The sequence below is a fragment of the Youhaiella tibetensis genome (assembly GCF_008000755.1).
In the GTDB taxonomy this organism is placed as follows: Bacteria; Pseudomonadota; Alphaproteobacteria; order Rhizobiales; family Devosiaceae; genus Paradevosia; species Paradevosia tibetensis.
Window position 1 is genome coordinate 2701548 of sequence record NZ_CP041690.1, and the last position, 107991, is coordinate 2809538.

The 107991-nt window shown below is 63.8% G+C and carries 128 protein-coding genes and 5 tRNA genes (1 of these 133 cut by a window edge); 46 read left to right on the plus strand and 87 right to left on the minus strand.

The window, feature by feature from the left end; all coding sequences use genetic code 11:
- Both clpA and clpS read right to left on the minus strand, forming a co-directional pair.
- Positions 1 to 1306, minus strand: the 5' portion of a protein-coding gene (clpA, locus tag FNA67_RS13040; RefSeq protein WP_049705581.1) for an ATP-dependent Clp protease ATP-binding subunit ClpA. It extends 1046 nt beyond the left edge of the window; 1306 of the gene's 2352 nt are visible here — the first part of the coding sequence; its start codon is at positions 1304 to 1306; its stop codon lies beyond the left edge, outside the window.
- A 10-nt stretch (positions 1307 to 1316) separates the two neighbouring features.
- Entirely contained in the window at positions 1317 to 1730 is a 414-nt protein-coding gene (clpS, locus tag FNA67_RS13045; RefSeq protein WP_049705582.1) for an ATP-dependent Clp protease adapter ClpS, read from the minus strand.
- 374 nt (positions 1731 to 2104) lie between these two features.
- On the opposite strand from clpS, the gene FNA67_RS13050 reads away from it, so the two are divergent.
- Together FNA67_RS13050 and FNA67_RS13055 are read left to right on the plus strand one after the other, a co-directional pair.
- Entirely contained in the window at positions 2105 to 3739 is a 1635-nt protein-coding gene (locus FNA67_RS13050) for a serine hydrolase (protein ID WP_049705583.1), read from the plus strand.
- Positions 3740 to 3795: 56 nt separating this feature from the next.
- A complete protein-coding gene (locus FNA67_RS13055) occupies positions 3796 to 4077 on the plus strand; it encodes a hypothetical protein (RefSeq protein WP_049705584.1) in 282 nt (93 codons plus the stop codon).
- A 71-nt stretch (positions 4078 to 4148) separates the two neighbouring features.
- Here FNA67_RS13055 and FNA67_RS13060 read toward each other — a convergent pair whose 3' ends face one another.
- The 6 genes from FNA67_RS13060 to FNA67_RS13085 form a co-directional block, all read right to left on the minus strand.
- Entirely contained in the window at positions 4149 to 5357 is a 1209-nt protein-coding gene (locus FNA67_RS13060) for a GGDEF domain-containing protein (RefSeq protein ID WP_147656323.1), read from the minus strand.
- Between the two features lie 69 nt (positions 5358 to 5426).
- Positions 5427 to 6311 carry a division plane positioning ATPase MipZ gene (locus FNA67_RS13065; RefSeq protein ID WP_049705586.1) on the minus strand — a complete coding sequence of 295 codons (885 nt, stop codon included), beginning with the start codon at positions 6309 to 6311 and terminating at the stop codon, positions 5427 to 5429.
- Between the two features lie 108 nt (positions 6312 to 6419).
- Positions 6420 to 6851 carry a DUF1489 family protein gene (locus FNA67_RS13070; protein ID WP_244616347.1) on the minus strand — a complete coding sequence of 144 codons (432 nt, stop codon included), beginning with the start codon at positions 6849 to 6851 and terminating at the stop codon, positions 6420 to 6422.
- Positions 6848 to 7510 (minus strand): glutathione S-transferase family protein, encoded by a 663-nt coding sequence (locus tag FNA67_RS13075; protein ID WP_147656324.1) that lies wholly within the window; start codon positions 7508 to 7510, stop codon positions 6848 to 6850. The genes FNA67_RS13070 and FNA67_RS13075 overlap by 4 nt, the downstream gene beginning before the upstream one ends.
- A gap of 296 nt (positions 7511 to 7806) precedes the next feature.
- Positions 7807 to 9219, minus strand: a complete 1413-nt coding sequence (gene mgtE / locus FNA67_RS13080) for a magnesium transporter (protein WP_049705588.1) — start codon at positions 9217 to 9219, stop codon at positions 7807 to 7809.
- A gap of 123 nt (positions 9220 to 9342) precedes the next feature.
- Entirely contained in the window at positions 9343 to 9687 is a 345-nt protein-coding gene (locus FNA67_RS13085) for a YciI family protein (RefSeq protein WP_147656325.1), read from the minus strand.
- 120 nt (positions 9688 to 9807) lie between these two features.
- Here FNA67_RS13085 and FNA67_RS13090 point away from each other — a divergent pair, with 120 nt between their 5' ends.
- Positions 9808 to 10389 (plus strand): AAA family ATPase, encoded by a 582-nt coding sequence (locus FNA67_RS13090; RefSeq protein ID WP_147656326.1) that lies wholly within the window; start codon positions 9808 to 9810, stop codon positions 10387 to 10389.
- Positions 10390 to 10447: 58 nt separating this feature from the next.
- On the opposite strand, the gene FNA67_RS13095 is transcribed toward FNA67_RS13090, so the two are convergent.
- From FNA67_RS13095 to FNA67_RS22305, 3 genes are all read right to left on the minus strand, one after another.
- Entirely contained in the window at positions 10448 to 10597 is a 150-nt protein-coding gene (locus FNA67_RS13095) for a DUF1127 domain-containing protein (protein WP_082202144.1), read from the minus strand.
- Between the two features lie 296 nt (positions 10598 to 10893).
- Positions 10894 to 11352, minus strand: a complete 459-nt coding sequence (locus FNA67_RS13100; RefSeq protein ID WP_147656327.1) for a GNAT family N-acetyltransferase — start codon at positions 11350 to 11352, stop codon at positions 10894 to 10896.
- Positions 11353 to 11367: 15 nt separating this feature from the next.
- Positions 11368 to 11847: a glutathione peroxidase gene (locus tag FNA67_RS22305; RefSeq protein WP_244616348.1), complete on the minus strand. Its 480-nt coding sequence runs from the start codon at positions 11845 to 11847 to the stop codon at positions 11368 to 11370.
- Positions 11848 to 12027: 180 nt separating this feature from the next.
- On the opposite strand from FNA67_RS22305, the gene FNA67_RS22310 reads away from it, so the two are divergent.
- The 3 genes from FNA67_RS22310 to FNA67_RS22430 all read left to right on the plus strand — a co-directional run bounded on the left by FNA67_RS22310 (position 12028) and on the right by FNA67_RS22430 (position 16310).
- Positions 12028 to 12996 (plus strand): helix-turn-helix transcriptional regulator, encoded by a 969-nt coding sequence (locus FNA67_RS22310; protein WP_147656328.1) that lies wholly within the window; start codon positions 12028 to 12030, stop codon positions 12994 to 12996.
- Positions 12997 to 13143: 147 nt separating this feature from the next.
- Positions 13144 to 14139, plus strand: coding sequence for a hypothetical protein (locus tag FNA67_RS13115; protein WP_049705593.1), 996 nt, complete (start codon positions 13144 to 13146; stop codon positions 14137 to 14139).
- Complete coding sequence (locus FNA67_RS22430) at positions 14136 to 16310, plus strand: vWA domain-containing protein (protein ID WP_147656329.1); 2175 nt, start codon at positions 14136 to 14138, stop codon at positions 16308 to 16310. Before FNA67_RS13115 ends, FNA67_RS22430 begins: the two co-directional genes overlap by 4 nt.
- 88 nt (positions 16311 to 16398) lie before the next feature.
- Here the strand turns inward: FNA67_RS22430 and FNA67_RS13125 are convergent.
- Positions 16399 to 16483, minus strand: a tRNA-Leu gene (locus tag FNA67_RS13125).
- Positions 16484 to 16600: 117 nt separating this feature from the next.
- A complete protein-coding gene (locus FNA67_RS13130) occupies positions 16601 to 16834 on the minus strand; it encodes a FliM/FliN family flagellar motor switch protein (RefSeq protein ID WP_049705594.1) in 234 nt (77 codons plus the stop codon).
- A 73-nt stretch (positions 16835 to 16907) separates the two neighbouring features.
- On the opposite strand from FNA67_RS13130, the gene lipB reads away from it, so the two are divergent.
- The 6 genes from lipB (at position 16908) to folK (ending at position 21513) form a co-directional block, all read left to right on the plus strand.
- Positions 16908 to 17660: a lipoyl(octanoyl) transferase LipB gene (lipB, locus tag FNA67_RS13135; RefSeq protein ID WP_170267311.1), complete on the plus strand. Its 753-nt coding sequence runs from the start codon at positions 16908 to 16910 to the stop codon at positions 17658 to 17660.
- A 56-nt stretch (positions 17661 to 17716) separates the two neighbouring features.
- Positions 17717 to 18247 carry a DUF4282 domain-containing protein gene (locus tag FNA67_RS13140; protein WP_147656331.1) on the plus strand — a complete coding sequence of 177 codons (531 nt, stop codon included), beginning with the start codon at positions 17717 to 17719 and terminating at the stop codon, positions 18245 to 18247.
- 238 nt (positions 18248 to 18485) lie between these two features.
- A complete protein-coding gene (rimO, locus tag FNA67_RS13145; RefSeq protein ID WP_210246478.1) occupies positions 18486 to 19790 on the plus strand; it encodes a 30S ribosomal protein S12 methylthiotransferase RimO in 1305 nt (434 codons plus the stop codon).
- A 35-nt stretch (positions 19791 to 19825) separates the two neighbouring features.
- The gene (gene folP / locus FNA67_RS13150; RefSeq protein ID WP_147656333.1) at positions 19826 to 20689 is read left to right on the plus strand and encodes a dihydropteroate synthase; all 864 of its coding nucleotides are present in this window, start codon (positions 19826 to 19828) and stop codon (positions 20687 to 20689) included.
- Positions 20690 to 20695: 6 nt separating this feature from the next.
- On the plus strand, positions 20696 to 21067 hold the full coding sequence (folB, locus tag FNA67_RS13155) for a dihydroneopterin aldolase (protein WP_147656334.1): 372 nt from the start codon (positions 20696 to 20698) through the stop codon (positions 21065 to 21067).
- A 2-nt stretch (positions 21068 to 21069) separates the two neighbouring features.
- Positions 21070 to 21513, plus strand: a complete 444-nt coding sequence (gene folK, locus FNA67_RS13160) for a 2-amino-4-hydroxy-6-hydroxymethyldihydropteridine diphosphokinase (protein WP_147656335.1) — start codon at positions 21070 to 21072, stop codon at positions 21511 to 21513.
- Here folK and FNA67_RS13165 read toward each other — a convergent pair.
- The 4 genes from FNA67_RS13165 to crcB are packed head-to-tail and all read right to left on the minus strand — an operon-like array spanning position 21510 to position 24327.
- Positions 21510 to 22286 (minus strand): ATP12 family chaperone protein, encoded by a 777-nt coding sequence (locus tag FNA67_RS13165; RefSeq protein WP_147656336.1) that lies wholly within the window; start codon positions 22284 to 22286, stop codon positions 21510 to 21512. The two genes, folK and FNA67_RS13165, sit on opposite strands and share 4 nt — an antisense overlap.
- Before the next feature lie 5 nt (positions 22287 to 22291).
- Positions 22292 to 22954 (minus strand): HAD-IA family hydrolase, encoded by a 663-nt coding sequence (locus tag FNA67_RS13170; RefSeq protein WP_147656337.1) that lies wholly within the window; start codon positions 22952 to 22954, stop codon positions 22292 to 22294.
- Between the two features lie 3 nt (positions 22955 to 22957).
- Positions 22958 to 23947, minus strand: a complete 990-nt coding sequence (locus FNA67_RS13175; protein ID WP_049705602.1) for an RluA family pseudouridine synthase — start codon at positions 23945 to 23947, stop codon at positions 22958 to 22960.
- The gene (crcB, locus tag FNA67_RS13180; protein ID WP_049705603.1) at positions 23944 to 24327 is read right to left on the minus strand and encodes a fluoride efflux transporter CrcB; all 384 of its coding nucleotides are present in this window, start codon (positions 24325 to 24327) and stop codon (positions 23944 to 23946) included. Before crcB ends, FNA67_RS13175 begins: the two co-directional genes overlap by 4 nt.
- Positions 24328 to 24422: 95 nt before the next feature.
- Here crcB and FNA67_RS13185 point away from each other — a divergent pair, with 95 nt between their 5' ends.
- Both FNA67_RS13185 and FNA67_RS13190 read left to right on the plus strand, forming a co-directional pair.
- A complete protein-coding gene (locus FNA67_RS13185) occupies positions 24423 to 25565 on the plus strand; it encodes a patatin-like phospholipase family protein (protein WP_147656338.1) in 1143 nt (380 codons plus the stop codon).
- Between the two features lie 65 nt (positions 25566 to 25630).
- Positions 25631 to 26740, plus strand: coding sequence for a patatin-like phospholipase family protein (locus FNA67_RS13190; RefSeq protein WP_147656339.1), 1110 nt, complete (start codon positions 25631 to 25633; stop codon positions 26738 to 26740).
- On the opposite strand, the gene FNA67_RS13195 is transcribed toward FNA67_RS13190, so the two are convergent.
- Positions 26737 to 28077 carry a replication-associated recombination protein A gene (locus FNA67_RS13195; RefSeq protein WP_049705606.1) on the minus strand — a complete coding sequence of 447 codons (1341 nt, stop codon included), beginning with the start codon at positions 28075 to 28077 and terminating at the stop codon, positions 26737 to 26739. The genes FNA67_RS13190 and FNA67_RS13195 overlap by 4 nt on opposite strands.
- A gap of 2 nt (positions 28078 to 28079) precedes the next feature.
- On the minus strand, positions 28080 to 29471 hold the full coding sequence (locus tag FNA67_RS13200) for a DegQ family serine endoprotease (protein ID WP_147658203.1): 1392 nt from the start codon (positions 29469 to 29471) through the stop codon (positions 28080 to 28082).
- 330 nt (positions 29472 to 29801) lie between these two features.
- Between FNA67_RS13200 and FNA67_RS13205 the strand changes: the two genes are divergently transcribed.
- Positions 29802 to 30983 carry a type III PLP-dependent enzyme domain-containing protein gene (locus FNA67_RS13205; RefSeq protein ID WP_049705607.1) on the plus strand — a complete coding sequence of 394 codons (1182 nt, stop codon included), beginning with the start codon at positions 29802 to 29804 and terminating at the stop codon, positions 30981 to 30983.
- Positions 30984 to 31058: 75 nt separating this feature from the next.
- Positions 31059 to 31601, plus strand: coding sequence for a P-loop NTPase family protein (locus FNA67_RS13210; RefSeq protein ID WP_244616351.1), 543 nt, complete (start codon positions 31059 to 31061; stop codon positions 31599 to 31601).
- A gap of 790 nt (positions 31602 to 32391) precedes the next feature.
- Here FNA67_RS13210 and rplQ read toward each other — a convergent pair.
- The 31 genes from rplQ to rpsL all read right to left on the minus strand — a co-directional run bounded on the left by rplQ (position 32392) and on the right by rpsL (position 50669).
- Entirely contained in the window at positions 32392 to 32820 is a 429-nt protein-coding gene (gene rplQ, locus FNA67_RS13215; RefSeq protein WP_049705608.1) for a 50S ribosomal protein L17, read from the minus strand.
- A gap of 39 nt (positions 32821 to 32859) precedes the next feature.
- Entirely contained in the window at positions 32860 to 33879 is a 1020-nt protein-coding gene (locus FNA67_RS13220) for a DNA-directed RNA polymerase subunit alpha (RefSeq protein WP_049705609.1), read from the minus strand.
- A 101-nt stretch (positions 33880 to 33980) separates the two neighbouring features.
- Positions 33981 to 34373, minus strand: a complete 393-nt coding sequence (gene rpsK, locus FNA67_RS13225; protein WP_035038417.1) for a 30S ribosomal protein S11 — start codon at positions 34371 to 34373, stop codon at positions 33981 to 33983.
- Positions 34374 to 34450: 77 nt separating this feature from the next.
- Complete coding sequence (gene rpsM, locus FNA67_RS13230) at positions 34451 to 34819, minus strand: 30S ribosomal protein S13 (protein WP_049705610.1); 369 nt, start codon at positions 34817 to 34819, stop codon at positions 34451 to 34453.
- 178 nt (positions 34820 to 34997) lie between these two features.
- Complete coding sequence (locus FNA67_RS13235) at positions 34998 to 35579, minus strand: adenylate kinase (protein ID WP_049705611.1); 582 nt, start codon at positions 35577 to 35579, stop codon at positions 34998 to 35000.
- On the minus strand, positions 35576 to 36910 hold the full coding sequence (secY, locus tag FNA67_RS13240; protein ID WP_049705612.1) for a preprotein translocase subunit SecY: 1335 nt from the start codon (positions 36908 to 36910) through the stop codon (positions 35576 to 35578). Before secY ends, FNA67_RS13235 begins: the two co-directional genes overlap by 4 nt.
- 30 nt (positions 36911 to 36940) lie before the next feature.
- Positions 36941 to 37426 carry a 50S ribosomal protein L15 gene (gene rplO / locus FNA67_RS13245; protein WP_049705613.1) on the minus strand — a complete coding sequence of 162 codons (486 nt, stop codon included), beginning with the start codon at positions 37424 to 37426 and terminating at the stop codon, positions 36941 to 36943.
- Between the two features lie 89 nt (positions 37427 to 37515).
- Positions 37516 to 37704, minus strand: a complete 189-nt coding sequence (gene rpmD / locus FNA67_RS13250) for a 50S ribosomal protein L30 (protein ID WP_049705614.1) — start codon at positions 37702 to 37704, stop codon at positions 37516 to 37518.
- A gap of 32 nt (positions 37705 to 37736) precedes the next feature.
- Positions 37737 to 38267: a 30S ribosomal protein S5 gene (gene rpsE, locus FNA67_RS13255; protein ID WP_049705615.1), complete on the minus strand. Its 531-nt coding sequence runs from the start codon at positions 38265 to 38267 to the stop codon at positions 37737 to 37739.
- A 33-nt stretch (positions 38268 to 38300) separates the two neighbouring features.
- A complete protein-coding gene (rplR, locus tag FNA67_RS13260) occupies positions 38301 to 38663 on the minus strand; it encodes a 50S ribosomal protein L18 (RefSeq protein ID WP_049705616.1) in 363 nt (120 codons plus the stop codon).
- 12 nt (positions 38664 to 38675) lie between these two features.
- A complete protein-coding gene (gene rplF / locus FNA67_RS13265; RefSeq protein WP_049705617.1) occupies positions 38676 to 39209 on the minus strand; it encodes a 50S ribosomal protein L6 in 534 nt (177 codons plus the stop codon).
- Between the two features lie 37 nt (positions 39210 to 39246).
- On the minus strand, positions 39247 to 39645 hold the full coding sequence (gene rpsH / locus FNA67_RS13270; protein WP_049705618.1) for a 30S ribosomal protein S8: 399 nt from the start codon (positions 39643 to 39645) through the stop codon (positions 39247 to 39249).
- 13 nt (positions 39646 to 39658) lie between these two features.
- Positions 39659 to 39964: a 30S ribosomal protein S14 gene (gene rpsN / locus FNA67_RS13275; RefSeq protein ID WP_049705619.1), complete on the minus strand. Its 306-nt coding sequence runs from the start codon at positions 39962 to 39964 to the stop codon at positions 39659 to 39661.
- Positions 39965 to 39987: 23 nt separating this feature from the next.
- Positions 39988 to 40542 (minus strand): 50S ribosomal protein L5, encoded by a 555-nt coding sequence (gene rplE, locus FNA67_RS13280; RefSeq protein WP_049705620.1) that lies wholly within the window; start codon positions 40540 to 40542, stop codon positions 39988 to 39990.
- Positions 40535 to 40846: a 50S ribosomal protein L24 gene (gene rplX / locus FNA67_RS13285; protein WP_049705621.1), complete on the minus strand. Its 312-nt coding sequence runs from the start codon at positions 40844 to 40846 to the stop codon at positions 40535 to 40537. Before rplX ends, rplE begins: the two co-directional genes overlap by 8 nt.
- Positions 40846 to 41214, minus strand: a complete 369-nt coding sequence (gene rplN / locus FNA67_RS13290; RefSeq protein ID WP_049705622.1) for a 50S ribosomal protein L14 — start codon at positions 41212 to 41214, stop codon at positions 40846 to 40848. Before rplN ends, rplX begins: the two co-directional genes overlap by 1 nt.
- A 63-nt stretch (positions 41215 to 41277) precedes the next feature.
- Positions 41278 to 41511, minus strand: a complete 234-nt coding sequence (gene rpsQ, locus FNA67_RS13295; RefSeq protein WP_035038382.1) for a 30S ribosomal protein S17 — start codon at positions 41509 to 41511, stop codon at positions 41278 to 41280.
- Positions 41512 to 41523: 12 nt separating this feature from the next.
- Complete coding sequence (gene rpmC / locus FNA67_RS13300) at positions 41524 to 41718, minus strand: 50S ribosomal protein L29 (protein ID WP_035038379.1); 195 nt, start codon at positions 41716 to 41718, stop codon at positions 41524 to 41526.
- Between the two features lie 9 nt (positions 41719 to 41727).
- Positions 41728 to 42141 (minus strand): 50S ribosomal protein L16, encoded by a 414-nt coding sequence (rplP, locus tag FNA67_RS13305; RefSeq protein ID WP_049705623.1) that lies wholly within the window; start codon positions 42139 to 42141, stop codon positions 41728 to 41730.
- A gap of 15 nt (positions 42142 to 42156) precedes the next feature.
- Positions 42157 to 42867: a 30S ribosomal protein S3 gene (gene rpsC, locus FNA67_RS13310; RefSeq protein WP_049705624.1), complete on the minus strand. Its 711-nt coding sequence runs from the start codon at positions 42865 to 42867 to the stop codon at positions 42157 to 42159.
- On the minus strand, positions 42867 to 43247 hold the full coding sequence (rplV, locus tag FNA67_RS13315; RefSeq protein ID WP_049705625.1) for a 50S ribosomal protein L22: 381 nt from the start codon (positions 43245 to 43247) through the stop codon (positions 42867 to 42869). The genes rpsC and rplV overlap by 1 nt, the downstream gene beginning before the upstream one ends.
- 2 nt (positions 43248 to 43249) lie before the next feature.
- Positions 43250 to 43528, minus strand: a complete 279-nt coding sequence (gene rpsS / locus FNA67_RS13320) for a 30S ribosomal protein S19 (RefSeq protein ID WP_049705626.1) — start codon at positions 43526 to 43528, stop codon at positions 43250 to 43252.
- Between the two features lie 3 nt (positions 43529 to 43531).
- Complete coding sequence (gene rplB, locus FNA67_RS13325; protein ID WP_049705627.1) at positions 43532 to 44371, minus strand: 50S ribosomal protein L2; 840 nt, start codon at positions 44369 to 44371, stop codon at positions 43532 to 43534.
- A gap of 16 nt (positions 44372 to 44387) precedes the next feature.
- Positions 44388 to 44681 (minus strand): 50S ribosomal protein L23, encoded by a 294-nt coding sequence (locus tag FNA67_RS13330; protein WP_049705628.1) that lies wholly within the window; start codon positions 44679 to 44681, stop codon positions 44388 to 44390.
- On the minus strand, positions 44678 to 45298 hold the full coding sequence (gene rplD, locus FNA67_RS13335) for a 50S ribosomal protein L4 (protein WP_049705629.1): 621 nt from the start codon (positions 45296 to 45298) through the stop codon (positions 44678 to 44680). Before rplD ends, FNA67_RS13330 begins: the two co-directional genes overlap by 4 nt.
- Positions 45298 to 45999, minus strand: coding sequence for a 50S ribosomal protein L3 (gene rplC, locus FNA67_RS13340; RefSeq protein ID WP_049705630.1), 702 nt, complete (start codon positions 45997 to 45999; stop codon positions 45298 to 45300). Before rplC ends, rplD begins: the two co-directional genes overlap by 1 nt.
- Before the next feature lie 85 nt (positions 46000 to 46084).
- Positions 46085 to 46393, minus strand: coding sequence for a 30S ribosomal protein S10 (gene rpsJ, locus FNA67_RS13345; protein ID WP_035038345.1), 309 nt, complete (start codon positions 46391 to 46393; stop codon positions 46085 to 46087).
- A 67-nt stretch (positions 46394 to 46460) separates the two neighbouring features.
- Positions 46461 to 47651 carry an elongation factor Tu gene (gene tuf, locus FNA67_RS13350; protein ID WP_049705631.1) on the minus strand — a complete coding sequence of 397 codons (1191 nt, stop codon included), beginning with the start codon at positions 47649 to 47651 and terminating at the stop codon, positions 46461 to 46463.
- Between the two features lie 60 nt (positions 47652 to 47711).
- Positions 47712 to 49802 (minus strand): elongation factor G, encoded by a 2091-nt coding sequence (gene fusA, locus FNA67_RS13355; RefSeq protein ID WP_049705632.1) that lies wholly within the window; start codon positions 49800 to 49802, stop codon positions 47712 to 47714.
- Positions 49803 to 49814: 12 nt separating this feature from the next.
- Entirely contained in the window at positions 49815 to 50285 is a 471-nt protein-coding gene (gene rpsG / locus FNA67_RS13360) for a 30S ribosomal protein S7 (protein WP_049705633.1), read from the minus strand.
- Between the two features lie 12 nt (positions 50286 to 50297).
- Positions 50298 to 50669: a 30S ribosomal protein S12 gene (rpsL, locus tag FNA67_RS13365; protein WP_049705634.1), complete on the minus strand. Its 372-nt coding sequence runs from the start codon at positions 50667 to 50669 to the stop codon at positions 50298 to 50300.
- A gap of 468 nt (positions 50670 to 51137) precedes the next feature.
- On the opposite strand from rpsL, the gene FNA67_RS13370 reads away from it, so the two are divergent.
- Entirely contained in the window at positions 51138 to 51614 is a 477-nt protein-coding gene (locus tag FNA67_RS13370) for a YbjN domain-containing protein (protein WP_049705635.1), read from the plus strand.
- 56 nt (positions 51615 to 51670) lie between these two features.
- On the opposite strand, the gene FNA67_RS13375 is transcribed toward FNA67_RS13370, so the two are convergent.
- The 9 genes from FNA67_RS13375 to secE form a co-directional block, all read right to left on the minus strand.
- Positions 51671 to 52336, minus strand: coding sequence for an O-methyltransferase (locus FNA67_RS13375; protein WP_147656340.1), 666 nt, complete (start codon positions 52334 to 52336; stop codon positions 51671 to 51673).
- Between the two features lie 346 nt (positions 52337 to 52682).
- Complete coding sequence (gene rpoC, locus FNA67_RS13380; RefSeq protein WP_147656341.1) at positions 52683 to 56873, minus strand: DNA-directed RNA polymerase subunit beta'; 4191 nt, start codon at positions 56871 to 56873, stop codon at positions 52683 to 52685.
- 81 nt (positions 56874 to 56954) lie between these two features.
- Positions 56955 to 61094: a DNA-directed RNA polymerase subunit beta gene (gene rpoB / locus FNA67_RS13385; protein WP_147656342.1), complete on the minus strand. Its 4140-nt coding sequence runs from the start codon at positions 61092 to 61094 to the stop codon at positions 56955 to 56957.
- Positions 61095 to 61299: 205 nt separating this feature from the next.
- Positions 61300 to 61677, minus strand: coding sequence for a 50S ribosomal protein L7/L12 (gene rplL, locus FNA67_RS13390; RefSeq protein WP_049705639.1), 378 nt, complete (start codon positions 61675 to 61677; stop codon positions 61300 to 61302).
- Positions 61678 to 61733: 56 nt separating this feature from the next.
- Positions 61734 to 62249, minus strand: coding sequence for a 50S ribosomal protein L10 (rplJ, locus tag FNA67_RS13395; protein ID WP_049705640.1), 516 nt, complete (start codon positions 62247 to 62249; stop codon positions 61734 to 61736).
- A gap of 326 nt (positions 62250 to 62575) precedes the next feature.
- Complete coding sequence (gene rplA / locus FNA67_RS13400) at positions 62576 to 63268, minus strand: 50S ribosomal protein L1 (RefSeq protein WP_049708028.1); 693 nt, start codon at positions 63266 to 63268, stop codon at positions 62576 to 62578.
- 5 nt (positions 63269 to 63273) lie between these two features.
- The gene (gene rplK, locus FNA67_RS13405; protein WP_049705641.1) at positions 63274 to 63702 is read right to left on the minus strand and encodes a 50S ribosomal protein L11; all 429 of its coding nucleotides are present in this window, start codon (positions 63700 to 63702) and stop codon (positions 63274 to 63276) included.
- 171 nt (positions 63703 to 63873) lie between these two features.
- Positions 63874 to 64404, minus strand: coding sequence for a transcription termination/antitermination protein NusG (gene nusG, locus FNA67_RS13410; RefSeq protein ID WP_049705642.1), 531 nt, complete (start codon positions 64402 to 64404; stop codon positions 63874 to 63876).
- Positions 64405 to 64448: 44 nt separating this feature from the next.
- Entirely contained in the window at positions 64449 to 64643 is a 195-nt protein-coding gene (secE, locus tag FNA67_RS13415) for a preprotein translocase subunit SecE (protein ID WP_049705643.1), read from the minus strand.
- Positions 64644 to 64871: 228 nt separating this feature from the next.
- Here secE and FNA67_RS13420 point away from each other — a divergent pair, with 228 nt between their 5' ends.
- Complete coding sequence (locus FNA67_RS13420) at positions 64872 to 65321, plus strand: universal stress protein (protein ID WP_147656343.1); 450 nt, start codon at positions 64872 to 64874, stop codon at positions 65319 to 65321.
- Here FNA67_RS13420 and FNA67_RS13425 read toward each other — a convergent pair.
- The 4 genes from FNA67_RS13425 to FNA67_RS13440 all read right to left on the minus strand — a co-directional run bounded on the left by FNA67_RS13425 (position 65314) and on the right by FNA67_RS13440 (position 67288).
- Positions 65314 to 65778: an NUDIX domain-containing protein gene (locus FNA67_RS13425; protein WP_147656344.1), complete on the minus strand. Its 465-nt coding sequence runs from the start codon at positions 65776 to 65778 to the stop codon at positions 65314 to 65316. The two genes, FNA67_RS13420 and FNA67_RS13425, sit on opposite strands and share 8 nt — an antisense overlap.
- A 278-nt stretch (positions 65779 to 66056) precedes the next feature.
- Positions 66057 to 66740 carry a Crp/Fnr family transcriptional regulator gene (locus tag FNA67_RS13430; RefSeq protein ID WP_170267312.1) on the minus strand — a complete coding sequence of 228 codons (684 nt, stop codon included), beginning with the start codon at positions 66738 to 66740 and terminating at the stop codon, positions 66057 to 66059.
- Positions 66741 to 67041: 301 nt separating this feature from the next.
- Positions 67042 to 67117 (minus strand) — tRNA-Trp (locus FNA67_RS13435).
- Between the two features lie 97 nt (positions 67118 to 67214).
- Positions 67215 to 67288: transfer RNA gene (locus FNA67_RS13440), tRNA-Gly, on the minus strand.
- Positions 67289 to 67573: 285 nt separating this feature from the next.
- On the opposite strand from FNA67_RS13440, the gene FNA67_RS13445 reads away from it, so the two are divergent.
- The 8 genes from FNA67_RS13445 (at position 67574) to FNA67_RS13480 (ending at position 73110) form a co-directional block, all read left to right on the plus strand.
- The gene (locus FNA67_RS13445) at positions 67574 to 67837 is read left to right on the plus strand and encodes a hypothetical protein (protein ID WP_049705646.1); all 264 of its coding nucleotides are present in this window, start codon (positions 67574 to 67576) and stop codon (positions 67835 to 67837) included.
- 178 nt (positions 67838 to 68015) lie between these two features.
- A complete protein-coding gene (locus FNA67_RS13450; protein ID WP_049705647.1) occupies positions 68016 to 68300 on the plus strand; it encodes a hypothetical protein in 285 nt (94 codons plus the stop codon).
- Positions 68301 to 68436: 136 nt separating this feature from the next.
- Positions 68437 to 68691 (plus strand): GlsB/YeaQ/YmgE family stress response membrane protein, encoded by a 255-nt coding sequence (locus tag FNA67_RS13455; protein WP_147658205.1) that lies wholly within the window; start codon positions 68437 to 68439, stop codon positions 68689 to 68691.
- Positions 68692 to 68719: 28 nt separating this feature from the next.
- Positions 68720 to 69280, plus strand: a complete 561-nt coding sequence (locus FNA67_RS13460) for a YidB family protein (protein WP_147656345.1) — start codon at positions 68720 to 68722, stop codon at positions 69278 to 69280.
- Positions 69281 to 69342: 62 nt separating this feature from the next.
- Complete coding sequence (locus tag FNA67_RS13465) at positions 69343 to 70251, plus strand: helix-turn-helix transcriptional regulator (protein WP_147656346.1); 909 nt, start codon at positions 69343 to 69345, stop codon at positions 70249 to 70251.
- 14 nt (positions 70252 to 70265) lie between these two features.
- Complete coding sequence (locus tag FNA67_RS13470) at positions 70266 to 71189, plus strand: helix-turn-helix domain-containing protein (RefSeq protein ID WP_049705650.1); 924 nt, start codon at positions 70266 to 70268, stop codon at positions 71187 to 71189.
- Between the two features lie 133 nt (positions 71190 to 71322).
- Positions 71323 to 72087: an alpha/beta fold hydrolase gene (locus FNA67_RS13475; protein ID WP_049705651.1), complete on the plus strand. Its 765-nt coding sequence runs from the start codon at positions 71323 to 71325 to the stop codon at positions 72085 to 72087.
- A gap of 48 nt (positions 72088 to 72135) precedes the next feature.
- Complete coding sequence (locus FNA67_RS13480; RefSeq protein ID WP_244616352.1) at positions 72136 to 73110, plus strand: NADP-dependent oxidoreductase; 975 nt, start codon at positions 72136 to 72138, stop codon at positions 73108 to 73110.
- Positions 73111 to 73172: 62 nt separating this feature from the next.
- Here FNA67_RS13480 and FNA67_RS13485 read toward each other — a convergent pair.
- Positions 73173 to 73257, minus strand: a tRNA-Tyr gene (locus FNA67_RS13485).
- 182 nt (positions 73258 to 73439) lie between these two features.
- Here FNA67_RS13485 and rlmB point away from each other — a divergent pair.
- A complete protein-coding gene (rlmB, locus tag FNA67_RS13490) occupies positions 73440 to 74189 on the plus strand; it encodes a 23S rRNA (guanosine(2251)-2'-O)-methyltransferase RlmB (RefSeq protein ID WP_049705652.1) in 750 nt (249 codons plus the stop codon).
- 7 nt (positions 74190 to 74196) lie between these two features.
- On the opposite strand, the gene FNA67_RS13495 is transcribed toward rlmB, so the two are convergent.
- The 6 genes from FNA67_RS13495 to xylF all read right to left on the minus strand — a co-directional run bounded on the left by FNA67_RS13495 (position 74197) and on the right by xylF (position 79622).
- Positions 74197 to 75039 carry a polysaccharide deacetylase family protein gene (locus FNA67_RS13495; RefSeq protein ID WP_210246385.1) on the minus strand — a complete coding sequence of 281 codons (843 nt, stop codon included), beginning with the start codon at positions 75037 to 75039 and terminating at the stop codon, positions 74197 to 74199.
- A gap of 122 nt (positions 75040 to 75161) precedes the next feature.
- Positions 75162 to 75629, minus strand: coding sequence for a YaiI/YqxD family protein (locus tag FNA67_RS13500; protein ID WP_147656347.1), 468 nt, complete (start codon positions 75627 to 75629; stop codon positions 75162 to 75164).
- Between the two features lies 1 nt (position 75630).
- A complete protein-coding gene (locus tag FNA67_RS13505) occupies positions 75631 to 76302 on the minus strand; it encodes a DUF1345 domain-containing protein (protein ID WP_147656348.1) in 672 nt (223 codons plus the stop codon).
- Between the two features lie 80 nt (positions 76303 to 76382).
- Complete coding sequence (locus FNA67_RS13510) at positions 76383 to 77165, minus strand: ATP-binding cassette domain-containing protein (protein WP_049705655.1); 783 nt, start codon at positions 77163 to 77165, stop codon at positions 76383 to 76385.
- Positions 77166 to 77176: 11 nt separating this feature from the next.
- Entirely contained in the window at positions 77177 to 78439 is a 1263-nt protein-coding gene (locus FNA67_RS13515; protein ID WP_371874375.1) for a sugar ABC transporter permease, read from the minus strand.
- Positions 78440 to 78581: 142 nt separating this feature from the next.
- Positions 78582 to 79622 (minus strand): D-xylose ABC transporter substrate-binding protein, encoded by a 1041-nt coding sequence (xylF, locus tag FNA67_RS13520; protein ID WP_049705657.1) that lies wholly within the window; start codon positions 79620 to 79622, stop codon positions 78582 to 78584.
- Positions 79623 to 79843: 221 nt separating this feature from the next.
- Here xylF and FNA67_RS13525 point away from each other — a divergent pair, with 221 nt between their 5' ends.
- The gene (locus FNA67_RS13525) at positions 79844 to 81061 is read left to right on the plus strand and encodes an ROK family transcriptional regulator (RefSeq protein WP_147656349.1); all 1218 of its coding nucleotides are present in this window, start codon (positions 79844 to 79846) and stop codon (positions 81059 to 81061) included.
- On the opposite strand, the gene FNA67_RS13530 is transcribed toward FNA67_RS13525, so the two are convergent.
- Positions 81019 to 82047 (minus strand): NAD-dependent epimerase/dehydratase family protein, encoded by a 1029-nt coding sequence (locus FNA67_RS13530; protein ID WP_147656350.1) that lies wholly within the window; start codon positions 82045 to 82047, stop codon positions 81019 to 81021. The two genes, FNA67_RS13525 and FNA67_RS13530, sit on opposite strands and share 43 nt — an antisense overlap.
- Before the next feature lie 128 nt (positions 82048 to 82175).
- On the opposite strand from FNA67_RS13530, the gene FNA67_RS13535 reads away from it, so the two are divergent.
- Positions 82176 to 82251: transfer RNA gene (locus tag FNA67_RS13535), tRNA-Thr, on the plus strand.
- Between the two features lie 54 nt (positions 82252 to 82305).
- Here FNA67_RS13535 and FNA67_RS13540 read toward each other — a convergent pair.
- Complete coding sequence (locus FNA67_RS13540) at positions 82306 to 82605, minus strand: hypothetical protein (RefSeq protein WP_049705660.1); 300 nt, start codon at positions 82603 to 82605, stop codon at positions 82306 to 82308.
- Positions 82606 to 82771: 166 nt separating this feature from the next.
- Between FNA67_RS13540 and FNA67_RS13545 the strand changes: the two genes are divergently transcribed.
- Positions 82772 to 83533 carry an ABC transporter ATP-binding protein gene (locus FNA67_RS13545; protein WP_371874351.1) on the plus strand — a complete coding sequence of 254 codons (762 nt, stop codon included), beginning with the start codon at positions 82772 to 82774 and terminating at the stop codon, positions 83531 to 83533.
- Positions 83530 to 85071 (plus strand): permease, encoded by a 1542-nt coding sequence (locus tag FNA67_RS13550; RefSeq protein WP_147656352.1) that lies wholly within the window; start codon positions 83530 to 83532, stop codon positions 85069 to 85071. Before FNA67_RS13545 ends, FNA67_RS13550 begins: the two co-directional genes overlap by 4 nt.
- Here the strand turns inward: FNA67_RS13550 and FNA67_RS13555 are convergent.
- Positions 85068 to 85418, minus strand: coding sequence for a DUF2200 domain-containing protein (locus FNA67_RS13555; protein WP_147656353.1), 351 nt, complete (start codon positions 85416 to 85418; stop codon positions 85068 to 85070). The two genes, FNA67_RS13550 and FNA67_RS13555, sit on opposite strands and share 4 nt — an antisense overlap.
- A gap of 94 nt (positions 85419 to 85512) precedes the next feature.
- Here FNA67_RS13555 and FNA67_RS13560 point away from each other — a divergent pair, with 94 nt between their 5' ends.
- Positions 85513 to 85809 carry a PRC-barrel domain-containing protein gene (locus FNA67_RS13560; RefSeq protein ID WP_147656354.1) on the plus strand — a complete coding sequence of 99 codons (297 nt, stop codon included), beginning with the start codon at positions 85513 to 85515 and terminating at the stop codon, positions 85807 to 85809.
- A gap of 79 nt (positions 85810 to 85888) precedes the next feature.
- Here FNA67_RS13560 and FNA67_RS13565 read toward each other — a convergent pair whose 3' ends face one another.
- A complete protein-coding gene (locus FNA67_RS13565; protein WP_049705665.1) occupies positions 85889 to 86179 on the minus strand; it encodes a hypothetical protein in 291 nt (96 codons plus the stop codon).
- Positions 86180 to 86565: 386 nt separating this feature from the next.
- Here FNA67_RS13565 and FNA67_RS21955 point away from each other — a divergent pair, with 386 nt between their 5' ends.
- Both FNA67_RS21955 and FNA67_RS13570 read left to right on the plus strand, forming a co-directional pair.
- A complete protein-coding gene (locus FNA67_RS21955; RefSeq protein WP_170267313.1) occupies positions 86566 to 86742 on the plus strand; it encodes a hypothetical protein in 177 nt (58 codons plus the stop codon).
- Between the two features lie 50 nt (positions 86743 to 86792).
- A complete protein-coding gene (locus FNA67_RS13570; RefSeq protein WP_147656355.1) occupies positions 86793 to 87608 on the plus strand; it encodes an NAD kinase in 816 nt (271 codons plus the stop codon).
- Here the strand turns inward: FNA67_RS13570 and FNA67_RS21960 are convergent, their stop codons facing one another.
- From FNA67_RS21960 to FNA67_RS13585, 4 genes are all read right to left on the minus strand, one after another.
- Positions 87609 to 87770 (minus strand): hypothetical protein, encoded by a 162-nt coding sequence (locus FNA67_RS21960; RefSeq protein WP_170267314.1) that lies wholly within the window; start codon positions 87768 to 87770, stop codon positions 87609 to 87611.
- A 1-nt stretch (position 87771) separates the two neighbouring features.
- Positions 87772 to 88977: a DUF2336 domain-containing protein gene (locus FNA67_RS13575; RefSeq protein WP_049705667.1), complete on the minus strand. Its 1206-nt coding sequence runs from the start codon at positions 88975 to 88977 to the stop codon at positions 87772 to 87774.
- A 75-nt stretch (positions 88978 to 89052) separates the two neighbouring features.
- Positions 89053 to 89874 carry a transglycosylase SLT domain-containing protein gene (locus FNA67_RS13580; RefSeq protein ID WP_082202152.1) on the minus strand — a complete coding sequence of 274 codons (822 nt, stop codon included), beginning with the start codon at positions 89872 to 89874 and terminating at the stop codon, positions 89053 to 89055.
- 59 nt (positions 89875 to 89933) lie between these two features.
- Positions 89934 to 90512: a nitroreductase family protein gene (locus FNA67_RS13585; RefSeq protein WP_049705668.1), complete on the minus strand. Its 579-nt coding sequence runs from the start codon at positions 90510 to 90512 to the stop codon at positions 89934 to 89936.
- Positions 90513 to 90626: 114 nt separating this feature from the next.
- Here FNA67_RS13585 and FNA67_RS13590 point away from each other — a divergent pair, with 114 nt between their 5' ends.
- From FNA67_RS13590 to FNA67_RS13615, 6 genes are all read left to right on the plus strand, one after another.
- Complete coding sequence (locus FNA67_RS13590) at positions 90627 to 91643, plus strand: hypothetical protein (protein ID WP_049705669.1); 1017 nt, start codon at positions 90627 to 90629, stop codon at positions 91641 to 91643.
- A gap of 57 nt (positions 91644 to 91700) precedes the next feature.
- The gene (locus FNA67_RS13595) at positions 91701 to 92375 is read left to right on the plus strand and encodes a response regulator transcription factor (protein WP_147656356.1); all 675 of its coding nucleotides are present in this window, start codon (positions 91701 to 91703) and stop codon (positions 92373 to 92375) included.
- Positions 92372 to 93748 carry a sensor histidine kinase gene (locus tag FNA67_RS13600; protein WP_049705671.1) on the plus strand — a complete coding sequence of 459 codons (1377 nt, stop codon included), beginning with the start codon at positions 92372 to 92374 and terminating at the stop codon, positions 93746 to 93748. The genes FNA67_RS13595 and FNA67_RS13600 overlap by 4 nt, the downstream gene beginning before the upstream one ends.
- 161 nt (positions 93749 to 93909) lie before the next feature.
- Positions 93910 to 94536: an outer membrane protein gene (locus FNA67_RS13605; protein ID WP_147656357.1), complete on the plus strand. Its 627-nt coding sequence runs from the start codon at positions 93910 to 93912 to the stop codon at positions 94534 to 94536.
- A 20-nt stretch (positions 94537 to 94556) separates the two neighbouring features.
- Positions 94557 to 94958 (plus strand): BA14K family protein, encoded by a 402-nt coding sequence (locus tag FNA67_RS13610; RefSeq protein WP_082202153.1) that lies wholly within the window; start codon positions 94557 to 94559, stop codon positions 94956 to 94958.
- Between the two features lie 333 nt (positions 94959 to 95291).
- Positions 95292 to 97133, plus strand: a complete 1842-nt coding sequence (locus tag FNA67_RS13615) for a hypothetical protein (protein WP_147656358.1) — start codon at positions 95292 to 95294, stop codon at positions 97131 to 97133.
- 73 nt (positions 97134 to 97206) lie between these two features.
- Here FNA67_RS13615 and thrS read toward each other — a convergent pair whose 3' ends face one another.
- The 3 genes from thrS to FNA67_RS13630 all read right to left on the minus strand — a co-directional run bounded on the left by thrS (position 97207) and on the right by FNA67_RS13630 (position 100107).
- The gene (thrS, locus tag FNA67_RS13620) at positions 97207 to 99180 is read right to left on the minus strand and encodes a threonine--tRNA ligase (protein WP_147656359.1); all 1974 of its coding nucleotides are present in this window, start codon (positions 99178 to 99180) and stop codon (positions 97207 to 97209) included.
- A 162-nt stretch (positions 99181 to 99342) separates the two neighbouring features.
- Entirely contained in the window at positions 99343 to 99654 is a 312-nt protein-coding gene (gene yidD / locus FNA67_RS13625) for a membrane protein insertion efficiency factor YidD (RefSeq protein WP_049705675.1), read from the minus strand.
- Positions 99655 to 99666: 12 nt separating this feature from the next.
- Positions 99667 to 100107: an iron-sulfur cluster assembly scaffold protein gene (locus FNA67_RS13630; protein WP_147656360.1), complete on the minus strand. Its 441-nt coding sequence runs from the start codon at positions 100105 to 100107 to the stop codon at positions 99667 to 99669.
- A gap of 121 nt (positions 100108 to 100228) precedes the next feature.
- Between FNA67_RS13630 and folE the strand changes: the two genes are divergently transcribed.
- Together folE and hisI are read left to right on the plus strand one after the other, a co-directional pair.
- Positions 100229 to 100852, plus strand: a complete 624-nt coding sequence (gene folE, locus FNA67_RS13635; protein WP_049705677.1) for a GTP cyclohydrolase I FolE — start codon at positions 100229 to 100231, stop codon at positions 100850 to 100852.
- 42 nt (positions 100853 to 100894) lie between these two features.
- On the plus strand, positions 100895 to 101347 hold the full coding sequence (hisI, locus tag FNA67_RS13640) for a phosphoribosyl-AMP cyclohydrolase (protein ID WP_147656361.1): 453 nt from the start codon (positions 100895 to 100897) through the stop codon (positions 101345 to 101347).
- Positions 101348 to 101395: 48 nt separating this feature from the next.
- Here hisI and FNA67_RS13645 read toward each other — a convergent pair whose 3' ends face one another.
- Together FNA67_RS13645 and FNA67_RS13650 are read right to left on the minus strand one after the other, a co-directional pair.
- On the minus strand, positions 101396 to 101608 hold the full coding sequence (locus FNA67_RS13645) for a SlyX family protein (protein WP_049705679.1): 213 nt from the start codon (positions 101606 to 101608) through the stop codon (positions 101396 to 101398).
- Positions 101601 to 102341: a rhomboid family intramembrane serine protease gene (locus FNA67_RS13650; protein WP_049705680.1), complete on the minus strand. Its 741-nt coding sequence runs from the start codon at positions 102339 to 102341 to the stop codon at positions 101601 to 101603. The genes FNA67_RS13645 and FNA67_RS13650 overlap by 8 nt, the downstream gene beginning before the upstream one ends.
- Positions 102342 to 102527: 186 nt before the next feature.
- Here FNA67_RS13650 and FNA67_RS13655 point away from each other — a divergent pair, with 186 nt between their 5' ends.
- From FNA67_RS13655 to FNA67_RS13665, 3 genes are all read left to right on the plus strand, one after another.
- Positions 102528 to 103181, plus strand: coding sequence for a PAS domain-containing protein (locus tag FNA67_RS13655; protein ID WP_147656362.1), 654 nt, complete (start codon positions 102528 to 102530; stop codon positions 103179 to 103181).
- Between the two features lie 142 nt (positions 103182 to 103323).
- Positions 103324 to 103896: a PilZ domain-containing protein gene (locus FNA67_RS13660; RefSeq protein WP_049708035.1), complete on the plus strand. Its 573-nt coding sequence runs from the start codon at positions 103324 to 103326 to the stop codon at positions 103894 to 103896.
- 137 nt (positions 103897 to 104033) lie between these two features.
- The gene (locus FNA67_RS13665; protein ID WP_147656363.1) at positions 104034 to 104672 is read left to right on the plus strand and encodes a transglutaminase-like cysteine peptidase; all 639 of its coding nucleotides are present in this window, start codon (positions 104034 to 104036) and stop codon (positions 104670 to 104672) included.
- A gap of 100 nt (positions 104673 to 104772) precedes the next feature.
- Here FNA67_RS13665 and FNA67_RS13670 read toward each other — a convergent pair whose 3' ends face one another.
- Positions 104773 to 105090 carry a DUF6949 family protein gene (locus tag FNA67_RS13670; RefSeq protein ID WP_147656364.1) on the minus strand — a complete coding sequence of 106 codons (318 nt, stop codon included), beginning with the start codon at positions 105088 to 105090 and terminating at the stop codon, positions 104773 to 104775.
- A 124-nt stretch (positions 105091 to 105214) separates the two neighbouring features.
- On the opposite strand from FNA67_RS13670, the gene FNA67_RS13675 reads away from it, so the two are divergent.
- The gene (locus tag FNA67_RS13675; protein WP_147656365.1) at positions 105215 to 105880 is read left to right on the plus strand and encodes a hypothetical protein; all 666 of its coding nucleotides are present in this window, start codon (positions 105215 to 105217) and stop codon (positions 105878 to 105880) included.
- 15 nt (positions 105881 to 105895) lie between these two features.
- On the opposite strand, the gene FNA67_RS13680 is transcribed toward FNA67_RS13675, so the two are convergent.
- The 3 genes from FNA67_RS13680 to FNA67_RS13690 form a co-directional block, all read right to left on the minus strand.
- On the minus strand, positions 105896 to 106114 hold the full coding sequence (locus FNA67_RS13680; RefSeq protein WP_049705685.1) for a DUF3126 family protein: 219 nt from the start codon (positions 106112 to 106114) through the stop codon (positions 105896 to 105898).
- Positions 106115 to 106214: 100 nt separating this feature from the next.
- The gene (cysE, locus tag FNA67_RS13685; RefSeq protein ID WP_049705686.1) at positions 106215 to 107042 is read right to left on the minus strand and encodes a serine O-acetyltransferase; all 828 of its coding nucleotides are present in this window, start codon (positions 107040 to 107042) and stop codon (positions 106215 to 106217) included.
- An 86-nt stretch (positions 107043 to 107128) separates the two neighbouring features.
- Positions 107129 to 107887, minus strand: coding sequence for an alpha/beta fold hydrolase (locus FNA67_RS13690; protein ID WP_147656366.1), 759 nt, complete (start codon positions 107885 to 107887; stop codon positions 107129 to 107131).
- Between the last annotated feature and the right edge of the window lie 104 nt (positions 107888 to 107991).

Genomic DNA, 107991 nt, shown 5'->3' on the forward strand with positions numbered 1-107991 from the left:
CGATCTCGGGCACGTCGATGATGGTCTTGCGCTGGTCTGCGACAAGCAGCATCTGGCTGGCCCCAGTCTCGTCGATCACGTCGATCGCCTTGTCGGGCAGCTTGCGGTCGTTGATGTACCGCGCACTCAGCTCCACGGCGGCCTTGAGGGCTTCATCCGTGTACTTGATCTTGTGGTAATCCTCGAAATACGGCCGCAGGCCTTTCACGATCTCGATGGCGTCCGGAATGGTCGGCTCGGCCACGTCGATCTTCTGGAAGCGACGCACGAGAGCCCGGTCCTTCTCGAAGAACTGGCGATACTCCTTGTAGGTCGTCGAACCGATGCAGCGGATGCCGCCCGAAGCCAGAGCCGGCTTGAGGAGGTTCGAAGCATCGAGCGCGCCGCCCGAAGTGGCGCCGGCGCCGATCACGGTGTGGATCTCGTCGATGAACAGCACCGCGTTCGGGAGCTTTTCGAGCTCCTTCATCACGGCCTTGAGCCGCTCCTCGAAGTCGCCGCGATAGCGGGTACCGGCCAGCAGCGCACCCATGTCGAGCGCGTAGATGACCGCTTCCTGCAGCACTTCGGGGACGTCGCCCTCGACGATCTTGCGCGCGAGACCTTCGGCGATTGCCGTCTTGCCCACGCCCGCGTCACCCACATAGATCGGGTTGTTCTTGGACCGGCGGCAGAGCACCTGGATCGTGCGGCGCAACTCGGCGTCGCGGCCGATCAGCGGATCGATCTTGCCGGCACGGGCCTTCTCGTTGAGGTTGACGCAGAAATCGGCCAGCGCCGAGCTCTTCTGCCCATTGCCGCCGCCTTCGCCTTCCTCATGGCTACCGCCGCCCTCAGGGCCGCGGGCGCGCCGGTCCTCGTTCGGGCCGGACTTCGTGATGCCGTGGGAGATGAAGTTGACCGCGTCCAGCCGGCTCATGTCCTGCTGTTCGAGGAAGTAGGCCGCGTGGCTTTCGCGCTCGGCAAAGATCGCGACCAGGACATTGGCGCCGGTCACTTCTTCGCGGCCCGAGCTCTGGACGTGGATCACCGCGCGCTGAATCACGCGCTGGAAAGCTGCGGTCGGACGAGCGTCCTGACCGTTGGGCACGACGAGGCTGTCGAGTTCTTCGTTCACGAAGTCCTCGAGATCGCCCCGCAGCGCGTCGATATCGACATCGCATCCCTTCAGCACCGCGATGGTGTCGCGGTCGTCGAGCAATGCGAGGAGCAGGTGCTCCAAAGTCGCGAACTCATGTGCACGCTCCCGGGCCAGGTTCATGGCCTGGTGCAGTGCCTTTTCAAGTCCGCGGGAAAATGAGGGCATGGTCGGGTTCCTATTGCTTTTCCATCACGCATTGCAGCGGGTGCTGGTTCTTGCGTGCAGTTTCCATGACGCGAGTGACCTTGGTCTCGGCCACCTCGTATGGATAGACGCCGCACTCACCCACCCCCTGTTGGTGAACGTGCAGCATGATGCGCGTCGCATCTTCGCGCGACTTGTTGAAGACCTCCTGCAGAATGAGGACCACGAACTCCATCGGAGTGTAGTCGTCGTTGAGCAGGAGCACCCTGTACAGGCTTGGGCGCTTTGTGCGGGGCCGCGTCTTGGTGACGGTCCCGCTCTCGAACTTGGAGCCGTTGTCGCCGCCTTTGCCGTCATCGTCAGGTCCGGAACGCAGGGCATTACGGGCCGGGATTTCGGCATCCGCGACTTCCGGCGCCTTGGGGGCATTGGGAAGCGTGGTCATTGCTTGGCTACCGGACGAACTCAAACGAAGCAGCATGGTGGAACCATTATGTAGGCAAAATCTGGTCGGTGTTAAGAGGCAAGGAAGGTGCTCACGCCGGAGTTGAACGAAGCACGCCCAACCCCCGCCGCATTGGATCGCTAGTGAGCCACCCATTGCCAAGCCCCAAACCCGGCGCGTTAACGATACTGCGCTCAAATGTAATCTCATTTTACGGAATGGTAAGAGGGCCAATCCTATTGTGTCCCAGAGTAGGGACGCGTCGGCTCGCGTGTTTGGGGACGCAAGAGCCAGTTCTAGTTGAGTACGGGGTGCGTTCAAGCCCCGAGTAAGAGTTGGAGTACAGGGTGGCTTCCCAGCGGGTAGAATCCCTTTTGTCGCGCGGACCCATCGCGCGGTTGGTTCTGGCAATCGTCGTTGCGTTGGCAACGATGTTCCCCACCATCGTCGAGGCTGAGGCCGCTGCCCAGAAGAACTACCGGATTTATGCCGGTATCGTGGTGGACGGCAAGACAGGCAAGGTCCTCTACGAAGAGGCCGCCGACGCCACGCGCTACCCCGCCTCGGTCACCAAGGTGATGACCCTCTACATCCTCTTCCAGGAGCTGACGGCCGGCAATATCAAGCTGTCGACCAAGATGACGGTATCGTCCTACGCCGCGTCCGCCGTTCCCACCAAGCTCGGCCTCAAGGCCGGCTCGACCATCACCGTCGAAGATGCCATCAAGGCCATCGTCACGCTCTCGGCCAATGACATGGCCCGCGTGATCGCCGAACACATCTCCGGTTCCGAATCCAAATTCGCCCAGCGCATGACCGCCACTGCCCGCGCGCTTGGCATGAGCCGCACCCAGTACGTCAACGCCTCGGGCCTTCCCGATGGCCGCCAGACCACGACCGTGCGGGACCAGGCGCGCCTCGCCGTCGCCATCTACCAGCACTTCCCCAAGTACTACGAGTACTTCCAGACCAAGAGCTTCTCGTACGGCAAGCGCGTCTACGGTAACCATAACCGCCTGCTGGGCGCCTCCGGCATCGACGGCATCAAGACCGGCTACATCAACAATTCCGGCTACAACCTGATGACCGCCTCGCGCAAGGACAACCACCACCTGATCGTGATCGGCTTCGGGTTCAATACTTCCCGCGCCCGTGACGCCAAGGTCTACGAACTCGTCCAGAAGTACCTCCCCAAGTCCCGCTCGGGCGGGTACCTGCAGACCGCCATGATCCCGGCTCCCGGTATCCGCGGCGGCTATGTCGGCGGCTCCGCCCCCGATATCCAGGTCGCTGCGTCCGAGGAACCCGTCTTCGTGACGCCGGCTGCCCTGCCAAGCTTCCGCACGGCCGTCGCGGCACTGCCGGCGGCGCCCGCAGCCGTTCCCGCGGTCCAGCCTGCACCCGCACCCGAGGTACAGGTCGCCAGCGTCCGCGCCCCCGTGCCGCAGGACATGCCTGCCGATCTCACGCTTCAGCCGGCAGTGCAGGCAGCCAACCTCATGGGTGCCCCGAGCGCCGTGCAGCCCGCCAATCCCCCGGTCGACGTCATCGGCGCCTGGATCAGCGAAACCTTCTCGCTGGGCGCCCCCCCTGCCCCCCTCGGCCAGACCCAGGCTTCCGAACCCCTGGTTCCGCCCGTTGGCGTTGGCCAGCAGGGCCAGCCGATCGACTTGATGACCTCTGGCTCCGTTTCCAACGGCAAGCCCGTGCAGGTGGCCTCGGCCGATGCCAATGACGTCGTGGCTCCGGCGGCTCCCCTGTCCGTCAAGAAGTGGATCGTCCAGGTCGGCGCCACGCCGAGCCAGGACGGCGCCAATGACCTCATCAACGACGCGGCGGCTCGCATTTCCACGCTCGCCGACTTCCGCGCCTCGGTCGAACCGTTCGAAAAGAACGGCCAGACCTTCTACCGCGCCCGTTTCGTCGGCTTCGGCGATCGCGACGGCGCCACGCAGATGTGCAACCAGCTCAAGGCGGCCAAGATGAGCTGCCTGGCTATGCAGAGCTAAGGCTCGGCACCCAACAGGAAGTGCGTTCCACCGGGCGTTTGTAAGGAGTTGCCCCAATGAGTGAACTGTCAAACCTCTCGGAACTGGCGCACTTCGTTGGCAAGTCGCGTTTGACCTCCAGCGACGATCGCGTCCGCCGCCGGGCCCTGGCCGGGCTGACGGCACGCCTCGATCCGCGCCCGCACCGCCGCGGCGTCGGCGACCTCCTGGGCGTGGTGCTTGCGCTCTCGGCCCGCACGCGCCGCATGGCGATGCCGCGCGTCGAAGTGGAGATCGACGTCTTCGCGCCGGGCGGCAAGCGCGCCCTGCGCATGCGCCTGGGTCATCCAGGGCACTGATCCATCCATCGCTGTTGCGAAGAGATCGCGCCGCAGACTGCCACCCGGCTTCTGCGGCGCAATTGTTTCCCCTACCCTCTCAGGCGCCGCTCCAGCCGGTTGTGCAGCGCCCGCACCCCGTTTGCGGCCATGCCGGTCACCACCGCCATGTTGCGCCCGCGGGCCTTGGCCTCGTAGACGGCGGCATCGGCCAGCGCTGACAATTCGTCGATGTCGTAACCGGCTTCGTCGGTGGAAGCCACGCCGACACTGACGGTGGCGCGGATGCGCGCGCCCATCGCCTCGACGAAGCCGCGCTCGAACTCGATGCAGATGCGCTGGGCGACCATCAAAGCTTCTTCGGTCGAGGTGCGGCGCAGCAGGCAGCAGAACTCTTCCCCGCCCAACCGGTAGATGCAGTCGCCCGGCCTCAGGTTGGCCTCGAGCACACCGGCGAACTTGACCAGCACCCGGTCCCCTGCGTCATGACCGTAGCGGTCGTTGACCGACTTGAAGTGGTCGAGATCGAGCATGAGCAGGCTGAGCGTGGTGCGCTGGCTGCGATGCCGGCGCAGCAGGCGCTCAGCGTCGGCCATGAAGGCGCGTCGGTTCAAGAGGCCCGTGAGCGTGTCGGTCAAAGCGAACTGGCGCTGCTCGAACTCGCCGCGCTCACGCGTCATGGAGATCATCAGGATCGTCAGTGACACGGCCTGGGCGAAAAGCATGAGGTTGAGGATCGATTGAGCCAGCGGATCGAGCGGCAGGGCCCCGAAGGGAAACGGCAGTACATTCACCAGCGGGATGCGCAGCGTGAAGATCACGGCGGCGGCCGCCAGTATGACGACAGCGGGCATACGCGATCGCAGCCGCTCCTGGCGCCCGCGCCACAGTTCCAAAGCGGCCAGCCACATGAACGCCGCTCCGATGACGGAGGCGACGAGGACGCGAGCCACGAGGCTCTCCATGAAGGCCGGCCAGGCGCAGAGCGCCACCCAGGCAAAGGCGGCAGCCGCAAGGGGCCACAGCGTCGGCCTGCGCCGCTCGAAGACGCGCGCCGCCTGCCAGATGCAGCCGAAGGTCAGGAGGAGCGCGACGTTGCCGACGACCACCGAGACGTAATTCGGCTCAGGCGTCCATTGCGTGAAGGCAAAGGCCGCAACCGCCGCCATGAAGAATGGCACGCTCCACCAGGCCAGCCAGGACGACCTCAGGTCGCCGATCCAGTAGAAGAGGAAGATGACGCCCAGTAGCAGGGTCGATAACCCTCCCTGCAACAGCACCGTGTACATGTCGATCTGCATAGTCGCGCCTCATGCCCTCGGTACATCGCTGCCCCGGGGCGTCGCATCCTTCTGAACTGGAACCTGGGATCAGGCTATCTGGGCAAGGCGCCCATCATTGGCGGGGTCGGGTAGCCGCTTCTCTCGCCCCTGGGATAATCTGCGCATCGGCAGGTTGAGGGCATCGATCAGCAGCCGGTATTCTTGCCTGGCCGAGATGTGGGACATGGGCGGCATTCCGCCCAGGATGCTCTCGTCCAGCGGATCGAAGACCGTCAGGCCGTAGGGGAACAGCGATCGGAAGATCACGCGCTCGGCGATGCCGTCGGCAACGCGGCAACCCAGCTTGAGCGATATCTTGTCGAGCACGCCCTGCACCGTCCGGGTATTGCGCGATGCAAGCATGGAAATACGGTTGCGAACCAGAACCCAGTCGACAGTGTGCCCGTCGACGGCCAACCGCTCGCTGCGCGCCCTTTGCACCAGGCGCGCATAATGGCTGATCTCGCGCGCCTCGCCCGTCGCCGGGTCGAAATGGGCGATCACATCCAGGTCGACCAGGCTGTCGTTGATCGGCGTAACCAGGGTATCCGCCATCGAATGCGCCAACCGGGCCAGGTTCGTGTCGAACCCGGGCGTATCGATGACGACGAAATCGACGGTGTCCTCGACCTCGGCAATGGCCGCCCCGAACACCTCGAACTCGTGCTTCTGGTTTTCGCGTATGGAATCGCCGCGCGTCCGCGGCAGGTGGAAATGCAGGGTATTGGGAAGCTCTACCGCGTTGGCGGCGGCCCAGCGGCGGCGGTTCTTGACGTAGCCGGTAAACGTCTGCTGCCGGCTGTCCACGTCCATCGTCGCGACGCGAAAACCCTTGTAGAGCAGCGCGGTTGCCAGATGAAATGCAGTGGTGGACTTGCCGGAGCCGCCTTTTTCATTGCCCACGACAATGACGTGCGCGCCCCTACCATCCATGACCGAGTCCCCCAAATCACTTGGCGTGAGTGTGAGGGTTCAGCGCATTTGAGACAAGTACCGAGAAAATCCAGATGGTTTTGCACCTAACAAGAAGTTGCCAAACCTCTAGAGCAGGCCGAGCTTTGCCAGTTCCTCGGCGATGATCTCCCCCCCCTGCTCCTCCATGCCCGCCCCCATGTCGGGCGGCGCATCCTTGGGCTCGAGATAGCGCCAGCCCTGGAACGGACGCTTGGGGTAAGGCATCGTCCGCACCATGTCGCGCGACATGACGATATCGCAGCAGTCCTTGCCCTCCCGGTCGGTCGAGGCTTCGAAGCGCAGGATGGGCTGGCGGCACCGGATGATGCCGGAGATCACCCAGTAGATCGAGCCACCCCCGGCGATGAGCTCATCGGCGCGCTTGGGCATCGTGCGGGTGCGGTGGACATGCACGTCTTCGCCATAGTCGGCGCCCCACCAATGGGCGCGTTCGTCGCGATAGCTCTCGAGCTCTTCGTAGGAGGCGACGCCTACGCTCAGCTTGATCAGGTGAATCACTGCGTCTTGCCTTGTATGAAGTCGATTTCGTCCTGCTCGACCACCCAAGGCTCCTTGAGCGCCTCCCCGTACCACTCCTGGAATGCGGGCAAGGCGTAGATGGCCTCTACGTATTCTGAGGCGAAGTCGGCGACCGGCAGTTCGTAGACCCGGATGCGCGTCGCCACGGGCGCGAACATGGCGTCCACCCCCGAGAACGACCCGGCCAGATAAGGCCCACCGGAGCGATCGAGCATGTCGCCCCAGACCTTCTGCAGGCGGTCCAGCTCGTCCGCAACGTAATCGAGCGGCACACGCCCCGGATGGGAGGCCCGCAGGTTCATCGGCGCGGAATTGCGCAGGCGGAAGAAACCGGCATGCATCTCGGCGCTCGCCGCCCTGGCGCGGGCTCTCGTGGCGCGGTCGGCCGGCCAGATGTGCTTTTGGGGGAACTTGTCGGCCACATATTCGATGATCGCCAGCGTTTCCGGGATTACCAGGTCACCATCGATGAGCACCGGCACCTGGCCGGTGGGCGAACGCTCGAGCATCGCTTCCTTCCAGCCCTCTCCGTTGAGCAGAAGCGTTTCCTCCTCGAACGGAATGTCGAAAGCGCGCAATGCGAGCCAGGCGCGCAGCGACCAGCTCGAATAGTTCTTGTTGGCGATCAAAAGCTTCATGGCTTGGGTCCACTCAAAAAAGGGAGGCGCCCGCCGCGGGCGCCTCCCCCTGAACTCCGGGCTCCTTGCGGGAGCGCTTCCGCCCTCAGGCGGTTGCGACAATGGAAATTACCAGCCCCATGGCCGCCAGACAAACAAAGGTCCAAGTGGCTATTCGCCACCACGCGTAACGAACCTGGCTTCGCATAGGATACTCCTTAACGCTCGGCCGCGGGGTCTCCCCCGCTGTTCACAAAACGTTAATCTGCGTTCATCCGGCTGACAAGCGCACCGCGCGCCTTGTGCAAAACCCACCTCTAGAAGAGGTGGAACCAGAGCCCCGCAAGGCCAAGAAACGAAAAGAATCCAACGACATCGGTGATCATGGTCACGAAAGTCGCCGACGCCACGGCGGGATCGATCTTGAACCGATCGAGCGTCAGCGGAATCAAGACGCCAGCCGTTCCTGCCGCAATCATGTTGACCACCATCGCCATCCCAATGACCAGCCCGAGCTCCGGATTTGCGAAACGTAGCCAGGTCACGACGCCGATAAGGAGGGCAAAGATCGCGCCGTTGCAGAGCCCCACCAGCATCTCGCGCGAGACGAGACGCCGCAGCTTGAAGCTGTCCAGCTCACGCATGGCCAGCGCGCGCACGGTAACGGTCATGGTCTGGGTGCCGGCGTTGCCGCCCATCGAAGCCACCATCGGCATCAGCACCGCCAGGGCAACCATCTGCTCGATCGTGGCGTCGAAAAGCCCGATAACCAGCGAACTCAGGCTTGCGGTGAGAAGACTCACCACCAGCCAGGTCGAGCGGCTTCGCACCGCGTCGCGCACGCCGTCCGAAAGGTCTTCGTCGCCGACGCCGGCGAGCAACTGCATGTCCTCGGTCGCCTCCTCGTGGATGACGTCGACCATGTCATCGATCGTGAGCACGCCGACCAGCCGCTTGCTGTCATCCACCACAGCCACTTCGACAAGGTCATAGCGCTCGAAGACGCGCGCGGCCTCTTCCTGGTCCTGGCCAGCCTCGACCTCGATCACGTCGGCATTCATGATCTCCTCGATCTGCACCTTGCGCTGGGCGCGCAAGAGCTTGTCGAGCGGCATCATGCCGAGCAGCTTGTAGCCGGCATCCACCACGTAGATCTGGTAGAACTCGTCCGGCAGGTCCTTCTCGCCGCGCAGGTAGTCGATGGTCTGGCCCACCGTCCAGAACGGCGGAATCGCAATGAAGTCGGTCTGCATCCGCCGGCCGGCGGAGTCTTCGGGATAGTCGAGGCTCCGGCGCAGCGACAGGCGCTCGAACGCAGGCAGCTTGGAGAGGATGTCGTCGCGATCTACCGGCTCGATGTCCTCGAGCAGCGCCACCGCGTCGTCGCTGTCCAGCGCCGCCACACCGCGTGCGATCTCGGCATTGGGCAGGTGCTCGAAAATCTCGTTCCTGACCGACTCATCGACCTCGGTCAGCGCCTCGAAGTCGAACTGGTCGCCCAGGAGCCGCACCAGCGCCACGCGCGCTTCAGCGTCGAGCGCTTCGAGCACGTCACCGGTATCGGCCGCATGCAGCGGCGCCATGAGTTCGGAGACAGCCTCGGCATCGCCGGCATCGATGCGCAGACGCAGGGCCTGGATCCAATCGGGATCGATATGCCCGTCCGCATCGCGCGGCGGCACGTCGCCCGTGCGGACGTTCGGCTCCAATGTCTCGGTTTGATCGCTCATCGACAGCCCCGAAGCGAGAGGGTCTTTATCGTGCGGGTGTAGCCAATCGACCGCCGATGCGCCAGACCAGGCTCGCTATTTCCCGGAAAGCTTTTGCCGAGCCCCCAAAACGCTCGCGGCGCGCTACTCGTGCTGAGGCAGTCCATCTCCCGGGAAGCTCGTCCAGGGATGGACTTCGAAGGCGAATACTCCGGCCTTGACGCCCGGGTCCTCTTCCATCAGGACCCGCGCCTCATCGAGCCCGGTTTCGAAAATGCCGATTCCGCAAAGCTCGCTCCCGTCCGACACAGGCCCGACCAGCACCAGCGAGCCCTCCGCCCGCAGCGCAAAGTTGCGCCGGGCGTGCTCCCACACGATCGGACGGGCCTGGGGCGTTGCATAGTTGGGACCAGCCTTGAGCAGCACCGCGGCGTAGACCCGGGCCTTGGGCAACATGGACTGCATGAATTCGTCGGTGATCTGCGTCATCGCCTTCCCTCACGACTGCCTGCGCCAAACTAGCACATTGGGGACGAAGGCGCTGCCCACACTTGCCTTGCCCGAGCGCCCTCCCCACTATGGTTTTCTTCTCTCACCCCGGTATTCCAAATGATCAAAATCGCCCAACCACCCGATCCCTGGCAGCGCACAACGACCGAGCACGGCTTCGCAGCGGACGAAGTCATCTCGGCCCTGCAGAAATCCATGCGCCGCGGGCTCGTGGAAAATGTGCTGCTGCTGGCCTGGGAGATGTACATCACCAGCCCTGAAATGGAGGAAATGCTCTGGTCGCGGCTATGCGTGATGTCGGTCGAGGATATCGGCGCCGGCAACCTCAACGCGCCTGTTCTCATCGAAACGCTCTATCAGATGCACAAGCGCTATCCGCGCCCGATCGGCGACCGCTTCCTCTTCGCGGCGCACGCCATCCGGGTGATGGCGACGGGAGAGAAGGACCGGACCACCGACGACATGGTGAACTGGGCCAAGAACGTCGTGGCCACCGGCGAGCGCCTTCCGGAAATCCCCGATGTGGCGCTCGACATGCACACGTTGCGCGGCCAGCAGATGGGCCGCGACTACAAATATTTCATGGAAGAGGCGTCGCGGGTGATCCCCGAAATCAAGGGGAAGGAAACCAAGTACCGCGACTGGATCATGCAGGCCCTGGCCGATGGCCGCCTGACCTGAAAAAACAAAGGCCCGCAGCGATGCGGGCCTCATACATTCCAGCCGAAAAGCTCTGTGCTTAGAGCTTGTCGGCCTGCCGGCGGGCGAAGCCGTCGATATCGTCATGATTCAGACCGATATCACGCAGCTGCCGCGGGCTCATCGCATCGAGCTCACGACGCAGACGGTTGTAGCTCGACCACTTCTGAAATGCCTTACGAAGGCCCATTCTTCTTCTCCAATCTTCCCACTCACCCGGAACCACCCGGGCATTCGACGCGCCTTTCGAGTCCTGCGAACCTGGTCACGGATTCAACGGCGGCGCGGCGCGCTTGTCGTTGAGGAAAGTGTCAGGAACAAGAACGGCTTGTGGCAGTTTTCCGACAGCCGTCGCTGCCTCGCGGCCGCGTTCGAATGACGCCGAAATAGGGGGTGTCGCCTCCAAAGAGAAGAGTCATTTATGCATAGAAGTTATGCCCTGTGCTCACGGTTTACGCACGGTAAAGCCCAAAGCTTCGGCAACCCCTATACGAGCTTGAGGTAGATCAGCTCCGGATCGCCATCGTCGAGCCCCTCGATGAAGCCGCTCATCTTGAAGCCTTCGGCCGCAAGCAGGGCCTGCATGGGCTGGTTGGAAAGGTTCGTGGACGTCCAGAGCTTGGGCGGCCGGCAACGGGTCGCCAGATAGCGCACCATGCCCCGCCCGATGCCCCGGCGGCGCCATTCGGCGCCCACGATCAGCATGTCGATGATCGGGTCGTGGAAGAAGTGGTTGTGGAGGACGCCATAGGCGGCGATCCGACCCCCGATCTCGGCGACGTGGCATTCCCCCGCCCCGATCCAGGCGGCAAGCGCTTCCTCCGAAGAGGGCTCCAGCCATTCGCCGGCATGGTCCGGTTGATCGGAGCCATCGCGCACCGATCGATCCAGCGCCACCACCGCATCCAGGTCGGTCATGCTCGCCAGGCGAAACCGGGGCGTCATTCTCCCTCCCCGCCCCTAGAGCAGTCGCTCGACATCGGCGGCGATATCCTTGGGCTCAACCGTGGGCGCATAGCGTTCGACGACCTTGCCGTCCCGGTCGAGCAGGAACTTGGTGAAGTTCCACTTGATCGCCTCGATGCCCAGGATGCCGGGCGCCACGGACTTGAGCCAGGCCCAGATCGGGCTCTCGTTCTTGCCGTTGACGTCCACCTTGGCAAAGAGCGGGAAGGTCACGTCATAGGTGAGCGAGCAGAACTGCGCGATTTCGTCGGCGTTGCCCGGTTCCTGTTCGCCGAACTGGTTGCAGGGGAAACCCATCACGACCAGCCCGCGCTCGCCATACTGCCGCCAGAGCGACTCGAGCCCCGCATATTGCGGCGTGAACCCACAGTGGCTCGCAACATTGACCACCAGGATCACCTTGCCCCGATAGTCGCCCAGGGACTGCTCGGTCCCATCGAGCCGGGGCGCAGAAAAATCGTAAAATGCACTCAAGATCAATCTCCAGAAGAAAGCCGGACGAGGATAGACCCCATCGAAAAGCGCAGCATTGCCATGGCACGAGCCTGCATTAGTTTGTGCGATGCGCCAAGACGGGTAATAGTTGGCGGGCGGTAACACGAGAATTCCTGCGCGAGGGCGCGGATTCGCAGGTCGGTGACTGGGGGGTCGACAATGCCATTTCTTTCGCTGTCCGCGAGCGACTTCGAGCCGCAGCACCGCATCCCAGCGTTTCAGGAGGCCGCCGCCACCATCTGCCGGCTGGAGGTCCTGCCCGAAGACCCCGGGAGCTTTACCTCGACCACCGCCATCGCCGTGCTTCCCGAGGCCATCATCGCCTCGACCGTGCACTCCCAGTGCACCACGTTGCGAACCACCGCCATCGCCGAGGACGAGCACGACAACATCCTCCTCCACGTACCCATGCAGGCCGGCTTCGCCATCACCCAGCGGGGTGGCAACGATGCAGAGTGCGCCGCAGGCTCGCTCTACATCGACCCGAACGAAGTGCCCGGCGTCGCCCACTTTACCGACGCAAGCACCAATGTGCTCTACATATCGTTGCCCCGGCACGCCCTGGCCGGCTCGCGCGGGGCAGTCGACCGGCTGCTGCGCACCAGCGCCCGCATGTCCCCGCACTGGCAATTGTTCGTCGGCTATGCGCGGCATCTTCACGAGTGCTTTCCCGCCCTCAACGCCGACCAGGCGCGGCTTTGCACGGCCCATCTCCACGACCTGGCGCGCATGGCGCTCGCAGAGGGGCAACTTGTCGAGGAAGCGGGCGAGGGCCGCGGTGTTCGCGCCGCCTGGCTGGAAAAGCTCAAGGCCGACGTCGAGCGTCACCTCACCTCGCCCGAACTCTCACTCAGTAGGCTCGCCGCCCGCCACGGCATCAGTACCCGCTATATCCGCGCGCTTTTCGCCAGCGACCGCACGACCTTCCGCGACTACGTCAAGGATCGCCGATTGTCGCTGGCGCACCGTCTGCTGACCGACCAGCGCCACACGCATCGCTCCATCAGCGACATTGCCATGTCTGCCGGTTTCGGGGACCTCTCCTGGTTCAATGCCTGCTACCGCCAGACCTATGGCAGGACCCCGTCCGATACCCGCGCCATCCACCGCGCCGATCCGCGAGCCTAGCGCTGTTGCGCGGGCGGCATTTGTGCCGCCCGGCCCGCATTCCAGTTCCGCCCAGCCCAAGAATAAGCGGCCGAAGCTCCCTACGGTACCGGCATCCGCGCACCCGACCATGGCGTTGCGCGAACAAGGAACCGAGGGACAATCACAATGTGGGATTTCAGCATTGCGCGCGGCATGAGCCTGATGATCAGGACAGCGCCGTTCGTGCTGTTCAGGGCAATCATCTATTTCGCCATCGCCGCCGCCTATGTCATCGCGACCGGCACAGGAGCAGGCATCGGGTACGGGATCGGCGGGTTCGGCGACACAGACTTCCAGGTCAACTCGACACTCTGGGGCGGCGGGATCGGGTTCGGGGTGACGGCCGCGGTCGTCTACTTCTTGCGCGAATACCTGCTCTACATCGTCAAGGCCGGCCATATCGCCGTTATGGTCGAATTGCTTGATGGACGCCCGCTCCCCGACGGCAAGGGCCAGATCGCCTATGCGAAGAGCGTTGTTGCGCAGCGCTTCGGTCAGGCCTCGGTGCTGTTCGGTCTCGACCAGTTGATCAAGGGCGTCATCAGGGCGATCACAGGGCTCCTCGAGGGTCTGTTCTCGATCCTGCCCATTCCCGGTCTCGCCCAGCTCATGGGCGTGCTGCGCGCCTACCTGAAGGTCGCGGTGGGGCTCGTCGACGAGATCATTCTCGCCCACGCCATCCGGACGCGCTCGGACAACCCCTTTTCGAGCGCCCGCGAAGCCCTGGTGCTTTATGCCCAGAATGCACGGCCCATGCTCGGCAACGCCGCCTGGCTGACCCTGATCGTCTACGGCCTGTCCCTGCTGGTCTTCCTGCTCATGCTGACGCCCGCAGCGGCCCTCGCCTACTTCATCCCGGGCAACTGGTCGGCGGGCAGCATCGTCTTCGCGCTGCTTTTCGCCTGGACCGTCAAGGCGGCGCTGATCGAACCCTTCGCCATCGCCTGCATGCTGCAGGCCTTCTTCAAGGTCACCGACGGGCAGCAACCGAACCCCGAATGGGAGCGCCGTATCGAAGCTGCCTCCGACAAGTTCAAGGAGATCGGCAACCGGGCCCTCACCTGGGTCGGCGGCGCCAGGCGCACCAACCCCGATCTCAACGCCCAAGGAGCCAAGGCATGAACCGCGTCCTCAAAGTTGCCCTGGCTACCGCCATCGCCCTCGTCACACTAGTGACCGCAAGTCTTGCGGCCGAACGCATGATCATCGTGATGGATGGGTCGGGCTCGATGTGGGGTCAGATCGACGGGCGCCCGAAGCTGGAGATCGCCCGCGACACCGTCAAGGACGTGCTGAGCCGCCTGCCCCCGGATCGCGAGCTTGGCCTGATTGCCTATGGCCACCGCGAAAAGGGCAATTGCGGGGATATCGAGCTCATGGTCCCTGCCGCCAAGGGCACGTCCGGGGCAGTCCTCGAAGCCGTCCAATCCATGCGGTTCCTCGGCAAGACCCCGTTGACCGAGGCCGTCCGCCAGGCCGCCGAGGCGCTGCGCTACACCGAGGAAGAAGCCACAGTCGTGCTGGTCACCGATGGCCTTGAAACATGCGAGGCCGATCCCTGTGCGCTTGGCAAGGAGCTCGCCAATGCCGGCCTCAAGTTCACCGCCCACGTCGTCGGGTTCGGGTTGAGCGAGGAGGAAGGCGCTGCCGTCGCCTGCCTGGCTGAGAATACCGGTGGCCGGTACTTCGATGCAGACGACGCCGGAGCGCTGGCCGACGCCCTCAACCAGGTGGTGCTCGCCGAAAAGGCCCCGCTCAAGCCCGCGGCGGCCACCCCGCCCAAGGCGACCATCAGCGCGCCGGCGACCGCCGCGATAGCCTCGACCATCGAGGCGATCTGGACCGGCCCGCAGCACGCCGAAGACTACCTGGAGATCGTCCCGAGCGGCGAGATGAGCGCATCGAGCGGCAGCCGCAACTATGCCTATGCCGCGCAAGGCTCGCCCGCGCGCCTGTTGGTGCCGGCCAAGGCAGGCGATTACCTGATACGCTACATCTGGTCTTCGCCCGAAGGGCGGACGGTGCTTGCGACGGCGCCGTTGCAGGTGACGGACTCCGAGTTTGCCATTGCCGTTCCCCCCGACCCCATCCAGATGGGCTCCGTCGCGTCACTGGCCTGGAAGGGCCCCAATGGCCCGGGAGACTATCTGGCGATCTTTCCTGTCGGAAACAGGGACAACGGAGAAATCAGCTACAGCTATGTGAGCGCCGGAAGCCCGCTCGACATCCTCGTCCCCAACGTCCCGGGTGACTACGAAATCTCCTACATCGTAGAAGGCAGCGGCGAACGCCGGAGCGGGATCACCGTCCCGCTTAGGGTCATCGAGGGCGAAGTCTGGCTCAAGGCTCCGGCCTCCGTTCGCCCAGGCGCTGCCTTCTCCGTCAACTGGAGAGGACCGGGCAACAACGTCGACTACATCGATATCGTCCCTGACGGTCACACCGAAACTTTCGGGGAGTTGACCTATGCCTATGTCGGCGGCCCCGAACGTGAGCCGCGCGAACTGGCGGCGCCCGAGGAACCGGGCACCTACGCGATCCGCTACCTGTCGGAGGGAGCCGGCGGGCGCCGCGTCCTGGCCAGCACGACGCTGACCGTCGACCCGAACGCGCCCGAAGCCGCCGCCCAGGGGCTGGTGGAGGCACGATTCGACGTTCCACCCGACTTTGCCGGCACGCCGGTCACATGGTCGGCAGTGCCCCTCCCCGGCCAACCGGTCGCCCCGGAAGCCTGGGCGATGCAGGAACCGGTCGTCGGCCAGGTCTCGGCAACCTTCGAGCCCGGCACCTATTCGGTGCGGGGCGATGCACCCGACATGGTTTTCGCCGGCGAGGTCACGATCTCGCCGGATGGCGAGAACACCTTCATGATTCTGCCCGATGAAACGCTGGCTCCCGCCCCGGCGCAGACTGAAGGCGACGAGCCATACGAGTCCATCGGCATGGGGGAGGACACCGGCTATTTCTGCGAGGACTCAACGCCCTGCCGGCATAGCGACGCCGAAACGGGGCTGTCCTTCCTGCTGCCGGCCGGCTGGCACACCGACTTCCCGTTCGTCTACGAGACCGCCGGTGGCGCCCGTGCAGATGGTCCGACCATGTCGTTCTTCGGGCCGGCAAAAGGCGACGCCATCGCCTCGGTGACGCTCAACCCGCACCAATGGCTGTCTTCCAACGGCCCGTGCGAGGACGTCGCCATGGGTGTGCTCTGCCGGTTTGACACTGATGACCCCGATACGCTGACGGCGTTCGAGATCCTGCGTGCAACGCTTAGCCTGTCGCCCCCGGGCTAAGCTGCAGCGGAGGCCTTCGGGCCTCCGCATCTTTTCAGAGGCATGAAACGAAAAAGGTCCGGTGTTACCCGGACCTTTTCGAAAACTATGGTGCGGTCGAGAAGACTCGAACTTCCACGCCTTGCGGCACAGCGACCTCAACGCTGCGCGTCTACCAATTCCGCCACGACCGCACATCATGGTAGGGCTGCACCCTGCGGCGCAGCGAGCGGGGATGTAGCAAATGATTTTCGGACCCACAAGGGCTTAAATCGCGATCAGCGAAAGCTTGTGGGAAACCTCCCGAAATATCACCCGCGACGCAGGACCTTCTCGGTCACTTCCACGCGCAGCTGGCCATCCTCCACCCGCACTTCGCCATGCGCGATCAGGGTATTGTTGGCGTAGATCTTGAGCGGGTCGTTCTCGGCAGCGTCCAGTTCGATCACAGCGCCGCGTCCCATTCGCAACATGTGATGGATCGGCATGGTCGTGGCGCCAAGCTCGACGGTGATATCGACTTCAATATTGTCTAGAGTGTTCATAGATAAGCTTGGTAGCCCCCAACGGCCGCCGGACTGGCTTGCCGGAATCTGTTGCTGAAAGCATTCGTTCACTATGGTTATGGAAGAGTTAACGCCGGTTAAGGAAGTGTCCTGCGAAAGCAGCAACAAGCTGTTTCGCGCGGATGGCAAGCCGGTCGAGTGGATCGTGGCACCTGCCGAAGTGCCCTACCCCGAGGCACTCGAGGCTATGAAGGCGCGCGCCGCCGCCATTGCCGCGGGCCAGGCCAACGAGGCGATCTGGCTGCTCGAGCACCCCCCGCTCTATACCGCCGGCACCTCTGCCAAACCCGATGACCTGCTGGTTCCGGACCGCTTCCCGGTCTTCGACGCCGGTCGGGGCGGTCAATACACCTATCACGGCCCCGGCCAGCGCGTGGCCTACGTCATGCTCGACCTGCGCGAACGCGGCCGCGACATCCGCTGTCTCGTTCAGGGTCTCGAGGGCTGGGTCATCGATACGCTCGACGCTTTCAATATCAGGGGCGAGCGACGCGAAGGCCGGATCGGCGTCTGGGTGCGCCGCCCGGACAAGGGCGCGCTCAGCGAAGACAAGATCGCCGCCATAGGCGTTCGCGTCAGCAAGTGGGTGACCTTCCACGGTATCTCTCTGAACGTCTCGCCCGATCTCACCCACTATGATGGGATCGTTCCGTGCGGGATCACCGACCAGGGCGTGACGAGCCTGGAGGACCTGGGCCACATCGTTTCCATGCCTGAGGTCGATTCCGTGCTGCGCACTGCCTTCGAAGGCCGCTTCGGGCCGACGCGGCAGGAGGCGACGCCGCCTCTTGTCTCGGCGGCCTGACGGCCCCAATTTACCGCCGACCCGAATCGTCCCTCGAGCCAAGGACCCGCCAAATCATGACTCTCGACGATCTCAAGAAGCTGCTGACTGGCAAGGTGCTGTTCCGGCTCGACTCGATCCTCTCGCCGCGCCTGGTGCCGATGCTCTATGCCGTCGGCCTGGCGGCGATCCTGCTCTGGGCGGTCAGCCACCTGTTCCTGACTTTCGGGGCCAGCTTCGGCAACGGCCTTTGGGGCCTCCTCGAGATCGCGATCTTCGGGCTGCTCTCGGTCATCCTGCTCCGCATCGTCTGCGAGGCCCTGCTCGTCTACTTCAAGGCGCACGAAACGGCGGCGGACAATTTCGAACGGGCTCGCCTGTCGACCTCCCTGCTCGATGAGGTGCGCGACGCCATCCACGACCTGGCCGAGCACGAGGAGTCCGACTACACCGAAGCGGACGAATACATCACGCCGGCCACTGACCCGGTGCCTCCGCCGTTCGCCGCTGACAAGGCGACCCCACCCACCATCGATGCCGAGCCGACCGGGCGCGGCCCGCGTCGCACCGCCAAGCGCACCCCGCCGACCCCCAAGGACATGCTCTAGGCCGCCCCTGGCCTCGGCTCGCGCATAGCTGATGCGAGCCATCGGCATTTCACGATCATTGCTTTTTTCGCGTTTTCCGGTATGAAGTCGCCAGATTTTGCGGGGCGCGCCAGCTTTGGCGGCCAACCGCGCAGCGCGGAAACATGACCGCGGCAGGAACATTCCATTGAGCGACAACACCCTGGCTAACAAGCCATTCGACGTTTCGGCCAAGACCGGCCAGGCCCCCAAGATCGGCATGGTCAGCCTCGGCTGCCCCAAGGCCCTGGTGGATTCTGAACGAATTCTGACAACGCTACGCGCCCAGGGTTACACCTTCTCGCGCGACTATGCGGGCTCGGACATCGTCATCGTCAACACCTGCGGCTTCCTCGACAGCGCCAAGGCCGAAAGCCTCGAGGCGATCGGCGAAGCCCTGGGCGAGAACGGCAAGGTGATCGTCACGGGTTGCCTGGGCGTTGAAAAGGACCTCATCCAGCAGGTGCACCCGGGCGTGTTGGCCGTGACCGGCCCGCACCAGTACGAGGAAGTCGTCGAGGCCGTGCATGAGCACCTGCCGCCGGTACCGAACAAGTTCGTCGACCTGCTGCCCGAGCAGGGGCTGCGCCTGACCCCGCGCCACTACGCCTATCTCAAGATTTCCGAGGGCTGCAACAACCGTTGCTCGTTCTGCATCATCCCGCAGATCCGCGGCGACCTTGTCTCGCGCCCCGCCGCCAGCGTGCTTTACGAAGCCGAGCGGCTGGTGAAGTCGGGCGTCAAGGAAATCCTCGTGATCTCCCAGGACACCAGCGCCTATGGCGTGGATATCAAGTACGCCACCAGCCCCTTCCACGGCCGGCAGGTCTCGGCCAAGTTCCTCGACCTCTCCCGTGAGCTGGGCGAACTGGGCGCCTGGATCCGGCTCCACTACGTTTACCCCTACCCCCATGTCGACGCCGTCATTCCGCTGATGGCGGAGGGCAAGGTGCTGCCTTACCTCGACATTCCATTCCAGCACGCGTCCCCGACCGTGCTCAAGTCGATGCGCCGCCCGGCCAACCAGGAAAAGACCCTGGACCGGATCAAGCGCTGGCGCGAAATCTGCCCGGACCTCACCATCCGCTCCAACTTCATCGTCGGCTTCCCCGGCGAAACGGAAGAGGATTTCGAGTTCCTGCTCGACTGGGTCGAAGAAGCCGAGGTCGACCGCGCCGGTTGCTTCGAATACGAGCCGGTGACCGGTGCTCCCGCCAACGAGCTCGAGGGCGTCGTCCCCGACGAGGTCAAGCGCGAACGCTTCGAGCGCCTGATGGAAGTGGCCCAGGACGTCTCCACGGCCCGGCTTGCCAAGAAGGTCGGCCGCACCATCCAGGTGCTGGTCGATGATGTGCAGCCGGAGGCCAACCGCGCCATCGCCCGCTCCAAGTGGGATGCGCCCGATATCGACGGCACGGTCATCATCGACAACGCCACCGGCATCAAGCCCGGCGACCTCGTGGATGTGACGGTAACGGACTCGGACGAGTACGACCTGTTCGCGGAGCCGGCCAAGGCGAACTGACCGCCTGCCGGCAGCGGCACTTCGGGAGGAACGTCATGCAGGGTGTTCTGCATCTTGAATATTCGGTGCCGCTCGCTTCAGGCGAGATCCTGCGGCTCGGCCGCCATCCTCTGGTGATGGGCATTCTCAACGTGACGCCCGACAGCTTCTCGGACGGCGGCGACTTTGCCGGCGTCGAGCCTGGCCTGGCCCATGCCCGCGAGATGGTCGCCGAAGGCGCCGACATCATCGATGTGGGCGGAGAAAGCACCCGCCCCGGCCACGAGGAAGTCTCGGTACAGGACGAACTCGACCGCGTGGTTCCAGTCATGGAGGCACTCAGCGACGCTGCGCTGGGCACGCTCGTCTCCATCGACACCTACAAGGCGCTGGTCGCCGACCAGGCCGTGCAATCGGGCGCAGCCATCATTAACGACGTCTATGGCCTCCAGCGCGAGCCCGAGATTGCCGACGTCGCCGCCCTGCACAACGTGCCCGTCATCGCCATGCACTGGGACGCCGCCCGCGATCCCAATCGTCCATTGATCGACGAAATGCTGCGCTACTTCGAAAGAACGCTCGAAATTGCCAGCAAGGCCGGCATCGCCAAGGACCGGCTGATCCTCGACCCCGGCTTCGGGTTCGGCAAGAGCCTGCAGGAGAACTATCGGCTCATGCAGACCTTCGGGCGCCTGCACGAACTGGGAGCGCCAGTACTGATCGGCACTTCACGCAAATCCATGATCGGCAAGCTGCTCGGCAACGAACCCAAGGAGCGCCTGGCGGGCACCCTGGCGACCACGGTCCTCGCCTATGCCGGCGGCGCACACATTTTTCGCGTCCACGACGTGAAAGCCAATCGCGACGCTCTTCGCGTCGCCGCTGCCAGCCTCTATGGTCCGGCCCACACGGAGGCTTGAATCAGATTGTCCGCAAAAGACCTTATCATCCTGAACAACCTGGGCTTTTACGGCTACCACGGTGCCCTGAGCGAGGAGAATCGCCTCGGCCAGCGCTTCTGGATCGACTTTACCGCCGGGCTCGACCTCTCCGCCCCCGCCCGCAGTGACGACCTCTCGGATGCCGTTTCCTACGCCGACGTCTTCGACGTCATCCAAGCCACGTTCTCCAATACCCGCTTCAACCTCATCGAGGCGCTGGCCCAGAGCATTGCGGACGCGGTGTTCGCCGCCTTCCCGGCCATCGAGACGATCCGCATCCGCATCCGCAAGCCGGAGGCGCCCATACCGATGGTGGCCGGCGAGGCAGCCATCGAACTCTATCGCGAGCGCTCCTGATCATGGCCACGGCCTGGCTGGCGCTCGGCGCCAATATCGGAAACCCGCGCGCCCAGCTCGAGGAAGCGGTGGCGCGTCTTGACGCCCTGCCCTCGGTGCGCGTGACCAGGGCCTCGACGATCATCGTCACAGAGCCGTGGGGCAAGACCGACCAAAACGACTTCCATAACATGGCCTTGGAAGTCGAAACGGACTCAGATCCTGAAGAACTTCTGGCGCTTTGCCTGGGCGTCGAGGCGGCAATGGGCCGCCAGCGCCTGGAGCACTGGGGGCCGCGCCTGATCGATATCGACATCATCGCCTATGAGCGGCAGGTCGTGGATCAGCCCAACCTCAAAATTCCGCACCCTTATGCCCATGAGCGCGACTTCGTGCTGGTGCCGCTGCGCGAGATTGCCCCTGCGGTGGCGGACTGGATCGTGAAGCGGAGCAAGGCCGCCGGCTAGGCGCGCATCAGCTCGAGCAGCTTGACCGCCGTATCGAACTCGACGCGACGCTTGGCGCGGCGCAGCTGCGCCTCTTCATCCTCACCCCACTGGCGGGCCTGATAGTCCTCATCGACATGGGCCGCGGCCCACACCTGGTCGGGCGTGAAAAGGCGCTCGAGCAATCCCATGGCCAGAAGCCCCGAGCCGGTTATGCCGGTGATCGAGACGAGGGCGATGAGCACGAGCAGCCCCTGCCCCTCGAGGGCTTCGGCGAGCTTGGCGAGGGTCGCGGGCGGCTGATCCTGGTGCAGGATGCCGATGGTCGGCTGGAAGCTCACGCCATAGTGACGCGCGAGCGTCACCAGCGCCCCATCCCAGACCTGCTCCTGCTCGGCCACGAGTTCGCGCGGCGTTTCCGCCCGATAGAGGAGCAGATCGCCGGCGGCATATTTGACCACTTCCTCCCGCAGAGCCGGGATCATCGTCTCGCCGCTTTCGAGCGCGGAGTTGACCAGGCGCACCATGGGCATGGACTGGGCATCGACGCGCTCGCCCTGCGCCGCCCATTCCTCGGCCATGATGGTGGCGATGCCCGCCACCGGAACAACGACGGGAACACGGCCCGGCGTGCGGGTCGGACGACCATCGAGCGTGACGGAAAATCCGCCCTCGACGACCTCGACCCCGGTCTCCTTGTAGAAACGCTTGGGCAGTTCCTGCCTGGCGTGCTTCTGGGCTCGCCCATACCCGTCGTCACGATGCTGGAAGGCGTCTTCGAGGAATTCGCGCATGGGTCCTACTCCAGAAGCGAGGCGAGCGCCGCGTCGAGCTCGTCATAGCGATCGATGAGGATTGTAGCACCAGCGCCGACCAGATCGCTCCGGTCATGATAGCCCCAGGTCACCCCCACCGAACGAACGCCGGCCGCGTTGGCCAGCTCGATATCGAAAGTGGTGTCGCCCACCATGATGGTCTCGGCCGGATCGGCACCGGTCTCGGCCATGGCGCGCAACAGCATGCCCGGATGCGGCTTGGAAGGATTGTGGTCCGGCGTCTGGAGCGTCACGAAGTGCTCGGAGAGCCCATGGACACCCAGGATGCGATTGACCCCGTTAAGGCCCTTCCCCGTCGCGATGCCGAGCAAGGCCTGCTCATCGGCTCGCAAGCGGTCGAGCGCCTCGCGCGTGCCAGGGAACAGCGGCTCGCGATCCGCAGCGATTTCGAGCGTTGCCCGATAATTGGTGCGGTAGCTGTTGACCAGCGTATCGATCAGCACCGGATCTTCGCTTTCAGCCAGCCGGCCGATGGCCACCGGCAGCGACAGCCCGATGACGCGCCGCGACGCCTCGACCGTTGGCGCGGGAAGTCCGGCGCCCGTGAAGGTCAGCGTCATCTGCTCGGTGATCAGTCCGTGCGTATCAATGAGCGTGCCATCCATATCGAAAACGATGAGCTTCATGGCTCAGGCCTCCGCTTCCGGATCGACGTTCTGTGCATCGTAGCGCGCCGCGTCGAACCCAAGGGCATCGAACGTTTCCTGCATGTGCGGAGGCAGCGGCGCCGACACATCAAGCTTCTTGCCGCTGCGCAGCGGCAGAGTGATGCGGCGCGCATGCAGGTGCAGGCCTTCGGCAAGCCCCTCGGGAGCCTGCCAGTTCTCGATGTTGAAATAGCGCGGATCGCCCAGGATCGGGTTGCCGAGCTGGGCCATGTGGACACGCAGCTGGTGCGTGCGCCCGGTGACCGGCTTGAGCGTGACCCAGGCGAAACGGCGCCCGGCGGTATCGGTGGTGGAGTAATAGGTCTGTGAGTGCTGGGCGCCAGGATAGCCGTGCGGCACCACGATCATCTGCTCGCCGTCCTGGGTCGCCTGCTTGGCGAGGAAGCAGGAAATATCGCCCTGGCGCGGGTTGGGATTGCCCACCACCACGGCCCAGTAGATCTTGCGCGCCGAGCGCGAGCGGAAGACCGTGCCGAAATGGCTGGCGGCGGCATGGGTCTTGGCGACAACGAGACAGCCCGAGGTGTCCCGGTCCAGCCGGTGCACGAGGCGCGGCGCCTCGCCCTTCTTGTTGGGCAGGCTCTTGAGCATGCCGTCGATATGGCGCTTGGTATTGGTGCCACCCTGGACGGCCAGCCCGAAGGGCTTATTGAAGACGTAGATCTCATCGTCTTCGTAGAGGATGAGCGAGCGCAGGAAGGCGGCATCTTCCTCGTTGATGCGCGGCGCGCGCACGACGTCCGGGTCATCGACCGGCGGCACGCGCACGACCTGCCCGGCCGACAGGCGCGAATTGGTCTGCACCCTGCCCTTGTCCACGCGTACCTGGCCGGTGCGGATCAGCTTCTGGAGCCGCCCGAAACCCAGCTGCGGAAAATGCAGGGCAAACCAGCGGTCCAGCCGCATGCCCTCTTCGTCGGTCGATACCGTTCGTTCCTGAACAGCGCTCATGCGCCTGCGCCTCTCGTAATCAAGAGCCCGACATAGAGCGCGGGAATGGAAACTACAACCGAAAGCACCGCGTAGAGCAGTGCCTGGTTCCATTCGCCGCGTTCGATCAGGGTAATGGCGTCCAGGGAGAAGGAGGAAAAGGTCGTGAAACCGCCGAGCACGCCCACGGCCACGAACAGGCGTATCTCCTGCTGGTGCGGCGGCAGCAGGCGCGCCAGCAGCCCCACGAGCAGCCCCATGGCCAGCGAACCAACGATGTTGACGATCATCGTGCCAAGGGGAAAGGCGGTTTCCCAAAGCCGCCCAACGGCGACCGAGACTCCGTACCGGCCAACGGCGCCAACGGCACCGCCAAGGCCGACAAGCAACACTTGCAGCATGAAATGCACCCGAGTGAGTCCGAATATTGGTCCGTCCTACAATAGTTTGCTATCGTTCGCGACAGAGCTTTCGACTGTGGGGCATCGGTGCGGCGATGAATTCGTTACTCTCGAAGGTTGCGGTCGGCCTGCGGCTGCTTACCATCACCTTTGCCCTGGCGGCCGTTGCCGGCTGCTCGACCTTCGGCATTCGCCACCCGGTGCCTGCCGCCGCGGCCGAGACGGCGGCCCTCATTCCCACGCCCGTCATTCGCTACTGGGGCGACGAGTTGCCCAAGGCCAATAGCGAGATCTTCGCAGGCCTCGGCAAGACGGCCAATCCGAAATTCCTCGCGCTTTCGGGCGGCGGCATGAACGGCGCTTATGGCGCAGGCTTCCTCATCGGCTGGACCGCGCGCGGCGACCGGCCGAAATTCGATATCGTCACCGGCATCAGCATCGGCGCCGTCATCGCTCCAATGGCCTTCCTCGGACCGCGCTACGACAAGAGGCTGGAGACGGTCTTTGCCAATCTCGTGGACCAGCGCGCCAAGGGCCCGGGCGTCATCGCCGCCCTGCTCGGCGCCCCCGCGATCGCCGACAACACGCCTTTGCGTGCCGCCATTGCCCAGGTGATCGACCAGCAGGCACTCGACGAGATCGCAGCCGAGCACCGCGCCGGGCGGCGCCTGCTGATCGGTACCACGAACCTTGACGCCGAGCGCCCCGTCGTCTGGGACATCGGGGCGATCGCCAACAGTAATATCGCCAACCGGCTCGAACTGGTGCGGACCATCATCCTGGCCTCGGCCTCGGTGCCGGGAATCTTCACGCCCGTGCTGATCCGCGTGAACGTGGACGGCCGAGCCTATGACGAACTGCATGTGGATGGCGGCGTAACCCAGCAGGTAGTGCTGCTGCCGGGCGGCGTCTCTGCCGACCTGCCCAAGAGCCGCGGCACGCTCTACGTCATCTACAACGGCACCATCGAGCCACAACGCGATGCCATCCAGCAGGTGTCGAGCGTCTCCGTGCTCGAACGCGCGGTGCCCTCCCTGCTCAAGTATCGCGGGCGCGGCGACATCCTTGTGCTCGAGGCGGCGGCGCGGGCCCGGGGGCTCAAGTATCTCCTCACAGCGATCTCGGCCGATTTCCCGCAACCGGACTCGCTGTTCCTGGCCTCCCCGGCCTGGCTCAACGAATTGTTTGCCTTCGGATACAAAAACGGCCGCGCCGGCATCTGGCAGACCCACCCCTAGGCGCTTTCGGAACCAATTCTTAGCGGCTGGCCGATTAGCACGAACGCCTCAGGGGGCGTTCTCGAATGATCACATCCGCAAAGGCCGCGTTGCGCGCCGCACTCCTCGGCCTGGCTCTGGCCAGTACCGCCGGCTGCACCAGCATGGTCCGCGATCCCGTGCCGCTGGCGATGATCGACAAGGCGAGCTTCCAAAGCGCCACCCCGATCCGCTACTGGGGCGACCAGTTGCCCGCCGCCTATGCCAGCGCCTATCGCAGCAACAGCCATATCCTGAGCCTCTCGGGCGGCGGCCTCAACGGCGCCTACGGGGCGGGGTATCTCACCGGCTGGACGGCGCGGGGCACGCGCCCCAGCTTCGACCTCGTGACCGGCATCAGCGTGGGCGCCATGATCGCGCCACTGGCCTTCCTCGGTTCGCGCTATGACGGGCGCCTGCAGGCAATCCTCGCCAATGTGGGGTCGGAGTCGCTGGGCGGGCCGGGCCTGCTCGCCATGCTCTTCGGCGCGCCTGCGTTGGCGGACAACGCGGTGGTCAAGCGGATGATCGCCGAGATCATCGACGAAGAGACGCTCGCGGCGATTGCCAGCGAGCATCGCAAGGGCCGGCGGCTCCTCGTCGGCACCACCAATCTCGATGCGGAACGGCCGGTAGTCTGGGATATCGGCGCTATCGCCAACAGCACGCTGCCCAACCGGCTCGAGCTGGTCCGCCAGGTGATCCTGGCCTCCGCCGCCCTGCCCGGCTTCTTCCCGCCCGTGCTGATCGAGGTGACCATCGATGGCAAGCGTTACGACGAATTGCATGTCGATGGCGGCATCACCCAGCAATTCGTGATGCTGCCGGGTGACGGACAGGGGCGCGGCAGGTCAAAGAGCACGCTTTACGCCATCTACAACGGCACCACCCAGCCGACGCCGCAGATCGTCAAGGCCTCAGGCCTCTCGATCCTCGGACGCGCCGTGCCCACCCTGCTCAAATATCGCGACCGGGGCGACGTGCGAGAACTCGAAAACACCGCCCGCGCCAATGGCATTTCCTACCATCTGGCGGCCATTCCGGGGGGCTTCCCCGAGCCGCCGACGCGCAACGCGCAGCTGCAGGCCTGGCTCAACGCCCTTTACGCTCTCGGCTTCAAGAACGGCAGCGTCGGCAACTGGCAGAGCAGCCGCTAGGGCTCGTTGCCCTCGCCACGCTTCTTCTCGCGAAGGCGCGTGAAGTAGTCGAGGCGCTTGGCCAGGTCCCGCTCGAAGCCACGCTCGACGGGGTGGTAGAAATCCTGCCGCCCGATCTTCTCGGGGAAGTATTCCTGGCCCGAAAACGCCTCGGGCGTATCGTGGTCGTAGATGTAGCCGGCACCGTAGCCCTGCTTGCCCATAAGCTTGGTCGGCGCATTGAGGATCACCATGGGCGGCATGGGCGAGCCGGTGTCGCGAGCCACCTTCATGGCGCCCTTGAAGGCGGTGTAGACCGCATTCGACTTGGGCGCGAGCGCCAGGTAGACTACGACCTGGGCCAGCGCCAATTCGCCCTCGGGCGAACCGAGCATCTGGTAGGCATCCCGCGCCGCGATCGCCTGGGGCAACGCCTGGGGATCGGCAAGGCCGATATCCTCCACCGACATGCGGATCAGCCGGCGCGCCAGGAACAGCGGATCCTCCCCCGCCTCGAGCATGCGGGCGAAATAGTAGAGGGCCGCGTTGGGATCGGACCCCCGGATGGTCTTGTGCAGCGCCGAGATGAGGTTGTAGTGCCCATCCTGCGCCTTGTCGTAGATCGGGGCGCGGCGCTGGACGACCGTGAGCAGTGTCGCCTTGTCGAGCGTCTCGCCGGGGCGAGCCGAGGCCAGCACCTCCTCCACGAGCCCGAGAAGCGCCCGGCCATCGCCGTCGGCGAGCGTCAGCAGCATCGCCCGGGCGTCCTCGTCGAGCGGCAGCGCCGCGCCGGTGCGGGTCTCCGCGCGCTTGACCAGTGCCTCAAGATCCTCGAGCGACAAGGACTCGAACCGCAACACCTGGCTGCGCGAGAGCAAGGCCGCGTTGAGCTCGAAGGAGGGATTCTCGGTGGTGGCGCCCACGAGCACCACGGTGCCGTCTTCCATCACCGGCAGGAACCCATCCTGCTGGGCGCGGTTGAAGCGATGGATTTCGTCCACGAACAGCAGCGTCCGCCGCCCGGCCATCCGCTCGATCCGGGCCTTCTCAAAAGCCTTCTTGAGATCGGCCACGCCGGAAAACACCGCCGATATCTGCTCGAACTTGTAGCCGATCTGATCGGCAAGCAGGCGCGCCACCGTGGTCTTGCCGGTGCCCGGCGGCCCCCAGAGGATGAGCGAGCCGAGCCGCCCCGAGGCGATCATGCGCCGCAGAGTACCCTCAGGCCCCAACAGGTGCTGCTGGCCGATCACTTCATCGAGCGAGCGCGGCCGCAACTGGTCGGCGAGCGGCCGGTTGCCGCTCTCGTCGTCGGGCGGCTCGCCGCCGCCCGGTTCGGGTGAAAACAGATCGCCCATGTCTATCCGCTGACGAAGGACCGGAATACCTGCCCGCCGCGCTGCAGCACGATCTGCCAGGTATTGGCGCGCCCTGAAGCGATCGACTTGAACGTCTCGGCGTCCTTCATTTCCGTCCCGTTGAGGCTGATGATGATATCGCCCTGCTGCAATCCCATCTGGTCCGCGGGCGATCCTGCGGTGATGGCCGTAACCACCACGCCCTCGGCATTAAAGTCGAGCCCGAGCTCCTGCGCAACGGCGGGAGAGAGCGTCTCCACAGTCGTTCCGGCAAAGCGGGTGTTGCCCTGGATCGCCACGCTTTGTCCGGTCCCGCCCGGCGCAGCCTCGAGCGTCACGTCGATCTCCTGCTCCTTGCGATCGCGCCAGATGCCGATCTTGGCCGTTTCACCCACCGGCTTGGTGGCGATGCGGTAATCGAAATTGCTGGCCTGGTCGACCGTGGCGCCATCGACCGAGAGGATGACGTCCCCCGCCTTGAACCCGGCCTTCTCGGCCGTGCTGCCCTGGGCGATTTCGGTGATCAGCGCGCCGTGCGGGGGATCGAGCCCGATGCTGTCGGCGATGTCGGCAGTAACGTCCTGAGTCCGGGCGCCGAACCAGGGCCGCTCGATCTTGCCGCCCGAAATCCCGGCATTGGCCACGACCCGCGCCATGTTGGCGGGAATGGCGAAGCCGATGCCGACCGAACCGCCCGATTGGCTGAAGATGGCCGTGTTGATGCCCACCAGATTGCCGTGAAGATCGACCAGCGCGCCACCGGAATTGCCCGGGTTGATCGCCGCGTCGGTCTGGATGAAGAACTCGTAGTTGTTGCTCTCCACGCCCGTTCGCGCCAGGGCCGAGACGATGCCGCTGGTCACGGTCTGCCCCACCCCGAACGGGTTGCCGATGGCAAGGACGAGATCGCCGACCTGGAGCTTGTCGGAATCTGCGAACGGCAGCGGCTGGAACTTGCGTCCCTGCGCGTCCTTGACCTTGAGGACGGCGAGGTCGGTCTTCTGGTCGTCTAGCGCCACATCGACCGCATATTCCCGGCCGTCGGCAGTGGCGATGCGCACGTCGGTCGCTCCATGGACGACGTGGCTGTTGGTGAGGATCACCCCGGCATCGTTGACGATAACGCCCGAACCGAGCGACTTGGACTCGCGCGGACGCCCATCGAAGAACGGGCTGCTGTCGCCGAAAAACCGCTGGAAGAACGGATCGGTCGCGAAGGGCGAGCGTTGTCCGGGGGTAACCGTGGTCGCATAGACGTTAACCACCGAGGGCGAGACTGCCTTGACCACCGGCGCGAAACTGAGCTGCATTTGCTCCTGGCTTGCAGGAACCTGGCGGTCCGCGTGGGCGATCTGCACGGGCTCGGGAGCCGGCTGGACGGGTTGCGCCGGCATGGGCGGCTGGGCCGGAGCCTCGATGGCCGCTTCGATCGACGGCGGGTTGCGCCCCTGCTCCCAGGCCACACCGGCCGCTGCGGCCAGGACCGCGACGGCAACGAGGCCGGATGCATAGAGAACTGTTCGGTTGGTCATGAGGAGAACTCCGAAAACAGGAGGCTTTCTAGGTATTTGCGCCCTTTGGCTGCCTTGGGACAAGCGCCCCGAATTTGGCGCCATTAAGGTGTCACGAAACCCCTCTTGAAATGGCCGGAATTATCATTTGCGCTGGGGGGCAACTATCCCTATATGCAGCGCTTCTTTCACCCCTTAACAAAGGCCTTTGTCATGAACGACCAAGTGACTGCGCCGACCCTGGTTTATCCGAACACCTCGGCCCTGATTGCGGCCGAAGCGCCGGATTTTCCGAGCTTCCTGTTTTCCGAGCGCGAGCTGGTCAAGGCCAAGAAGGTCTTCAAGAAGGGCTTCAACGGGCTGCTGACCTACGCGGTCAAGTGTAACCCCTCCCCGCACATCATTCAGATTCTTCATCGCGAAGGTTTGAAGGCGTTCGACGTCGCCTCCAATACCGAGATGGAGCTGATCCGCGAGCATGCGCCGGGCGCGGTCATGCACTACAACAACCCGATCAAGAACCGTCGCGAGATCGAACGCGCCTATGACGAGTTCGGCATCCGCTCCTTTACCATCGATCACCCGTCCCAGCTCGACCAGCTGGCGGCCGTGGTCTCCCCGTCCAAGGACGTGGAAGTCACCACCCGCTTCAAGGCCGGCAAGGCGCTCAAGTCCTACGACTTCGGCACCAAGTTCGGCGTGATGGAACAGGGCGCCATCGAGATCGTGCAGATGGTCGAGCAGATGGGCTACACCCCCTCGCTCTGCTTCCACGTCGGCAGCCAATGCGAGGATGCCTACGCCTACGAGCGCCACATCGCGGCGGCCGCGAACATCACCAAGGAATCGGGCATCGAGCTCAAGCGCCTCAATATCGGTGGCGGCTACCCGGCCCCCTACCCGACCAGCGAAGCGCCGCCGATGGATTACTACTTCGAGACCATCGACCAGGCCGTCAAGGATCACTTCGCCGGCTCCAAGCCCGAATTGATCATCGAGCCGGGCCGTGCGCTCGTGACGAGCTCGACCTCGCTGCTCCTGCGCGTAAAGCACCAGCGCGGCGGCATCTCGGTCTACGTCAACGATGGCGCCTACGGGGCACTGATGGAAGTGAAGTTCATGCACTTCACCCCGCCGGTCCGCGTCTGGCGCGGTGCCCGCGTCCACGACAATGACGGCCAGTTCGAAGGCTTCACCGTCTGGGGCCCGACCTGCGACAGCTACGACGTGCTGCCGCAGACCTTCATGCTGCCCTCCGATATCGACGAGGACGACTGGATCGAATTCGGCCTGATGGGCGCCTATACCCAGGCCTCCCTCACCCCGTTCAACGGCTTCGACCGTCGCGACCAGTACTGGGTGGACGAGATCTATACGGGCAAGGACGACCAGTAACGCCCGCTTTCCAGCTTGACCAAGGGGCCGCTTCCGTTCTACGGGAGCGGCCCTTTTCTTTTCCGGTGAACCGCTATGAACGACCCGCTGCCCCTGGCCGCGCTTGGCCGCCGCATCTGCATTCTCGGGCCATCGAGCAACGGAAAGTCCACGCTTGCCACCGCGATCGGGCGCAAGCTCGATATCCCGGCCGTCCATCTCGACCTCTTCTTCCACCTGCCCAATACCGATTGGGTTCAGCGGCCCCGGGAGGAATTCCATGCCCTCCACGATGCCGCCATCGCGGGCGAAAGCTGGGTGATGGACGGCAACTACTCCTCGGCGATGCCCAAGCGCTTCGCGCGCGCCACCGGGGTCATCCTGGTGCGGGCACCGCGGCTGGCCAACCTCTGGCGCTACTTCAACCGCACGCTCTTCCAGACCAAGCGCTTCGGCGCGCTCGAGGGCAACAAGGACAGCGTGAAGTGGGAAATGATCCACTGGCTGCTGTTCGTCCAATCGCGCAACGTGGGCAAATACGACGCCATGCTCGCCGAGGCGGGTATGCCGGTGGTGCGCATGAACTCGATGACCGAGATCAACCGCTACTACGACACCTGGGGGCTTGAGCGCCCTTAGGCATGCCGAAACGCCGGCTCGGATCGCTCCGGTCGGTTGCGGGGTGGTTCATTGGCGGCTCGGGGCGAGGTTTGCCTCAAGTCTATGGATGCTAGCGATAATGCGAGGCATCGCCTCGCCCCTTGAGCGTTTGGGGTTTCTACAAGCCCGTCCACGCAAGTTGCCCGCGAGCGCACTCCGGGCCGGTCACGTCACACTTAGTCCGTAAGCCCAGGCGCCCCCGGACTTCCCCCAACTCCCAGATCCTGGCGGCAGGGCAAGATGCAGGCTGTCGACTTTCCTGCACCCAGTCCTGACGCCAGCCGCCGCAGCACCGCGTACCGTGCCTCGCCGTTGGCGGAGGGATGGGGAAAGTATGCGGGAGGGGTGGTGTGCGGGGATAAGTGTTTTGAGCTTTGTCGAGATTAGGATGGCACGCGCTCTCCCCGCCCACTCCTGGGGCTTCCCCGGCGCAGGCCGGAGTTCAGTTTCACAGCCTCGGGGTGGGGATAGATTTCCTGGTCCCCGGCCTTCGCCGGGGAAGAGGGATTGGGGACGGTGGTGGGATTTTTGGGATACGCGAGCGCGCTTGGGGCGGCGTATTAGCCAGCAGGTCTCCCTCCCCCCTGTGGGGAGGGAACAAGGGTGGGGGTAGCCTCACCCTCAGTGTTTCCGGCCCTCCCCCACCCTCGATCCCTCCCCACAAGGGGGAGGGAGGCGATGGGGCGCGACCGGGGGCACTCCCCCAAAACGAAAGCGGCCGCAGGAGTGTACCTGCGGCCGCTTCGTAACTTTGGGGAAAGACGCCCGCTTATGCGGCGGCGGCTTCCTCGATCTCTTCGCGCTCAGCGGTCGGACCCGAGTCCTGGCCCTTGGCGTTGACATCGCGGTCGACGAACTCGATCACGGCGACGGCAGCGTTATCGCCGTAGCGGAAGCCGGCCTTCAGGATGCGGGTGTAGCCACCCTGGCGGTCCTTGTAGCGGGCGCCGAGCACGTCAAAGAGCTTCTTGACCTGGCCTTCGTCGCGGATCTGGGCGATCGCCTGGCGGCGGGCGTGCAGGTCGCCGCGCTTGGCAAGGGTGATCAGCTTCTCGACGATCGGACGCAGTTCCTTGGCCTTGGGCAAGGTCGTCACGATCTGCTCATGCTTGATGAGCGCCGCGGACATATTGGCGAACATCGCCTTGCGATGGCTCGAGGTCCGGTTGAGTTTGCGGCCGGCATTACCGTGGCGCATTTGTAGTCTCCTTAAAAGCTTTCGAAGCCTTGCGCGAGATCAATAATGATCTTCGTAGCGCTTGGCGAGGTCGTCGATGTTTTCAGGCGGCCAGTTGGCCACGTCCATGCCCAGATGCAGACCCATCTGCGCCAGCACTTCCTTGATCTCGTTGAGCGACTTGCGCCCGAAATTGGGAGTGCGGAGCATTTCGGCCTCGGTCTTCTGGATGAGGTCGCCAATGTACACGATGTTGTCGTTCTTCAGGCAGTTCGCCGAACGCACGGAGAGCTCCAGCTCGTCCACCTTCTTGAGCAGAGCAGGATTGAAGGCGAGTTCCGGGACAGCGTCCTGGGCCTTTTCCTTGGTCGGCTCTTCGAAGTTGACGAAGACCGTGAGCTGGTCCTGGAGGATACGGGCGGCATAGGCCACCGCATCTTCCGGGGTCACCGCGCCGTTGGTCTCGACCTGAAGGGTCAGCTTATCATAGTCGAGCACCTGGCCCTCACGGGTGGCGTCGACCTTGTAGGAGACACGGCGCACCGGCGAGAACAGCGCATCGACAGGAATATAGCCGATGGGCGCGTCCTCGGGACGGTTACGGTCGGCAGGGACATAGCCCTTGCCGGTATTGACGGTGAACTCGATGTTGATCTCGGCGCCATCGTCGAGATGGCAGATCACGAGCTCGGGATTGAGAACCTCGATGTCGCCCGACACCTTGATGTCGCCGGCAACCACGGCACCCGGACCCTGCTTGGACAGGGTCAGGCGCTTCGGGCCCTCGGCATTCATCTTGATGGCGATTTCCTTGACGTTCAGGACGAGGTCGGTAATGTCCTCGCGCACGCCAGGGAGCGACGAGAATTCGTGCAGAATGCCGTCGATCTGGATCGCGGTGACAGCCGCGCCCTGCAGGGACGACAGCAGCACGCGACGCAGAGCGTTGCCCAGGGTGAGACCATAGCCGCGCTCAAGCGGTTCGGCCACGACCGAAGCCACGCGCGCGTTGTCGCTGCCCGAAACAATGTCCAGCTTGGTCGGCTTGATTAATTCCTGCCAGTTCCTCTGGATGGTCACGGTAACGTCCTTTCAAAAGTGCGGCCCTCGCCCGGCCGCTGTGCCGCAAATGCAATGTCGCTCCCGGCCTGAAGGTCGGGAGCCATAGCCCCAAAACGGGGTTAGACGCGACGACGCTTGCGCGGACGGCAGCCGTTGTGCGGGATCGAGGTGACGTCCCGGATGCTGGTGACATTGAAACCAGCGGCTTGCAGCGCGCGAAGGGCAGATTCACGGCCCGAGCCCGGACCGCGCACTTCGACCTCAAGGGTCTTCATGCCGTGTTCCTGAGCCTTCTTGGCGGCGTCTTCGGCGGCAACCTGGGCGGCATACGGGGTCGACTTACGCGAACCCTTGAAGCCCATCACGCCCGAAGACGACCAGGAGATGGTGTTCCCCTGCACGTCCGTGATCGTAATCATGGTGTTGTTGAAGGAGGCGTTCACATGTGCGACGCCGGACGTGATATTCTTGCGCTCCTTGCGACGGACGCGCGCGACTTCAGCTTTAGCCATTTAGTTCCTCTATTCGATATCATTGCCGCCGTAAGCAAGATTGCCCCAGCGGCTCCACCGAAGGACCGGGACGGTCCTTATTTCTTCTTGCCGGCGATCGGCTTGGCCGGACCCTTGCGGGTACGGGCATTGGTGTGGGTCCGCTGACCACGCACCGGCAGACCGCGGCGGTGACGCAGACCACGGTAGTTACCCAGGTCCATAAGCCGCTTGATGTTCATCGCGACATTACGACGGAGATCGCCTTCCACGACGTAGTCGCGGTCGATGGTCTCACGGATCTGGATCACTTCGGCGTCGGTCAGTTCATTGACGCGACGCTCGGCCGGAATACCGACCTTCTCGATGATCTCTTCGGCCTTCTTCGGGCCAATCCCGTGAATGTACTGAAGCGCGATGAGTACGCGCTTATTCGTCGGGATATTGACGCCAGCAATACGAGCCACGTCTGCTCTCCTTCAATCAACGCGGGATTTTACCCGCGCCGTTCAACAACAAGGGACCGGCTTTCGCTCCCCCAACCCAAACTGAGGAACCGAATCCAGTCCAATAATCCATGAGACTGGGCGGTTCTTTAAGGATTTGTCGCACCCGAGTCAACAGGCCGACATCATTCCATTCTCGCTAGTTCTCGACTGCCCGTCGAATCGCCTGCGTGACGTCCTCTACGGGAGCCATGCCATCGACCGTCTTGAGCAGTCCCTTGCCCCGGTAGAACTCCACCAGGGGCGCTGTCTGCTCGCGATAGACGTTCAGACGGTTACGCAACACTTCTTCGTTATCGTCCGCGCGGGTCACGCCCGTGGCGGCGGCGCTTTCGCGCGCCCGGTTGACGATCCGGGCAATGAGGACTTCCGGCTCGGCCTTGATCTCGACCACCGCGTTAAGATGCATGCCCTTCTCGGTCAGCATCCCTTCGAGGGCCTCGGCCTGCGGAATGGTCCGCGGGAAACCGTCGAGCACGAAACCGGGCTTGCAGTCTTCCGCGTCCAGGCGCTCCGAGACGATGCCGTTGACGATCTCGTCCGAGACCAGATCGCCACGATCCATCACTTCCTTGGCGGCCAGACCCAGGGGGGTCTTGTTGGCGATCGCCGAGCGAAGGATGTCGCCAGTCGAGAGCTGGGGGATGCCGTAAGTGTCCACAAGGACCTTTGCCTGCGTCCCCTTCCCCGCTCCCGGCGGGCCCAGAAGTATCAACCTCATCGACGCTTGCCCCCAAGCCGCGATTTCTTGACCAGCCCCTCATACTGCTGGGCGATGAGATGGCTCTGGATCTGAGAGATCGTATCCAGGGTCACCGTGACCATGATCAGGAGCGAAGTACCGCCGATGAACTGGCTCACATTGAGCTGGCTGTGAATGAGCTCGGGAATGAGCGCGATCACGGTCAGATAGAGAGCACCGATCACGGTAATGCGCGTGAGCACGTAGTCGATGTACTGAGCGGTCCTCTCGCCCGGACGGATGCCCGGAATGAACCCACCCGACCGCTTCAGGTTATCCGCGGTATCCTGCGGATTGAAGACGATGGCCGTGTAGAAGAACGAGAAGAAGATGATCAGCGCAGCGAACAGGATCAGGTAGAGCGGCTGTCCGCGACCAAGCAGGGCCGCCGTCACCTGGAGCCACTGCGGCGCATTACCCTGGGCGGCGAAGCCCGCGATCGTGGCCGGCAGCAGCAGCAGCGACGAGCCGAAGATCACCGGGATAACACCCGAGGTATTGAGCTTGAGCGGCAGGTGCGAGGTATCGCCCTGGAACATCTTGTTGCCCACCTGGCGCTTCGGATACTGGATCAGAAGTCGTCGCTGGGCGCGCTCGAAGAAGACGATGACGCCGATCACGACGATGGCGAGCACCAGAATCCCCAGACCCGCGAAGGTCGAGAGCGCGCCCTGGCGGGTCAGCTCGAGGGTCTGGACGATCGTCGTGGGCAGGTTCGCAACGATACCGGCGAAGATGATCAGCGAGATGCCGTTGCCGACGCCGCGCGAAGTGATCTGCTCGCCCAGCCACATCAGGAACATCGTGCCACCGACGAGGGTGATCACGGTCGAAATGCGGAAGAACCAGCCGGGGTTGAGAACCACGCCCTGGCTCGCTTCCAGGCCGACCGCGATGCCGTACGCTTGCACGGCGCAGAAGACCACGGCGAGGTAGCGCGTGTACTGGTTGATCTTGCGCCGTCCGCTCTCACCTTCCTTCTTGAGCGCCTCGAGGCGCGGAGAAGCGGTGGTGATCACCTGCACCACGATCGAGGCCGTGATGTAGGGAATGAGGTTCAGCGCAAAAATCGCCATGCGGTGCACAGCACCACCGGCGAAAAGATCGAGCATGCCGAAAATGCCCTGCTGAGAGCTCTGGAAGCTCTGAGCAAAGGCGGACGGATCGATACCGGGAACCGGAATATAGGTGCCCAGACGATAGACGAGCAGCGCGCCCAGTGTGAACCAGATGCGCTGCTGAAGGGCCTTCGCCTTGGCGAAGGTCGCGAAATTGAGATTTTTAGCCAGTTGCTCGGCTGCGGACGCCATAATCGCTCCCCAAACTAAGGGCCGGAGCCCTTAGGCTTCAGCCGTCGCTTTTGCCTCAGGGATATCGACCTTGCCACCCGCAGCTTCAATAGCGGCGACAGCGCCGGCCGAAGCGTGAGCAACCTTGAAGGTAACCTTCTTGGCGGTGAATTCACCCGAAGCGACCAGGCGCACGCCGTCCTTGGCGCGACGCACGACGCCGGCGGCCACCAGGGCTGCTTCGTCGATCACGTTCTTGGCGTCGAGCTTGCCGGCATCGATCGCCACCTGGATGCGGTCCAGACGCACGACGTTCCACTTCTTGGGATTGTGCGAATTGAAACCACGCTTGGGCATACGCATGTGAAGGGGCATCTGGCCGCCTTCGAAACCATTGATGGCAACGCCCGAACGCGCGGTCTGGCCCTTGCCGCCACGACCACCGGTCTTGCCCTTGCCCGATCCGATACCGCGTCCAATACGGACACGGGTCTTGGAGGAACCCTCGTTGTCGCGGAGTTCGTTCAAACGCGCCATTTGCGTCACCTGTTCCTGAGAGCGCGTTCTACGAGGAACGTGCTGCAATCAAATAGTGGTCGGACCGGCCGAAGCCGGTCCGCTTTATCTTACTTACCGTCGACCACGCGGACGAGGTGCGGGAGCTTGGCGATCATGCCACGAACTTCCGGCGTGTCCTTGAGCGTGGACTGCTTGCGGATCTTGTTCAGCCCGAGACCGATCAGGGTCGCGCGCTGGGTCTTCTCGCGGCGGATCGGGCTACCGATCTGCTCAATGGTCACAGTCTTGTCGGCCATGTCTCTTCTCCGTTCCGAGCGCTGCGCTCAGATCAAGCTTCGGCAGCAGTCTCGCCACGGCGAGCCTGCAGTTCCGAAACCTTCAGGCCACGGCGAGCCGCAACCGAACGCGGGCTGTCAACGCGCTTGAGCGCATCGAACGTGGCCCGAACCATGTTGTAGGGGTTCGCGGTGCCCTGGGACTTGGCGACGATGTCGTTGATCCCGAGGGTCTCGAACACGGCGCGCATCGGACCGCCGGCGATGATGCCGGTACCCGGAACGGCGGCGCGCAGGATCACCTTCCCTGCCCCGTGACGGCCGACCACATCGTGGTGCAGCGTACGGGCATCGCGCAGCGGCACGCGGATGAGCTGGCGCTTGGCCTGCTCGGTCGCCTTGCGGATCGCCTCGGGAACTTCACGGGCTTTGCCGTGACCGAAACCGACGCGGCCCTTCTGGTCGCCCACAACCACGAGAGCGGCGAAACCAAAGCGCCGACCGCCCTTCACCACCTTGGCCACACGGTTGATGTGGACGAGGCGGTCGATGAATTCGCTTTCGCGCTCTTGAACGTCTTTCATAGCTTATCCAGCTCTTCTATTTCGTCGCCAGGGTCAGAACTGCAGGCCGCCCTCACGGGCAGCGTCTGCAAGGGCCTTGACCCGGCCGTGATAAAGGTAAGCGCCGCGGTCGAACACGACCTCGGAAACACCGGCCTTGGTGCCGCGCTCGGCGATCAGCTTGCCAATGGTGGCAGCTGCTTCAGCGGTGGCGCCATTCTTGACCGAAGCCTTGACGTCCTTGTCGATCGTCGAGGCTGCAGCCAGCGTACGGCCGGTGGCGTCGTCGATGATCTGCGCGTAGATATTCTTGTCCGAACGGAAAACCGACAGACGCGGGCGACCGAAGGCGCGAGCCTTGAGTGCGCGGCGAACGCGGGCCTTGCGGCGATCCGCTCCTTTTGCAGTGATAGCCATTGCCGGCGCTCCTTACTTCTTCTTGCCTTCTTTCTTGGCCACGAATTCGCCCGCATAGCGGACGCCCTTGCCCTTGTAGGGCTCGGGCTTACGGAAGCCTCGAATGTTGGCCGCAACCTGGCCAACCTGCTGCTTGTCGATGCCCGTCACGACGATTTCCGTCGGAGCCGGCACGGCCAGCGTGATTCCCTGGGGAGCCTCATAAACCACTTCGTGGGAGAAGCCGAGGGAAAGCTTGACGTCCTTGCCCTGCATGGCGGCACGATAACCGACGCCCTGGATCTGCAGCTTCTTCTCGAAGCCGTCCTTGACGCCCGTCACGATGTTCTGGAGCAGCGCGCGGGTGGTACCCCAGGCAGCGCGGGCTTCACGGGTATCGTTGGCCGGCGAGACCACCAGACCTTCTTCGCCCTGTTCGACGTTCACGATATCCATGAGCTCGAGGCTCAATTCGCCCTTGGGGCCCTTGGCGGTAACCGTGCGACCATTGATGGTCACGGTCACACCGCTCACTGCTGCGACAGGCTTTTTGCCAGTACGGGACATTTCTTCAAACCTTTATGAGTAATCGTCTTACCGCGCCTTAGAAGACGCGGCAGAGTACCTCGCCACCAACGTTCTGTGCCTTCGCCTCGTGGTCGGCCATCACGCCCTTGGGGGTCGACAGGATCGACACGCCAAGACCATTGGCAACCTGAGGGATATTCTTGACCGACGCATAGACGCGACGGCCCGGACGGGACACCCGCTCGATAGTGCGGATGACCGGCACGCTGTCCGAATACTTCAGCTCGATTTCGTATTCCGAAATGCCGTTCGCAAACTTGATCTCGTGATAGCCACGGATGAAGCCTTCGGTCTGCAGCACGTCCAGGACGCGGGCACGCAGGGTCGAAGCCGGCGTGTTCACGCTGTCCTTGCGGCGCAGCTGGGCATTACGAATACGGGTGAGCATATCCCCGATCGGATCGGAAAGGGCCATTCTTATTCTCTCCTTACCAGCTCGACTTGACCAGGCCCGGGATCTGACCCAGGTTGCCAAGTTCGCGCAGGGCAATACGGCTCAGCTTGAGCTTACGGTAGTAAGCGCGCGGGCGCCCCGAAACTTCACACCGGTTACGCACGCGACCCGGAGCCGAATTGCGCGGAAGTTCAGCCAGCTTGAGCTGAGCCTTGAAGCGCTCTTCCGGGGTTGCGGACTTGTCCATGCCGATGGCCTTCAGCGCGGCGCGCTTGCCGGCATAGCTCTTGGCCAGCTTGGCCCGGCGCTTGTTCTTTTCGATGGCGCTCGTCTTTGCCATATCGTCCTCTTTCTCGCGTACCGTTACTGACGGAACGGGAAGTTGAATGCCTTCAGAAGCGCGCGGGCTTCGTCGTCGCTCTTCGCCGTGGTGCAAACCACGATGTCCATACCCCACACCTGGTCGATCTTGTCGTAGGCGATTTCGGGGAAAATGATGTGTTCCTTGATGCCCATAGCGTAATTGCCACGGCCGTCAAAGGAATTCGGGTTCAGACCGCGGAAGTCGCGGACGCGCGGCAGGGCGATGTTCACCAGGCGGTCCAGGAATTCGTACATGCGCTGACGGCGAAGGGTGACCTTCACGCCCAGGGGCATGTTCTCGCGAACCTTGAAGCCGGCGATCGACTTGCGAGCGTGGGTGATGACCGGCTTCTGACCGGAGATCAGCTCGAGGTCGGACGCGGCGGCCTTGACCTTCTTGGTGTCGTTGACGGCTTCGCCAACGCCCATGTTCAGCACGATCTTCTCGAGCTTGGGGATCTGCATCGGGTTCTTGTACCCGAATTCCTTCACCAGGCCGGCGCGGATCGCCTCGTCATACTGCGTCCGCAGACGCGGAATGTAGGTCTCAGCCATCGATCACATCTCCGGTGCTCTTGGCGATGCGCTTCTTGGCGCCATCTTTGATCTGGAAACCGACGCGAGTCGGCTTGCCGTCCTTGTCGGCAACGGCAATGTTAGACAGGTGGATCGGGGCTTCCTTGGTGTAGATGCCCGCATCCTGGGACGCCGTCTGCTTGGTGTGGCGGCGCACCAGATTGATGCCCTGCACGACCGCGCGGGTCTCATCGGGGATAACCTGCAGGACCTTGCCGGTCTTGCCCTTGTCCTTGCCGGTCAATACGACGACGTTGTCGCCTTTTTTGATCTTGGCGGCCATTACAGCACCTCTGGAGCCAGCGAAATGATCTTCATGTGGTTCTTGGCGCGAAGCTCGCGCGGAACCGGCCCGAAGATACGAGTGCCGATCGGCTCTTTCTGATTGTTGATCAGCACGGCCGCGTTCTTGTCGAAGCGGATAACCGTACCGTCGGGACGACGGATGTCCTTGGCCGTGCGAACCACGACCGCCTTCATCACCTGGCCCTTTTTGACGCGGCCGCGCGGGATCGCATCCTTGACCGACACAACGATGATGTCGCCAACCGACGCGTACTTGCGATGCGAGCCGCCCAGCACCTTGATGCACATGACACGACGCGCGCCGGAATTATCCGCGACGTCGAGATTTGACTGCATCTGAATCATGACTGGATGCCTTCTTGTTACACGGCCCGCCCAACCGGCTCGCCGCCCTTAAACCCTAAATTCTTACGAACCCTGAACGAGCGTCCAACGCTTGTTCTTGGAGATCGGTGCGCATTCCTCGATCCACACGGTATCCCCGACCTTGGCGACATTCGCCTCGTCGTGAGCGTGGTACTTCTTGGACCGGCGCACGGTCTTCTTCATCACCGGGTGCGTGAAGCGGCGTTCGACGCGCACCACCACGGTCTTGTCGTTCGTGTCGGAGACCACCGTCCCCTGCAAAACGCGTTTTGGCATTGGGACTGCTCCTTACTTCGCTGCGTTCTTTTCGGCCAGCACGGTCTTGATGCGCGCGATCTCGCGGCGCACTTCCTTGACACGTGCGGGCTTTTCCAGCTGCTGGGTCGCGCGCTGAAAACGCAGATTGAACTGCTCTTTCTTCAGGCTCAGAAGCTGGTCCTTGAGCTCATCGGCCGTCTTGGCCCGAAAATCACTGGCTGCCATCTTCGCCTCTTAATCGTTGATGCGGGTGACAACCCGCGTCGTAACCGGAAGCTTCATGGCGCCGAGACGCAGGGCTTCCTTGGCGACGTCCTCGGGGACGCCGTCGATTTCGAACATGATGCGGCCCGGCTTGACGCGCGCGGCCCAGAATTCCACCGAACCCTTGCCCTTACCCATGCGGACTTCGGTCGGCTTCTTGGAAACCGGCAGGTCCGGGAAGATGCGGATCCACACCCTGCCCTGGCGCTTCATCTCGCGAGTGATCGCGCGGCGGGCCGCCTCGATCTGACGCGCGGTGACGCGCTCCGGCTCGGTCGCCTTCAGGCCGAACTGGCCGAAGTTCAGATCCGAGCCGCCCTTGGCCACGCCGTGGATGCGGCCCTTGTGGGCCTTGCGGAACTTTGTACGTTTTGGTTGCAGCATGGCTCAAATACCTTCTTAGCTGGCTGCCTGGGCCGAGCGACGGTGCGACGGGCCCTCGCCACCTTCGGTGGCACGGCGCTCGTGAGCGGTCGGATCGTGCTCAAGGACTTCGCCCTTGAAGATCCAGACCTTGATGCCGATGATGCCGTAGGTCGTGGAAGCTTCAGCAAAACCATAGTCGATGTCGGCGCGCAGGGTGTGCAGCGGCACGCGGCCTTCGCGGTACCATTCGGTACGGGCGATATCGGCACCACCGAGACGGCCACCGACGTTGACGCGGATACCGCCGGCGCCCATGCGGATGGCGGTCTGCACAGCACGCTTCATCGCACGGCGGAAAGCCACGCGGCGTTCGAGCTGCTGGGCAATGCCCTGAGCCACCAGGTTCGCATCGGTCTCAGGCTTGCGCACTTCGACGATGTTGATGTGCACTTCGCTGTCGGTGAACTTCTTCACCTTGGCGCGGATCTTGTCGATGTCAGCGCCCTTCTTGCCGATCACGATGCCCGGACGGGCAGTGTGGATCGACACGCGGCACTTGCGGTGCGGACGCTCGATGACGATCTTGGAAACGGCAGCCTGCTTGAGGTCGGCCAGGAGAGCCTTGCGGATCTTCAGGTCTTCCTGCAGGAGCGCGCCGTACTCGCCCTTGTTGGCGTACCAGCGAGAATCCCAGGTACGGTTGATCCCGAGACGCAGACCGATCGGATTAATCTTCTGGCCCATTATGCCGCTTCCTCAACTTGCCGCACGACGATCGTCAGGTGCGAGAACGGCTTTTCGATGCGCGAGGAGCGACCACGACCGCGAGCGGTCCAGCGCTTCATCACCAGCGAGTTGCCGACGAAGGCCTCGGCAACGACCAGAGCGTCGGTGTCCAGACCATGATTGTTTTCCGCGTTCGCGATGGCGCTCTCGAGCACCTTCTTGACCTGGCCGGCAATGCGCTTGTGCGAGAACTGCAGCTCGGCAAGAGCCTTCTCGACCTTCTTGCCGCGGATCATCGCGGCAACCAGGTTCAGCTTCTGCGGGCTGATGCGCAGCATCCGCAGAACGGCCTTGGCCTCGTTATCCTTGAGCGCGCGGGGAGTCTTCTGCTTGCCCATGATTACTTCCTCTTGGCCTTCTTGTCGGCCGCGTGCCCGTAATAGGTACGGCTGGGAGCGAACTCACCGAACTTGTGACCAATCATTTCTTCGGTGACCGACACCGGCACATGCTTGTGACCGTTGTGAACACCGAAGGTGATGCCGACGAACTGCGGCAGGATGGTCGAGCGGCGGCTCCAGATCTTGACGACCTCGTTGCGACCCGACTCGCGTGCCTTGTCCGCCTTCTTGAGCAGGTACCCGTCGACGAACGGACCCTTCCAGAGTGAACGTGCCATGACTTACCGGCCCTTCTTGACGTGACGCGAGCGGACGATGAACTTGTCCGTCGCCTTGTTGGTGCGGGTCTTCTTGCCCTTGGTCGGCTTGCCCCACGGCGTAACCGGGTGACGGCCACCGGAGGTGCGGCCTTCACCACCACCATGCGGGTGGTCGACCGGGTTCATGGTAACACCGCGGTTGACCGGCTTGCGACCGAGCCAACGGTTGCGACCGGCCTTGCCGATCGAGGTGTTCGAGTGGTCCTGGTTCGAAACCGCGCCAACGGTGGCGAGGCACGAGCCGTGGACACGGCGCTGTTCACCCGAGTTGAGGCGCAGGATCGCCCAACCGGCGTCACGGCCCACATACTGAGCATAGGCACCTGCCGAACGCGCGATCTGGCCGCCCTTGCGGGGCTTCAGCTCGACGTTGTGCACGATGGTGCCGACCGGCATGCGCTCGAGCGGCATGGCATTGCCCGGCTTCACGTCCACGCTCGAAAGCGAGGACACGATCTTGTCGCCGGCTGCCAGACGCTGGGGAGCGATCACGTAAGCCTGCTCGCCATCGGTGTAGGTCACCAGGGCGATGAAGGCGGTACGGTTCGGATCGTATTCCAGACGCTCGACGGTAGCTTCCATATCGAACTTCACGCGACGGAAGTCGACGATACGGTAGCTGCGCTTGTGACCGCCACCACGATGGAACGCGGTGATCCGGCCAGCGTTGTTACGGCCGCCCTTCTGCGAAAGACCGACGGTCAAACCCTTGACCGGCTTGCCCTTCCAGAGTTCCGAGCGGTCGACAGTGATGAGCTGACGGCGGCCAGGAGAGGTGGGATTATATTGTTTCAGAGCCATTTTTCTCTCTCACCCCTTACAGGCCGGTCGAAATGTCGATCGACTGCCCATCAGCGAGGGTCACCACAGCCTTCTTGACGTCGTTGCGGACGCCGAGCTGGTTGCGGAAACGCTTCACCTTGCCCTTGCGGACGAAGGTGTTGACAGCCTTGACCTTGACCGAGAACAGCGCCTCGACGGCAGCCTTGATCTCGGGCTTGCTCGCATCGACCGCAACGTCGAACACAACCTGGTTGTGCTCCGACAGGTTCGTCGACTTTTCAGTCACGACCGGGTTGCGGATGATGTCGTAGTGCTTGAACGTGCTCATGCGAACCGTGCCTCCAGCGCTTCGAGCGCTGCCTTGGTCAGAACGAGCTTCTGGCGACGCAGGATATCAACAACGTTGATGCCCTGGACCGGAAGCACGTCGATCTGCGGAATGTTGCGCGCAGCGAGCGCGAAATTCGCATCAACCGTAGCGCCGTCGATGATCAGCGCGCTCGTCCATTCACGGGCGCCGAAAGTCTTGCGAAGATCGGCAGTCTTGGGAGCCTTGGTCGCGACCGTATCCACGATCACCAGCTCGCCGGCCTTCACCTTGGAGGACAGCGCATGCTTGAGAGCAAGAACGCGGACCTTCTTGGGAAGATCGATGGCATGGCTGCGCGGCTCGGGACCGAACGCACGACCACCACCGCGGAACTGCGGGGCAGCCTTGTTGCCGTGACGAGCGCCGCCCGAACCCTTCTGCTTGACCGACTTCTTGCCGGTGTAAGCGATCTCGGAGCGATGCTTGACCTTGTGGGTCCCGGCCATCGCCTTGAGCTGCTGGTAGCGGACCATGCGGTGCAGGATGTCCGTGCGGGGCTCGAGGCCGAACACGTCGTCCTTGAGCGTCACGGAACCTACGTCTTTACCGTCTAGGTTGGTAATCTGGAGTTCCATTATTCATTCTCCCCCGCGACGGCGGCGGCCGGCTTGAACGAGCCAGGCGTAGCAACACCAGTAGGAGCGGGCTTCTTGACGGCGTCGCGGATCTGGATCCAGCCGCCCTTGGCGCCCGGAACCGAACCCTGGACCATGATCAGGCCGCGTTCGACATCGGTCTTGACGACCTTGACGTTCTGCGTGGTGACCCGCTCGGCACCCAGGTGACCGGCCATCTTCTTGTTCTTGAAGACCTTGCCCGGATCCTGGCGCTGACCGGTCGAACCGTGCGAGCGGTGGGACACCGACACACCGTGCGAAGCACGCAGACCACCGAAGTTCCAGCGCTTCATGCCGCCGGCAAAACCCTTACCGATCGAGATGCCCGTGACGTCCACGAGCTGCCCTTCGGCGAAATGGTCGGCCTGCATCGTCGCGCCAACCTCGATGAGGCTGTCAGCGTCGACGCGGAACTCAGCGACGTGGCGCTTGATCTCGACCTTGGCCGCGCCGAACTGACCGCGCTGTGCCTTGGGCGTGTTCTTCGCCTTGGCGGTACCGGCGCCCAACTGCAGCGCGGTATAGCCGTCCTTGTCTTGCGTGCGCTGGCCCACCACCTGGCAGTTCTGCAGCCCGAGCACCGTGACCGGCACGTGGGTGCCGTCCTCGGTGAATATGCGGGTCATGCCCAGCTTCTGTGCGATCAAACCAGAACGCATCGGTTGCTACCTTTTCAATTTAGCGCTGGACCGGGTCATGTTTGTCAGAGGACCCTTTTTCTGGTCAGCGCGGAAACTCCGTCACTCAGAGCTTGATTTCGACGTCGACACCGGCGGCGAGATCGAGCTTCATTAGCGCGTCCACGGTCTGCGGAGTCGGATCCACAATGTCCAGAAGACGCTTGTGGGTACGGATCTCGAACTGTTCGCGGCTCTTCTTGTCGATGTGCGGCGAACGGTTGACGGTGAACTTTTCAATTCGCGTCGGCAGAGGGATCGGGCCGCGAACCTGCGCACCCGTGCGCTTGGCCGTGTTGACGATCTCGCGCGTGGACGTGTCCAGGACACGATGGTCAAAGGCTTTGAGCCGAATGCGAATGTTTTGACCGTTCATCTTGTTTTCCTAGCGAAAAATGGAACGCGGCGCGCAACGCGGCGCGCCGCGATTTACATTTCCGTCCTTACTTCAGGATCTTGGCGACGACGCCGGCGCCGACGGTACGGCCACCTTCACGGATAGCGAAGCGGAGCTTCTCTTCCATGGCGATCGGAACGATCAGCTGGACGTTCATGTTGATGTTGTCGCCAGGCATCACCATTTCGGTGCCTTCCGGCAGGGTCACAACACCAGTCACGTCGGTCGTGCGGAAGTAGAACTGCGGACGGTAGTTGGCAAAGAACGGCGTGTGACGGCCACCCTCTTCCTTGGTCAGGATGTAGGCTTCGGCAACGAAGTCCGTGTGCGGAGTAACCGAACCGGGCTTGCAGAGGACCTGGCCGCGCTCGACCTGAGTACGGTCGATACCACGGATCAGGGCACCGATGTTGTCGCCGGCCTGCCCCGAGTCGAGCAGCTTGCGGAACATTTCAACGCCGGTCACGGTCGTCTTCTGGGTGGCCTTGATGCCGACGATCTCGACTTCTTCACCAACCTTGACGATGCCGCGCTCGACACGGCCGGTCACCACGGTGCCGCGACCCGAGATCGAGAACACGTCTTCGATCGGCATCAGGAACGGCTGGTCAACCGGACGCTCCGGCTGCGGAATGTACGAGTCGACATTGCGCATCAGCTCGAGAACGGCCTCGTGGCCGAGCTTCGGATCGCCGTTGTTCAGGGCTTCGGTGGCCGAACCCTTGATGATCGGAATGTCATCGCCCGGGAATTCGTACGAGGACAGCAGCTCACGGACTTCCAGCTCGACGAGCTCGAGCAGTTCCGGATCGTCGACCATGTCGCACTTGTTCAGGAACACGACCAGAGCCGGCACACCGACCTGACGGGCGAGCAGGATGTGCTCGCGGGTCTGCGGCATCGGGCCGTCGGCAGCCGACACGACCAGGATCGCGCCGTCCATCTGGGCGGCACCGGTGATCATGTTCTTCACATAGTCAGCGTGGCCGGGGCAGTCGACGTGAGCGTAGTGACGGTTCTCGGTCTCGTACTCGACGTGAGCGGTGTTGATGGTGATACCACGAGCGCGCTCTTCGGGAGCAGCGTCGATCTGGTCGTACGCCTTGAAGGTCGCGCCACCGGTCTCAGCGAGAACCTTGGTGATAGCAGCCGTCAGCGACGTCTTGCCATGGTCAACGTGACCGATGGTGCCGATGTTGCAGTGCGGCTTGGTGCGCGAGAATTTTTCCTTCGCCATCGCTTTTCTCCGTAATCCGCCAGCGTTTCATGCCAGCGGGTAAGTTTGATCTCTTTTAAATCAGGCGTACTTGGCCTGGACTTCGGTGGCCACCGCCTGCGGGACCTGCTCGTAGTGGTCGAACACCATCGAGTACTGTGCACGACCCTGGCTCATCGAGCGGAGGGAGTTCACGTAGCCGAACATGTTCGCCAGAGGCACCAGGGCGTCGACGACCTGCACAACGCCACGGCTTTCCGTGCCACGGATCTGACCGCGGCGGGAGTTCAGGTCGCCGATGACGTCGCCCATGTATTCTTCAGGCGTCGTAACTTCAACCTTCATAACCGGCTCGAGGATCTTCGGACCGGCCTTCTGCAGAGCCTCGCGGAAACCAGCGCGGCCAGCGATTTCGAAGGCGAGGACCGAGGAGTCCACGTCGTGGTAGGCGCCGTCCGTCAGGACGAACTTCACGTCCACGATCGGGAAGCCGATCAGCGGGCCAGAGCCCATAACCGATTCCACACCCTTCTGCACGCCCGGGATGTATTCCTTCGGAACGTTACCGCCGACGACTTCCGAAGCGAACTGGAAGCCGGCACCCGGCTCATTGGGTTCGATGCGGAACTTGATGCGGGCGAACTGACCCGAACCACCCGACTGCTTCTTGTGGGTGTAGTCGTGCTCGACCTGGCGGCTGATGGCTTCACGGTAAGCCACCTGCGGCTGACCGATATTGGCCTCGACCTTGAATTCGCGCTTCATGCGGTCGACGATGATGTCCAGGTGAAGTTCACCCATGCCCGAGATGATGGTCTGGCCGGACTCTTCGTCGGTCTTGACGCGGAAGGACGGATCCTCGGCAGCCAGGCGAGCGAGCGCGAGGCCCATCTTTTCCTGGTCGCCCTTGGACTTCGGCTCGACCGAGATGTCGATAACCGGATCCGGGAATTCCATGCGTTCAAGGATAACCGGAGCACTCGGGATCGTCAGCGTGTCGCCCGTGGTGGTGTCCTTCAGACCCACGATGGCCACGATGTCGCCCGCATAGGCTTCGGTGATCTGCTCGCGGCTGTTCGCATGCATCTGGAACATGCGACCGACGCGTTCCTTCTTCTCCTTGACGGTATTCTCAAGGGAAGCACCGGCCTCGAGGTGACCCGAGTAGATGCGGCAGAAGGTCAGCGAACCCATGTGCGGGTCGTTGGCGATCTTGAAGGCCAGCATCGACAGCGGCTCTTCGTCCGAAGCGTGACGCTCGATCTCGGCACCGGTCTTGACGTCGATGCCCTTGATGGCAGGGATGTCGATCGGGGACGGCAGGAAGTCCACGACGGCGTCGAGGAGCGGCTGCACGCCCTTGTTCTTGAACGAGGAACCGCAGAACACGGGGTAGAACTTGGCATCGACCACGCCCTTACGGATCAGACGACGCAGGGTGTCCTTATCCGGGGCATTGCCTTCCAGGTACGCTTCCATGGCCGCATCGTCGATCTCGACGGCGGTCTCGACGAGACGCTCACGGTACTCTTCGGCGCGGGCCTTGAGGTCTTCCGGAATCTCGACGACGTCCCACTGGGCGCCCAGCTCTTCGTTGCGCCACACGAGCGCATTCATCTCAATGAGATCCACGACGCCCTTGAAGTCGCTTTCAGCGCCGATCGGCAGCTGCATGACCAGGGTGGTGATGCCCAGGCGCTTCTTGAGGGTATCGAGGCAGTAGTAGAAGTCGGCGCCGGTCTTATCCATCTTGTTGACGAAGATGAGACGCGGAACGTGGTACTTGTCGGCCTGGCGCCAGACGGTCTCCGTCTGGGGCTCAACGCCTTGGTTACCGTCGAGCAGAGCCACGGCACCGTCGAGAACACGCAGCGAACGCTCGACTTCGATGGTGAAGTCCACGTGGCCGGGGGTGTCGATGATGTTGAAGCGGTGCATCACGCCATCGCGCGACTTCCAGAACGTGGTGGTCGCAGCCGAAGTGATGGTGATGCCGCGTTCCTGCTCCTGCTCCATCCAGTCCATGGTAGCGGCGCCGTCATGGACTTCGCCGATCTTGTGGGACTTGCCGGTGTAGTAGAGGATTCGCTCGGTCGTCGTCGTCTTGCCAGCATCGATGTGAGCCATGATGCCGAAGTTACGGTAGCGATTAATCGGGTATTCGCGTGCCATGATGAGCTCCAACTACCAGCGGTAGTGCGAGAAGGCACGGTTGGCGTCAGCCATACGGTGCGTGTCTTCGCGTTTCTTGACGGCCTGGCCACGGCCATTGAGCGCATCCATCAGCTCGCCCGAGAGGCGCTCACGCATGGTGTGCTCGCCGCGCTTGCGGGCGGATTCGATGAGCCAGCGGATGGCCAGGGCCTGCTGACGATCGGTACGGACTTCAACCGGAACCTGGTAGGTCGCACCACCGACGCGGCGCGAGCGCACTTCCACGGCCGGACGAACGTTGTCCAGGGCAGTGTGGAAGACGGTGATCGGATCCTGCTTGGTCTTGGCCTGCACGATGTCGAAAGCGCCGTAGACGATGCCTTCAGCAGCCGACTTCTTGCCGTCCAGCATAAGGGAATTCATGAACTTGGTAACGACGATGTCACCGAACTTTGCGTCCGGGTGAACTTCGCGTTTCTCTGCGCGGTGGCGACGGGACATTAATAGAACTCCTTACTTCGGACGCTTCGCGCCGTACTTCGAGCGACGCTGCTTGCGGTCCTTGACGCTCTGAGTGTCCAGAACGCCGCGCAGAACGTGGTAGCGAACGCCGGGAAGGTCGCGCACGCGGCCGCCACGGATCAGGACCACGGAGTGCTCCTGAAGGTTGTGGCCTTCACCCGGGATATAGGAAATCACTTCGCGGGAAGTGGTCAGACGGACTTTGGCCACCTTGCGGAGGGCCGAGTTCGGCTTCTTGGGGGTCGTCGTGTACACACGGCTGCAAACGCCACGCTTCTGCGGGTTCGCTTCCATCGCCGGGACTTTGTTCCGCTTCGGCTTGGCCTGCCGGGGCTTGCGGATCAACTGATTAATGGTCGGCATTGCGCTCTTTCCATCCGTCCGAATTCAAAATGGTTCAGGCGTAGCAAACCAAAAGGCGCCCGCTCGAACCTCATTGAGGATCGGCGGCGCCGGGATGCAGCGGACCACTTCCATTTGGAAGCGTTCATGCGCACAAGAATGTCTACGTCTGTTACCAAAACTAGTGTGTTTGAGTTTCTTGGATGCCCGCGTCAGGCGGCAGATACCCGGTTGAAACTCACGACCGACCGTTAAGGTGGGCTGCGTATACCGCCCGAGTCCCCGCCCGTCAAGGGCAAGGTCCTAAAAAAGGGTGTCACATGGCCCGCATGCGCGGGGGTTATGGGACATTGCCCCCTCCTCCGGGAAGCCGGATCGGAATTGCTCCACGAACAGCCGGGCGGAAGGCCTCGTATATAGGTGTATTTTTCGTTATCAGAAGAGCGGGGCACGACAATTATGGTCCATGGGGGACCTGAGGAGACTACGATGACTTTCAAGGCTTTGATTCTCGGCGCCGCGATCGCGCTGGGAGCGACGGGCTCAGCCTTCGCCGCCGGATCCGACCTGGTCGACGGCAACGACGTCGATACGATTCTCGAGCTGGCCCGCGGCTATGGCAGCGCCAGCCTGGAGAAGCAGGACAATGGCGATCCCAAGATCAAGGGCGATATCGACGGCATCACCTATGCCATCTACTTCATGAACTGCACCAAGGGTAAGAACTGCGAGGACCTGAACTTCTATTCGGGTTTCCTTGACCTCAAGCCCGACATGGACGTCATCAACGCCTGGAATCGCGACAAGCGCTTCGGCAAGGCCTATCTCGACAGCGACGGCGATGCGGTGGTCGAGATGGACCTCAACCTCGAGCACGGTATCTCGACCGACAACCTGGACGCCGACATCTCGGTCTGGAGCCTGGTCGTGGGTCAGTATGCCGAGCACGTCGGCTACAAGAAGTAACCGGCGATTCCCGGTTCGAGAGTTTGGAAGGGCGGCCTGGCCGCCCTTTTTTCTGCCTAGCTCACCACCGCGATGATGAACCCGTCATAACCCTTGCTCCCCACGGTCTGCATCGCCGTGGCCGAGATGCGCGGGTTCGAGCCCAGGATTTCGAAGGCCGCGCGGGCCCCGCCCACATTGGCATCTCCAGTGTCGCCCCGGGTCACCGCCCCGTTGCGGATGACGTTGTCACAGATGATGACCGTCCCTGGCCGCGCGAGCTTGAGCGCCCAATCGAGATAGCCCGGATTGTTCGGCTTGTCGGCATCGATGAAGATGAGGTCGAACGGCCCTGCCCCTTCGGCGGCCAGGTGCGGCAGTGTTTCGAGCGCCGCGCCCGTGCGCACCTCGATCATCGAGCCGAGCCCTGCCCTTTCGATATTGGCGCGCGCCACCTGCGCATGGTGCGGATTGAACTCGAGGCTCACCACCCGCCCGTCCACGGGCAGTGCCCGCGCCATCCAGATGGTCGAATAGGCCCCGAGGGTGCCGATCTCGAGAATGCGTCTGGCGCCCGCGATCCGGGCGAGCAGGTGCAGCAGCTTGCCCTGCGCCGGAGACACGTCGATGGCCGGCAGCCCCGCCGCGCGGTTGGCTTCCAGTACCTGGTCGAGCGCCGGATCGTCAGGAACGAGGTTGGCCACGATATAGTCGTCGACCGCAGCCCAGGTCTTGTCGCTCATGTCTGTTTCCTGATCTCGGACCCGTGAATGCCGGCGGGTCGTCCGGGCCTCTGGCGCCCTAGGAGCGGCGCGGGATTGGTGCAATACTCACTGGTGAGCCCCGGGGAACCGGCGCCATGGAGAGGACCATGCAGCACGACGACACCCACGACAATGCCAATTTCCTTGGAATGCTAGCCATCGCCCTGATCGCGCTGGCCATTCTGTTCCCGCTCTTCATCTGGATGTCGGTAGCCATAAAGGGCTGACGTTCCATTCGGCTGGCGCCACTGCCGAACCGCAACCTGGCGAGCAACGAAAAAGGGGGCCCATGAGGCCCCCTTCTCTATTCGTATGATCGATCGGCTTACTCGGCCGGAACTGTCGGCGCCGGGATGGCGGCAGTCTCGGCGTGGCGACGGCGTTCCTCGAGGATGAGGTCATCGCGCTTGGCCGCAACCAGCTTGGCCGAGGTCGTCATGGCGCCGGTACCAGCCGGGATGAGGCGGCCGACGATGACGTTTTCCTTGAGGCCTTCCAGAAGGTCGGCCTTGCCGGAGATGGCAGCCTCGGTGAGCACGCGCGTCGTTTCCTGGAACGATGCGGCCGACACGAACGAGCGGGTCTGCAGCGACGCCTTGGTGATACCCAGCAGCACCGGGTTCGCCTGGGCGGGCTTGCGGCCATCGGCCACCAGCTGATCGTTGAGCTCGTCGAAGTCGAGCTTGTCGATCTGTTCGTCCTTGAGCAGGCCGCTGTCGCCCGGATCGGTGATCTCGACCTTCTGCAGCATCTGGCGAACGATCACCTCGATGTGCTTGTCGTTAATCAACACGCCCTGGAGGCGGTAGACTTCCTGGATCTCGTTGACGAGGTAGCGAGCAAGCTCCTCCACGCCCTTGATGGCCAGGATGTCGTGCGGTGCCGGGTTGCCGTCGAGGATGTATTCACCCTTCTCGATGGTGTCGCCTTCCTGCAGGTGGAACGGCTTGCCCTTCGGGATCAGGTACTCGACCGGATCGGCACCCTCTTCATGCGGCTCGATGATGACGCGACGCTTGTTCTTGTAGTCGCGGCCGAAGCGGATGGTGCCATCGATCTCGGCGATGATGGCGTGATCCTTCGGACGGCGAGCCTCGAACAGTTCGGCCACGCGCGGCAGACCGCCGGTGATGTCTTTGGTCTTGGCGCTTTCCAGCGGGATACGGGCCAGCACGTCACCAGCCGAGACCTTCTCGCCCGGCTCGACCGCGATAACCGCGTCGACCGAGAGCAGGTACCGGGCTTCGCCACCACGCTCCAGCTTGGCGACAGCGCCGCCGCGGGAGATCGTGATAGCCGGCTTGAGGCTGTCCGAACGCTGGCTGGTGCGCCAGTCGATGACAACGCGCTTGGTGAAGCCGGTGGTCTCGTCGGTGTTTTCCGCAACGGAAGCACCGTCCACCAGATCCTCGTAGCCCACCTCGCCGTCGACGTCGGCCAGCACGGGACGGGTGTAGGGGTCCCATTCGGCCAGACGCTGGCCGCGCTTGACGGTGTCGCCATCCTTGACACGGATCTTGGCACCATAAGCCACGCGGTGGGTCGCACGGTCCTTCCCGTCGCCATCGAGGATGGCGAGGGTGACGTTACGGCCCATGGCAACGAGCAGGCCACCCGAGATCTTGGCAACGTTGGCGTTGCGGATCTCGATCTTGCCTTCGGCACCAGCCTCGAGGAACGAGCTGTCGACCACCTGTGCCGTACCACCGATGTGGAACGTGCGCATGGTGAGCTGCGTACCCGGCTCACCGATCGACTGCGCGGCGATGACGCCGACAGCTTCACCGATGTTGACCGGCGTACCGCGAGCCAGGTCACGGCCGTAGCAGGCGGCGCAGCAACCCTGACGCATGTCACAGGTCAGCGGCGAGCGGATGCGGACCGACTGGATCTTGGCATCCTCGATCATATCGACATGCTTCTCTTCGAGCAGCGTGCCCTTGGCGACCAGCAGATCACCCGAGACCGGATGATTGATGTCGTCGGCAGCCGTACGGCCCAGGATACGCTGGCCGAGAGTGGCCACGATCTGGCCGGCATCCACGATCGGCTCCATGGTCAGGCCACGATCGGTACCGCAATCGAGTTCGGTAATGATCGAGTCCTGCGCCACGTCCACGAGACGACGGGTCAGGTAACCCGAGTTCGCGGTCTTGAGCGCGGTGTCGGCGAGACCCTTACGGGCACCGTGGGTCGAGTTGAAGTACTCGAGAACGGTGAGGCCTTCCTTGAAGTTGGCCGTGATCGGGGTTTCGATGATCGAGCCGTCCGGACGAGCCATCAGGCCGCGCATACCGGCGAGCTGCTTCATCTGGGCCGGCGAACCACGGGCACCCGAGTGGCTCATCATGTAAACCGAGTTGATCGGCTTCTGACGACCCGTCTCCTGGTCGATCTGAACGGCGGCAATGCCCTTCATCATCTCTTCGGCGACCTTGTCACCGCACTTGGCCCAGGCGTCGACCACCTTGTTGTACTTCTCGCCCTGAGTGATCAGGCCGTCGTTGTACTGCTGCTCGAATTCCTCGACCTGCTTACGGGTGTCCTCGACGATCTTATACTTGCTCGTCGGGATAACCATGTCGTCCTTGCCGAACGAAATGCCCGCGTCACAAGCGTTCTTGAAGCCGAGCTGCATGACGCGGTCACAGAAGATGACCGTCTCCTTCTGACCGCAACCGCGATAGACGGTGTCGATCATCTTGGAGATCATCTTCTTGGTCATGAGCTGGTTCGCGGTCGCGAACGGCACGGCCGGGTGCTTGGGCAGGATCTGACCGATCAGCATGCGGCCCGGGGTCGTTTCCACGATCTCGGTGGTCTGGTTGCCGTTCTCGTCGAACGCCACCACACGGCCCTTGATCTTGGAGTGCAGCGTCACCACGCCGGTATCCAGGGCGTGCTCGAGCTCGGCCACGGACGAGAACATCATGCCCTGGCCGGGCTCGTTCTCATTCATGAGCGAGAGATAGTAGAGCCCCAGGACGATGTCCTGGCTCGGCACGATGATCGGCTGGCCGTTGGCCGGGTGCAGGATGTTGTTGGTCGACATCATCAGCACGCGGGCTTCGAGCTGAGCTTCGAGCGACAGCGGCACGTGCACGGCCATCTGGTCGCCGTCGAAGTCGGCGTTGAAGGCCGAGCAGACGAGCGGGTGCAGACGGATGGCCTTGCCTTCGATCAGCATGGGCTCGAAAGCCTGGATGCCGAGGCGGTGCAGGGTCGGCGCGCGGTTCAGCAGAACCGGGTGCTCGCGGATGACCTCGTCCAGGATATCCCAGACTTCCGGCTTTTCCTTTTCGACCAGCTTCTTGGCCTGCTTGACGGTAGAGGAGAAGCCCTTGGCTTCAAGACGCGAGTAGATGAACGGCTTGAAGAGCTCCAGAGCCATCTTCTTGGGAAGACCGCACTGATGCAGCTTGAGCTCCGGACCCACGGTGATCACCGAACGGCCCGAATAGTCCACGCGCTTGCCGAGCAGGTTCTGACGGAACCGGCCCTGCTTGCCCTTGAGCATATCCGAGAGCGACTTCAGCGGACGCTTGTTGGCACCGGTGATGGTGCGGCCACGGCGACCGTTGTCGAAGAGCGCATCCACGGCTTCCTGGAGCATGCGCTTTTCGTTGCGGATGATGATATCCGGCGCACGCAGCTCGATCAGGCGCTTGAGGCGGTTGTTACGGTTGATCACGCGACGGTAGAGGTCGTTGAGATCGGACGTAGCAAAGCGGCCGCCATCCAGCGGAACCAGCGGGCGCAGTTCGGGCGGAATGACCGGGATAACGGTCATGATCATCCATTCGGGCTTGTTGCCCGAAACGATGAACTGCTCGACGACCTTGAGGCGCTTGGCGAGCTTCTTGGGCTTCAGTTCCGTGGTCGACTCGGCGATTTCCACGCGCAGGTCCGCCGCGATCTTTTCCAGATCGAGGGCGAGCAGGATGTCGCGGATGGCCTCGGCGCCGATCTTGGCGGTGAAGCTGTCGGCACCGTACTGGTCCTGGGCGTCCAGGTACTGTTCCTCGGTCAGCAGCTCATGCAGGCTGAACGGGGTCAGGCCGGGCTCGAGAACGACGTAGTTCTCGAAGTAGAGGATGCGCTCGATGTCCTTGAGCGTCATATCGAGCAGCAGCGCGATACGGGACGGCAGGGACTTGAGGAACCAGATGTGGGCGACGGGCGCGGCGAGCTCGATGTGGCCCATGCGCTCGCGGCGGACGCGGCTCAGGGTGACTTCCACACCGCACTTCTCGCAGATGACGCCCTTGAACTTCATGCGCTTGTACTTGCCGCACAGGCACTCGTAGTCCTTCACGGGGCCAAAGATGCGCGCGCAGAACAGGCCGTCACGCTCGGGCTTGAACGTACGATAGTTGATGGTCTCGGGCTTCTTGATCTCGCCGTAGGACCACGAAAGGATCTTTTCCGGGCTGGCGATCGAGATCTTCATCTGATCGAAGGTCTGCGCCGGAACCTGCGGATTGAACGGGTCCATGACGTGAGAATGATGATTCATTCGGTCTCTCCTCGTTTCGCGAGTTTCGGGCTCACCGGCCCGAAACCCCACGAAAGCGTTTCAATTAATGGCTGAGGCGAATTATTCCGCCGCGGCCTGAGGAGGCTCCAGCTCCGCTTCGGCCTGCTCGGTCCCGGTAGCCTCGGCCGTATCGAGCTCGACATTGAGCCCGAGCGACCGGATTTCCTTGACCAGCACGTTGAAGCTTTCCGGAATGCCCGCTTCGAAGGTGTCGTCGCCGCGCACGATGGCCTCGTAGACCTTGGTGCGGCCGGCCACGTCGTCCGACTTGATCGTCAGCATTTCCTGGAGGGTGTACGCGGCACCGTATGCCTCGAGTGCCCACACCTCCATTTCGCCGAAGCGCTGACCGCCGAACTGCGCCTTACCACCGAGCGGCTGCTGGGTAACCAGCGAGTACGGGCCGATCGAGCGGGCGTGGATCTTGTCGTCCACCAGATGGTGCAGCTTGAGCATGTAGATGTAGCCCACGGTCACCTGACGGTCGAACTGCTCGCCGGTACGGCCGTCAAAGACGGTCGACTGGCCGGAGGACTTGAGCCCTGCCCTTTCAAGCATTTCGACGATGTTGGCTTCCTTGGCGCCATCGAACACCGGCGTCGCGATCGAGACACCCTTCGAAAGGTGCTCGCCCAGACGGACGACACTGTCGTCGTCGAGGTTCGAGACGTAGTCGTCATCCGAAAATAGGTCGCCGATCTCCCGCTTCAAGGGCTTGAGGTCCCCGTTCTGCTGGTAGATGCGGACCATCTCGTCGATCTTCTTGCCCATGCCGGCGCAGGCCCAGCCGAGGTGGGTTTCCAGAATCTGGCCCACGTTCATGCGGGACGGCACGCCCAGCGGATTGAGCACGATGTCGACGGGAGTACCGTCTTCCAGGTACGGCATATCCTCGAGCGGGGTGATCTTGGACACCACGCCCTTGTTGCCGTGACGGCCGGCCATCTTGTCGCCCGGCTGGATCTTGCGCTTGGTCGCAACGAAGACCTTGACCATCTTCATCACGCCCGGCGGAAGTTCGTCACCGCGCTGGAGCTTGTCGACCTTGTCGATGAAACGCTGCTCGAGCAGACGACGGCTCTCTTCATACTGGGCATGAAGAGCTTCCATCTCGGTCATGACCTTGTCGTCTTCGACCGCGAACTGCCACCACTTCGAACGGGGCTGAGCCTCGAACATCTGGTCGTTGAGCTTGGTGCCCACGACATAGCCCTTCGGGCCAGCCGTCGCCGCCTTGCCGAACAGCATTTCCTTCAGACGCGCATAGACGTTGCGGTCCAGGATCGACTGTTCGTCGTCGCGGTCCTTGGCCAGGCGCTCGATTTCCTCGCGCTCGATGGCCATGGCGCGCTCGTCCTTGTCGATGCCGTGGCGGTTGAACACGCGCACTTCAACGACAGTACCAGCATCGCCCGGCGGAACGCGGAGCGAGGTATCGCGAACGTCAGAAGCCTTCTCGCCGAAGATGGCGCGCAGGAGCTTTTCTTCCGGCGTCATCGGGCTTTCGCCCTTCGGCGTGATCTTGCCGACCAGGATGTCGCCAGGACCGACTTCGGCACCGATGTGGACGATACCGGCTTCGTCGAGGTTCTTGAGCGCTTCTTCCGACACGTTCGGAATGTCGCGCGTGATTTCCTCGGGGCCGAGCTTGGTATCGCGGGCCATCACTTCGTATTCCTCGATGTGGATCGAGGTGAAGACGTCCTGCATGGCGATCTTTTCGCTCAGCAGGATCGAGTCTTCGAAGTTGTAGCCGTTCCAGGGCATGAACGCGACGAGCACGTTCCGGCCCAGGGCCAGATCACCCAGTTCGGTGGAGGGACCGTCAGCCACGATGTCGCCGGCTTCGACATGGTCGCCCACAACCACCAGCGGACGCTGGTTGATGCAGGTCGACTGGTTCGAACGCTGGAACTTCATCAGGTTGTAGATGTCCACGCCCGACTTGGAGGCATCCGTCTCCTCGGTGGCGCGGATAACGATACGGGTCGCATCCACCTGGTCGACGATGCCCTTGCGCTTGGCGACGATCGCGGCGCCCGAGTCACGGGCCACGACCGGCTCCATGCCCGTGCCCACGAACGGGGCCTCGGCACGCAGCAGCGGCACAGCCTGACGCTGCATGTTCGAGCCCATCAGGGCGCGGTTGGCGTCGTCGTTCTCGAGGAACGGGATGAGCGCGGCAGCCACAGACACGATCTGCTTGGGGCTCACGTCCATCAGGTCGACGAGTTCCTTGGGCGTCAGACCGTTGTCGCCGGCGTGACGGGCCAGGACCAGGTCGTCCACGAACTCGCCCTTCTCGTTGAGCTTGGCGTTCGCCTGGCCGACATAGTGCTTGGCCTCTTCCATGGCCGACAGGTACACGACCTCGTCGGTCACGTGGCCTTCCACGATCTTGCGGTACGGGGTCTCGATGAAGCCGTACTTGTTGACGCGGGCAAAGGTCGCCAGGGAGTTGATCAGACCGATATTCGGGCCTTCCGGCGTCTCGATCGGGCAGATACGACCATAGTGCGTCGGGTGCACGTCACGGACTTCGAAGCCGGCGCGCTCGCGGGTGAGACCACCAGGCCCAAGAGCCGACAGGCGGCGCTTGTGGGTGATTTCCGAGAGCGGGTTGGTCTGGTCCATGAACTGCGACAGCTGGGACGAACCGAAGAACTCCCGGACTGCGGCCGCTGCCGGCTTGGCGTTGATCAGGTCCTGCGGCATGACGGTGTCGATTTCGACCGACGACATGCGTTCCTTGATCGCGCGCTCCATGCGGAGCAGGCCAAGACGGTAGTGGTTCTCCATCAGCTCGCCGACCGAACGCACGCGACGGTTGCCGAGGTTGTCGATGTCGTCGATCTCGCCCCGGCCGTCACGCAGGTTCACCAGCGTGCGGACGACTTCCACGATGTCTTCCTTACGCAGGATGCGCACGGTGTCATCGACGTCGAGGTCCAGACGCATGTTCATCTTGACGCGGCCGACGGCCGACAGGTCATAGCGCTCGCTGTCGAAGAACAGCGAGTTGAACATGGCTTCGGCGGTCTCGACGGTCGGCGGCTCGCCCGGACGCATCACGCGGTAGATGTCGAACAGAGCGTCTTCGCGGCTCTCGTTCTTGTCCACGGCCAGCGTGTTGCGGATGTAGGCGCCCACATTGACGTGGTCGATGTCGAGGATCGGCAGTTCGTCGAAGCCCAGTTCCTTGAGCTTGTTGAGCGTCTTCTCGTCGATCTCGTCACCGGCTTCGACGTAGACTTCACCGGTCTGGAAGTTGATGAGGTCCTCGGCGACATAGGTGCCGTAGAGGTCTTCATCGACCGCGAGCAGGTGGGTCAGGCCATTCTCGGCGAGCTTCTTGGCCTGGCGGGCCGAGAGCTTCTTGCCGCCCTCATGAACCACGTCGCCGGTCTTGGCGTCGATCAGGTCATGGGTCGGCTTGGCATTCTTCATCTTTTCCCAGTTGTAGGGAACCTGCCAGCCGGTCTTGGTCTTCTCGTAGTTGAGCGTGTTGTAATAGGTGCTGAGGATTTCCTCGGCATCCATGCCAAGCGCCTTGAGCAGCGAGGTCACCGGAATCTTGCGGCGACGATCGATGCGCGCATAGACGATGTCCTTGGCGTCGAACTCGATATCCAGCCACGAACCGCGGTAGGGAATGATACGGCCGGCGAAGAGCAGCTTGCCCGACGAGTGGGTCTTGCCCTTATCGTGGTCGAAGAACACGCCCGGCGAACGGTGCATCTGGGAGACGATCACGCGCTCGGTGCCGTTCACGATGAACGTGCCGTTCGAGGTCATGAAGGGCATGTCGCCCATGTAGACGTCCTGCTCCTTGATGTCCTTGACGGAGCGGGCACCGGTTTCCTCGTCCACTTCGAACACGATCAGCCGCAGCGTCACCTTGAGCGGCGCGGCGAAGGTCATATCGCGCTGCCGGCACTCGTCGACGTCATACTTGGGCTGCTCGAACTCGTACTTCACGAACTCGAGGGAAGCGGTGTTGGAAAAGTCGGTGATCGGAAAGACCGATTTGAAGACAGCCTGAAGTCCTTCTTCCGGACGGCCGCCCTTGGGCTCGTCGACCAGAAGAAACTGATCATAGGAGGCCTTCTGGACCTCGATCAGGTTCGGCATCTCCGTGACTTCGCGAATGCGGCCGAAAGTCTTGCGTACCTTGCGGCGGCCGTTGAACGTGGTAGCCATAAAAGCTCCTCAGTTTTCTCGATGTCTCGGAGGCAAATGTCCAAAGACCCGACTATCAGCCGTCGGCTCTCGGGACATGTGCCCTGGTGTGTATTTAGTTCCGCAACTATCGCCCTACCCCTGGCGGGCGGCGACCCATCCAGCTACGCGGACGGGGAGTTGGGGCGGCGCGTCGAGCGCCACCCCGAAAGTCGGTAAGACGAACTTACTTGAGTTCGACCTTGGCGCCGGCGTCTTCCAGCTTCTTCTTGATGTCTTCGGCTTCAGCCTTCGAAGCGCCTTCCTTGATGGCCTTCGGAGCGCCTTCGACGAGAGCCTTGGCTTCGCCCAGGCCCAGGCCGGTGATGGCGCGGACTTCCTTGATGACGTTGATCTTGTTGTCGCCGAAGGAGGCGAGGATCACATCAAATTCGGTCTTTTCTTCGGCAGCGGCGGCCGGAGCAGCACCACCGGCAGCGGCGGCAACGGCGACCGGAGCGGCAGCGGAAACGCCCCACTTCTCTTCGAGAAGCTTGGAGAGCTCGGAAGCTTCCAGGACGGTCAGGGCGGACAGTTCATCAACGAGTTTGGCGAGATCGGCCATTTGAATACTCTTTCAGGTTTGTTTCAGTTCGAACCGTGGAGGGTGTCCACGTAAGGTTAGGCTGCGCTCTTGTCCGCATAAGCGGCCAACACGCGGGCAATCTGTCCGCCAGGCGCCTGGACGACCGACGCGATACGGGTCGCGGGCTGCTTGAGCATGCCGGCGAGAGTAGCGCGCAGTTGATCCAGCGAAGGCAGAGTCGCCAGGGCCTTGACGCCATCGGCATCAAGGGCGGTCGAGCCCATAGCGCCACCGAGAATGACGAACTTCTGGTTCTTCTCGGCGAACTTGGCAGCGATCTTGGGCGCTGCCACGGGATCTTCCGCATAGGCGATCAGCGTCGGGCCGGTGAACAGGCCCGAGATGTCCGCAGTATCGGTTTCCTTCAGAGCGAGCTTGGCAAGACGGTTCTTTGCGACCTTGACCTTGCCACCGACGTCGCGGACCTGCTTGCGCAGGCCTTCGAGGTCAGCAACGGTCAGGCCGGAATTCTGCGCAACGACGATCGACCCAGCGCCAGCAAAAGCTGCCTGGAGCGATTCGACGACAACGCGCTTTTCCGCTCTTTCCATGCTAGTCTCCACATACAGTCCAGCGTTGCCGCCGGACCCTTTGCCATTTGCTGCCCCCTTCCCGGATCGCTCCGGCTCGGGATGCAACGGTTACATGCCTGTCAACCGAACTCCCCGAAGGGCAGCTAGGCCTGGTTCGTACCTGAAAACCTAAAGGGCCAGACGGCCCTCGAAATCTTCTGGTCTTCCCCCCGTCTATTGCAGGCTTTGCTTTTAAGTCCGCCCGTAAAGGGTTGGGACGCCAGCAGTCTCGGACAGGTCTTAGCCGGATCGCTCCGGCTTCCCGGACGGCCCGAAGGCCGCCCGAAACTCTTGCACGCCAGCCCTTAGAGGACCGACGACGGCTCCACGTGCACGCCAGGACCCTGGCTCGAGGACACCGCAACGCGCTTGACGTAGGTGCCCTTGGCACCGGCCGGCTTGGCCTTGGTCACGGCATCGGCGAAAGCCTTGATGTTCTGGAGCAGCGCGTCTTCGCTGAACGAAGCCTTGCCGACACCAGCATGCAGGATACCGGCCTTCTCGACGCGGAATTCCACGGCGCCGCCCTTGGCAGCCTTCACGGCGCCGGCGACATCGGGGGTGACCGTGCCGACCTTGGGGTTCGGCATCAGGTTGCGCGGGCCCAGGATCTTACCCAGGCGGCCGACGAGCGGCATCATGTCCGGGGTCGCGATCACGCGGTCGAAGTTGATCGTGCCGCCCTGGATCTGGTCGACCAGGTCCTCGGCGCCGACGACTTCAGCACCGGCCTTGCGGGCCTCTTCGGCCTTGGCGTCGCGAGCGAAAACCGCAACGCGAACGGTCTTGCCGGTGCCATTGGGCAGGTTCACAACGCCGCGGACCATCTGGTCGGCGTGACGCGGATCGACGCCCAGGTTGAAGGCGACTTCGATCGACTCGTCGAACTTGGCGGTGGCACGGGCCTTCACCATCTTCACGGCTTCTTCGATGCCGTAGAGCTTCTTGCGATCAATGCCCTCGCGGGCCTTCTCGATACGCTTACCAACGTGTGCCATGATCATTAACCCTCGATCTGGAGGCCCATGGAACGGGCGGAGCCCGCGATCATGGATGCAGCGGTATCAACGTCGTAGGCGTTGAGGTCCTTGAGCTTCTTCTCGGCGATCTCGCGGATCTGGGCCTGCGTGATCGTGCCAGCCGATTCCTTGCCCGGAAGCTTGGAACCCGACTTGAGGTTCACGGCCTTCTTGAGGAAGTAGGTCACGGGCGGGAGCTTGGTCTCGAACGTGAAGCTCTTGTCCGCATAGATGGTGATCACGACCGGGGTCGGGGCACCCTTTTCCTGCTCCTGCGTGGCCGCATTGAAGGCCTTGCAGAATTCCATGATGTTGAGGCCGCGCTGACCGAGAGCGGGACCGATCGGGGGCGACGGGGTCGCCGAGCCGGCAGGCACCTGAAGCTTCAGATAGCCGGTGATTTTCTTTGCCATTTTCGTCCTTTCGAGCACCGCACTCGCGTACGGGGCCGGTTTGCCTAGTGCCCACTGTCATTGCGGGCGTTTGACGCCGTGGTGCGAAGGCTTGCCGGTGGCTGGCAGCCACCACCCTCTTCCACGGATTTGCAGCGGGGCGTTCTAGACCCTGCCGCCGTAACAGTCAGATCAAACCTTCTCGACCTGACCGTATTCCAGTTCCACGGGCGTCGGACGCCCGAAGATCGAAACTTCCACCTTGAGGCGCGAGCGCTCCTCGTCGACTTCCTCGACGACGCCGTTGAAGCTGGCGAACGGGCCGTCGGCCACGCGCACCTGCTCGCCCACCTCGAACGAAACGGAGGGCTTGGGATGCTCAACGCCTTCCTGCACCTGCTGCAGGATGGCCATGGCTTCCTTTTCAGAGATCGGCATGGGCTTGTCGCCCGAACCGAGGAAGCCGGTAACCTTGGGCGTGTTCTTGATGAGGTGGAATGCCTGGTCGGTCATATCCATCTTCACCAGCACGTAGCCCGGGAAGAACTTGCGTTCGGTGTCGACCTTGCGGCCGCGACGGATCTCGACGACCTTCTCGGTCGGAACGATCACGTCCTCGAACAGGTGCTCGAGCTTGTTCTGCGCAACCTTCTCGCGGATCGACTCGGCGACCTTGCGTTCGAAGTTGCTGTACGCCTGAACAATGTACCAGCGCTTGGCCATACCGCTCCGCCGCTCCTGCTAAATTCTTGTTTTACGTCCGCTTATCAGCGGATCGACAACATCATCTGGACCAGCCAGGCAATGATCTGATCGGCAGCCAGGAAGAAGAGGCTCGCAAGCGCCACCAGCACCAGAACCATGGCAGTCGAGATCAGCACCTCGTTGCGGCTCGGCCAGACAACCTTGCTGACTTCGCTGCGCACCTGCTGGAGAAATGTAAGTGGATTGGTGCGTGCCATATAAACGTCAGCCTCTTGGAACTTTTATCCATAGCCAAATAGCCGGGCGAGTCACTCGCACGGCTGGGAAAGGGCGATATAGAGACTTTGTTCAGCAATTGCAACAGCAGGGGGAGAGAATTTGCCCCCGGCCGGCGATTGTGATCACCCTAGCAAAAGCCCACGTCTCGTGTGGGCTCGAAACGGGCTGCACCAGCCGGCCCGCGCCCCAAGAGCAGGAGATGACCGATGTATACTCATATCCTTATCGCTACCGACGGCAGCGACCTGTCCGCCAAAGGCGTCGACCAGGGCGTGCGTCTAGCAAAGAAATTAGGCGCTGCCGTGACCATCGTGACGGTCACCGAACCCTGGGTCTCCATCGGCACCGACGCCACCTTCGGCTGGGGCGGTTATTCCAACCCGCTCGATGAATACGAGAAGGCCAGCGACGCTTCGGCCAAGGCGATTCTGACCAAGGCCAGCGAGGCCGCCGCCGCGCTCGGGGTGGAAGCCAAGACCATCCACATCCCCAATCAGTATCCCGCCGACGCCATCGTCACCGCCGCCCAGGAAAACGGCGCCGACCTGATCGTGGTCGCCTCCCACGGCCGCCGCGGGCTCGGCCGGCTCCTGCTCGGCAGCCAGGCGACCCAGGTGCTCACCCAAAGCTCCATCCCCGTACTCGTCGTCAAATAAGCGACAGCCCCAGCCGATCGAGCAGCGCGCCGACCACCGGCGCCTGCCCTTTGCTCAGCTTGCGCAGGGCCTCCTCCGGCCCGAACCACCCTGCCCTGTCCGCCTCGGGAAAGGCCTGCCGGCGCCCCGAGCGCGGCGGCCATTCAAGCTCGAACGTATTGCTGACGAGCCTTGCGGGATCGAACTCTCCTTCGCAGGCCCAGGCGCGCAGCGTCTTGTTGGAAGACAGCCGGAAGCTGCCGAGTTCCAGGAACGGCCCCACCGCCACTCCGCCCGTCTCTTCGCTGAATTCCCGGCGCGCCGCCTCCAGGGGATCCTCATCGCCTTCGCACAGGCCTTTTGGGATCGACCAGGCGCCGTCATCCTTTCGGGCCCAGAACGGACCGCCGTGATGCAGCAGGAGCATCTCGACCGCAGCCCCGTCGCGGCGGAAGAAGACGATACCGGCACTCAACATGGCGACCTCCTTCCCGTGCCAGTCACCCTGGCAGCACACACCCTCCAATAACAAAAAAAGGCGCCCCGGAGGGCGCCATCGGAGAAGGATAATCAGTCGGCGTCTACCTGGCGGTGCGCAGCATGCCCCAGCCCAGGATCGCCATGAAGGAAAGGAAAAGCGTAAGGATCGCGGTAACGGCGACGAGGCTTTCGGTCGGCATGTGAAACTCCTGATTCATCACACCCCTGATGAACCACGAGCCCTGATCGGCTTCCTTGACTTAGATCAAACTCGCGCTAGCCGCAGCGGACGAGCAGCCTTTCGAGGTCCGGCACGGTGATATCGCGCAGCCGGTCGATCCCGATGACCCCGTCCTTTTTGAGCCGGGTCAGCTGGCGCGATACCGTCTCGATGGTCAGCCCCAGAAAATCGGCGATATCGGCCCGACCGAGCGGCAGGCGGAAGGACACGCTGCCATGGTCGAGCGCCCGCGGGTTAGCGTGGGTCGCTATGAGATAGAGGAAGCTCGCGACCTTTTCGCTGGCCGACTTGCGCCCCACCGTCACGATCCACTCGCGGGCGTCGTCCAGTTCGCGAAGGGCCTGCCGCATGAGGCGGTTCTCGAGCGCCGGGCTTTCCGCCACCAGTTTTTCGAGCGCACCTCGCGGCACCCGGCACAACTCCACATCGGAAGCCGCCTCGGCGCCGAGCCGGTTCTCCGTACCGTAAAGACGGCCGAGGAAATCGGGAGCGAACTGCAGCCCGACGACCTGCCGCCGGCCATCTTCGAGGGTCTTGGTGAGCTTGATCACCCCGGACATGACATTTGCATAGGCACCCGGCTCGTCCGCCTCGCGGATAAGCTGCTCGCCCGCCTCATGCCGCACGACGCGCGTGCTGCGGGCAAGTTCGGTCAGCTGCGCCGGTTCAAGCGCGCCGCAAAGCCCCCGGTGCCGGGCCTCGCAACTGACGCAGAGCACCGGAACGCTGGAATTATGGATATCCTGACGACTGATCTCGAGACCCCATTCGCAATTCCGGCACCTTACAAGCCCCGGAACGGAAAGGCGATAGACCCCAACGCCGCACGCGCCTGGCCCAGCGCAAAAAACAACCCCGGCGCTGGGGCCGGGGTCAGGAAAGACTGTCTGGAAGCACATCCTCAACGTAGCCGCGCAAGCAAGGTTCCCGCGAAAGGCGTTTTCGCCGATCACGAAATCTCGCGCGCAATATCTAGGGCGGGAAATGTGGGATGGAGGGCCGCGGCGCGGCCTTAGTGCCTGGCAGGGGCAGAGGGACTCGAACCCACGACCCTCGGTTTTGGAGACCGATGCTCTACCAACTGAGCTATACCCCTTCAGGCGACGAACCCTCTACTGGGAAAGCCGGACTCGCGCAAGGGGTTTGGCGGGCCAACCGCGATTTGCACAGGTTCTGACGATGCCGGGAGAGGTTGGAGCGGGTGAAGGGAATCGAACCCTCGTATTCAGCTTGGAAGGCTGCTGCTCTACCATTGAGCTACACCCGCCCGCATGACTGAGCCGTATAATGGCTAAGCGCCTCGCCGCGCAAGATTGAATTGCTCCCCTTCCCCATAATGCGCACACCTCCACGCGCGCGTAGAGGCTACTCCGTGTAACCGGGTAACCTGGTGGAAACCCGGTTTCGACAAGGTCACCAAGTATAGTTGAAGTATTCATGCTAGTATGGAAGACAACGAACGAACATTAACGCGATTTAATGTTGCGTAATATTGAAGTTGCTCTGGGCGACCATATCTCTTGGGTGTTCTACAGAGAAAGGAACCAAGAAAATGTTCAAGCGTACCGCAATTGCCTTCGCCTCGATCGCCCTCCTCGCCGCCCCGGCCATGGCTTCCTCGAGCCTGACGACCGACTCCTTCAACAAGGATCACGTCATTTCGAGCCTCCAGGAACGTGGTGTGAACGTCCAGGACGCAGAACGTTGGGGCACCTTCATCCGCGCCTTCGTCAAGCAGGCCGACGGTACCGTGAAGTCCGAGCTGTTCCAGCCCAACACCCTGGCCCCGGTCACCAACCTCGCCGATGTTGGCTAACCGACGCCTCGCCCCCTGGCGCCCGGTCTCGGGCGCTCCACCAGGCTCAAGAGCGCGACCGATACTCCTATCGGCCGCGCTAGTTGTTTGTAGGTCTTCTGCGCAACCATCTGCCCAGTCCCACGTTCGGTGGGTGCATCATGGCTGCTGCCATGAGCTTGAAGATGGAGAACCTGCAATGAAGATCAGGACATTCGTGACGATTGCCGCCTTCGCTTCCACGTTGGCCATCCCCGGAATCGCTTCCGCCCAGGAAGACCACATGATCGGCGGCAAGGCAGTGCCAGCCGACCAGGTGGCCGACGTCCAGGCCAAATGCGATGAACTTCGCAAGGACAACTCGATGGCTGCCGCCACCCCTGCCGATGACGCGGCCATGTGGACTGCCGACGGCAAGATCGACGTGACCAAGCTGACGGTCGCCGCCTGCGACGAAGGCAAGTTCGCAGCCCCCGCGATGTAATCGTGCTCTGGGTGGGACGCGCCCTGCGCCTCACCCACGCCGCTGGCGCCGCTCGCGCGCCACGCCCATTCCCCCAGCGCAACCTCCCCGCTCCATCCGCGTTCATTGATGACTTTCAATGAGCGAGGCACCCATCATGGGAATTATCTGGACGATCATCATCGGCCTTGTGGCCGGCATCATCGCCAAATTCATCGTACCCGGTCCCAATGAACCGCAAGGCTTCGTGATGACCGCCATCCTGGGCATCGTCGGCGCGTTCGTCGCCACCTTCCTGGGCCAGGCGCTCGGCTGGTACGCGCCTGGCGAAGGCGCCGGCTTCATCGGCGCCATTGTCGGTGCGGTCATCGTGCTCCTCATCTGGGCCGCCCTCGCCCGCCGCCGGGCCTAGCCAACGAAATCGAAAAGGGAGAACCACAATGGCTGAAAAGCGTGGAATGCCGTCCATGCTGGCGCTGCTCGGACTTCTGGCAGTCGCCGGCTACCAGAACCGCGACAAGATCGCCCAGGCCCTGCAAGGCATGCAAGGCAACGCACCGGCAAACCCGGCTCCGGGCAACGCCCCTGCGAGCCCGGCTCCGGGCAACGCTCCGGCCCAGGGGCAGCCGACACAGGCGGGCGGTGGCCTCCTGGACGAGTTGGGCGGGCTCTTCGGCGGAGGCGCCGCGGCCGGCGGAGCCGGAACGCTCACGGGCGGCCTCAACGACCTCCTCGACAGCTTCAAGAATGCCGGCCACAAGGAAGTCGCCGATTCCTGGGTCACCCCGGGCGTCCCGACGCAGGGTCTCTCGCCCAACCAGGTGGAGACGGCCATCGGCAAGGAGAACCTCGACGAACTCTCGCGCCGCACGGGCCTGAGCTACGACGAACTCGTCAAGCGCCTGTCGAGCACGATCCCGGAAACCGTCGACCGCATGACCCCGAACGGCAATTTCCCCCAGACCGAGGACGAAGCGCGCCAGCTCCTGACCAAGGCCTAGAAGCCCTTTCGACAGCAGGAACGTTCTATCCTGCCGTCGCTGGTTGGTCCCAACATCCCCTCATGCTCGAAAACGAAGTCGACAGCAGGGGCCCAGGCATCGCCACCGCCTTCCGACAGCCGGGGGCGGCCCATCTCTCCGTCCGCGCGCTCGAGCGTTCATCGCTCACGGTCACCGAAATCAGGGTCAACCGGAATGGGTTCGGCTGGACCGATCCCATTCCCCACGCCGACGCCGCCATGCTTGCGGTGCAGCTCCGCGCCATCCCGTTCCACGAGGCCATGGGCGAGGGCAAGATTGTGCCCGTCTACGACATCCTGCCAAACGACACCCTCTTTTACGACATGCGCAACGATCCGCGCGCCAATGTCCCCACCAGGTCCCACTCGCTGCATTTCGTCTTCCCCCGAAGCACGCTCGAGGAAATAGCCGGTGCGGTCGAGGCGCGTCGCGCGGCCGGATCCTTCCCCGCAACGGGCGCCAAAATCCGCGACAGGCACCTCGCGCGCCTGGCCCGTGCCGTCCTGCCGGCGCTGCGGGCTCCTGACGCAGCCAATGGCCTTTTCGTCAGTCACCTCGGCTTCGCCCTCGGAATCTACGCCTGCTGGCGATATGCTGGCCTCGTTCCGCGCGAACAACCGGAGGGACGCTTGTGCAGCCTGCGGACCAGACTCGCCACTGAATACGTTGCGGGCAACCTCAATGGCGGCGTCGAGCTCGGCGAGCTCGCAGCCCTCTGCGGCATGCCGCTGCGCCGCTTCGTCCGCGCCTTTCGCGAGACAACCGGCATGGCGCCCTATCAATGGCTGATGATGCGGCGGCTCGATCTGGCCAAATCCGAGCTCCGACGAAAGGGTGCCGTGGCTGACCTGGCCATCCAATGCGGATTCTCCAGCGAAGCGCATTTCACGACGACCTTCACCCGCGCTACCGGCCTTACGCCCTCCCAATGGCGCGAAATGTTGTCCTAGCCCGCGGTGGAGCCATGGCGACCGAGACCGACAACCTCCAGACCGCCTACCCGCGAAACAGCGGTTTCGAAAAATGGTTTCGCATGCCCGATGCAGCCCAGCTTTCGGTCAAGGGTATCAACAAGTCGAGCCTGGCGGTCACCGAAATCCGCTACGACAGGCCCGACTACGGCATGACCGACCCAGTTATCCGGCAGGATGGTTTCACGATCGGCCTGCAATTAAGGCCCTACGACTTTCATGAGCTCTGGTACGACGGCAAGGCGATCCCGGTGCATGGGGTGCGCCCCGGCGATACGCTGCTTTTCGATTTGCGCACAGTCCAGGCGGCCCGGCTGACCGTACCCTTTCACTCGCTGCAGTTCTTTCTATCGCGCGGCCTGCTCAATGAACTGGCAGACGACCTGGGCAGTCCACCCATCGATGAAATCCATTGCCGCAAGGCCACCCCGGTCACCGATCCGGTGATCGCGCGCCTTGGAGCCGCGGTACGCCCGGCGCTCATGGCGCCCGATCAGGCCAACGACCTTTTCGCCAGCCACCTGATGCTGGCCTTGTCGATCTACGTCTGCGCCACTTATGGCGATCTCAGGACGCCACGCGACCTGCCCGGCGGCCTGAGCGCCTGGCAGGAGCGCGCTGCCAAGGAGTTGATCGAAGCCCATATCGACGGCAGCCTTGCACTGGCACGGGTAGCGGCGGTCTGTGGTCTCTCGACGAGTCATTTCGCCCACGCGTTCAAGGCCTCCATAGGCGTCGCTCCGCACCGCTGGCTCCTCCAGCGCCGTGTCGAACGCGCCAAAGCCCTCCTGGCGGGCCGGGAATCCCTCACCGACATCGCCCTTGCCTGCGGCTTTGCCGACCAGAGCCACCTCACCCGCGTTTTCCGCCGCGCCACCGGATTCTCCCCCGGCGCCTGGCGCCAGCAACTGCACTAGCGGCAGCACGTTCGTCCAACACCTCCAGCACGTTCGTTCAATCGGCAACCCCGGCACCTGCGCTTTCATGGTCAGGTCGCCGGGCAGACGGAGCCTTCCGCTCTCGCCCCGGCCATCAACCGGAGAAACGAACATGATCAATCTCTCGCCTTTGCTCGTTGGAGCTGCCCTCTCCATCATGGCCATCGCCGCCGCTCCCGCCGCTGCGGCGCAGCCGCCCAAGACGGTCGTGCTCGTCCACGGCGCCTTCGCCGACGGGTCGAGCTGGAGCCGCGTCATTCCCCTGCTCGAGGCAAAGGGCCTGCGCGTGGTCGCGGTGCAGAACCCGCTCAGCTCGCTCGCAGCCGATGCCGACGCGACCAAGCGCGCCATCGACATGGCGCCTGGCCCGGTCATCCTGGTCGGCCATTCCTGGGGTGGCGTCGTCATCACGCAAGCCGGGGTGGACGACAAGGTCAAGGCGCTCGTCTACGTCGCGGCGTTCGCCCTACCCAAGGGCATGTCGGTGAACAGCGCCAGCGCCGGCGCACCGCCTCAGCCCTGGCTCAAGGAACTCCAACCGGACAGCGCCGGCTATGTGCGCCTGTCTGACGACGCTGTCGGCAAATTCTTCGCACAGGACCTCAGCCCCGAGGAAATCGCCGTCGTCGCGGCTACCCAGGGCCCCACCTTCGGCGGCGCCTTCGACGACAAGCTTTCCGAGGCCGCCTACGAAACCAAACCGAGCTGGTTCGTTGTGGCCAAGCAGGACGGCATGATCCCCCCGCCGGTCGAAGAGGCCATGGCCGCCGCCATCAAGGCCAAGGTGACCGAGATCGACGGGAGCCATGTCGTTATGCTGTCCCAGCCACAGGCCGTTGCCGACGTCATCATCGCTGCCGCCGATTCCGTCAAATGACAGTCGCAGGCCGGCGTGGATCCGCACGCCGGCCGGAAGGAGCCCAAAATGGACAAGACGATCATGGATATCCCCGCCTCTATGCTGGCCGCCCGCGTCGCGCAATACGGCCCCGTGGACGCCATTTCCCTTGACCGCATCCCCGTGCCGGAACCCGGCCCCGGAGAAGTCCTGATAAAGGTTTCGGCCGCTGGCGTCGGTCCCTGGGATGCTTGGATAAGGGCAGGCAAGAGCGCCCTGCCCCAACCCTTGCCGCTGACGCTTGGCGCCGATCTGTCGGGGGAGGTCGTTCGGGTCGGCGAGGGAAGCTCATCCCCGGCGGCCGGAGACTTGGTGTTCGGAGTGACCAATCCACGCTTCGTGGGCGCACAGGCCGAGTACGCCGTCTGCCAAAGCCGATCGGTTCAACGCAAACCCGCAGGGCTTGGCCACATCGAGGCGGCAGCGATACCCGTTGTTGCCGTCACGGCCTGGAGCATGGTCTTTGACTACGGCGCGATCCAACTCGGCCAGCGCGTCCTCGTACATGGCGCGGCCGGCAATGTGGGAGCCTATGCGGTCCAGATGGCCAAGGCCGCCGGGGCCCAAGTCGTCGCAACCTGCTTTTCTGCCGATGTGGCGCGCGTGGAAGCTCTCGGTGCCGATGACGTCATCGACGTGTCGGTCGAGCCGTTCGCGGGTCGCGTCAAATATGCCGATGTCGTGCTCGACACGGTCGGCGGCGTGACCCAGACGGCCTCCTTCGACATCCTCGTTCCCGGTGGGCGGCTTGTCAGTTCCGTCTCCCCGCCCGACCAGGCTCTGGCAGCCGAGCACAGGGTCAAGGCCGATTTCTTTCTCGTCGATGTGACGGCCGAACGTCTCGCGCATGTCGCCGGCCTTGTGGAAACGCGAAAACTCCACGTCGCGATCGGCGAGATCCTGCCACTGCGCTCGGTTAGGCGTGCCCATGAAATGCTGGCCGGCGCTCCGCATCGGCCAGGCAAGATCGTACTCGAGGTCGGAACTGAAACGACGGATTGAAGCTACGGTACGTCACCGCGATCCATCACCAGTCGTTCAACGATTTTCAGGAAAGGGCGGGTTGGTGGAGGGGACTGGATTCGAACCAGTGTACGCTAAGCGGTCAGATTTACAGTCTGATGGATTTAACCACTCTCCCACCCCTCCACAGCCAGCTATGCGCTGTGAACGCCGTAAGTGATCAGGACGGTGGGCTGTCCGAACCACGGGGCGGTTTATGCTGATCGGGTCCGCGCCTGTCAACACCCATTCTTCCGTTTCTACCAATCCGCTCACAGCCATGGCGCGCTCGCCCTTGCTGGCCGAGGCCAAAGGCGGTAGGCAGCACCATGAGCATCAACAAGTTTCCGCCCAAGCCCCGCCACGACCCCAATGACGGGCCCGTCTATCTTTATGGCCTGCACACCGTGCGGGCGGCGCTGGACAACCCGCGCCGCAGCAAGCGCCAGCTTCTGGCAACGCCCAACGGCTTGATGCGCCTCAAGGAAAGCGGCGAGATCGGCAAGGTCTCCGTCAAGGAGACCACGCCCAAGGAACTCGACCGGCTGCTGGGCGGGGAAGCGGTACACCAGGGCGTCGCGCTCGAGGTCGACCCGGTCAACCGTTTCGGACTGGACGACATCGATCCGCTGACCCTGGTCGTGGTGCTCGACCAGGTGACCGATCCCCACAATGTCGGGGCGATCCTGCGCACAGCCTGTGCCTTCGGCGCCGATGCAGTGATCACGACGGCCCGCTACGCCCCGCGCGAGACTGGTGTCATGGCCAAATCCGCCTCGGGCGCGCTCGATCTCGTGCCGCTGATCGAAGTCCGCAACCTGGGTGACGCGCTCGAAAAGCTCAAGCAGCGCGGGCTCTTAGTGCTCGGCTTTGATTCGGAAGCCGAAGCGCCGCTCAAGCCGCGCACCGACAATCGCCCGATGGCCATCGTGGTGGGATCTGAGGGCAAGGGTCTGCGCGAAAAGACCCGTGGGCTCTGCGACGAGATGGTGCGCCTCGAAATGCCCGGGCCGATCAAGTCGCTCAATGTTTCCAACGCCACCGCCATCGCGCTGTTCGCAGCAACGGCCGCGCGCTAGCCCCCGCTCATTGGGTGCTGGCCGTCACCAGGTCTTCGCCGAACGGCCCCGGATCGCGCGACACCAGTTGCACGACCTTGTAGCCTCTGTCGGCAAGCGCCTGCAGGAACTCGGGCAATAACGCAGCGGTCACCGGGTGGATGTCGTGGAAGAGGATGATGCCGCTGCCACGCTTGTCGAGACGCGCCAGCGTCCGGTCGATGACCTCCTGCGGCGAGGACTTGAGGTAGTCCTGCGAATCCACCTGCACGCCGAGGACGATCAGGTTCTGCTCGCCCAGGCTCGCGCGCACCAGGCCGGTTTCGGCCAGGTAGGGAAAGCGGAAGAATGGTGAAAGCGCCCCGCCCGAGCCCTTGAGGGCCCGCGCCACAGCCGCCTCGCCCTTGTAGACATCGGCCATCGCCTCCTCCTGGGAGGCCTTGGCGAGGTTGAGATGCCCATAGGTGTGGCTGCCGATCGAATGCCCATGATCGGCGACGCTCCGCGCCACGGCGGGATAGCTGTCGGCCATCTTGCCGACCATCAGGAACGTCGCCTTGACGTTGAAGGCGTCCAGCGTGCCCAGGATCGACTCCGTGCTGCCCTTGCGCGGCCCGTCGTCGAAGGTGAGGATCACCTCCCCCGGACGGAGCTGGATTTCGGCCGCCGAGGATACCACCAGCCTGCGCCCGGCGAGCGTCCCGCGCGGCACATGCCGCGGCGTCACTTCGGGCAAGGCCACGTAACTCCGTGCCATCGCCGGGGTGGCGGTAACAGGCGCAGCCAGTTCGGTTTCCTTGGGCGGGCGCGCGCAGCCTGCCATCGCAAGGGCAACGAGCGGAACAAGGACGGCAAAACGCAGGCTCGACACGGGAGAAACACCTAAGGCATGAGACTGCCTGGAGTGTTACCCAGCATGGTTAATAAACGGTGCCACGCGGCCTACCGACTTTGATTCGGCTACGCTTTTTGCGCGGCCTCACAACGGCGCCGTTAACCCTGGGCCTGCCGCGCCGCGCGCTGGGCAACCCTGTCCAGCGCCACGAGAAACGCCGATCGGTCCTTGGCGGAAAAGCCGGGATTGTAGCCCTTGATCTCCCCGGTCTCGCGCAGGTGCTGCTTGAGGTCGCGCATGGCCAGCGCCATGCCCATCGACTGCGGCGTGTATTCTCGCCCGGTCGGCCCGAGCACGTGGGCGCCGGCGGTCACCGCCCGGCTTGCCAGCGGCACATCAGCGGTGATGACGAGATCGTTGGGCTGGCAATGCTCGATGATCCAGTCATCGGCCACGTCGGCCCCCTGCGGCACCACGACGGTGCGCACCATGGGATCGCGCGATGGCCGGATGCCGCCATTGGAGACGAACACCACCACCAGCCCGTAGCGCTCCCCTACCCGCTTGACCTCTTCCTTGACCGGAGAGGCATCGGCATCGACGTAGATGGTTGGCAGTTCCGTCATCTCACGAGCCCAGATTGACCACGAGATTGACCGTCGCGGCGATGATCAGGGTATTGAAGAAGAACGAGAAGATGCCGTGCAACGCGACCAGCCTTTGCATGTGGACCGAAGTGATCGCCACGTCGGCGACCTGTGCCGTCATGCCGATCACGAAGGAAAAGTAAAGGAAGCTGGTGCCGCCCGGCTCCTTTCCGGTGGGGAAATCCAGCCCGCCGACCACCGCGTCCGCATCGTCATTGTCGGATTTGGCCTGGGGTACCGCGTAAAATTCGTAGGCATAGTGATGGGCAGCCATCGCATGAACCATGAACCAGCCGAGAATGACCGCCAGCACCGCACCGGTCAGACGGAACACGTCGTTTGCACCACCTGAATTGATCAGCTGGAACAACGAAAACACCGCCGTCCCGACCACCACCAGCGTGGCGCCGAAGATCAGCATCACCGGAGCGTCGGATTCTGCCGCATGCAGCTTGAGGAATTTGGGGGACATGCCGGGAAAGTTTCGTAGCGCCATCACCAGGTAGACGATGAAGAACGCGATGCTGCCCACCGTGATCGCCTGGGCAGAGACGAAAATGGCCGACAGCGCGAAGGCCGCGAGGCCGACGACCACCGCCAGGTAGAACGACCGGTAGCGCTTGTGGCGCTTATGGGACCTGCTCTCGCTCATGGCCGCTCCTCGTGCCGCCCTCGAACGATAGCGCCTTATCGCACAACAAGAAACCGAAGCGGCGGTTCCCCGGTCGCCCCTCAGGCCTTGAGCGCCCCCGGGCCCGGGATCGCCCCCGCCGGCACCTTGCCCATGATGATCATGCCGAGCACTTCGTCCTTAGTGACGTCCGCCGTATTGGCCGTCCCCACCACCTTGCCGTTCTTCATCACGCAGATGCGGTCCGCCAGGTCGAAGACGTCATGGATGTCGTGGCTGATGAGGAAGATCCCGATGCCCTCGGACTTGAGCTGTTTGATGAGATCGCCGACCTGTGCCGTCTCTTGGGGCCCAAGTGCCGCCGTCGGCTCGTCCATGATCAGGATGCGGGCATTGAAGAGGATGGCGCGTGCAATCGCCACCGATTGCCGCTGCCCGCCCGAAAGCGCCTTCACCGGCTCCTTGAAGCGGCGGAAATTGGGGTTGAGGCGGCCCATGACCTCGCGCGCCTTGGCCTCCATCGCCACGTCATCGAGCGTGCCGACGGCCGTGGTCAATTCGCGCCCGAGGAAGAGGTTAGCTGCCGCATCGACGTTATCGGCCACCGCCAGGGTCTGGTAGATCGTCTCGATGCCGTAGCCTTTGGCGTCGCGCGGATTGTTGATCGTGGCTTCCTTGCCGTCGATCCGGATGATGCCGCTGTCGCGCTTGTAGGCGCCCGAGAGGATCTTGATCAGGGTCGACTTGCCGGCGCCGTTGTGGCCGAGCAGCCCAACCACTTCCCCCGGATAGAGTTCGAGCGAGGCATTCTCCACCGCGTGCAGGCCGCCGAAGGAGATGTTGATGTCCTCCAGTTCGACGAGCGGCGTCTTCTTGTCCAGCATAACCGGTACCCCTAGTTGGACTTGCGGCGGTAGAGCGTGTCCAGCCACACCGCGAGAACGAGGACGATGCCCACCACGATCGATTGCAGCGGGCTGTCGATGCCCAACAGCACCATGCCAGACTGCAGCGACTGCATGACCAGCGCGCCGATCATGGCGCCCACGATGGTGCCCACCCCGCCGGCCAGCGACGTGCCGCCGATGACCGCGGCAGCGATCACGTAGAGTTCGTCGAACGTCCCCAGCGCGTTGGTCGCGGCGTTGAGGCGCGCCGAGGAAATGGCGGCGCCTATGGCGCAGAGCGCCCCCATGAGGATGAAAATCTTGACCGTGACCCAGCGGGTATTGATGCCTGCCAGCTCCGCCGCCTCGGGATTGCCGCCCATGGCGAAGACGTAGCGCCCGAAGCGGGTGCGCGTGGCGATGAACGTCATCACGATGCCCACACCCAGTGCGATCAGCACCGGAATGGCGATGCCGTGGGAAATGAAGAGCCCGCCCTCGGGCACGGTCAGGTTATTGGCGGCAGCGTAGTTCGCCGCAATGCGCGAGGGCCAGGGATAGGCATTGGCGACCGCAACGGCGGCCAGCGCCACGCCGCACCCGAGCACGCCCAGCACGACCTCGGCCCAGATCGGACGTTGCGGGAAATTGAAGCGATGGCGCTGCCTTCGCCCCACATAGAGGCTGATGACGATGCCCACGCAGATGATGATGCCCACGATCCAGCTCGCCCAGAAGCCGATGGAACCGGCAGGCCCGCCGCCCATGAGCTGGAAGGTCTGGTCGAGCGGCGCGACGGTTCGGCCCGAGGTGACCCACCAGGCCGCACCGCGCCAGATGAGATAGCCGCCCAGCGTCACGATGAACGCCGGCACGCGCAGGTAAGCGATGATGATGCCTTGCAGCGCCCCGATGCCCATGCCGACCACGAGGCCGAACGAAAGCGTCAGGATCCAGATGGCGGGATGGCCGAGCCCCAGGTAGCGCGGCAGGATATCCACCTGCATCACGCCCATGAGCATGCCCACCACGCCCAGGATCGAGCCGACCGAAAGGTCGATATTGCGCGTCACGATGACCAGCACCATGCCCGTCGCCATGATGGAAACGGAGGCGGTCTGCACCGACAGGTTCCACAGGTTGCGCGGCGTCAGGAACACGCCCCCCGACAGGAAATGGAACCCCAGCCAGATCAGCAGCAGCGCGCCGATCATGCCCAGAAGTCTCGTATCGAGTTCGGTTGCGGTCAGAAATTTCTGGATTGGCCCCATGCCCGCGCTCGAAACGCGCTGGCTTGCCGGTGCGGCATGCTGATCGACCATCTCACTCCCCTGCGTGCTGACCTGTTGAGAGGCGCGGTGCCGCAACCATGGCCGCGGCACCGCCCTCCCGGTCAGCTTATTATCCGGCAGATCAGTTGCAGGCAGCAACCTTGCCCGCAGGCACGCCCTGGCACACCACATCCTTGGTCACCCAACCGGCGTCGATGACGACGTTGAGGTTGTCCTTGGTGATGGCGACGGGAGCGAGGAACACCGCGTTCATCTCGACGCCCTTCGGGCCGCCCGAGAACTTGGTGGCGCCTTCGACCTTGTCGAGGGCCGTGCCCTTGGCGAGTTCGAGAGCGATCTCGGCGGCCTTCTTGCCCAGCTCGCGCGCGTCCTTCCAGACCGAGACGGTCTGCGTGCCGAGCGCGATGCGGTTGAGCGCGGCGTGGTCGCCGTCCTGGCCGGAAACCGGCACGGACCCGGCCAGACCCTGGGCCGCCAGCGCGGCAATGGCGCCGCCGGCGGTGCCGTCATTGGAGGCGACGACCGCGTCGACCTTGTTGTCGTTGGCCGTCAGGAACTGCTCCATGTTCTTCTGGGCATTTTCCGGCAGCCAGCCATCGGTATAGGCCTCGCCGACATTCTTGATGTCGCCCTTGTCGATGGCGTCCTTGAGCACTTCCATCTGGCCGGCGAACAGGAAGTCGGCATTCGGATCGGCGCTCGAGCCCTTGATGAAGACGTAGTTGCCCTTGGGCGCCACGTCATAGACGGCCTTGGCCTGCAGGCGCCCCACTTCCTTGTTGTCGAAGGTGAGGTAGAAGGCTTGCGGGTTCTCGATCAGTCGGTCGTACCCGACCACCGGCACGCCCTCGGAAACCGCGGCCTGGATGGCCGGCCCGATGGCGTCCGAATCCTGGGCCAGCACGATGAGCGCATTGGCGCCCTGCGAGATCAGGCTCTCGATATCGGTAAGCTGCTTGGTCGGCGACGACTGGGCGTCGGCCGAGATGTACTTGGCCCCGGCTGCCTCGAGCGCCGACTTGATGGCCGCTTCGTCGGTCTTCCAGCGCTCTTCCTGGAAATTGGACCACGACACGCCCACGACCATCTCCTGCGCGAACGCGATGCTGGCCGTGCTGATCAAAACGGTCGTCGACAGCGCGACCGCCAGAAACTTCTTCATGATGTCCTCCCATCGGCGGCTCAGGCCGCCACCCAAACGCACCAGCGCCACCCTCCTCAGGCGCGGCATCTGGCCGAAAGAGCATTTCTTTCAATGCTCGAAAAAATGATTGCCATGCCACGGACTTGGGAGTCAACATCAATTTCGATACCCGAAATAAATCATTGGTGCGGTATCGACGGGCGGGAAACCGCTGGGAGGAACGGCGTTTGGCGCGCCATGTGAGCGACAGCGATACGGTGCGGCGGCAAAACCGCGGCCTCGTGCTGGAAGCCCTGCGGCTTTCCGGTCCGCTCTCGCGCACCCAGCTTGCGGCCGAAACCGGCTTGAGCCACGCCACGATCACCGCCATCACCCAGGACATGGTGGCGCAGAACCTGCTGCGCGACCTGCCTGCCGAGCGCCCTGAAGGCAAGAGTCGTGGCCGCCCCGCGGTCGATATCGGTTTCAACCGCGCCGCCGCCTACGTGGCCCTGGTCGAGGTCGACGTGAACCGAACCCGCCTATCCCTTGTCGACTATGGCGGCACGCTGGTGGACCGGGTGGAATTCGCCAACGACGCGGCAACCTTCCGGGACACCCCTGCCCCCGATCACCTGGCCGCGCGTATCGAGCAATTGCGCGCCCGCAATCCGCAGGAGGCACCGCGCCTGCGCCGCATTGCCATTTCGCTCCAGGGCATTCTCGATCGCGATGGCGCCAGCCTCAAATGGTCGCCGGTCGCCCACCTGGCTGGCCACGACATCGCCGGGGCGCTTTCGGCGCGCTTTGCGATGCCTGTCTCGCTCTATAAGCGCGGGCGCCTTCTGGCCGAGGGCACGCGCTGGCTCGATCCGGACCTGCGCGACGCGGGCGTTGCCACCGTCTTCGTCGGCTCGACCGTCGCCATGGGCATCACCTTCAGTGGCGAAGTGACGGGCCGCGACCATGAGGGCGCCACCGAATTCGGCCACATGAACCACATCCCCGACGGAGCCCTTTGCCGATGCGGCATGCGCGGATGCGTCGAGGCCTACGCCGCCGACTACGGCATCCTGCGCGCCGCCTACTCGGTGCCCGACCATCACGCGCCCGCCGCCACGGTTCCCCCGGCACAGTACGAGGGCCTGATCGACCGCGCGCACCAGGGCGACAGGGCCGTGACGCATGCCTTCAACCTCGCCGGCCGCGCCATTGGCTTCGGCCTGAACCGCCTGATGGCGGTGTTCGACCCGGCCCATATCGTGATCGTGGGCCCGGGCGCACGCGCCTTTCCGTTCATGCGAGCCGAAATAGAGGCTGCCCTCTCCGCCTCCCTCGTCTGCCGCGTCAACGGCATGCCGCAGATGCAGACGCATCTGGACGAAAGTGAGCCGATCTTTCGTGGGCTGACCATGAAGGCCCTCCACGAGGTGGATCAGGGGGAGTTCGCCCTGCTCGCCGCCTCCGAGTCCCTGTAGGCCCGATACCAGGCCACGAATTCTCCGACCGTTTGCTCCAGCGGCGTTTGCGGCACGAAGCCCGTCAGCGCCTCGAGCAGGCGATTATCGGCATAGGTCTCCACCGCATCGCCTGGTTGCATGGGCAACATGGTCTTGAGCGCCGACCGGCCCACGGCACGCTCGATCGTCTCGATCAGCGCCATCAACTCCACCGACCGGCCGCCCGCGATATTGACCACGCGCCAGGGCGCCACCGGCGAGATGGAGTCGAACGGCCCCACGATCTCCCCCGCTTTCGGCGCCACCCCGGCGAGCCGCACGATCGCCTCCACCAGGTCGCCGACATCGGTCGCGTCCCGCCGCATGCGGCCTTCGCCATAAACCTCGATCGGCCGCCCCGCCTCGATGGCATCCACGAACTTGTAGAGCGCCATGTCCGGCCGTCCCCATGGGCCGTAGACGGTGAAGAACCGGAAGCAGGTGGTCGGCATGCCGTTCAGATGCGCCGCCGAATGGGCCATCGCCTCGGTCGCCCGCTTGCTCGCCGCGTAGAGCGACACGGGAAAATCAGTGCGATCCGTCTCGGCGAACGGCAGTTTCGCGTTGCCGCCATAGACGGAACTGGACGAAGCCACCAGCACATGGCGCGGCCGCGCCGGCCGCACGGCATCGAGCAGGTTGAACGTCCCGACAAGATTGGAACTGAGATAGCTCTGCGGGTTTTCGAGGCTGTAGCGCACCCCCGCCTGTGCCGCCAGATGCACCACTACCTCCGGCCGCGCCGCCGCCACCGCCGTATCGAGCGCGGCGCGATCCTCAAGCATCGCCTCGGTGAAAACGTATCCGGCATGCCCCAGAAGCTCGCCATTGCGCGCCGCCTTGAGGCGCACGTCGTAGTAAGGCGTCAGCCCATCGAACCCGAAGACCTCATGCCCATCCTCAAGCAGCCGCCGCGCCAGGTGAAATCCGATGAAGCCGGCCGTACCGGTAATGAAAAAACGCAACGCCTGGCTCCCCGGCCCCAACCCGCGCGAAGTTAGCGCGCCACCCACCGGCCCGTCCACAACAGGGGACCGAACCACGCCAATCTATGGTTGCAAAACACCCCTGCCGTCGGTACTTACCGCTTCGGGCCGGTATAGCTCAGTTGGTAGAGCACCTGATTTGTAATCAGGGGGTCGCGGGTTCGAACCCTGCTGCCGGCACCATCAAATCCCGACAGTCGCTGCCCATTTGCCCGCCCCATGCTCGAGGCGCGCCGGCTACTCCATCGCGCGGTCGAGACCGATTTCCCCATCCTGGACAAGGTGTTTCTCGGCCACCTCGCCGGCCCGGGTGGCGCTGACGATGCCGTAGCCGAGCACGACGATGGCGAGGCCGATCATCATGCCGCCGAACATCGGGTTGCCGCCTTCGATGAGGAAATAGAGGCCGAAGATAACGGTGGCCAGGTGCGCCGCGAACCACCGCGCCAGGTGCATCACGGTGGCATAGGTGCGCACGCTTTCCCGGTAGGCTTTGTCCTGTCCGACCTGGATCGCTTCGAGATCTGCTGACATCATTTGCCGTCTCCTTTGAGGTTAGGCTGGCTGTGTCGCCCTCTCTGATCGACCCTCAAGGACAACCTTGGTCGGCGCGCGGTGGTTCCAATCCTGCCCGCATCATCAAACTCTTAACGCTGCCGATTCACCGCAACGAAACCGCTCTTGCCTAGCCTGAGCGCCACAAATGCCGTGGGGAGCATCAATGGCCGCGCCTGCCCTTGCCATTTCCGGACTGTCCAAGTCCTTCGATCGGCCGGTCGTGGCCGACTTCGGTCTCTCCGTGGCTGCCGGCGAGTTCTATGCGCTGCTGGGGCCGAACGGCGCGGGCAAGACCACGATCCTGCGCATGGTAGCCGGGCTCATGCGCCCCGATTCCGGCGACATTTCCATTTTCGGCGTCGACGCGCGGCGCGATCCCGTCGCGGCCAAGCGCATCACCGCCTGGGTCTCGGACGAGCCTATGGTCTATGACCGCCTGACCCCTCTCGAATATCTCGAATTCGTCGCCGGCCTCTGGCAGATCGAGGGGCCGCGCGCCGCCCGACGCGCCAACGACCTCATCGACTGGCTGGGGCTTCGTCCGCACGCCAACGCCCTTTGCGGCAGCTTTTCCAAGGGCATGCTCCAGAAGGTGGCGCTGGCCGGGGCGTTGGTCCACGACCCTCGCCTCATCATCCTCGACGAGCCGCTGACGGGACTCGACGCCGGCTCGGCCCGGCAGGTCAAGGATGTCCTGCTCGACAAGGTGAGCCAGGGCGTCACCGTCATCATGACCACGCACATACTCGAAGTTGCCGAGCGCATGGCCCAGAGGATCGGCGTCATCCGCGAAGGCCGCCTGATCGCCGAGGGCACCCTGGCCGAACTGCGGGCCCGCATCGGCAAGACCTCGAGCCTGGAAGATATCTTCCTGGACCTCGTTGGCCAGGACACGCAGGCGGCATGAGCGCCGCACCCAACACCCTCGCCTGGTTTGCCCGCCACGAATTGCGGCTGGCCTGGCGTGAATGGCTGGCGATGATGACTGGCGGGCGCCCCGTTCGGCGCGCCGGGGTCATCGCCTTCCTCCTCATCCTCGTTGCCGCGATGCACTGGCTCAGCTTCGTGCTGATCGCCCCCTGGGTCGCCAGCGGCGCCGTCCCGGACAAGCCGACGCTCGTCATGCTGACCGGCGCGGGCCTGCTCTTCTGGACGGTGATGCTCTCACAGGTGCTGGAGTCGATCACGCGGGTCTATTACGCCCGCTCCGACCTTGACCTGATCCTTTCCTCCCCAGCCTCCTCGCGTCGGCTCTTCGCCGTCCGGACCGCCGCCGTGGCGCTCACCAGCACGGCGCTTAGCGCCCTCCTGGCGAGCCCGCTGGTCAACGTCCTCATCGCACTCGATGGTCCGCGCTGGCTCGCCGCCTATGGGGTGGCCGCGGCGCTGGGAGGCCTGGCAACGGCAATCGCCCTTGGTGTCACGGTCGCGCTCTTCCGCACCGTGGGCCCCGGCCGGACCCGGTTCATCGCCCAGGTCGTCGCGGCTATCGTCGGCGCCGGCTTCGTCATCGGCGTGCAGGCTGTAGCCATCCTGCATTTCGGCAGCTTCTCGCGCTTCACCCTTTTCCAGTCCAGCGAAGTTATCGCCGCCGCTCCGGATGTGGATAGCCTCCTCTGGTGGCCCGCCCGCGCCGCCATGGGCGAACCGCTCCCGGCCCTTGCGGTCATTGCCACCGGGCTCGCAGCCCTTGTGGTCACGGTCGCGGCGACCTCGAGCAGCTATGGCTTTCACGCCATCTCCACGGCCGGCCTCCACCACGTCCGCCGTCAGGCCAAGCCCACGCGCCGCCCGTTCCGCGCCTGGTCCCAGCACCAGGCCTTGCGCCGCAAGGAATGGCTCCTGCTCCAACGCGACCCCTGGCTGCTGTCCCAGACACTGATGCAGATCCTCTACCTGGCCCCGCCGGCCCTGCTGCTCTGGCTCAACTTCGGCACCCATACGGGCGCCTTCGTCGTCGTGGTCCCGGTGCTGATCATGGCTGCCGGCCAACTGGCAGGCGGCCTCGCCTGGCTGGCGATTTCCGGCGAGGACGCCCACGATCTGGTCGCGACCGCCCCGGTGACGCCGCGGGCCGTCCTCCGGGCCAAGATCGAGGCGGTCCTGGTCGTCATCGCCGTCGTGCTGGCGCCGCTGATCGCATTGCTGGCGCTGTCCTCGCCTTTCGTGGCGCTCGTCACGGCGATCGGCGCGGTGCTGTCGGCAGGCTCCGCGACCGCCATCCAGCTCTGGTTCCGGGTCACCGCCAAGCGCTCCCTGTTCCGCCGCCGGCAAGTCGCCTCGCGCGCCGCCACGCTCAGCGAGGCGCTGGCTTCGATCATGTGGGCGGGCACGGGCGCGCTGGCTGTAGCCGGCCAATGGGTCGCCATCGCTATGGCCGTCATCGCCCTGCTGGTGCTGGCCGTCGCACGGCTTCTCAGCCCCGCACGCGCGGCCCACGCCTAGGCGCGCAGGATTTTCTCCATCGGCCTGCCCTTGGCCAGTTCGTCGATCAGCTTGTCCAGATAGCGGATCTCGCGCATCGTGGGCTCCTCGATGTTCTCCACCCGCACCCCGCAGATCGTTCCGGTGATTGCCGAGCGAGATGGGTTCATGCGCGGCGCCTGGGCGAAGAAGTCCTCGAAGGTCGTGTTGTTTTCGAGCTGACCGCCGAGCGATGCCGCATCGTACCCGGTCAGCCAGGCGATGATCTCATCGGCCTCCGCCTTGGAGCGTCCCTTCTTCTCGGCCTTGGCAACATAGAGCGGATAGACGCTCGCCACGCTCATCGAATAGATGCGGTGCTTTTCCATCGGGACCTCCTGTTACGAGCGGCGCGATCACAATCACGGAACGACCCTGCCCTTCACCGGTTGGTCAAGTCCATCCCAAAAGGAGGACCACACGATGGACCACACCAATCACATCCGCCTCAGCCCCACCGAATTCACCCCCACCATCCTGGAAGGCGCAACCATCTACGGCGCCGATGACGAGAAAGTGGGCAAGGTCGATCACATCCACGGCGGCAACGTCGGCGGCCTCGCCGTCATCGACGTAGGCGGCTTCCTTGGGATCGGCGCCAAGCCTGTCGCGGTGCCGCTCAACGAACTCGAGTTCATGCGCGACGAAGATGGCGACATCCACGCGATGACCTCCTGGACCAAGGAAGAGCTCAAGGCCATGCCCGAGCATCACGACTAGTCCGGGGCCTCCCTTTTACCCACGACGGCCAGTGCTCATGAAGGGCACTGGCCGTTCGATCTGGAACCCGGAAAACGCCTTAGCCTACGAACCCGGCCGTCCGGCAGTCGTGGAGGTTGATGTAGGAGAGATCGATCGCGTCCGAGGACGAGCCGTCCTTGCCGGAATCGGCACTCTGCCCGCCAACGCTGCCGCCGCCGAGCGTATCGGCCTCGGAGTCATGGCGAACCAGTTCGTTGCAGCGCGTCTGGACGGCTTCGCGCTGGTCGGGCGTGAAACTCTGGCCGCCGATGACTTCGGCAAAGGCGGCGGGGGCAAACGCCAGCGTTGAGGCAATAGCCAGCGCCGGCACAAACAGTGCGTACTTCATTTTCAATGCTCCTCTGGAGTGTTGCGGCCCTATCAAGAGCCGCGCACTTCAACCGAAGGCCCGCTGAAAGGTTGCTGGCCAATCGTTCACATCGAACCGGCTGACTGCCCCCTCGTGAATGGCCGTGAAGCACGGCCTCAGGCGTATCTGGCAATCCGCACGAACCCCGCCTGATCGTCCGGCCCACCGGTTTTTCCTTGCAAAACAAGCCGCCGGCAATCGGAGCCCCGAGATGCCCCCTCCAGGCACATCAGGCCGCTCCCTGCGTCTCCCTGGCATCAGTTGCGGCAACCATCACAAAGTCTTGCTCCGCGCCGGACGGGACCGGCCAAAACCAATCGATGGTCTTTACCGCTTGTTTGCGGCCTTTGGGCACTCTCGTGCGCATGGCCAACAACGTCTATCGCTTCCGGCGTCTCAAATGGGGCGATCCCGAGCAGAAGTTGCAGATGCTGCCGCCCGACCCGCCACGACGCTCCTCTCTGCCGTGGTTCGAGATCGTACGCATATCGGCCACGCTCGCTTTCGGCATGATCATCGTCGCCTGCCTCTGGGCGCCATAGCCTCCAATCCGATACATTTGGCCACACCGGCTGGCACGGCCGGGCTTGAGATGGTAGGCAGGCGGGCACCAGGCTTGGGAGGCTGCATCTTGGCGACGACTTCTACCGAGCGGCTGACCTTTGTCTCCAGCGGCACGCCGGAGGCTGACGCCGCCACCGCTATCCTGCGCAATCTCTATGGCGACGGCGGCCTCGACCACGCCGACGTGGTGATTGCCCTGGGCGGCGATGGCCTGATGCTGCAGACCCTGCACTCGGTGATGGGGCGCGGCCTGCCGGTCTACGGCATGAACTTCGGCTCGGTCGGCTTCCTGATGAACGAGTTCGGCAACGATCGCCTGCGCGAACGGCTCGCCGCCGCCCGGCCCACCAAGATCTACCCCCTATCGATGACCGTTCGCGACGTCGCGGGCGTCGAGCACCAGGCCCTCGCCCTCAACGAGGTCTCGCTTTTCCGCTCGACCTTCCAGGCGGCCAAGATCGAGATCGACGTGGATGGCCACGTGCGGCTGGACGAGTTGATCTGCGATGGCGTGCTGCTCTCCACCCCGGCCGGCTCGACGGCCTACAATCTTTCGGCCCACGGCCCCATCCTACCCATCAGCGCCCCGCTGCTGGCCCTGACGCCGATTTCCCCGTTCCGCCCCCGCCGCTGGCGCGGCGCCATCCTGCCGAACACGGCCGTCGTCACCTTCCGCACCCGCGAATCCGAGAAGCGTCCGGTGAGCGCGGTGGCCGATAATGTCGAGTTCAAGAACGTCATCGAAGTGAGGGTGCGCGAAGACCGCACCAACGAGGTCACCCTGCTCTTCGATCCGGGCCATAGCCTGGAAGAGCGCGTGCTGACCGAACAGTTCCGCTACTGATCAATGCGGCAGGCGCTGCTCGCGCACATCGGCGATCCGCCGCTCGTCGAGCGTGAGCGCGAAGAGCAGCAGCCAGTCCGTCACCGGCTCCGGCTCTTCCCTCGGCAGCGGCTCGGGCAAGCGCCTGATAAGTCTTTCGAGAACTTCGAGCAGATGCGCCACCTCACACCGCCGGCAGGGCCAGTTGCCCCGGTTCGTCGAAATCGGGGGCCGGCAGCCGGTTGAGCGACTGGCCGCCAAAGGCCGGCATCACGCCGCGCGCTGCCTTGCGCGCCAGCATGACGTTCTGCTCGCTCAGATACGCAAAGGCTTCCTCGAGCTCATGCGGAATGTCCCCGCCATGCTCGATGATCAATTCCTCGGTCAGCGCCGTGACAACGAAATGCCGCGCCGTCACGTCGTCCGCCAGGTCTGCGGTGCGCGCATGGAAAACCAGCCGCGCCAGCAGGTTGCGCACGGCCTCGCCCAGCCCGCATCGCGCAAAGAGCGCGTTGAGCGCCGGCCGTCCGCCGCCCTCGAGGATCGAAAACACCTTCTCGCGCGACACTTCGCTCAACTCGGCCACGCAATCGGCGAAGAACAGCACATGCCCGTTGACCACGGCATGGAGCATCACGCGCGTGCTCACGCGTTCCGATTCCACCATCTCTGCGGCGTAGCGCGGCGCCGCCCGCACCGCCTCGCGCTCCCCGATGGCGCTTAGCGCCGTATCGGTGGCATTGCGCATCAGGCGATCGAGCCGCCGCTGCGCCACGGCCCCCTTGACGATCCGCGTCTCGCGCAACGCGCGCCCCACCGCTTCCACGAGCTTGAGCCGCGCCGAGGGCGTCAGTTCGCGGCGCGCCAGCAGGGCTCCGCGCAGCCTGGGGTTATCCCCCTGCTCGCCCGCAAGGGCAGCCAGCGTCTCCGGACGATAGGCGATGTCGGTGCGCGCCAAAAGCTTGAGCGTGACCCCGATCTCCCCGCGCGCGATGACCGCCTCGGCGATCCGCGTGCTCAGCCTGGCGCGCTCGGCCAGCGCCAACAGCATCGTGAGGTCGCCGTTGCGCGCCAACCCGATGAGGTCGGCATCGATCAGCGCCGGCGAATACTGGGCCACGGCCCGCGAGATGACGGCCGCATCCTGAAGCAGCGCCAGCAGGATCGGGCGCGGCGCCTCGATGGCATGCAGCAGCCCATAGGCGAGCGCTGCCCGCACCTTGACCGACGGATCGTCGAGGAAGCCGATGAGAGCGGCATAGAGGGCGGCATGCTCGTCGGCGGGGCCCAGATGACCCAGATAGGCCATGGCCGCCAGATGGGCAGCCCTGCCCCGATCTTCGCTGTCTGCCGACTGGGTGAGCGCGACGAACTCGTGATACGCAACCATCCGATGCCCCCGGAACTAACCGGGCGACCTTACGGCGTAACGTTTAAGGAACGGTTCACCACGTTCGTTTGCCGCTCATTGACCATAGAGCTGCGTGAAGAACGCCGCCCCGGCCGCAGCCTCGGGCTGCTCGACGGGCGACCCGCTCGGACCGCTCGCCTCGGTCGAGAACAACGAGACGAACGACATGTCCTGTGGCCCGAACCGCGAGGGGATGACCGTCTGCGGGGTCTGGCCGGCCTGCTGGGCGAGTTGCTGGGCCGCAAAGGCCGTGTCCGTCGCCCCGGGCGTCACGGCGTGCTTGGCCACCAGGGACTTATAGACCTCGCGGATCGTGCGCGGCTGGCCGTCCGAATAGAAGATCGCCGGATTGGCGTTGGCCTGCTTGGGAAAGAGCTTGGCCGCGATCTGGTCGGGGTTCTGCAATCCGGCCGTGAACATCTTCTCGGCGCCCTTCGCTCCCAGGAAATGCGCGATGTAGAGTTCGCCCGGGCTGGGCATGCGCCCGAACCGCTGCTGGAGGTAGTCGCCATTGGTCTTGGTGAAGGCTGCCGCCAGGTCCGCCGCGATCTGCGGGTCCTCGCGCAGCTTGAGAACTTCGGCGCGTAACTTCGGGTCCTGAATCACGAAATCGCCGTCGGCGGTTTCCTTGATGGCGTCCGCGTAGTTCTGGTAGCCCAGCCGCGGCCCTTCCTGCTTCATCACCTGCAGCCAGGTGCCTTCGAGGAACTGGAAGAGCCCCACGGCCGAGGATGTACGGGCCTTGGCCTGTGGATTGAGGCTGCTCTCGCGCATCGCCGTCTGCAGCAGATAGTCGAAATCCACCCCGTTCTTGTTCCCTGCGGAATTAAGAACGTAGGCCAGACTCTGCGGCACCGAAATCGGCTGAACACCCATCGAGGAATCAAACCCTGAAGACCAGGGTTAATAAAACCTGAACAACGGTTAACGGCGCATTAACCTTGCCACTTGGAGACGACTTCCTCGAGCGCCGGACGCGGCCGGTCCTCGATGACCACGCTCGGCGTGCCGATCATGATGAAGCCCACGAACCGCTCCCCTTCCCGCGCACCCAGCATCGCTGCCGCCTCGGTGTCGTAGCTGTACCAGCGCGTCACCCATTGCGCGGCGTAGCCCAGGGCGTAGGCGGCATGCTCCAGGTTGAACGCCACGTTGCCCGCCGAGATCAGTTGCTCGAAATGCGGAATCTTGGGGCTGGGCTTGGGGGCGGAAAGCACGCCGATCGTCAGTGGCGCCGGCAAGAACTGACGACGTTCGATCTCCATTCCCGCCTCGTCGAGGTTGGAATTGTTGCGCTTGGCGATCTCTGCCAGCTTTTCCCCGGCCCGAATCCGGTCGTCGCCTTCGATCAGGATGAGTCGCCAGGGCGCCAGCTTGCCGTGGTCGGGAACGCGCGTGCCGATAGTGAGAATTTGACGCAGCTCTTCGGGCGAAGGCCCCGGTTCCTTGAGGAATGCCTGGCCTACCGAACGGCGGGTGAGCAGGTAATCGAGCACTTCGGCTTTGACGGTCATGGTCTTGGTCCTTGCGAGCGTGGCGTCCTTATGACACAGCTTTTCCCAATTCAAAGCCTAGAGCTTGTTTCCTGTTCGAATTCCGCCGTCGGGGCGACGGCAAGAGGTTATGTTTTGGCACGCAATTCCTGGGTGATGGCCATCGGCGTCCTGGCCGCTCTGTTCGCGCCGCAACTTGCGGCGGCCCAGGAGGCTCCCGAGCCGCGCCCACGCGCCGAACACGATGCCGCCCAGGCCCGGGCCGCCGGCGAGACGCCGCCCGAGGCCCCCGCCGACGATGCCGCTTCCGCCCTCGCCGAACCGGGCGAAGTTCCCGGCGTCCCCACCGAGACCCCTGCGACCAGCGCCATCGAGGCCGTCACGCAGGCGCCCCAGCCCGTCCATCTCAAGGCCCGGGTCACCGACAAGGGCGACATCATTCCCAGCGGCCTTGTCTGGCGCGTCTTCGACACCCGCGCCGACAATAACGGCCAGCTCGCCATGGTCGCCAAGTCGGACGATGCCGACGCCACCCTCTCCTTGCCGCCCGGCCAGTACGTCGTGCACGTCGCCTATGGCCGCGCCCAGGCCAGCGACACCATCACCGTCAATCCGGGCGAGAACGACAAGACCATGGTGCTCGAAGCGGGTGCCCTGCGGCTCAATTCGGCCGTCACTGGCGACATCGCTATCCCCGTCAATCTCGAGCACTTCGATATCTTCTCGGGTGGCACCAGCGACGCCGACCGCACCCTCGTGGCCCAGAACGTCGCACCCAACGACACCGTCACCCTCAACGCGGGCACCTATCACGTCGTCTCCTATTTCGGGGACGTCAACGCGGTGGTGCGCGCCGACCTGCGCGTCGAACCCGGTCAATTGACCGAAGCCACGCTCTACCATCGCGCCAGCCAGATCTCGCTCAAGCTCGTCTCCGAAGCCGGCGGCGAGGCCATTGCCGACGTCGACTGGACCATCAAGTCCTCCGCGGGCGAGACCGTCTTCCAGGAGACCGGTGCATTTCCTGCCACAGTGCTCCAGGAAGGCGACTACACCGTCTTGGCCAAGCGGGGCGACACCGTCTACAACCGCGCCTTTCAGGTCGTCCCAGGGCAGCCGCGCGAAATCGAAGTCCTCACGTCGGTCTACTGACGTAATCTAGGCGTAACATCGCGCGCTAATCTGGCCCCAACCCAGGGGGTCCCGTCTATGCGCCTACTGCTTGTGGAGGACGAGGCTGAAATGGCCTCCGCCCTCAGCGCCGCCTTGCTCAAATACGACATGGTCATCGACCATGCGCCCAGCCTCGCCTTCGCCGAGGAAGCCATCGCCAACCGCGTCCATGACGCATTCCTGCTCGATCGCAACCTGCCCGATGGAGACGGCATCGACCTGATTCCCCTGATCCGCCAGGAAGTAGCGGGCGCCCCGGTCATCGTGCTCACCGCGCGCGGCTCGCTGGTCGACCGCATCACCGGGCTGGACCAGGGCGCGGACGATTACCTGCCCAAACCCTTCGCCGTGGAGGAGTTGCTGGCGCGCCTGCGCGCCGTCATGCGCCGCCCCAGCCAGATCGCCGTGAATGTCGGACGCGTGGGCAACCTCACCTACGATTTCTCCAACCGCCACGTCAGCATCAAGGACGAGCCCGTCGACCTGCCGCGCCGCGAGCTGCTGGTTCTGGAAACCCTCGTCCAGCGCACCGGCCGCACTGTACTGCGCTCCTCGCTCGAGGAGGCGGTCTACGGCTTTGACGACGACATCCAGTCCAATGCACTGGACGCCCATGTCTCGCGCCTGCGCCGCAAGCTCTCCGATGCCGGCGCCACGGTCGAGATCCACACCATTCGCGGGGTCGGTTACCTCATGAAGCAGGCGCGATGAACCCAGCCTCCAAGTTCTGGCGCGGTCTGCGCACCTATCAATGGTTCAAGCCCAACTCCCTCAAGCGCCGGCTCGTCTGGCGCCTTATGCTTTTGCACGGGATCACCTTCGTGGTGTTCACCGCCGCCATCTGGATCTTCATCATCTCGCTGGGCGGCAAGGCCGACCTCGTCGATGACAGCATGATCGACCACATCGCCGAGTCGCTCGTCCACGATGCCGACGGCAAGCTGGTGCTCGAAGATACCGACGGCATGAAATGGGTGCGAACCAACGAATACTGGTTCGTGGCGCGCGACAGCGAGGGCCAGACCGTTTCCGAGGGCACGCCGCCCGAGATGTTCCGGCCGGTGGTCGACAAGCTCGGCACGCTCGACTACGCCCAGATTCGCATCAAGGACGACCAGCCCGAGCAGGTGAACGTGCGCAAGCGCGACACCCGCGCCGGGCAGGTCTACATCGTCGTCGGCACCGACGCCTCGGTTTCCGCGCTGCTCGCGGTCGTGGTCGTTTCCCTGATTCTCTTCCTGCCCATCACCGCGCTGCTGGCCCTCGTCACGGGAATCGCGATTCCCTTGATCGTGCGCAAGTCGCTGCGCGGCGTCGCCCTGGCCGAAGCCGACGCCTCCAAGATCGACTTCGACCAGCGCGGCAAGCGCCTTTCGGTCGATCGCATCCCCTGGGAGGTCAAATCGCTGGTCGCCGCCGTCAACGACGCCCTTTCGCGGCTCGATGAGGGCTACGAGCGCCACAAGCGCTTCCTTGCCGACGCCGCTCACGAGCTCAAGACACCCATCGCCATCCTCCAGACCCGCATCGACGCTCTGCCCGAGAGCCAGGACAAGGGCCGGCTGATCGCCGACGTCTCCCGGCTCGGCGGCCTTGCCGAGCAACTGCTGGACCTCCAGCGCTTCCAGCACCAGCCGCCCGACTTCAAGGAAGTGGACCTGGTCGAGCTGGCGGGAAACGTCGTGGCCGACCTCGCGCCCATCGCCATCGCCGCCGGCTACAAGATCAGTTTCGATGCCGACCAGCGCCGCGTCCTCATCCAGGGCGATTGGGTTGCGCTGGAGCGCGCGCTCTCCAACCTCGTGCAGAACGCCATCGCCCATGGCGGCAATAGCGGCACGATCTCGGTCTATGTCGAGCGCTGCGGCACGATCGAGGTAAGCGACGGCGGCCCGGGCATCCCCGAGGAAGACCGCGACCGGATTTTCGAGCCCTTCTATCGCCTGCGCCCGATGACCGGCGGCCATGGCCTCGGCCTCAACCTGGCGCGCGACATCGCCAACCGGCACAACGGCCACATCTCGGTGACCGACGGGCCGGAGGGCGGCGCCAGTTTCAGGCTCAGTCTTCCAAGGACGGCATGAAGGAAGGGCGGCTCGACCGCCCTTTTTCGTTCCCTCAGCCACCCCAGCCGCATTGTGCCCGCGCCGCGCAATGCTCTCGCAATCTGAGGGGGCACAATGGGTCCTGTCAGTTCGCGCTGCCTCGGCAGCCGATCCTCCCATGCCCCTCGGAGTAATGAGTTATGCCCACGCCCCTCGCTCGTGTCCTCGTGCTCGGCGCCGCGCTCCTCCCCGCGCTCGCCGCCGCCCCTGCCCTGGCCCAGGACCGCTACGCGCAACCCTATTACGGTGCTTCCGACCCCTGGACCGGCTTCTATGCCGGTGTGCTCGGCGGCGTCAGCACCAAGGAACTGCCCAACGTCTTCGCCGGCAACAACCTGATGGGTGGCGTCGTGGCCGGCTACACCTCCTCCTTCGGCCCGGCCGTGCTTGGGGCTGAACTGGAAGGCACCTATACGCTGGGCAAGGAATACAGCCTGACCAGCAACGCCGCCCTCGCCCAGAGCTGGGCAGGCGTCGCCAAGCTCAAGGCCGGCGTCGCCTTCGACGACATCCTGCTCTATGGCACCGCCGGCTACGGCTGGGCGCGCCTCGACCCCAAGGGCAACGTCGCCTCCGACGCCCGCTGGGCCGGCGGCTTCACCTATGGCGGTGGCGCCGAATTCGCCTTCCGCAACGGCATGTCGATCAAGCTCGAATACACCCAGTCGCGCTACGACAACGTCGAATCTACCCTCGTGGGCGGCGCCAAGCGCACCGACAACCTCGTGAACCACGCGATCAAGGCCGGTTTCAACTACCGGTTCTGACGCCCTGCGGGAGCAGCAACATGGCTACGAAAGTCCCCGTGCTTCTTGCGACGCTGGCAGTCGTGCTGACCGGCATCCTCCCCGCGAACGCCGCCGAGTGGTACTCGGCCGACGATCGCTGGACCGCCTACTCGCTCCGCGATTGCCGCTATGTGCGCGACCGGTACGAGCGCAGGAACTGCGAGCGCTTCTTTCGCCCCGAAGCCAGCAAGGACGACGATATCGGCGCCGCCATCGGCATCGGCATCATCGGCCTGACCATCGGGGCCATCATCGCCGGCGCCGCCGCGGAACAGGACAAGTCCGCGGCCAAGAAGGAGCGCGACCGCTGGCTCGTCTACTGCTCGACCAAATATCGCAGCTTCGATCCGCAATCGGGCACGTTCCTGGCCCGAGACGGGCTGCGATATCCCTGCCGGTGACTCCGCCCCAATCCCCGTGGCACCGACAGGGATCCCTACCGACGTCGTGACCGGCCAGCCGGCCCGCCATGCGCGGCTCCAGAGGGTCTTGCTTACCGCCTGGAGCCGGTCGGCCGGCGCGATTTTCGGGGGGCGTGCTGCCGCCGTGGCCCCAGCCACGGCGGCAGTTCCTTGTGATCTCTACAAGATTGCGGAAACCATCATCGCAACCTGGGCCATATTTTTGCTGTTTCAAGGCTACGCAATGCTGCGTCCCGCTAGCTTTGGCTATTGAAGACAAGCATCCGGTGGCACAGATTGCGCCACAAATTCTGGCGAATGGAGAAAATTGCCATGCCGTTGACCAAGAGCGCGCCCCGCGTGAGCCTGCAAGCCCTGGCCGTAGCAGCAATGATGAGCGTGGCGCTCCCTGCCGCCGCCCTCGCCCAGGAGGCGCCCCGCACGCGCGAAAGCGCGCCGCGCGTCGAAAGCCCCGCAGCCGCTGCCGCAGCGACCGAGGCTGCCGGCGAAGCGAATTTCTCCATCGACATCCCCACGGTCGACACCGTCGATTCCAACATGGACGAGGCCACGATCCGCGCCATCCTCACCGGTGGCCTGGCTGATCACGCCACCGAGCTGGCCGGCCTCAACGCCAAGTCCATTTCCATCCCCGAGATCACCCTGAGCTATTCGATGCCGCCCATGGAAGGCAAGGCAGAGGCCGGCAAGGTGGTCTATTCGGACGTGGTGCTGACCGACGTCGTCAACGGCGTCGCCGCTTCCGTGGCCGTGGGCGGCGCCAGCGTCGATGCCGGCCCCGAGGGCTCGTTCACCTTCGGCAAGATGTCGACCGGCATGTTCGATATCGGCGGCATGCTGGCCTTCTACGGCATGGTTCCCGGCGCTTCCGCCGATCAGCCGCTCAAGACCATCTACAAGGATTTCAAGTTCGAGGGCGGCAAGTTCACCGCACCCGAAGCCACCTGCACGATCGGCGAGGCCTCGCTGGCCGAGTTCAAGGCACGCCCGCTCAAGACCTCGTTCTCGGACCTTATGGCCCTTGCCCAGGGCATGGAAGCGCGTGGCGACGACAAGCCCACTGCCGAGGAAATCTCGCAGATGGTTGCCTTCTATGCCGACTTCCTCAACGCCTTCGAATCCACGCCCTTCGAGTTCACGGGCCTTGATTGCACGGGCACGTCCGAAGACGGCAAGCCGGTAACGGTCGCCGTCGGCCCCATCACCATCGGCGGCTTCTCGAAGAATACCTATCCGCAGATCGAAGCCAAGGACATCAAGGTCAACGTCGAGGGCGACGGTTACCTCAACCTGGCCAGCGTCACCTTCAAGAGCTTCGACTTCTCCTCCACGCTGGCCGCGCTCGAGGAATCGGGCGGTGCCATCGATGACACCTGGCTCGAGGCCAATGGCCGCCGCCTCATCCCCTCCTTCGGCGGCTTTGCCTTCACGGGGCTGGACATGGACATGCCCGACACCGAAAGCCCGGGCGAGCGCATCCAGGCCTCTGTCGGCTCGTTCGACCTGTCGCTGGGCAACTACATCAACGGCGTCCCGGCCGACATCGCGTCCACGGCCAAGAACATCGTGGTCTCCCTGCCCGCCGATTCCGAAGATGAAGGCATCCAGCAGCTGCTGACGCTGGGCATCGACAAGATCGAGGCGGGTTACAACTTCGCGGCGACCTGGGACGAACCCAGCAACACCATCGCCATCAAGGATCTCTCCTTCGACGGCGCCAACCTGGGTGCACTGGCTCTCGCCGGCACCATCGGCAACGCCACCCCGGACCTCTTCGCCCTCGACAACAATACCGCCCTCTTCGCGGCCATGGGCCTGACGGTCAAGGACGCCAAGGTCGACGTCAAGGATGCCGGCTTGGCCGACATCGTGTTCCAGAAGATGGCGACCGAACAAGGCCAGACGGTCGATCAGGTCCGCAGCGCCCTCTCCGGTGTCGCTGGCGGCACCGCCCTCGCCCTGCTCGGCGGCGGGCCGGACGCCCAGAAGCTCTCGGGCGCCCTCGCCAGCTTCCTCACCGGCAACGCCAAGTCGCTCTCGGTCTCGGCCACCGCCAAGAACGAAGCGGGGCTGGGGCTGCCCGAGCTGAGCGCCCTGCAGTCCAACCCGATGGCGCTCTCCAGCCAGGTCACCGTCGACGCCACCGCCCAATAAACGGCGCGACCGGCAAACAAAAAAGGCCCGCTCCAGCGATGGAGCGGGCCTTTCTGATTCAGGGTCTGCGGTTTCAGGCCGCGGCGCGCTTGAGGTCGGGCGCCTGGGCTTCGGTCATCAGTTCGACGATGGCATCCATCGACGGCACGACCTTCTGGCCTTCGGTGCCGAGGCGGCGCACCGAGACGGTGCCCTCCTCTGCCTCACGCTTGCCCACCACGAACATCAGCGGCACCTTCTGCATGGAGTGCTCGCGGACCTTGTAGTTGATCTTCTCGTTGCGGGCGTCGAGTTCGGCGCGGATGCCGGCGGCGCGCAGCTGCTTGACCAGCTTTTCGGCATAGCCATCAGCTTCCGAGACGATGGTCGCCACCACGACCTGCGTCGGCGCCAGCCAGGCCGGCAGACGGCCGGCATAGCTCTCGAGCATCATGCCGATGAAGCGCTCCAGCGAGCCGAGAATGGCGCGATGGAGCATCACCGGACGCTGGCGCGAACCGTCTTCGGCCACGTACGAGGCGTCGAGGCGCTCCGGCAGCACGTAGTCGAGCTGCAGGGTGCCGCACTGCCAGGACCGGCCGATGGCGTCCTTGAGGTGGAACTCCAGCTTGGGCGCATAGAACGCGCCTTCGCCTTCGGCGATCTCGAAGTCATAGCCGGTGGCGCGCAGGGCATCGCCCAGCGCCTTCTCGGCCGCGTCCCAGCGCTCGATGGTGCCACCGAACTTTTCGGGGCGCGTAGCGAGCTTGATGACGATCTGGTCGAAGCCCATGTCCTGGTAGACCGAATAGAGCAGATGCACGAAATGCTCGGTCTCGGCCTGGATCTGGTCTTCGCGGCAGAAGATGTGCGCGTCGTCCTGGGTCATCTGCCGCACACGCATCAGGCCATGGAGCGCGCCATGGGCCTCGTTGCGGTGGCAGCAGCCGAACTCGGCCATGCGGATCGGCAGGTCGCGATACGACTTGATGCCCTGGTTGAAGATCTGGATATGCGCCGGGCAGTTCATGGGCTTGAGCGCCATGAGATCGGACTTGCCCGAGAGAACCGGTCCTTCTTCCTCGGTACCGGGCACTTCGTCCGGCACCACGAACATGTTTTCGCGATACTTGCCCCAGTGGCCCGAAGCCTCCCAGAACTTGGACGACATGAGCTGCGGGGTCTTGACCTCCACATAGCCCGAGCTGTTCAGGCGCCGGCGGATATAGGCCTCCATCTGGTTGTAGATGGTAAAGCCCTTCGGGTGCCAGAACACCGAGCCCTGCGCCTCTTCCTGCAGGTGGAAGAGATCGAGTTCGCGGCCCAACTTGCGATGGTCGCGCTTTTCGGCCTCTTCCATCATATGGAGATAGGCGTCGAGCTCTTCCTTGGTCGCGAAGGCCGTGCCGTAGATGCGCGAGAGCACCGGATTGTTGCTGTCGCCACGCCAATAGGCGCCCGCCACCTTGGTCAGCTTGAAAGCCTGGCCGACATCCTTGGTGGTGCGCATGTGCGGACCACGGCAGAGGTCGAACCACTGGCCCTGCTTGTAGATCTTGATGCTCTGGTCGGCCGGGATGGCGTCGACGAGCTCGACCTTGAAGTTCTCGCCCTTGGCGGCAAAGACCTTCTTGGCCTCGTCGCGGGTCCAGATTTCCTTGGTGAAGGCGGCGCCGCGCTCGATGATCTCGCTCATCTTCTTCTCGATGGCGCGCAGGTCGTCCTCGCTGAAGGGGGTCTCACGCGCGAAATCGTAGTAGAAGCCGTTCTCGATCACCGGGCCGATGGTCACCTGCGTGGATGGCCACAGCTCCTGAACGGCCTCTGCGAGGACGTGCGCGGCATCGTGGCGGATGAGTTCGAGCGCGGCCGGCTGGTCGCGCGTCACGAACTCGATCTTGCCATCGTCTTCAAGCGCATCGGAAAGGTCCGTCAGGACGCCGTTCCAGCGCATGGCCACGGTCTTCTTGGCCAGCGACTTGGAGATATCCTCGACCACGGTAGTCCCGGTGGTGCCGCGCGGAAACTCGCGAACTGCACCATCTGGGAACGTCACCTTGATCGACATTTTGATCTCTCCAAGAGAAAGGATTGTTGAAACCGTGCAAAACGCACGAGGGGCGTTGTCTATCACGCTTTGTGGAGTTTGCCAGCATTTGCGGTTTGCCGGCGAGGTAGAGTCCGGGTTGCGGCTTCCCCTCCGGGCATCCCACAATGAAATGCGAAGTGGCTACCGCCACCGCCCATATCGCCACGGCAGGTACCACCGCCCCGCCTTCGGCAATTCCTCCGGCACCGGATCGAACCCGTGCGTGCCGCCCGGCCTGCATCGGCTGAACCGCGCCAACCCCATCCAGCCGCCCGGCCAGAAGCCGAACTTCCAGATCGCTTCGCTGGTGAATTCGGAGCATGTGGGCGCGTGCCGGCACGTTCGCCCGACGAAAGCAGAGAACGTGTAGCGGTAGATGGTGATGAGGAAGACCGCCGCGAACTTGAACGGCAAATCCACCACCGCCCAGAATTGCGCGATGAATCGATCCATCAGCTTGCGGCCCTAAGCGATTCTTTTTGCTTCGATCTTGTCGAGCGCTTCAACCACCGCATCAAACACCAGCATGGTCGAGGTGTGGCGCGGCTTGTATTCGCGCACCGGCTCGAGAAACCGCAGGTCCTCCCACCGCCCGGCCGGCGGCGCGCCGTCTTCCTTGAGCATGCGCGCCATCTCCTCGCGCACGGCGCGGAACTCGGATACCGGCGTGCCCACGATCTGTCGCGCCACGATGGCAGCCGAGGTCTGCCCCAGCGCGCAGGCGGAAACGTCGTGTCCGTAGCCGGTGATGATTCCGTCCGAAACCACGACATCCACCTCGATGGACGAGCCGCAGACCCGGCTCACCTTGCGGGCCGATGCGTCGGCCTGCGCCAGGCGCGGCGCCTTTGGCGGATTGCCGGCGATCTGCAGGATCTTTTCGGAATAGAGATCGCTCAGTTCCATTCTGGGCACAATTCTGTTTCTTGTGGCGGCGTCTACCCACCCTATATAAGTAACCGCTCGCAGACTGTCAGGGCCTCTTGCCCCACGCTTTTTTGTGATCCGCCCATAAGGAAACCCGCGCATGGACGCCACCTTCAACGCCAGCAACGTCTCCGCGTTGCCGGGCCACGAGAACCGCCGGCCGACCCAGCAGGAAGCCGAAGACGCCGTCCGCACGCTCATCGCCTGGGCCGGTGACGACCCCACCCGCGAAGGCCTGCTCGAAACGCCCGGCCGCGTCGCGCGCGCCTATGGCGAGTTCTTCTCCGGCTATGGGCAAAACGCCGCCGACGTCCTGAGCAAGACTTTCAAGGACGTGGGCGGGTATGACGACATCGTCCTGCTCAAGGACATTCCGTTCCACTCCCATTGCGAACACCACATGGTGCCGTTCTTCGGCAAGGCGCACATCGCCTACCTGCCTCATGACGGCGTGGTCGGCCTTTCCAAGCTCGCTCGCCTCGTCGATGTCTTCGCCAAGCGCCTGCAGACCCAGGAAAACCTGACGGCGCAGATCATCGACGCGGTCAACGAGAACCTCAACCCGCGCGGCGCCGCCGTCATGCTCGAAGCCGAGCATATGTGCATGACCATGCGCGGCGTGCACTCGCACGGGGTCACCACCGTCACCCACCGCTTCACCGGCGTCTTCGCCGAGGAACGCGAAGAGCGCGACCGCTTCTTCGCCTTCATCGGCAAGCGCTGAAATGCTTGGCACGCAAGCTCGGGGCGGGATAAAACCCGCGCCATGAGCATCACCTTCGCCGATCCCAAGCCCCTCAGCCACGCCGAACTCGAAGAAGGCACCGCCTTCGCGCCCCGCTTCGACGCAAGTGGCCTCGTCACAGCCGTCACCACCGAAGCGGGTTCCGGCCGCGTGCTCATGGTCGCGCACATGAATGCCGAGGCGCTGGCGCTCACCCTTCAGACCGGCGAAGTCCACTACTGGTCGCGCTCGCGTGCCAGGATCTGGAAGAAGGGCGAAAGCTCCGGCGAGATCCAGAAGCTGATCGAAATGCGCACCGACTGCGACCAGGATGTGGTGCTGCTCACCGTCGAACAGACCGGCCGCGGCGCCGCCTGCCACACCGGCCGCAAGAGCTGCTTCTATCGCATTGTCGAAGTCCAGGACGGTACGGCCAAGCTCACCGATTCCGGCGAACCGCGCCTCTTCGACCCCAAGGCCGTCTACGGCGCCTGACCCGGCGAGGGCCATTGCCCTCCTCCACCGCCTGGGCGGCCACCCCACTCAATAATGCGGCGGCGGTGGCTCGTCCTGCGGGGCCAGCGCGGGATGCGCTTCCACGACTCGCAACTGGTCGGTGAGCTTGGACAAGTCGCGGCGCGTCGCCTCCAGTTCACGCCAGAGGTCGGTGACCGCCTTGTTGAGCTCCTCGATGGTCTCGTCCTGGTAGGCGATGGTGGTCTCGAGCTTTTCGAGTCGCGCGTCGATCTCACTCATGTTGCCAGCTCCTTTCGAACAGCGGCGGCAGCAGCAGGCCGATGACGAATCCGCCCAGATGCGCCTGCCAGGCGATCTGGATGTCCTGCCCGATCAGCGCCGGCACCAGCGGCACGGCGGCGTTGAGCACGATCCAGATGAGGCTGAAATTGCGCGAACGCGGATTGGTGAACACTTCCCGCAGGCTCGCCAGGTGCCGCCCGAGCAGCACGCGCTGTCCGGTGTCCGGGTCGGTCCCCACCATCACCGGCTGGAAGATGAACCGCATCGCCGCCCCGGTGAGGCCCGCCACCCCGCCCGAGGCGCCGATCAGCACCTGCACGTTGGGCAGGGTCGTGGCCGCAAAGGCCAGGGCCCCGGCCGCCGACGTCACGAGGAAAATCACCAGCGTGGGGAGCGCCCCATACCGCCGCGCCACGGGCGTGGCGAAGATCGCCAGCCAGAGCGTGTTGAAGATGACGTGCTCCCAGTTCGCATGAAGGAACGCGTGGCTGAACGGCGTCCACAGCAGCGGCCAGAACCCGCCCGGAAGCTGGTCCGGCGCCAGCAGGCGCATCGGTATGAACCCGAACCATAGGGTTAACTGGTAGAGCCCGACGTTATCGAGAACGAGCGTGGTCGCCAGATGGATGGCCAGCATGATGCCCGCCAGCGCCGTCACCACGGGGGGCAGCATGAAGATCGGTTCCCGCCCGGCCTGCGGGGCGTCGTGGTCCGAACCAGGTTCGCTCATGCAATCAACTCCGTAGAAACCGTTTACACCCTCTCGCGTTGTGGACTTATCCACACTGCGTCGTCGGCGTTAACCCTAATAGATGTTTAATGGCGATTTCGCCCGGCGCATTTGGCACTGTTTGTGGGCCGCAGAGATTCCCCACACAACGAAGGGGAACGCATCAGGGCCAAGGGCGCGAACACTATGCAAAAGACCAGCACGAAAACGCTCTACGATTATTGGAACGCCCTGCGTGGCTCCCGCAGTGCGCCCGACCGCAAGGACATCGACCCAACCCGGATTCGCTCCGCGCTGGCAAACACTTTCATCCTCGAGCTGAGCGATGAGAACAGCTTTGTCTTCCGCCTGGCGGGTTCGCACCTGTGCACGGCCTATTGCCGTGAACTGAAGGGGCGCTCCTTCACCGGCCTCTGGCACGAACGCGACCGCGATGCGCTCGACACCCTGATCCGCGCCGTCACCGAGGATCACGCCGTGGCGCTCGTCACCTTCCAGGGGACGACGCCCATCGACACCAAGGTCACGTTCGAAACCATCCTGCTGCCGCTGCGTCACAACGGCTCCACCCAGACTCGCCTCCTCGGCGCCATGACCGCGCTCGAGGAGCCCTACTGGCTCGGCGTCCAGCCGCTGGTGGAACAGCGCATCACCGGCCTGCGTCTGATCTGGCCCGATGACCTGGCCACCTCCGACGTCGCCCGCGACGTTGCGGCCGCCGTTCCGGGCGTCGGCTTCGCCGCCCCCGGCCACGCGCCGATGCCCATTCCCTCCACCGTCTTCGGGCGCTCCGCCCGCCGCTATGCTCACCTGGCGGTTATCGACGGCGGCCGTCATTGAGTTAATGGCAGCCCGGTAGTCTTACTATCGGTTAACCAAACTTGTTTAGGCTGTGGGAAACGTCACACACGGCCTTTTCCGCATGCTGAACGATGACCTGCCCGCGCGCTATGCAGCGTCCCCTGGCCGAAGCCAGGCGGACATGCCGCGCTTTCAACGCGTGAAGGTTTCGATTCTCGGCCGCTACATGCTGGCCGACAAGCGCGAATTCCCCTGCCAGGTCCTCGAAATGTCCCCCGGCGACGCGGTGGTCATCGCCCCCGTTCCCGGCCAGATCGGCGAGCGCGTGGTGGCCTATCTCGATCATGTCGGGCGCATAGAAGGCTCGATACTCGAGAGCGCAGATGGCGGCTTCGTCATGGATGTGCTGGGCACTGCCCGCAAGCGCGACAAGCTCGCCGCCCAGCTCACCTGGCTGGCCAACAAGGATATCCTCGACCTGCCCGAGGATCGCCGCCACGAACGCGTCGTGCCCGACAACCGCCACTCCACCGTCATCCTCGACGATGGCCGGCGCTACAACTGCAAGATCATCGACATCTCGCTTTCGGGCGCCGCCATCGAACTCGCCGTGCGGCCGGCCATGGGCACCCCCGTCACGCTCGGTCGCATGCGCGCCCGCGTCGTGCGTCATTTCCCCAACGGGGTGGCCGTCGAGTTCGCCTCCGCCCAGGAAATCCTCACGGTCGTGCAGCAGAACCTGCGCATGAACTGAGCGGCTCGTCCGCCCTCCAACTCGTGCTTAACGAGCCCTGAATCGAGTGCATAAAACTCGATTCAAAACTGCGTTGGACTTTTTCAATCGGGGCAAGAGCGCCTCCGTACCGTGGTCTCCATCAGGGAGATCACACAATGTCCACCGCGACCAACATCGCAAAATCCATAGGAGCGGCGCTGCTTGCAGCCCTCGCGCTGACCGCTCCGGCCCACGCCCAGAGCGTCGATTTCACCAACGCCGCTTTCGTCCAGGTTTCGGTCAACCCGACCAGCGTGCCGATCGGCGCCGCCGAGTTCTGCCACCGCCGCTCCAACGAGTGCGCCCCCTACCGCAATCCCATCGCCGCCGAAGCGCTGACCGATGGTCGCTGGAACGAGCTCCTGCAGGTCAACGCCCAGGTCAACGCCAGCATCATCCCCGCCTCCGACAAGGAGATCTACGGCGTCGAGGAATTCTGGACCTACCCCACGGGCGGTTATGGCGATTGCGAGGATTTCGCACTCGAAAAGCGCCGCCAGCTCATCGATCTGGGCTGGGCCCCCTCAACCCTCATGATCGCCGTCGTGCGCCAGGCCAATGGCGAAGGCCATGCCGTCCTCATGGTCCGCACCGATCGCGGCGATCTCGTGCTCGACAACCAGGCCGGCGAAATCCGCCTCTGGAACGAGACGCCCTACCGCTACCTCAAGCGCCAGAGCCAGCTCAGCTTTGCCCAATGGGTCGATATCTCCGACGACCGCACCACGATCGTCACCGCGTCTGCCGGACGCTGAGTTCCGGGTCCCTCTCCCTGATAAGTTTGGGACCTGATGAAAGAAGCCACCTCCGGGCCCGGGGGTGGCTTCTTTGTTCCTGGGGGAATGCCAGGGAAAACTAGAGCATGACCGCCACGTAGACGCTCATGAAGATCAGGCCGGTTATGAAGGCCCAGCCGAAACCGACCAGCGATCCGATCAGCACGGGAACGAAAGCCAGGGTCGAGCCCTTTTGCTGCTGCCAGCCCATCTGCAGCATGATGTAGGGGCCGCAAACGAAGCTCATGACCAGGTGCCCCACCGTATGGAGGTAGGTCTTGCCATCGTAGCGCAGCATAGCCTGTTCGCGGAAAACGCCCTGGTAGAGGTGCGTGGCAGCCGCAGCGAGCACCAGCCCCACTGCGACGATGAATGCGGCAAGCATCAGTTCATTCATCAGCCGACCCCTCGTCCCTGCCCCGTCAGCGCGCCAAATTGCGGCGCCTCATTAACTCTTCATTAATCATAAGCGCGCTCACTCGCCTTGTCATCCCGCCTCGTTCAGACTGGTTAACGCGCGAATGTCCACGCCGGCTCCTGCCCAGGGGCACAGCCACACCGCCAGCCTCGGCTTCAACCTTCTCGCCATCACGGTGATCGTGGCCGCAGGGGCCGTCGGCATGGCCTACGCCATCGACGCATTCGGGCGGCATCGCGCCGAAACGGCGGCCGAAGGCACGCGCTACGTGCGCAATCTCGCCGGGCAAACTCTCACCATCCCCGCCGGTTGGCTACGTTTCGGCGACCGCGACGAGGAAGGCTTTGCCAGCCAGGTGGACTTGCAGTTGAGCCTGCCGCTCGGCCCCGGCTCGTCGGCGATGAAGGTGGATGTGACGCTCGTGCCGCGCAGCCGCGCGCGCTCCAGCGCGGCGCTTCTCGATGGCGTCTACCTGCACCGTTTCATGCCCAACGAGGTTTCGGGCCCGCCGGGCCTCGTCGGCAAGCCGCTCTATCCCAATGACGGTTTCGAGGGTGAAACGGTCTGGTACGACCCTCTCTCGGGCAATCCCTTCGTGGCCAAGTGCATGGAACCGGCCCAGGCCGTTGGAGAGGCGCAATGCCTGCGCACCGTCATCCTGCCGAACGGGATCGGGGCGACCTACGCGTTCGGCGCGGGGGCTCTTCCGGCATGGCGCGATTTCGACGCGCAGATGGCCGTCCCCCTCAAAGCAATCGGGGCGCTCTAGGCGCCCCGTGCAAACTCAGTTGATGTCTTCCAGATCGACGTCCAGGATCGCCATCTGGAAGTTGTAGGACCGGTCGCCGTCCTCGTCATCGACATAGATGAGGCCGAGGAATTCCTCGCCCACATAGACTTCCACCGAGTCGTCCTTCTTGGGACGCGGGCGCACGTCGATGTGGCGGTTGTTGAACTTCTGCTGCAGAAACTTCTGGAGCTTGATGATTTCGGGATGGTTCACTTCAGGCTCCTGAAAATCGTTTGGGGAGGCTCTTTCTAGTCCGTGGGGCGGTCCGGGCAATCCCCCGGAGCGCGCTTATCCCCGCTAGTTTGGGCCAAATTCAGACGTTCTGGTCGTAAACGAGCACCATCTGGTCCATCACCGAAGCGGGCTGGGCGCAACCGGCCTCTCCGATGATCTTGGCAGGCACGCCCGCCACTGTCACGCGCGGCGGCACTTCCTTGAGCACGACCGAGCCTGCCCCGATGCGCGAGCAGTCCCCGATCTTGATGTTGCCCAGGATCTTGGCGCCCGCCCCGATCAGCACGCCATTGCCGATCTTGGGGTGGCGATCCTGCTCCGCCTTGCCGGTGCCGCCGAGCGTCACGCCCTGCAGCATCGAGACATTGTCTCCGACCACGGCCGTTTCCCCGATCACCAGGCCCGTGCCGTGGTCGAGCATGATGCCCTTGCCCATCGGAACGGCCGGGTTGATGTCGACCTGGAACACCTGGCTCGACCGGCTCTGGAGGTAAAGCGCGAAATCGCGCCGCCCCGCCTTGTAGAGTGCATGGGCGAACCGATGCGTCTGGATGGCCTGGTAGCCCTTGAAATAGAGTAGCGGCTCGAGCGCCCGATGGCAGGCCGGATCGCGCTCATAGGTGGCGGCGAGATCGGCCCGCGCCTCCGCCCCGATATGGGGCGCTTCCTTGAGCGCGTCGTCGAACGCGTGACGGATGAGATCCGCCGGCACCTCGTCATGGTGCAGCTTCTCCGCCAGCCGGTGGGCCAGCGCGGTCTCGAACGTGTCGTGGTTGAGGATGCTGGCCAGGACCAGTGTTGCCAGTGACGGCTCTTTGGCCACGATCTCCCGGGCGCCTGCTACGATGGCGTCCCAGACCGGATCGACAGCCGTGACCTGTGAAGCAAGCTTTGCGTTGCCGCTCATAGGGGTCTCCGAAGTTGGGCCTACCATATAGAGTATCCCGTTCCTGGAAACAAAGCCCTAGCGCCGCGATTGGTTCACAAATGCGCTCACGCCAGGGCGTTTTTTCCGAGAAACGCGATCGCCGCTTCCTTGAACTTGGCGTCGCCCGTGGCGAGCATGTGGTTGCGGCGAGGGATCACGAAAGCCTCCCCGTGCGGCAGGATTCGCGCCAATTCCTCGGGCGAACCGGCCATGTCGTCGGCTTCCCCGACCGCCACCAGCACCGGCATGGCGATCTTGCGGACATCCTCGATGACCATCGGCTGGCGCGAAGTCGACATGCAGGCGGCCAGCGCCTGCCGGTCCGCCTTGGAGTGATCGGCAAAGATCCGGAACTGCCGGCCGGTCGGATGGCTCACGTCCGAGAGCTTTTCGGCATTGAGCCCGTCGATGATCTCGCGCGAATCCGAAAGCCCGTTGATGAGGTTCATCCCCATGCCGCCCAACACCGCCGCGCGGACCCGCTGCGGTGACTTGAGCGCCAGGAAAGCGGTGATCCGCGCGCCCATCGAATAGCCGATCACGAACGCCCGTTCGATTCCGAGGTGATCGAGCAGCCGCTCGGCATCCGCGGCCATCAGCGTCGGGTAATAATCGTTCGGGTCGTAGAGCTTTTCAGATTGCCCGTGACCGCGGTCGTCGATCGTGATCGCCTGGTACCCGGCCTTGTTGAGCGCTTCCACCCACCCGGTCGCTACCCAGTTGATGAAGCCGCTCGAACCGAATCCGTGAATCAGCAGAACCGGCTCGCCCTCGCCAAAAACCTCGTAGGCGATGGTGATTCCATCCGAAAGAAAGCTGGGCATCGGTCCTGGGAGTTCCTGCTTGGCCTGTTGGAAGAGCAGGACTCGCGCGAGTTCGCCCGCATCCCGTCCGGTGGCTGTTTGGCCCTGATATAGCCAGCACGCGC

Coding starts and splice junctions, on each gene's coding strand:
- clpS (WP_049705582.1), bottom strand. CDS start 1,730: ATGACCACGCTTCCCAATGCCCCCAAGGCGCCGGAAGTCGCGGATGCC.
- FNA67_RS13055 (WP_049705584.1), top strand. CDS start 3,796: ATGAGTGAACTGTCAAACCTCTCGGAACTGGCGCACTTCGTTGGCAAG.
- FNA67_RS13060 (WP_147656323.1), bottom strand. CDS start 5,357: ATGCAGATCGACATGTACACGGTGCTGTTGCAGGGAGGGTTATCGACC.
- FNA67_RS13065 (WP_049705586.1), bottom strand. CDS start 6,311: ATGGATGGTAGGGGCGCGCACGTCATTGTCGTGGGCAATGAAAAAGGC.
- FNA67_RS13075 (WP_147656324.1), bottom strand. CDS start 7,510: ATGAAGCTTTTGATCGCCAACAAGAACTATTCGAGCTGGTCGCTGCGC.
- mgtE (WP_049705588.1), bottom strand. CDS start 9,219: ATGAGCGATCAAACCGAGACATTGGAGCCGAACGTCCGCACGGGCGAC.
- FNA67_RS13085 (WP_147656325.1), bottom strand. CDS start 9,687: ATGACGCAGATCACCGACGAATTCATGCAGTCCATGTTGCCCAAGGCC.
- FNA67_RS13090 (WP_147656326.1), top strand. CDS start 9,808: ATGATCAAAATCGCCCAACCACCCGATCCCTGGCAGCGCACAACGACC.
- FNA67_RS13095 (WP_082202144.1), bottom strand. CDS start 10,597: ATGGGCCTTCGTAAGGCATTTCAGAAGTGGTCGAGCTACAACCGTCTG.
- FNA67_RS13100 (WP_147656327.1), bottom strand. CDS start 11,352: ATGACGCCCCGGTTTCGCCTGGCGAGCATGACCGACCTGGATGCGGTG.
- FNA67_RS22310 (WP_147656328.1), top strand. CDS start 12,028: ATGCCATTTCTTTCGCTGTCCGCGAGCGACTTCGAGCCGCAGCACCGC.
- FNA67_RS13115 (WP_049705593.1), top strand. CDS start 13,144: ATGTGGGATTTCAGCATTGCGCGCGGCATGAGCCTGATGATCAGGACA.
- FNA67_RS22430 (WP_147656329.1), top strand. CDS start 14,136: ATGAACCGCGTCCTCAAAGTTGCCCTGGCTACCGCCATCGCCCTCGTC.
- FNA67_RS13130 (WP_049705594.1), bottom strand. CDS start 16,834: ATGAACACTCTAGACAATATTGAAGTCGATATCACCGTCGAGCTTGGC.
- lipB (WP_170267311.1), top strand. CDS start 16,908: ATGGTTATGGAAGAGTTAACGCCGGTTAAGGAAGTGTCCTGCGAAAGC.
- FNA67_RS13140 (WP_147656331.1), top strand. CDS start 17,717: ATGACTCTCGACGATCTCAAGAAGCTGCTGACTGGCAAGGTGCTGTTC.
- rimO (WP_210246478.1), top strand. CDS start 18,486: ATGGTCAGCCTCGGCTGCCCCAAGGCCCTGGTGGATTCTGAACGAATT.
- folP (WP_147656333.1), top strand. CDS start 19,826: ATGCAGGGTGTTCTGCATCTTGAATATTCGGTGCCGCTCGCTTCAGGC.
- folK (WP_147656335.1), top strand. CDS start 21,070: ATGGCCACGGCCTGGCTGGCGCTCGGCGCCAATATCGGAAACCCGCGC.
- FNA67_RS13165 (WP_147656336.1), bottom strand. CDS start 22,286: ATGCGCGAATTCCTCGAAGACGCCTTCCAGCATCGTGACGACGGGTAT.
- FNA67_RS13170 (WP_147656337.1), bottom strand. CDS start 22,954: ATGAAGCTCATCGTTTTCGATATGGATGGCACGCTCATTGATACGCAC.
- FNA67_RS13175 (WP_049705602.1), bottom strand. CDS start 23,947: ATGAGCGCTGTTCAGGAACGAACGGTATCGACCGACGAAGAGGGCATG.
- crcB (WP_049705603.1), bottom strand. CDS start 24,327: ATGCTGCAAGTGTTGCTTGTCGGCCTTGGCGGTGCCGTTGGCGCCGTT.
- FNA67_RS13185 (WP_147656338.1), top strand. CDS start 24,423: ATGAATTCGTTACTCTCGAAGGTTGCGGTCGGCCTGCGGCTGCTTACC.
- FNA67_RS13190 (WP_147656339.1), top strand. CDS start 25,631: ATGATCACATCCGCAAAGGCCGCGTTGCGCGCCGCACTCCTCGGCCTG.
- FNA67_RS13195 (WP_049705606.1), bottom strand. CDS start 28,077: ATGGGCGATCTGTTTTCACCCGAACCGGGCGGCGGCGAGCCGCCCGAC.
- FNA67_RS13200 (WP_147658203.1), bottom strand. CDS start 29,471: ATGCCGGCGCAACCCGTCCAGCCGGCTCCCGAGCCCGTGCAGATCGCC.
- FNA67_RS13205 (WP_049705607.1), top strand. CDS start 29,802: ATGAACGACCAAGTGACTGCGCCGACCCTGGTTTATCCGAACACCTCG.
- FNA67_RS13210 (WP_244616351.1), top strand. CDS start 31,059: ATGAACGACCCGCTGCCCCTGGCCGCGCTTGGCCGCCGCATCTGCATT.
- rplQ (WP_049705608.1), bottom strand. CDS start 32,820: ATGCGCCACGGTAATGCCGGCCGCAAACTCAACCGGACCTCGAGCCAT.
- rpsK (WP_035038417.1), bottom strand. CDS start 34,373: ATGGCTAAAGCTGAAGTCGCGCGCGTCCGTCGCAAGGAGCGCAAGAAT.
- FNA67_RS13235 (WP_049705611.1), bottom strand. CDS start 35,579: ATGAGGTTGATACTTCTGGGCCCGCCGGGAGCGGGGAAGGGGACGCAG.
- secY (WP_049705612.1), bottom strand. CDS start 36,910: ATGGCGTCCGCAGCCGAGCAACTGGCTAAAAATCTCAATTTCGCGACC.
- rplO (WP_049705613.1), bottom strand. CDS start 37,426: ATGGCGCGTTTGAACGAACTCCGCGACAACGAGGGTTCCTCCAAGACC.
- rpmD (WP_049705614.1), bottom strand. CDS start 37,704: ATGGCCGACAAGACTGTGACCATTGAGCAGATCGGTAGCCCGATCCGC.
- rpsE (WP_049705615.1), bottom strand. CDS start 38,267: ATGAAAGACGTTCAAGAGCGCGAAAGCGAATTCATCGACCGCCTCGTC.
- rplR (WP_049705616.1), bottom strand. CDS start 38,663: ATGGCTATCACTGCAAAAGGAGCGGATCGCCGCAAGGCCCGCGTTCGC.
- rplF (WP_049705617.1), bottom strand. CDS start 39,209: ATGTCCCGTACTGGCAAAAAGCCTGTCGCAGCAGTGAGCGGTGTGACC.
- rpsH (WP_049705618.1), bottom strand. CDS start 39,645: ATGGCCCTTTCCGATCCGATCGGGGATATGCTCACCCGTATTCGTAAT.
- rpsN (WP_049705619.1), bottom strand. CDS start 39,964: ATGGCAAAGACGAGCGCCATCGAAAAGAACAAGCGCCGGGCCAAGCTG.
- rplE (WP_049705620.1), bottom strand. CDS start 40,542: ATGGCTGAGACCTACATTCCGCGTCTGCGGACGCAGTATGACGAGGCG.
- rplX (WP_049705621.1), bottom strand. CDS start 40,846: ATGGCCGCCAAGATCAAAAAAGGCGACAACGTCGTCGTATTGACCGGC.
- rplN (WP_049705622.1), bottom strand. CDS start 41,214: ATGATTCAGATGCAGTCAAATCTCGACGTCGCGGATAATTCCGGCGCG.
- rpsQ (WP_035038382.1), bottom strand. CDS start 41,511: ATGCCAAAACGCGTTTTGCAGGGGACGGTGGTCTCCGACACGAACGAC.
- rpmC (WP_035038379.1), bottom strand. CDS start 41,718: ATGGCAGCCAGTGATTTTCGGGCCAAGACGGCCGATGAGCTCAAGGAC.
- rplP (WP_049705623.1), bottom strand. CDS start 42,141: ATGCTGCAACCAAAACGTACAAAGTTCCGCAAGGCCCACAAGGGCCGC.
- rpsC (WP_049705624.1), bottom strand. CDS start 42,867: ATGGGCCAGAAGATTAATCCGATCGGTCTGCGTCTCGGGATCAACCGT.
- rplV (WP_049705625.1), bottom strand. CDS start 43,247: ATGGGCAAGCAGAAGACTCCCCGCGCGCTCAAGGATAACGAGGCCAAG.
- rpsS (WP_049705626.1), bottom strand. CDS start 43,528: ATGGCACGTTCACTCTGGAAGGGTCCGTTCGTCGACGGGTACCTGCTC.
- rplB (WP_049705627.1), bottom strand. CDS start 44,371: ATGGCTCTGAAACAATATAATCCCACCTCTCCTGGCCGCCGTCAGCTC.
- FNA67_RS13330 (WP_049705628.1), bottom strand. CDS start 44,681: ATGAGCACGTTCAAGCACTACGACATCATCCGCAACCCGGTCGTGACT.
- rplD (WP_049705629.1), bottom strand. CDS start 45,298: ATGGAACTCCAGATTACCAACCTAGACGGTAAAGACGTAGGTTCCGTG.
- rplC (WP_049705630.1), bottom strand. CDS start 45,999: ATGCGTTCTGGTTTGATCGCACAGAAGCTGGGCATGACCCGCATATTC.
- rpsJ (WP_035038345.1), bottom strand. CDS start 46,393: ATGAACGGTCAAAACATTCGCATTCGGCTCAAAGCCTTTGACCATCGT.
- tuf (WP_049705631.1), bottom strand. CDS start 47,651: ATGGCGAAGGAAAAATTCTCGCGCACCAAGCCGCACTGCAACATCGGC.
- fusA (WP_049705632.1), bottom strand. CDS start 49,802: ATGGCACGCGAATACCCGATTAATCGCTACCGTAACTTCGGCATCATG.
- rpsG (WP_049705633.1), bottom strand. CDS start 50,285: ATGTCCCGTCGCCACCGCGCAGAGAAACGCGAAGTTCACCCGGACGCA.
- rpsL (WP_049705634.1), bottom strand. CDS start 50,669: ATGCCGACCATTAATCAGTTGATCCGCAAGCCCCGGCAGGCCAAGCCG.
- FNA67_RS13370 (WP_049705635.1), top strand. CDS start 51,138: ATGACTTTCAAGGCTTTGATTCTCGGCGCCGCGATCGCGCTGGGAGCG.
- FNA67_RS13375 (WP_147656340.1), bottom strand. CDS start 52,336: ATGAGCGACAAGACCTGGGCTGCGGTCGACGACTATATCGTGGCCAAC.
- rpoC (WP_147656341.1), bottom strand. CDS start 56,873: ATGAATCATCATTCTCACGTCATGGACCCGTTCAATCCGCAGGTTCCG.
- rpoB (WP_147656342.1), bottom strand. CDS start 61,094: ATGGCTACCACGTTCAACGGCCGCCGCAAGGTACGCAAGACTTTCGGC.
- rplL (WP_049705639.1), bottom strand. CDS start 61,677: ATGGCCGATCTCGCCAAACTCGTTGATGAACTGTCCGCCCTGACCGTC.
- rplJ (WP_049705640.1), bottom strand. CDS start 62,249: ATGGAAAGAGCGGAAAAGCGCGTTGTCGTCGAATCGCTCCAGGCAGCT.
- rplA (WP_049708028.1), bottom strand. CDS start 63,268: ATGGCACACGTTGGTAAGCGTATCGAGAAGGCCCGCGAGGGCATTGAT.
- rplK (WP_049705641.1), bottom strand. CDS start 63,702: ATGGCAAAGAAAATCACCGGCTATCTGAAGCTTCAGGTGCCTGCCGGC.
- nusG (WP_049705642.1), bottom strand. CDS start 64,404: ATGGCCAAGCGCTGGTACATTGTTCAGGCGTACAGCAACTTCGAACGC.
- secE (WP_049705643.1), bottom strand. CDS start 64,643: ATGGCACGCACCAATCCACTTACATTTCTCCAGCAGGTGCGCAGCGAA.
- FNA67_RS13420 (WP_147656343.1), top strand. CDS start 64,872: ATGTATACTCATATCCTTATCGCTACCGACGGCAGCGACCTGTCCGCC.
- FNA67_RS13425 (WP_147656344.1), bottom strand. CDS start 65,778: ATGTTGAGTGCCGGTATCGTCTTCTTCCGCCGCGACGGGGCTGCGGTC.
- FNA67_RS13445 (WP_049705646.1), top strand. CDS start 67,574: ATGTTCAAGCGTACCGCAATTGCCTTCGCCTCGATCGCCCTCCTCGCC.
- FNA67_RS13450 (WP_049705647.1), top strand. CDS start 68,016: ATGAAGATCAGGACATTCGTGACGATTGCCGCCTTCGCTTCCACGTTG.
- FNA67_RS13455 (WP_147658205.1), top strand. CDS start 68,437: ATGGGAATTATCTGGACGATCATCATCGGCCTTGTGGCCGGCATCATC.
- FNA67_RS13460 (WP_147656345.1), top strand. CDS start 68,720: ATGGCTGAAAAGCGTGGAATGCCGTCCATGCTGGCGCTGCTCGGACTT.
- FNA67_RS13465 (WP_147656346.1), top strand. CDS start 69,343: ATGCTCGAAAACGAAGTCGACAGCAGGGGCCCAGGCATCGCCACCGCC.
- FNA67_RS13470 (WP_049705650.1), top strand. CDS start 70,266: ATGGCGACCGAGACCGACAACCTCCAGACCGCCTACCCGCGAAACAGC.
- FNA67_RS13475 (WP_049705651.1), top strand. CDS start 71,323: ATGATCAATCTCTCGCCTTTGCTCGTTGGAGCTGCCCTCTCCATCATG.
- FNA67_RS13480 (WP_244616352.1), top strand. CDS start 72,136: ATGGACAAGACGATCATGGATATCCCCGCCTCTATGCTGGCCGCCCGC.
- rlmB (WP_049705652.1), top strand. CDS start 73,440: ATGAGCATCAACAAGTTTCCGCCCAAGCCCCGCCACGACCCCAATGAC.
- FNA67_RS13500 (WP_147656347.1), bottom strand. CDS start 75,629: ATGACGGAACTGCCAACCATCTACGTCGATGCCGATGCCTCTCCGGTC.
- FNA67_RS13505 (WP_147656348.1), bottom strand. CDS start 76,302: ATGAGCGAGAGCAGGTCCCATAAGCGCCACAAGCGCTACCGGTCGTTC.
- FNA67_RS13510 (WP_049705655.1), bottom strand. CDS start 77,165: ATGCTGGACAAGAAGACGCCGCTCGTCGAACTGGAGGACATCAACATC.
- FNA67_RS13515 (WP_371874375.1), bottom strand. CDS start 78,439: ATGGGGCCAATCCAGAAATTTCTGACCGCAACCGAACTCGATACGAGA.
- xylF (WP_049705657.1), bottom strand. CDS start 79,622: ATGAAGAAGTTTCTGGCGGTCGCGCTGTCGACGACCGTTTTGATCAGC.
- FNA67_RS13540 (WP_049705660.1), bottom strand. CDS start 82,605: ATGATGTCAGCAGATCTCGAAGCGATCCAGGTCGGACAGGACAAAGCC.
- FNA67_RS13545 (WP_371874351.1), top strand. CDS start 82,772: ATGCCGTGGGGAGCATCAATGGCCGCGCCTGCCCTTGCCATTTCCGGA.
- FNA67_RS13550 (WP_147656352.1), top strand. CDS start 83,530: ATGAGCGCCGCACCCAACACCCTCGCCTGGTTTGCCCGCCACGAATTG.
- FNA67_RS13555 (WP_147656353.1), bottom strand. CDS start 85,418: ATGGAAAAGCACCGCATCTATTCGATGAGCGTGGCGAGCGTCTATCCG.
- FNA67_RS13560 (WP_147656354.1), top strand. CDS start 85,513: ATGGACCACACCAATCACATCCGCCTCAGCCCCACCGAATTCACCCCC.
- FNA67_RS13565 (WP_049705665.1), bottom strand. CDS start 86,179: ATGAAGTACGCACTGTTTGTGCCGGCGCTGGCTATTGCCTCAACGCTG.
- FNA67_RS21955 (WP_170267313.1), top strand. CDS start 86,566: ATGGCCAACAACGTCTATCGCTTCCGGCGTCTCAAATGGGGCGATCCC.
- FNA67_RS13570 (WP_147656355.1), top strand. CDS start 86,793: ATGGTAGGCAGGCGGGCACCAGGCTTGGGAGGCTGCATCTTGGCGACG.
- FNA67_RS13575 (WP_049705667.1), bottom strand. CDS start 88,977: ATGGTTGCGTATCACGAGTTCGTCGCGCTCACCCAGTCGGCAGACAGC.
- FNA67_RS13580 (WP_082202152.1), bottom strand. CDS start 89,874: ATGGGTGTTCAGCCGATTTCGGTGCCGCAGAGTCTGGCCTACGTTCTT.
- FNA67_RS13585 (WP_049705668.1), bottom strand. CDS start 90,512: ATGACCGTCAAAGCCGAAGTGCTCGATTACCTGCTCACCCGCCGTTCG.
- FNA67_RS13595 (WP_147656356.1), top strand. CDS start 91,701: ATGCGCCTACTGCTTGTGGAGGACGAGGCTGAAATGGCCTCCGCCCTC.
- FNA67_RS13600 (WP_049705671.1), top strand. CDS start 92,372: ATGAACCCAGCCTCCAAGTTCTGGCGCGGTCTGCGCACCTATCAATGG.
- FNA67_RS13605 (WP_147656357.1), top strand. CDS start 93,910: ATGCCCACGCCCCTCGCTCGTGTCCTCGTGCTCGGCGCCGCGCTCCTC.
- FNA67_RS13610 (WP_082202153.1), top strand. CDS start 94,557: ATGGCTACGAAAGTCCCCGTGCTTCTTGCGACGCTGGCAGTCGTGCTG.
- FNA67_RS13615 (WP_147656358.1), top strand. CDS start 95,292: ATGCCGTTGACCAAGAGCGCGCCCCGCGTGAGCCTGCAAGCCCTGGCC.
- thrS (WP_147656359.1), bottom strand. CDS start 99,180: ATGTCGATCAAGGTGACGTTCCCAGATGGTGCAGTTCGCGAGTTTCCG.
- yidD (WP_049705675.1), bottom strand. CDS start 99,654: ATGGATCGATTCATCGCGCAATTCTGGGCGGTGGTGGATTTGCCGTTC.
- FNA67_RS13630 (WP_147656360.1), bottom strand. CDS start 100,107: ATGGAACTGAGCGATCTCTATTCCGAAAAGATCCTGCAGATCGCCGGC.
- folE (WP_049705677.1), top strand. CDS start 100,229: ATGGACGCCACCTTCAACGCCAGCAACGTCTCCGCGTTGCCGGGCCAC.
- hisI (WP_147656361.1), top strand. CDS start 100,895: ATGAGCATCACCTTCGCCGATCCCAAGCCCCTCAGCCACGCCGAACTC.
- FNA67_RS13645 (WP_049705679.1), bottom strand. CDS start 101,608: ATGAGTGAGATCGACGCGCGACTCGAAAAGCTCGAGACCACCATCGCC.
- FNA67_RS13650 (WP_049705680.1), bottom strand. CDS start 102,341: ATGAGCGAACCTGGTTCGGACCACGACGCCCCGCAGGCCGGGCGGGAA.
- FNA67_RS13655 (WP_147656362.1), top strand. CDS start 102,528: ATGCAAAAGACCAGCACGAAAACGCTCTACGATTATTGGAACGCCCTG.
- FNA67_RS13660 (WP_049708035.1), top strand. CDS start 103,324: ATGCCGCGCTTTCAACGCGTGAAGGTTTCGATTCTCGGCCGCTACATG.
- FNA67_RS13665 (WP_147656363.1), top strand. CDS start 104,034: ATGTCCACCGCGACCAACATCGCAAAATCCATAGGAGCGGCGCTGCTT.
- FNA67_RS13670 (WP_147656364.1), bottom strand. CDS start 105,090: ATGAATGAACTGATGCTTGCCGCATTCATCGTCGCAGTGGGGCTGGTG.
- FNA67_RS13675 (WP_147656365.1), top strand. CDS start 105,215: ATGTCCACGCCGGCTCCTGCCCAGGGGCACAGCCACACCGCCAGCCTC.
- cysE (WP_049705686.1), bottom strand. CDS start 107,042: ATGAGCGGCAACGCAAAGCTTGCTTCACAGGTCACGGCTGTCGATCCG.
- FNA67_RS13690 (WP_147656366.1), bottom strand. CDS start 107,887: ATGCCCAGCTTTCTTTCGGATGGAATCACCATCGCCTACGAGGTTTTT.